Source organism: Pseudomonas guariconensis (assembly GCF_024127895.1).
Classification (GTDB): Bacteria; Pseudomonadota; Gammaproteobacteria; order Pseudomonadales; family Pseudomonadaceae; genus Aquipseudomonas; species Aquipseudomonas guariconensis_B.
Genome location: NZ_JAMYBK010000010.1, coordinates 1 through 114,602, shown reverse-complemented (window position 1 = coordinate 114,602; position 114,602 = coordinate 1). Strand labels below are relative to the sequence as shown.

Here is a 114,602-nt window from a genome sequence, read left to right as displayed (position 1 = left end):
AGCTGTTCATTGACACGCAGCGGCAGGCGCAGCGACTGGCCCGCCACGTTCAGGCTGAGCAGGGCGCCGTCGTTGACGCCCAGGCGGTCGGCCTCGGACTTGGCCAGGGCCACGTAGGCGGCCGGAATGCGCTCCTGCACCGGGGCGGCACGCGACGAGTTCTCCTCGCTGCCGAACAGGTGGTAGAAGGGCACGGCCTGCCAGGTGCCACGGGCCGGGTTGAAGGCGCCCGGGATGGCGGTGAACCAGTTCAGGCGATCGCCTTGAGACTCGATCAGGCGGATACCTGGGTCGCCCGCGCGCAGGTGACCACCGACCTCGTCCTGGAACTTGTTCCAGGCCTGCGGCGAGTTCCAGCCCGGCGACCAGGCGAACGGCACCTGCTGGCGCGGCTCGGCGCTGCCCGAGTAGCCTTCCATGGAGAAGGCGAAGGCGCTGTCCTTGTCTTGCGGGGTGCGTGGCTCATGCACGCTGATGTTGGCGCGCATCGCGGTACGGCCGGAGTAGCGCAACGGCTCGCGCGCCAGCTTCAGGCCCTTGATGCGGAACGCGGCGCTCGGCGCGGCATTGACGATGCCGGCCAGTTGCGGTGCGGCTTCGGCGCAGGCGCTGGTGACGTGGTCCAGCTGGGTCCAGTCGACCGGCTTGTTCAGCAGGGTGGCACGCAGGGCGTGCATCCAGCGCCAGCCTTCGTGGATCAGGATGCTGCTGTCCAGGTACTGCGGGTCGAATACCTGGAAGAAGCGCTGGGCACGGCCTTCCTGGCTGACCAGGGTGCCGTCGCCTTCGGCGAAGGAGGCAGCTGGCAGCACCAGGTGGGCGCGAGCGGTGGTGGCAGTCTTGGAGTGGTCGGCGACGATCACCACCTTGGCCGCGGCCAGGGCCGCATCGACCTTGGCGGCCGGCACCCGGGCGTACAGGTCGTTCTCCAGTACCACGATGGCGTCGGCCTTGCCGCTGATCACCGCGTCCAGCGCGGCGTCCACGGACTCGCCGCCCATCATGGCCATGCCCAGGCTGTTGGCTTCGGGCACCACCAGGCTCAGCGAACCGTTCTTCTCGCGCAGCTTCAGGGCCTTGGCGATGTTGGCGGCGGCCTCGATCAGCGCCGGGTCGGCCAGCGACGTACCGGCCACGACCAGCGGACGCTGGGCGGCGACCAGGGCATCGGCGATACGCTGGGCCAGGGCCTTGGCTTCGCTGTCCAGGCCCTCGACGGCCGGAGCGCTCGGGTCGATGGCGTGGGCCACGGCGAAGCCCAGGCGGGCGAGGTCGGCCGGGGCTGCGTGGACGCATTCCTCGGCGACGTCGTCGAGCTTGGTCTCGGCCAGGCTGGCGATGAACAGCGGGTACAGGGCGTGCTGGCCGATGTTCTTCACCGCGGCGTCGAGCCACGGCTGGACCTTCATGGCGTCGGCCATGGCCTCGGCCTTGCCCTTGGTGGCCTGGCGCACGGCCAGGGCGACACGGGCGGCGGTCTGGGTCAGGTCCTCGCCGAGGACGAACACGGCATCGTGGTCCTCGATCTCGCGCAGGGTCGGCACGGGCAGCGGGCTGTCGTTCAGCACGTTCAGGGCCAGGCGCACGCGGGCCAGCTCACCGGCCTCCATGCCCGAGTAGAAGTACTCGGCACCGACCAGCTCGCGCAGGCCGTAGTTGCTCTCCAGGCTCGCGCGCGGCGAGCCGATGCCGACGATGGTGCGGCCGCGCAGCAGGTCGGCAGCCTTGTCCAGGGCGGCGTCCAGGCCCAGCTTGGTACCGTCGGCGAGCATCGGCTGGCGCGGACGGTCCTTGCGGTTGACGTAGCCATAGCCGAAGCGGCCACGGTCGCACAGGAAGTACTGGTTGACCGAGCCGTTGAAGCGGTTCTCGATACGGCGCAGTTCGCCGTAGCGCTCGCCGGGGCTGATGTTGCAGCCGCTGGAGCAGCCGTGGCAGATGCTCGGGGCGAACTGCATGTCCCACTTGCGGTTGTAGCGCTCGGAGTGGGTCTTGTCGGTGAACACACCGGTCGGGCAGACCTCGGTCAGGTTGCCGGAGAACTCGCTCTCCAGCACGCCGTCCTCGACGCGACCGAAGTACACGTTGTCGTGGGCGCCGTAGACACCCAGGTCGGTGCCGCCGGCATAGTCCTTGTAGTAGCGCACGCAGCGGTAGCAGGCAATGCAGCGGTTCATCTCATGGGCGATGAACGGGCCGAGGTCCTGGTTCTGGTGAGTACGCTTGGTGAAACGGTAGCGGCGCTCGTTGTGGCCGGTCATTACCGTCATGTCCTGCAGGTGGCAGTGACCGCCTTCCTCGCACACCGGGCAGTCGTGCGGGTGGTTGGTCATCAGCCATTCGACGACGCTGGCGCGAAACGCCTTGGACTCTTCATCGTCGATGGAGATCCAGGTGCCGTCGGAGGCAGGGGTCATGCAGGACATGACGATACGACCACGGGTGTCGTTCTCGTCGGTGTACTGCTTGACCGCGCACTGCCGGCAGGCACCGACGCTACCGAGCGCCGGGTGCCAGCAGAAATAGGGGATGTCGAGGCCGAGTGACAGACAGGCCTGTAACAGGTTGTCCGCACCGTTGACTTCGAGCGCTTTGCCGTCTACGTGGATAGTGGCCATGGTTCAAAGTTCTTCGTTGGCCCGCGTGAGCAGGCGTGGCTAATGGAAATCGGTGTGCCTGCGGCTCGCGCGGTGAGGGCCGGGCGAGCCTGCGAGGCCGGCGGGTGGCACGGACCACCCGCGCTTCATCTTGTTATGCGCCGACCACGATCGGCTTGGCCAGGTTCGGGCGCAGGGCCTCGCTGCCCGTGTGGGCGGCGACGCCGGCCTCGAACTCCGACCGGAAATACTTGATGGCACTGCCCAGCGGCTCGACGGCGCCCGGGGCGTGGGCGCAGAAGGTGCGGCCGGGGCCGAGGAAGTTGACCAGGCCCAGCAGGGTCTCGATGTCTTCCGGTTTGCCTTGGCCCTTCTCCAGGGCGCGGAGCATCTTCACGCTCCAGGGCAGGCCGTCGCGGCACGGGGTGCACCAGCCGCAGGACTCGCGGGCGAAGAACTCCTCCATGTTGCGCAGCAGCGACACCATGTTGATGCTGTCGTCCACCGCCATGGCCAGGCCTGTGCCCATGCGCGTACCGACCTTGGCGATGCCGCCGGCGTACATTTGCGCATCCAGGTGTTCGGGCAGCAGGAAGCCGGTACCGGCGCCGCCTGGCTGCCAGCACTTGAGCTTGTAGCCGTCGCGCATGCCACCGGCATAGTCCTCGAACAGCTCGCGGGCGGTGACGCCGAACGGCAGCTCCCACAGGCCCGGGTTCTTCACCTTGCCGGAGAAGCCCATCAGCTTGGTGCCGTGGTCCTCGCTGCCTTCGCGGGCCAGCGACTTGTACCAGTCGACGCCGTTGCCAACGATGGCTGGCACGTTGCACAGGGTCTCGACGTTGTTGACGCAGGTCGGCTTGCCCCACACGCCGACGGCGGCAGGGAAGGGCGGCTTGGAGCGCGGGTTGGCGCGGCGGCCTTCCAGGGAGTTGATCAGTGCGGTCTCTTCACCGCAGATGTAGCGCCCGGCACCGGTGTGCACGAACAGCTCGAAGTCGAAGCCCGAACCGAGGATGTTCTTGCCCAAGAGGCCCGCGGCCTTGGCTTCGTCGATGGCGCGGTTGAGGTGCTTCGCCGCGGTGGTGTACTCGCCGCGCAGGAAGATGTAGCCGCGGTAGGCCTTCAGGGCGCGGGCGCTGATCAGCATGCCTTCGACCAGCAGATGGGGCTGTTGCTCCATCAGCATGCGGTCCTTCCAGGTGTTGGGCTCCATCTCGTCCGCGTTGCACAGCAGGTAGCGGATGTTCAAGGACTCGTCCTTGGGCATCAGGCCCCACTTCACGCCGGTGGGGAAGCCCGCGCCGCCACGGCCCTTGAGGCCGGAATCCTTGACGGTCTGGACGATGTCGTCCTGGGACATTTCGGCCAACGCCTTGCGGGCGGCGGCATAGCCGTTCTTGGCCTGGTACTCGTCGAGCCACACCGGCTCGCCGTCGTCGCGCAGGCGCCAGGTCAGCGGATGGGTTTCGGCCGAACGCGCGATGCGGTTGGCCGGGCCGAAGGAAGTGATGGTCATGCGTAGCCCTCCAGCAGCTTGGCAACGCCGGCAGGTTGCACGTCGCCAAAGGTGTCGTCGTCGATCATCAGGGCCGGGGCCTTGTCGCAGTTGCCCAGGCAGCAGACCGGCAGCAGGGTGAAGCGGCCGTCCGGGGTGGTCTGGCCGAGGCCGATGCCCAGTTCGCTCTGGATCTGGCTGACCACCGACTCATGGCCGCCGATGTAGCAGACCATGCTGTCGCAGACGCGGATGATGTGACGGCCGACCGGCTGGCGGAAGATCTGGCTGTAGAAGGTGGCCACGCCCTCGACGTCGCTGGCGGGGATGCCGAGGACTTCGCCGATGGCGTAGATGGCGCCGTCCGGCACCCAGCCGCGTTCCTTCTGGACGATCTTCAGGGCTTCGATGGACGCCGCGCGCGGGTCCTCGTAGTGGTGCATCTCGTGCTCGATGGCCGAGCGCTCGGTTTCGCTCAGGACGAAACGGTCGGTTTGGATAAGCGTGCTGTTCATGCTTAGCGGTCCACGTCAGCCATAACGAAGTCGATACTGCCCAGGTACGCGATGAGGTCGGCGACCATGCTGCCGCGGATCACCGAAGGGATCTGCTGCAGGTGCGCGTAGCTCGGGGTGCGGATCCGGGTGCGGTAGCTCATGGTGCCGCCATCGCTCGTCAGGTAGTAACTGTTGATGCCCTTGGTCGCCTCGATCATCTGGAACGACTCGTTGGCCGGCATGACCGGGCCCCACGAGACTTGCAGGAAGTGCGTGATCAGGGTCTCGATGTGCTGCAGGGTGCGCTCTTTCGGTGGCGGCGTGGTCAGCGGGTGATCCGCCTTGTACGGGCCTTCCGGCATGTTGCGCAGGCACTGGTCGATGATGCGGATGCTCTGGCGCATCTCCTCGACGCGGACCATGCAGCGATCGTAGGCATCGCCGTTGTGGGCCAGCGGGACTTCGAACTCGAAATTCTCGTAGCCGGAGTAGGGGCGCGCCTTGCGCAGGTCGAAGTCGCAACCGGTGGACCGCAGGCCGGCGCCGGTGGTGCCCCACTCCAGGGCTTCCTTGGTGTTGTAGGCGGCAACGCCGATGGTCCGGCCGCGCAGGATGCTGTTCTGCAGGGCGGCCTTTTCGTATTCGTCCAGGCGCTTGGGCAGCCAGTCGACGAAGTCCTTGACCAGCTTGTCCCAGCCGCGTGGCAGGTCGTGGGCGACACCGCCGATGCGGTACCAGGCCGGGTGCAGGCGGAAACCGGTGATCGCCTCGATCACGGTGTAGGCGCGCTGGCGGTCGGTGAAGGTGAAGAACACCGGGGTCATGGCGCCGACGTCCTGGATGTAGGTACCCAGGAACAGCAGGTGGCTGGTGATCCGGAAGAACTCGGCCAGCATCACGCGGATGGTGTCGACCTTCTCCGGCACCTTGATGCCGGCCAGCTTCTCGACGGCCAGTACGTACGGCAGGTTGTTCATCACCCCGCCGAGGTAGTCGATACGGTCGGTGTAGGGGATGAAGCTGTGCCAGGACTGGCGTTCGGCCATCTTCTCGGCGCCACGGTGGTGGTAGCCGATGTCCGGGACGCAGTCGACGATCTCTTCGCCGTCCAGCTGCAGGACGATACGGAAGGCACCGTGGGCGGATGGGTGGTTGGGGCCGAGGTTGAGGAACATGTAGTCCTCGTGGGTACCGTGGCGTTTCATGCCCCAGGCTTCGGGGTTGAAGCGTGCCGATTCCTCTTCGAGCTGCTGCTTGGCCAGGTTCAGGCTGTACGGGTCGAACTCGGTGGCGCGCGCCGGGAAGTCCTTGCGCAGCGGGTGGCCTTCCCAGGTCGGCGGCATGAGGATGCGCGACAGGTGCGGGTGGCCGGCGAAGTCGATGCCGAACATGTCCCAGACTTCGCGCTCGTACCAGTTGGCGTTGGGCCAGATGCTGGTGACCGACGGCAGGTTCAGGTCGCCCTCGCTGAGCGAAACCTTGATCATCACGTCGCTGTTACGCTCGACCGACAGCAGGTGGTAGAACACGCTGAAGTCGGCGGCCGGCAGGCCACGGCGCTGGGTGCGCAGGCGCTCGTCGACGCCATGCAGGTCGTACAGCATGCTGTACGGCTTGGCGACGTTGCGCAGGAAGCTGAGGACGTCTTTGAGCTGGGCGCGGTTCACCCACAGGACCGGCATGCCGGTGCGGGTTTCCTGGGCGACGAATGCCTCGGCGCCAAAACGATTGTGCAGTTCGACGACCACATCCTGGTCGTCAGCCTTGTAAGGCGGAATATAAATAGCGGTGTCCGCTGTCATGGTCTCGGTCGCTTTGAGTCAACGTAGAGAATGAAGCCAGGCCGCCGGCTCCTTCGGGAGCGGGCGGCATGTCGCTGGATCAGACTTCGTCGGGGCTGCGCAGGTTGGTGACCTGGATGCGCTGTTCACGACGCAGGTCTTTCTGGGCGGGCATCTCGGCACGATAAATGCCTTGATCGCCGACGACCCAGGAAAGCGGGCGTCGCTCCTGGCCGATCGACTCCTGCAGCAGCATCAGGCCTTGCAGGAAAGCTTCGGGGCGAGGCGGGCAGCCAGGCACGTAGACATCCACGGGGAGGAACTTGTCGACCCCCTGAACGACCGAGTAAATGTCGTACATGCCACCGGAGTTGGCACACGAGCCCATGGAAATCACCCACTTCGGCTCGAGCATCTGCTCGTACAGGCGCTGGATGATCGGCGCCATCTTGATGAAGCAGGTACCGGCGATGACCATGAAGTCGGCCTGGCGCGGCGAGGCCCGGATGACTTCGGCGCCGAAGCGGGCGATGTCGTGGGGCGCCGTGAAGGCCGTGGTCATTTCCACGTAGCAGCAGGACAGGCCGAAGTTGTACGGCCAGAGGGAGTTCTTGCGGCCCCAGTTGACCGCGCCACGCAGCACATCTTCGAGCTTGCCCATGAAGATGTTCTTGTGGACCTGGTCCTCTAGCAGCTGATCGGTGACGGTTTCCCGATCACCGACAGGATACTGCTCGTTGGGCGCATCCGGATCGATTCTGGTGAGATTGTATTGCATGCCAAAGCCTCATTGTTTCAGCTTCGCTTGCCGCTTGCGGCGACCCTCGGGCGCCCAATCGAGCGCCCCGACCCGCCAAAGGTAGACAAGACCTGCCAACAGAATTGCTATGAAAACGAGTGCTTCGACGAATCCGGTCCAGCCGCTTTCGCGCACCGACACGGACCATGCAAAGAGAAAGAGGGCTTCGATATCGAAGATCACGAACAGCATCGCGACCAGATAGAATTTGGCGGACAGGCGCAGGCGGGCGCTGCCGACGGGCAGCATGCCCGATTCGAAGGGTTCGTTCTTGGCGCGACCCCAAGCCTTGCTGCCGAGCAGGCTGGAGAGGCCGAGCATGAAGGCGCACAGGCCGACGACACCCAGGAGGAAGATGGCAAAGCCCCAGTTGTGGGCGATGAGTCCTGCCGAATCGGACATGTTGGAAATCCTTATACAGAGACCCAGCTCTGCAGTCTGAAATAAGTAGAGCGGCGACTCGGTGTCGCGGATGCAGTGACCAAATGTCGCAGCTGAATCAATCGCGCTGATTTTATGGGTAAACCCACAGCAAGTAAAATTTCTGTGGCAAATTTATTCGTAGGATTAAGAACAAAAATCTTTCGTAAATGGCTGAAAGCCTTGAGTTTCGGGCATTGCGCATGCTTTTGTTAATTATGTTTCTTGCGTGGCGTAATGACTGGGCATCATCGTAATGATAATTAATTTCATTTGACTTGGCGTTCGACATTCTAAGAGGGCCGAATCTTGCAAAGTTCACTGCGCGTCCTCGCTGCATTGCAAATGCGAAAGGCTCTCGTTCTAGCAGTTGCGCGCGTCACCTGCACCGCTCTGGATCAATGCTTTATCGATTGAGCTTCCGTTGGCCAGCAGAGAGCATATATAGAAGAGGTAGTGGCCAGGGCCAGAACGGCCTGTCGGTTTGGGAGGCAGCCCAAGTGACAGTGCTGCTTCAAGCATAGACATAGATGTCGATCCGTGCGTTGCACTTGTAGCAGGTGTTCTCCAATGCGGGTCAGGCAAGGCCGCTCAACTGCTGTTCGGGGCTGTGCAGCAGCCCCACGATGTCGCCTCGCTAGCGGGGTTGAATGCCAGTGTGACAGGTGGTTCTGTATACACCGCCAGCAAGCACGCGTTAGTTGGTATGACTAGAGCGGTTGCGAAGGAGTATGCCCCTTATGGCGTGCGGGCCAATGCTGTCTGTCCGGGCTTTGTGTCAACACCATTGGCAGAACAGGTGTTGGGGAACAAGTTTGATGCGGTACGCGCCTCGCAGCCTATGGCGAGAGTTTGTGAGGCCCATGAAGTCGCTGAGCTTGTGTACTGGCTTAGCTCCGAAGCAGCTTCTTTCGTGACTGGCGTGGCGGTGCCAATAGACGGTGGATTCCGGGCTTAGAGTTTCCTCGGCGTTTTCATGGAGCGTCTGCATTTAAGACCTACGTCATCGCTGTTGGGTGGCCTCAAGTAGGTCTGACCCTGGTTTTTGCACTGGCCTGTCCCGGCCCTTTCGCGGGTAAGCTACCCGCGAAAGGGCCGGTGCAGACAAAATGAAAGGCCCAAGGCTTTCACAAGCCCCGGGCCTTTGTTCAACAGCAACCCACTATCAGTGGAACTGCTCTTCCTCGGTCGAGCCGGTCAGTGCCGTCACCGACGAAGCACCACCCTGGATCACGGTGGTCATGTCGTCGAAGTAGCCGGTGCCGACTTCCTGTTGGTGCGCCACGAAGGTGTAACCCTTGCTGGCGTCGGCGAATTCCTGCTCCTGCAGCTTCACGTAGGCGGTCATGTCGTTGCGGGCGTAGTCGTGCGCCAGGTTGAACATGCCGTGCCACATGTTGTGGATGCCCGCCAGGGTGATGAACTGGTGCTTGTAGCCCATGGCCGACAGCTCGCGCTGGAACTTGGCGATGGTGGCGTCGTCCAGGTTCTTCTTCCAGTTGAAGGACGGCGAGCAGTTGTACGACAGGATCTGGTCCGGGTACTCCTTCTTGATCGCCTCGGCGAAGCGACGAGCTTCCTCCAGGTCCGGCTTGGCGGTTTCGCACCAGATCAGGTCGGCGTACGGGGCGTAGGCCAGGCCGCGGGAAATGGCCTGGTCGAGGCCGGCGCGTACCTTGTAGAAGCCTTCACGGGTGCGCTCGCCAACCACGAACGGCTGGTCGTACGGGTCGCAGTCGCTGGTCAGCAGGTCGGCGGCGTTGGCGTCGGTGCGGGCCAGGATGATGGTCGGCACGCCGGCGACGTCTGCAGCCAGGCGAGCGGCGACCAGTTTCTGCACGGCTTCCTGGGTCGGCACCAGGACCTTGCCGCCCATGTGACCGCATTTTTTCACCGAGGCCAGCTGGTCTTCGAAGTGCACGCCGGCGGCGCCTGCTTCGATCATGTTCTTCATCAGCTCGTAGGCGTTCAGCACGCCGCCGAAACCGGCCTCGGCGTCAGCCACGATCGGTGCGAAGTAGTCGACGTAGCCATCGTCGCCCGGGTTCTTGCCGGCTTTCCACTGGATCTGGTCGGCGCGTCGGAAGGCGTTGTTGATACGCTTGACCACGGTGGGGACCGAGTCGACCGGATACAGCGACTGGTCAGGGTACATGGACTCGGCCGAGTTGTTGTCGGCGGCCACCTGCCAACCGGACAGGTAGATGGCCTGGATGCCGGCCTTCACCTGCTGGACTGCCTGGCCGCCGGTCAGGGCGCCCATGCAGTTGACGAAATCTTTCTCGGGGCGGAAGGACGGGTGGGCACCTTCGGTGACCAGCTTCCACAGTTTTTCTGCACCCAGGCGGGCCAGGGTGTGCTCCGGCTGCAGGGAACCACGCAGACGCACGACATCGGCGGCGGTGTAGGTACGGGTCACGCCTTTCCAGCGCGGGTTCTCGGCCCAGTCTTTCTCAAGGGCTGCAATTTGCTGTTCGCGTGTCAGTGCCATGGAAATAAAACCTCGTCGCATCAGTCTTGGTGAAGTAAGTGCTTGTGCTCGGCGCGGATCGGAGGCTTGGCGGCCTTGCTCGGCGGAAGGGCGACTGCGAACGGGGAGGCTCGAAGGGGAAGGGGTGTGCAGGCCGGGCGAGGTGTGGCGACAGGTCGGCTCGTGGTTGCCTCGCTGTATGGCGACAGGACTGCCGGGTACTGCGGTGATGCGCTTCCGTCCCTCGGGACAACTTCTTCGTTGCAGTCGCAATCCCGTCGAACCGCCTTGTGGGCCGTATGGACACGAGACGCCCCCAGGGGTGGGAGGAGCGCATCTCGAAGGCCCTTGCCAGGGCCTCTGATTAGCGGGAGCGAGGCCATCATGCCCTTGGGAAAAAGTGCCTGTCAAATGTTTTGTAGTGGTTTTTTTCTATTACTACATCCTTGGTCTAATACGACTCTCTGGTCAGTTTCAAGGCCTTGGGTCGAGGCCTTGAATTGCCTGGGATCACTCCAGAAGGTCGACTTTGACGCGCAGTGTCATGTTTTCACCGCGCTGCGTGCTGTAGCTGAGGCTCGAGGCGTTACGTTCGGCCTGGCTCTGCTGGTTGTACCCCGCCAGGGGGATCCACTCGCCGAGCTTGCCGGTGACCGTCGTGTCGGTGCTCTGGACTTTTACTACATCCTGACGTTCGCTGCTGATCCTGTCGTTATTGCTGCTTATTTGCAGACGAACCGTATCTCCGCTCAGGTTCGGGGTGACGTAGAAACCCTGGGTGACATTACGGTATTCGGTATCGCTCTGGATGCGTCCGTAACCATCGGTATGGGTGCTGGTGATGGGGATGCTCTGGCCCACCTGGATCAACGCGGGCACACCCTCGCTGGCCTGGATCTGCTGTAGGCCGCCGTCGCGATTGGCGGTGCCGTAGCGGATGATCCGCGCGTTGCCGCGGTTGTCCTGGAAATTGCTGTCGTTGTTGTCGACGCTGATCAACAGGCGCTTGGGGGCGGTGTCGAGTTGTTGCAGCAGGGCGCGCAGGTCGTCGATGCGCTCGGGGCTGGCATTGACGATCAGCTTGTTCTCGAAGGCGCTGACGCTGCCGTCCTTGCCCAGGAAGGACTGGACGGTGGGCAACAGTTCGGCGCTGGTGCGGTGCTGCAGCGCCAGCACCTCGGTGGCGGCCTGGGCGGCGAGGCTGGCGGCCAGCAGCAGGGAAGCGATGAGGGGGCGTAGCGGCATGTCCATGATCTCCGCAGGTGGAATGATCATGATGGCAAATTTGTCGAGGGTGTGCCGGGTGTGGATCACAGGGCAGGGTGGTTTTGCTTGATTTTGGTTGCCTGCGAGGCGCTATGAACCTTTGCGCTCACCTGGCAGTCGCAGCAAAAGAAGACCACGGGACCGCCTGCATGAAGTGCGCTTTCACCTTGCTGCCCTGCCTGTTCATGGCCGCCGCCCTGGCGGCGCAGGACACGTTGCGCATCAAGCACCTGCAACGCTGTGACGATTTGCTGGGCACAGGCCCGCAACTGTGGTGCCTGCGCACCCAAGGCCTGGGGCCGGGCACGCCGGCGGTCTGGCTCGGCGATACGCAACTGCCTGGTGCGAGCATCGAGCGCCAGGGCGACATGCTGAAACTGAAACTCGACGCCTCCCGGCAGCGCAGTGCTCCGCTCTGGATCGAATCCGCCGGCCAGAAAAGCAACCCCGTCTGGCTCACTCGCCAGCGCAGCCATGTGGTCGCTGCCGGCCCGCACGAAGTGGCGAAGAACATGGACGGCCTGACCACCTACCTCGACCTGGTCAGCCTGCTGATCGAGGAAAAGCACGATGGCGAGCGGCAGGCCCGGCGTATCGCCGACAAGTACGGTGCCCAGGTGGTGGGTGCCATTCCCCCGCTGAACGTCTACCAGCTGCGTTTGCCGGTGCGCGACCTGGTGCAGCGCGATGCCATGATCCTGCGCATGGGCAGCGAAACCAGTGTCGATGCCGTGATCATCGAGGAGTCCGCCCCTGAGCGGGGCGAGGAGGGTGGCGGGCGCAGCGCCGGGGCGCTCAGCCAGGCGGACGAGTGGGCAGCCAACCGATTCATGGATGCACTCTATTACTACCAGCGGCGAGTTCCCGCGGCGTCGCTGCCGGTCAAGCCCGTACGCATTGGCGTGATCGAGCGCGAGGTGGATTTCGACGCGCCGGCCTTCGCCGGCTACCGCGGCCCCTGCGCGCCAGGGCGGACCTGCCTCTACGCGCGCGATGGCGAGCGCGCCGAAAGCCATGGCAGCCATGTCGCCGGCATCCTCGCCGCCCAGGGCGAAGGCGTGCAGGGTGGCTTCCTGCCCGGCCTCGGCAAGCCTAGCCCAGGGTTCGAGGTAATCGTCGAGCGCAACGCGGACGCAGGCGTCACGGCCAACATCGCCGCCTCGGTCAACCTGGTGGAGGATGGTGCCCGGGTGCTGAACTGGAGTTGGGGCATCCACCGGGTCGGCACGAAGGATGTCGCGGGCGACGAGGTGGATTCGCTGGTGCGCTCAGGGCTGGCCATGAGTGGCTACGAGGAGCTGCTGGAAGAGTTCTTTCTCTGGCTGCGCGCCCGCCACCCGGACGTGGTGGTGGTCAACTCGGCGGGCAACGGCGCCTCGTGGTCCGGTACCGACGAGTACCGCCTGCCGTCGTCGTTCATCACCGAGCAGTTGCTGGTGGTCGGCGGTCACCAGCGCAGCGACCAGGACGTCCCGGTCGAGGATCCTGCCCATGTGCGCAAGCGCCGCAGCTCCAATATCGACATGCGCGTGGATGTCAGCGCCGCTGCCTGCCTGCGTGCGGCGCAGGCGCGCAAGGCCCATTGCGGCACCTCCTACGCCACGCCGCTGGTGACGGCCACGGTGGCGGCGATGCTGTCGATCAACCCGGACCTGACGCCGGAGCAACTACGCATGTTGCTGCGACGCAGTGCCCTGACCCTGGGAACGGATCAGGATTTCGAAGCCATGGATGCCGAAGACCTGACCGCGCCGATCTTGCCTTCGGAGCGCAATGGCCGGCTCAACCACCCCGACCTGGGTCGTTCGGCGCGGCTGGACATGCAGCGCGCCCTGGATCTGGCGGTGCAGAGCCGCGAACGGGTGCGTTGAGTGGTGTTGCGGTGGCCGCTGTCGGACAAATTCCGTAACATCCCGACCCGCGATTTTCTCGCTTGGGCAGCGGGCCCGACTCCTGGACTGGAATGGGCCGCGTTTGCGTTCGCCATACCACAGGATACCCATGAAACCCGCCAGACTCCGTGCCGACGTGCTCGCCGGCCTCACCACCTCCTTCGCCCTGGTGCCCGAGTGCATCGCCTTTGCCTTGGTGGCGCACCTGAACCCGCTCATGGGCCTGTACGGTGCCTTCATCATCTGCACCCTGACCGCCCTGTTCGGCGGCCGCCCCGGCATGATCTCCGGCGCTGCTGGCTCCATGGCGGTGGTGATCGTCGCCCTGGTGGTGCAGCACGGCGCCCAGTACCTGCTGGCCACGGTGCTGTTGGGCGGGGGGCTGATGATCCTGTTCGGTGCGCTGCGCCTGGGCAAGTTGGTGCGTCTGGTGCCGTACCCGGTGATGCTCGGCTTCGTCAACGGCCTGGCCATCGTCATCGCCCTGGCCCAGTTGGAGCACTTCAAGCAGGGCGAGCAATGGCTCAGTGGCACGCCTTTGTACCTGATGATCGGCCTGGTGGCCTTGACCATGCTGGTGGTCTACGTCCTGCCGAAGCTGACTCGCGCCGTCCCGCCGGCGCTGATCGCCATCCTCGGCGTGGGCCTGCTGGTCTATCTGCTCGGCCTGCCGACCCGCACCCTCGGCGACATGGCGCATATCGCCGGTGGCCTGCCGCAGTTGGCATTGCCGGACGTGCCGTGGAACCTGGAGACCCTCAGGATCATCGCTCCCTACGCCCTGCTGATGGCCATGGTTGGTCTGCTGGAAACCCTGCTGACCCTCAACCTCACCGACGAGGTCACCGAGAGCCGTGGCTACCCCGACCGCGAGTGCGTGGCGCTGGGTGCGGCGAACATGGTCTCGGGCCTGTGCGGCGGCATGGGCGGCTGCGCGATGATCGGGCAGACCATGATCAACCTGAGTTCCAATGGCCGTGGCCGGCTGTCGGGCGTGGTGGCCGGGGTGATGATCCTGCTGTTCGTGTTGTTCCTGTCGCCGCTGATCGAGCGTATTCCGCTGGCGGCGCTGGTGGGCGTGATGTTCGTGGTGGCCCAGCAGACCTTCGCCTGGGCCTCGCTGCGGGTGCTGCACAAGGTGCCGGCGAGCGACGTGCTGGCGATCGTCGCGGTGACCGTGGTCACGGTGTTCACCGACCTGGCCACCGCCGTGCTGTTCGGTATCGTCATCGCCGCGGTCAACTTCGCCTGGCAACATGCCCGCGAGCTGTATGCCGAAAGCCACGAGGACGGTGAGGGCGGCAAGGTCTACCAGGTGCACGGCACGCTGTTCTTCGCCTCGACCACGCCGTTTCTCAACCAGTTCGATCCGGCGGGGGACCCGGCCAGCGTGACCCTGGATTGCAAGCACCTGAGTGTCGTCGACTACTCGGCGATCGCTGCACTGAAGACCCTGCGCGAGCGCTATGCCAAGGCGGGCAAGCACCTGCGGGTAGTGCACCTGTCGGAGCGCTGCCGGACGTTGCTCAGGCGGGCAGGGGAGCAGCACTGACGTTTCAGGGGCCGCTTCGCGCCCCATCGCCGGCAAGCCGGCTCCCACAGCTTGGCGCCGGCCTCAAGAGCAACTGCACAGAGGGCGAAAGGGCCAGCGACGGTCCTGAGCAAACCACATCATTTACGGTCGACTCGAACCCTGTGGGAGCCGGCTTGCCGGCGATGGGCTGCGAAGCAGCCCCAAAGGCGCCACAGCCCTACAGGCTCACTCTCCGCGACTCTTCTTGACGATCGCCTCGGCGATGCTCGCCGGCGCCTCGGCATATTTGGTGAACTCCATCGAGTAGCTGGCCCGCCCCTGGGTCATCGAGCGCATGTCGGTGGAGTAGCCGAACATCTCGCCCAACGGCACCTCGGCGCGGATCACCTTGCCGGCAGGGCTGTCCTCCGAGCCCTGGATCATGCCGCGCCGGCGGCTCAGGTCGCCCATGATGTCGCCCAGGTACTCTTCGGGGGTGACCACCTCGACCTTCATCACCGGCTCCAGCAGCACCGCACCGCCTTTCTGCGCCAGCTGCTTGGTGGCCATGGACGCCGCGATCTTGTAGGCCATCTCGTTGGAGTCGACGTCGTGGTAGGAGCCGTCGTACACCGCCGCCTTCAGGCCGATCAGCGGGTAGCCGGCCAGCACGCCGTTCTGCATCTGTTCCTCGATGCCCTTCTGGATCGCCGGGATGTACTCGCGCGGTACCACGCCGCCGACGATCTCGTTGACGAACTCCAGGCCCTCCTTGCCTTCCTCGCCAGGGGCGAAACGGATCCAGCAATGGCCATACTGGCCACGCCCGCCGGACTGGCGGACGAAGCGGCCCTCGATCTCGCAGGTGTTGCGGATCTTCTCGCGGTAGGCCACCTGGGGCTTGCCGATATTGGCCTCGACATTGAACTCGCGGCGCATGCGGTCGACGATGATGTCCAAGTGCAGCTCGCCCATGCCGGAAATGATCGTCTGGCCGGTCTCCTCGTCGGTCTTGACGCGGAACGACGGGTCTTCCTGGGCGAGCTTGCCCAGAGCGATGCCCATCTTCTCCTGGTCGGCCTTGGTCTTGGGCTCCACCGCCACGGAAATCACCGGGTCGGGGAAGTCCATGCGTTCGAGGATGATCGGCTTGTTCATGTCGCACAGGGTATCGCCGGTGGTGACATCCTTCATGCCGATCAGGGCCGCGATGTCGCCGGCGCAGACGTTCTTGATCTCGGCGCGCTGGTTGGCGTGCATCTGCACCATGCGCCCGACCCGTTCCTTCTTGCCCTTGACCGAGTTGAGCACCGCATCGCCGGAGCTGAGCACGCCGGAGTAGACCCGGGCGAAGGTCAGGGTGCCGACGAAGGGGTCGGTGGCGATCTTGAAGGCCAGCGCCGAGAACGGCTCGTTGTCGTCGGCATGACGTTCCAGGTGCTTGTTCTCGTCGTCCGGGTCGACCCCTTTGATCGCCGGGATCTCGGTGGGGGCGGGCAGGTAGTCGATCACCGCGTCGAGCATCAGCGGCACGCCCTTGTTCTTGAACGACGAACCGAGGATGGTCGGCACGATCTCGTTGGCCAGGGTGCGCTGGCGCAGGCCGGCCTTGATCTCCTCGATGCTCAGCTCCTCGCCTTCGAGGAACTTCACCGTCAGCTCGTCGTTGGCCTCGGCAGCGGCCTCGACCATGTGCGCGCGCCACTCCTCGGCCAGGGCGCGCAGCTCGTCAGGGATCTCTTCCTCGCGGTAGCTGGTGCCCTGGTCGGCGTCGTTCCAGTAGATGGCCTTCATCTTCACCAGGTCGATCTGCCCGGCGAAGTGCTCCTCGCTGCCGATGGCCAGCTGGATCGGCACCGGATGGTGGCCCAGGCGCTGGTCGATCTGGCGGACCACGCGCAGGAAGTCGGCGCCCTGGCGGTCCATCTTGTTGATGTAGGCCAGGCGCGGCACGTGGTACTTGTTGGCCTGGCGCCAGACCGTCTCGGATTGCGGCTCGACCCCGTCGGCGCCGCTGAACACCACCACCGCGCCGTCGAGCACGCGCAGCGAGCGCTCCACCTCGATGGTGAAATCGACGTGGCCGGGGGTGTCGATGATATTGAAGCGGTACCTGTCGGCGAACTGCTTGGCCGAGCCCTGCCAGAACGCCGTGGTGGCCGCCGAGGTGATGGTGATGCCGCGCTCCTGCTCCTGGGCCATCCAGTCCATGGTGGCGGCGCCATCATGCACCTCGCCCATCTTGTGGTTGACCCCGGTGTAGAACAGGATGCGTTCGGTGGTGGTGGTCTTGCCGGCATCGACGTGGGCGACGATGCCGATGTTGCGGTACAGCTCGATGGGGGTTGTGCGGGCCATGGTCAGTCACCTGCGGGTGAGCGGATTCTCCCAAGGTAGCAGACCGGGAGAATCCTGCCGTTCCGCCGGGCGGGCGCGCTTGACTCAGTCGGCCAGGGCCTGCAGTTGCCAGTGGCCGTCGGCCTCGCGGGCCAGGCCGCTGGCCGGCAGCAGGGCCAGCAGGCGTTCATGCAGGGCCGCCTCGGTGAAGGACTTGACGGTGGCCAGGTCCAGTTCGCCGGCCAGGGGCAACTCGCGCTTGGTGTACGACAGCCAGGCCTTCTTCAGGGCCAGCAGTACGTCGCTGGCGGCGGTGTTGGCGAAGCGGCGGTGCAGCGGGCGGCCGTCCAGTTCGAAGGTATGGCGGTGGCTGTAGCCGCTTTCGTCGCCCCCAGTCTCGCCACAGCGGTGACAGCGGCAGGGGCCGTCGCCGAAGGCGTTGCGCAGGTAGGCGTTGAAGTCCACGACGGGCTTGAGGGACAGGCGTTTGTCGACCTCGAACAGGTCGGCGATCAGGGGTTCTTCGGCGCTCACTCGGGATCCTCGTGTGGTGTGGCGTGCATCGGCAGGCACCCTAACAGATCGGGGCGCGGGAGACCATGTGACGGGCAGGCGCGATGATCGTCGGTAGTACCGGCCCATTCGCGGGCAAGCCCGCTCCCACAAGGTGCGGTGGCCACCACGAATGATGCGGCTTGCAGGGCCGTGTGGGAGCGGGCTTGCCCGCGAAGAAGCCGGTAGAGACAACGGCTGGCCGCTGCCGTACCCTACGCATCCCGGTGCCCAGGCGCCCCCTTTTCGATGAGGCAACCCGATTGAGCAAGTACCCCTATATCGCCACCGTGACCGTCAGCAGCGAAACCCGCGGAGGCGAGGCCGAGGCGGTCGAGAACCCGGCCGTGCGCGTGGGCCTGGAAGCGGTGAGCGAAACGCTCAAGAAGGTGCACTTCGTCGGCACCCTGGCGGCGCCCGACAATGCCACTCACATCTGCGTGACCCTGGAGAACGGCCTGACCTACTACGGCCCGATCGTCAACGGCCACGCCGAACTCGAAGGCGGCTGGATCGCCTTCGAGTCCGACATGCTCACCCCGCAGGAATTGGGTCTCTAACGGCTTCAGCCCAACTCCGCCAGGCACTGCCCGAGGATATCCAGGCCTTCCTCGAGCACCTCGGGCTCGATGGTCAGCGGCGCCAGCAGGCGGATGATGTGCCGCGCCTTGCCGCTGGGCATCAGCAGCAGGCCCTTGCCGCGTGCCGCTTCCAGTACCTTGGCCAGCAGTGCCGGCGCCGGGCTGCCATCGGCATTGACCAGCTCGATGCCGCGCATGGCCCCGGTGCCGGTCAGGCGACCCAGCGCGGCCATCGATCCGCACGCCTTCCAGCGTGCGTAGTGCGCGACGATCGCCTGTTCCTGGCGTTCGCCCCAGGTGGCGATGTTCGCGTCGCTCATCTGCGCCAGGCTGGCCAGCGCCGCCGCGCAGGCGATCGGGTTGCCCGAATAGGTGCCGCCCAGGCCGCCCTTGGGCAGTGCGTCCATCAGGTGCTTGCGACCGACCACCGCGCCCAGCGGCATGCCGCCGGCGATGCTCTTGGCCAGCAACAGCAGGTCTGGCTCGATCCCCAGGCGGGGGAAGGCGAAGCGCTGGCCGGTGCGGCCGAAGCCGGATTGGATCTCGTCGATGATGACCAGGATCCCATGCGCGTCGCAGAAGCGCCGCAGTGCCTGGGCGAAGGCCGGGTCCAGGGCGAGGAAGCCGCCTTCGCCCTGCACCGGTTCGAAGATGAAGGCGGCCACGTCCTCGACCGCCAGCTCGACGCTGAACAGCCGCTCCATGGCCTTGAGGGCCTGCTCGCAGGTCACCCCGGTGTCGGCGCTGGGGTAGGGCAGGTGGTAGACCGGGCCGGGCAAATCGCCGACCCGCTGCTTGTACGGCGCGACCTTGCCGTTGAGGTTCAGGGTGGCCAGGGTGCGGCCATGGAAGCCGCCGTCGAAGGCGACGATGGCGCGCTTGCCGGTGGCGCCACGGGCCACCTTCAGTGCGTTCTCTGCCGCCTCCGCGCCGCTGTTGGTGAGCATGCCCGCCAGTGGGTAGCCGACCGGCACGAACTGGCGCAGACGTTCCATCAGTTCCAGGTACGGGCCATGGGGGGCGGCGTTGAAGGCGTAGTGGGTCAGGCGCGCGGCCTGGGCCTGGATCGCCTCGACCACGGCGGGGTTGCAATGGCCCAGGTTGAGTACGCCGATGCCGCCGACGAAGTCGATGTAGCGCTTGCCGTCGGTATCCCAGACTTCGGCATTGCGGCCATGGGAAAGTGTAATGGGATGAACGATGGCGATAGACTGACTGATACTTTCCGGGTTCATGTGCACGCGGCTCTTTGTTCAAGTTTCTTATTATCGAAGCGTGCCGCGACAGTATTGCGCAAACGAATTATTCGATTACGGTCATTCCACTGATTCTTGATGTGGTGAGGTTCATCGCTGGCCCCAGCTCAATCCCCCTCGGCCACCCGCTCCAGGATCCACTGCACGAACGCCCGGACTTTCGGCACCTCGGCCGCATGCTCGGCATGGGCGACGAAGTGCTTGCCATTGCTCGGCACCGGATGGTCCCAGGCCACCACCAACTTGCCTTCGGCCAGCTCCTCGGCCACCAGGTAGCGGGGGATCAGGGCGATGCCGCAACCGGCGATGGCCGCGCGGATGCACAGGTAGAAGGTGTCGAAGCGGGGACCGTGGTAGCTGTTCTGGCTGTGCAGGCCCAGGCCCAGGAACCATTCGTGCCAGGCCTCCGGCCGCGAGGCGCACTGCAACAGGCGATGCTCGGTGAGGGCTTCGGCACTGTCGAAGCGGTATTGCTGGCGCAGCTGTGGCGCGCACACCGGTACCACCTCCTCGCTGAACAGCTCGATGCAGGTCGCCCCGGGCCAGGTGCCCTGGCCGAAGAAGAAGGCGATGTCGGCCTTGGCCTGCACCAGGTCGAAAGGCTCCAGCTCGTTGCGGATATCCAGGTGGATGCGCGGATGACGCTCGCCGAACCCCTTGAGCCTGGGCACCAGCCAGCGGGCGCCGAAGGTCGGCTGGGTGGCGATGCGCAGCACCTCGGTCTCGTCGCCGTAGCTGAGGATGTAGCGGCTGGAGATGTCGATCTGGGTGAGGATCTTGTTCACCTCGGTCAGGTACAGGGCCCCGGCCGGGGTCAGGTGCAGGCGCCGCCGGATGCGCTGGAACAACGGGTGCGAAAGCATGTCCTCGAGCTGCGCCACCTGCTTGCTGACCGCGCTCTGGGTCAGGTGCAGTTCCTGCGCCGCACGGGTGAAGCTCAGGTGGCGGGCAGCGGCTTCGAAGCACTGCAGGGCGGTGGTCGAGGGCATCAGGCGTTTGGACATGAAGGGCGCTACCGAGCAAAAAAGGAAGAAGTTCATTCCGATATGGAATCATGTGTTTCGAAAAGGTCGTTTGTTGACCCCGTCCTAAAAGATTAATACTGACCTGCATCAATGATGACAACCGTTGTTCGATGCAGGAGAAAACAACATGACCGTCGAACTTTCCAGATATACCGCTCCCTTGTAGGCACGCGGCACACCCGCATCTACAGGGCAGCGTGAAGCCCCAGAACAACAAGAAACAGCAGCAAAAACCTACAAGAATCTGCTCCGACCTTTCAGCCGCCCCTTGCGGCGGCCGACCCATTCGAGGGTTCCCCATGGCTTCGCTACAACACAAGAAACAGCGTTCGCTGCAACACGGCCTGACGTCGCGCCAGGTTTCCATGATTTCCATCGCCGGCATCATCGGCGCCGGCCTGTTCATCGGCTCCTCCAACGCCATTGCCACCGCCGGCCCGGCCATCCTCATTTCCTATGCCATGACCGGCCTGCTGGTGCTGCTGGTGATGCGCATGCTCGGCGAAATGGCCATCGCCAACCCCAACAGCGGCTCGTTCTCCACCTACGCCGCCGAGGCCATCGGCCCCTGGGCGGGCTTTACCATCGGCTGGTTGTACTGGTGGTTCTGGGTGCTGATCATCCCGGTCGAGGCCATCGCCGGTGCCGACATCCTCCACGCCTACTTCCCGGCTGTGCCCTCCTGGCTGTTCGCCTTTCTGATCATGGTCGTGCTGTCGGGTACCAACCTGATCAGCGTGAAGAACTTCGGGGCCTTCGAGTATTGGTTCGCCCTGGTCAAGGTGGTCGCCATCCTGGCCTTCATCGGCATCTGCAGCATGGCCGTGTTCGGTGTCTGGCCGTTGGCCGAGAGGTCCGGGGTCAGCCAGCTGTGGGCCAACGGCGGCTTCATGCCCAACGGTTTCGGCACGGTCCTGGGCGGCGTATTGATCACCATCTTCTCGTTCTTCGGCGCCGAGATCGTCACCATCGCCGCCGACGAGACTGCCAACCCCAAGGAGAAGATCCGCCGCGCCACCAACCTGGTGGTGTACCGCATCGCCATCTTCTACCTGGCGTCGATCTTCCTGGTGGTCTCGCTGGTGGCTTGGAACGACCCCGGCCTGAAGGCGGTCGGTTCCTTCCAGCGGGTGCTGGAGGTGCTCAACGTGCCGGGGGCCAAGCTGCTGGTCGACCTGGTGGTGCTGGTGGCGGTCACCAGCTGCATGAACTCCGGGCTCTATACCGCCTCACGCATGCTTTACTCCCTGGGCGCCCGCGGTGAAGCGCCGGCCATGATCCGGCGTATCTCCGGCAACGGCGTGCCGACCATCGCCGTGGCCCTGTCGACCCTGGCGGGCTTCGCTGGCTGCTTCGTCAACTATGTGTTCCCCGGCAAGGTCTTCGGCTTCTTGCTGTCCACCACCGGTGCCATCGCCTTGCTGGTGTACCTGGTGATCGCCGTGTCGCAACTGCGCATGCGTGCCCGCGCCGATCGCGATGGCACCCAACTGGCGCTGAAGATGTGGTTGTTTCCCTGGCTCACCTGGTTGGTGATCGGCACCATCGTCATGGTCCTGGGCTACATGCTGTTCAGCGATGCGTACCGCTACGAGACCTTGATGACCGCCGGGGTGACCTTGTTCATCCTGCTGATCTCGCTGACCCGGCGCCGCACGGGGGCGGCGGCCACCCAGGCGGTCTGAGCCTGACGCGGGGCTGCTGTGCAGCCCACAGGGCTTTTCCGTTGGCGCCAGCGGGGCAGGGCGCTACCATCGGCGACGGCATTTCTTCCCATTCCAACAAGCACAGGAAGCTTATGAACGCACACGCCCTTTCCATCCAGGAGCTGGCTGCCCCCGAAGGCACCTGCTATGGCTGCGGCTGCTCCCACCCCAGCGGCCTGCACGTCAAGAGCCATTGGGACGCCGACGGTATCCACCTGGTGTGCCGTCACGCTCCCGACGGCAGCTTCGTCGGCTGGCCTGGGCTGGTCTATGGCGGCCTGCTGGCCATGCTGGTCGACTGCCATTCCAACTGGACCGCCATGGCCTACCACTACCGTGCCGAAGGCCGCGAGCCGGGCAGCCTGCCGCGCATCGATTGCGTCACCGGCACGCTCAGCCTGACCTACCTCAAGCCCACCCCCATGGGCGTCGAGTTGCTGCTCAAGGCACGGGTGGAAGGCGAAGTAGGGCGCAAGAGCCGGGTGATCTGCGAGGTGTGGGCCGGCGATGTGCTGACCGTCAGCGCCGACTCGGTGTTCGTCCGCGTCGATACCGAGAAGCTCAAGCTCAAGGCCCACGGGCAGGCTTGAATGGCCCCGTTGGCCTCGGGCCAGGGCACGCAAGCCTGGCAGCAGGGGAGCCATTCGTTACCCGGGCGTGATTTCGGCCGGTGAACGCCCTAGGCTGGTAAGGACAGGATGCTGCAGGAGAAGACGATGATTCGTTGCAAGCGTGTCTATGAGCCAGCCGAAGCGAGCGATGGCCAGCGGGTATTGGTCGACCGCCTGTGGCCACGCAACAAGCGCAAGGACGACCTGCACGGGGAGTGGCTGCGCGAGGTGGCGCCGTCCAACGAACTGCGCAAGGCGTTCCACCACGGCGAGGTGGATTTCGCCGGGTTCACCCAGCGCTACCAGCAGGAGCTGGCCGCCCATCCCGAGCATTGGTATCCGTTGCTGGACCTGGCGGGCAAGGGCGACCTGACCCTGCTGTATGCCGGCAAGGACACCGAGCACAACAATGCCCGTGTGCTGGCCGACTGGCTGGAGGACGAGCTGGACCGGCGCGGGTCGGGCAGTTCGCCGGTGTGCTATGCCCCTTAGGGCCGTTGCCGGCCTTGGCGCCGCGTGGCATGCCGAGGGAGACATGCCATGCCCCTTCGCTTGAGCCCTGCCAGCGACACCCACCTGAGCTTCGCCCGCGACCTTACCCGCCGGGCCATGCTGCCTTATTACCGGGAATTCGACCTGCTGTGGATCGAGGAAGCCTTCGATGAGGCCTGGACCTGGCGCGAACAGTGGCTGGTCATGGACGGCGACGAGCTCTTGGGGTTCTGCAGCCTCAGCCAGGATCGCCAGGCGCTGTTCATCCGCGAATTGCACCTGCTGCCCGAGCACCGTGGGCGCGGGGGCGGCAGTTGGGTGTTGGAGACACTGGCCGGCTGGGCAGCGCAGCGGCAGTTGCCGTTATTGCGCCTGATGGTGTTCAAGACCAACCCGGCACGGCAGTTGTACCGGCGCCGGGGCTTCATCGAGATGGGCGAGGACGAGTGCTTCGTGCGCATGCAGCGTGCGATCGACTGAGGGAATGCCGACAGGCCTGTGGAAGCGGGCAAGCCCGCTCCCGAACCCCGTCAGCCAACCGTTCTCTGCGCAGTCACGTTCTACTCAATGAGTCACGTGGTGTTCTATCGCCCCTCACGGCCAGCGCACCCGCGCGGTGCCGCCCTGACGTACCGTGGCCTCCAGGAGCCTGGCCTGCAATGGCAGCAGGTCGCCGATCAACAGGTTCTGCAGCAGCGGCTTGCCATCGAAACTGTTGCCGCCCAGCGCCACCTCGCGCACCCCTTCGACCCGCACCACCGCCTTGCCGACCTGGCCCAGGCGATTGCCGCTGAGCAGCAGCGGGCCGGGCAGGGGAGTGGCGTTGCGCAGGCTGACGGCATACTCCGGGGTATTGCCGATACGGTTGCCCACCAACGCCAGGGCGCCGACGTCGCTGGCATCCACGGCGGTGCCTTGGCTGCTGGCCAGCAGGTTGTCGTCGATCAGCAAGGGGGCTGCCGAGGTCGGCGCGAGGTTGCGCAACTGGATGCCATTGCCGCGGCTGTCGCCGATACGGTTGCTCGCCAGCAGCACCGCGCCCTGTTGTTCGCTGATCTCGATGGCGGCCTTGCCGGCGCCGAGGATCAGGTTGTCTTCCAGCAGGGCGCGGGTCTGCCCGCGCAGGCGTACGCCACTGTTGTTGTCGATGCCGCGCAACTGGTTGCCGCGAAGGCTCAGCTGGCTGTCGCGAACGTCGATGGCGTATTGCTGGGACTGTTCGAACTGGCTGGTGCTGATGGTCGCCTGGCTGTGTTGCAGCTCCACGGCGGTGGACAGCTCGCTGAACCGGCTGTCGCGGATCAGCACGGTCGCCAGGCGGCTGCCAGCAGGCTGCTGGGGGCTCAGCGCGGTGGTCAGTCCACGGGACAGGTTGGCGTTGTAGCCCAGGCGCCTGAGCGTCGAGCCGATCACCTGGGTGTGGCTGCCGGCCCAGGCTACCACGAACGGTCGCCAGGCACGGTCGGTATTGCCTGGCTTGTCGCCCGCCACGCTTTCCAGGCTCGACTGGTTCAGCCCCAGCCAGCCCTGGTTGATCAGCGCCGTGCCAGAAAAACTGTAGAGGTACAGGCTGGTTCCTTCGAGCACCAGGCCTGCGTCGGGACCGATCAGCAGCGGGTAGCTGAGCAGGTAGCCGTCCTTGTAGCGGCGCAGGATGCGCGGGTTGGCGAGGGCGTCGTTCAACTGCGCCAGGGTGATGCTGCCACCGCGCAGCATCACCACCTGCGGGTGGTGCGCCTGGTAGCCCGCGATGGCACGGAACAAGCCATTGTTGACGAACGGCTCGAAGGGCCAACTGCCGGCCTGGGACGAGAACATCGGTTGCAGGCTGACGCTGGCACGGCCAGCCGGGCGCGGCCGCTCGGCCTGGGCGAAGGTCACCGCCTGGCGCGCTTGCTGGCGCAGGGTCAGCACCTGCCGTTGGTGTTCCTCCGGCGTCAGGGCATCCACCGTCTGGTTGACCGGCAACGCCTGGCTACCGGCCTGGGCGGTGCCGGCCAGCAGCAGGGCAGCCAGGCAGGTGAGGGAAAAGCGGGCGAGGAGGGCCATGGTTACGTCCTTGATCAGGGCTGTTGTAGGTAGAGCGGCTTGAGCGGGCCACCGAGTTGGCTGTAGTTGTCCACCTCGCCGTCCTCGCTGTCGTACAGTTCGCGGGCCAGGCGATGGCCCGGGTTGCGCTGCAGGAACGGGATCAGCCAGGCCAGCTTGTAGGGGGCGACGTCGACCTGGGCGCGGCCCTCGAGTTCGGGCAAGGCCTGCGGCTCGAGGATGCTGCGTGCGGCGAAGTTGGCCAGCAGGTCGAGGGTGCGCTGGTCCTCGTCGCGCCAAGGCAGACCGTTGGCCCGCGCCGATTCCGCCAACAGCACCAGGGGCACCAGGGCGTACTGGCTGTAGTTGGCGGCAAGCTTGCCGCGTGCCACTTCCAGCGGCAGGTAGGCGTAGCTGCCATCCTGGCTGCGCACGGCCTGGGCCAAGCCACGGCGCAGGTTGCCGTCGGCCCACTGGATGAAGTCGTCGCGGCCCACCAGCATGCCGCTGGCGGCCACTGCCCAGGCGGCCCAGTAGTCGTGGTTGTTGAAGTACACGGTGCGTGAGGTACGGCGCGGGTCGTATTCGCGTATCACCAACTCGGCCAACTGGGTGATCCAGGCGGTCTGCGTGGCCGTCAGTCGCACCTTGCCGTCGCTGGCCGACTGGGTCAGCAGCAGCGCGCCGGCCATGGCCGCCAGCGCCCACTTGCGCGCGGCCATGCCGGTGCCGCTGGCGTCGGGGCTGAGCAGCGCGCCTGCCGAGGCCCAACGTTCCAGCCACTGGTCCTGGCAGGCCAGGGCCATGTTGGCGTCCTGGGGTTTTTTCGCCCGTACGAAGCGCTTGCCGGCGTAGATCAAGCCACCGACGAACTGCTTCACTTGCTTGCCGACCCGTTCGCTGTCGGCATCCGGGCGGGCACGCAGGGTCGACTTGCTGGCGTCGCGCTGGTCGTACTTGCTTTCCAGGCGCAGGCTGCCGGTATAGGGGGCGGGCGGTGCCTTGCTGCAGGCCAGGGTACGGTAGTCGGCCACCATCGCCGCCTGCGCCGTGGCTCGCGGCGGCCATAGCGACTGGGCCGCGGGTGCCGCCAATGGCGACAGGGCCAGGGCGATGACCAGGGCCAGGCTTGTGCGCTTCACAGGCATAGGCGGGTTTCCACGTCGGTGGCGGCGGTGCCGGGCTTGGTCGGCTCGAGGAACACCGAGAGCAGGTTGGCGCCAGCGAAGGCCGGGTCCTTGCTCAACTCCAGGTAGTACTGGCCACCGCTGACCACCACTTCGCGGCGGAACCACACTTTGTCGCGGGCGCCGTTGTCGTAGTAGACGATGATGTAGAAGTCCTTGACGTTCCTGTCGCTCAGGCGGATGTCGAGAAACCCTCTTGCCCCTCCCAGCGCCTGGCGCGCACTGCCGGCATTGCTCAGCAGCTCGATGCGCTCGCCGACCTTCAGCGCCGGGCGCCGCAGCTTCGAGGCCAGCACCTCTTTCGAGGCCTTGCAGCCACCCTGGATGGCGGGCACCAGCTGGCGGTACATCAACGGCGAGTCGAGCCGGTAGTTGGCCGGCAGTTCCCAGACGATCAGCTTGGGCGGTGCCTCGGGCTTGTAGTCGGCCGACAGCAGGTATTCCAGCAGCGAGCCGTCCTCGCCGACGCCGGGCAGGGCATAGTTGAGCACGTCCACGTCCAGGTACTGCTTGAGGTAGCCGTCGAAGTTGAATTGCTTGCTTTCGTCCTCGCGGGCAGCGGCGTTACTGTCGCCGACCAGGATCACCTCCGGGTCTGGCGCTTCGTCGAACAGGGCGTCGGCGCTGTCGGCCACCGGGATGGTCTGGTAGCCGCGCACGTACTGGAAACCATAGTTGTTGCCGCAGATATAGCTCAGCGCCAGGTTCAGGGTGCCGTCCTTGGGCACCATGACCCCGGGTTCGGTGCGGTAGTGCTTTTTGGTCAGCCCCGCGTAGAAGGGCTGGCGGCGGATCTCCTCGGCCATCAGGCGCGCGGTGGCTTCGGCACCGGCCGGGGTCCAATGGTGGTCGCGGCGGAAGAAGAACTCGGCCTTGGGTGGTTGCTGCACCAGTTGCATCATCGGCGCCACCACCGCGCCGCCCTGGCGCAACTGGCCCAGGTAGGTGGCGAGGTTGTGGCTGGCGCGGGGGTAGTCGAAGCCGTGCAGCCGATCGCCGTACAACTTGTCACGGTGCATCAGGCCTCGGGTCGGCTGGATGGCCATGGCCACCTGGATGCCCTGGCGATGGAAGGTGTCCATCAAGCGGGCGAATTCCGGGCGCATGGGCGCCGGGATGCCGAAGTCGTTGGTCAGGTCCACCGCCGAGCGGAACAGCCAGCGGTCCTTGCCGGGGACGATCTCGCGCATCAGCTTCATGCGCCCCTCGGTGTAGTGGCGCGGGTCGCTCAGGGCCGGGCAGACCAGGCATTGCAGGTCGCTACAGGCGGCCTTGTCGGCATTGGTACCGCTGGCCTTGGCAGGCTCGGCCGCCTGGGCGGCCAACGCGCCCAGCGCCAGGCCCGTGGCCAGGCCCAGGGAAAGAAGGGTGTTCATGTGCCGGTCATCCTTGCAGCGGGGCATCACTCGGTCGGGTCGATGCTGTTGGCCTGGCCCATGCTGCGATAGCCGGTGCCCTGGGGCAGCAGCACGTAGCTGTAGGAGCGGCCTTTCTTGAGGAACAGTTCGTCGAAGCTGGCGACCCGCTGGTCGGCGACGTAGGCGGCGAAGCCGATCTTGATTTCGTTGACCATGCGGCTGCCGGTCTGGCCGTTGCCCAGCGGCTCGACCACCACGTGCTTGCCGTCCACGGTCTTGAGCGCGGCCTTGGCCGGGGTCAGGTTGTAGAAGGCGATCTGTGCCTTCTTCGGTTCGTTGATGTACTTGTCGGCGATCAGCGACAGCTGCTTGCCGTCGTAGACCACGGTGCTGGCGGCGTTGGCCTTGAGCTGTGGCTCGATGGCCTGGGCGCCGACGGCGATCTTGTGTGGGCCGGCCGGGACGAAGCGGTAGCCGCTGAGCTGGCCCGGGGCGACCTTCTGTGGGTTGATCTTGCCGCTCAGGCTCACGTCGATGCTGTTGTCGGACAGGTTGAGCACACGCACGAACGCCGAGTCGGCCGGTGCCACGGCATCGTACAAGTCGGCATTGCCTTCGGCAGCGAGGGCCGCATGGCCGTTGGCTGCCAGGGTGATGGCGGTGAACAGGTGGGTAAGTTTCATCGGGCTCTCCTTGAATCGTCAGAAATGCTGGGGTTGGGTGCTGCGGCTGAGCGAGCCAGGGCGGTGGGCCAGCAGGGTGCGCAGGGGGAATTCCCAGACCACGGTGTCGATCTGCGGGTTGGCCAACTGATCGCTGGCCAGGAACTGGTTCATCGCCTCGAACGGCCCGCGGGCTTCCACGGCGATGCTCAGCAAGTCGCGGTTGAGGGCTTCCTTGAGAAAACCGACGAAGTTCCAGTCGTCGATCTTGCTGTAGCTGGTACCGACCAGCAGCAGGCTCTGGTCTTGCTCGGCGAACAGGTCGTCGGCGTCCTGGTCGGCCTTGAGGGTTTCGTAGAGATCGATGCGGCTCGGACCGAATTGTGGCGCGAGGCGAGCATGGTCGAACTGCAGGTAGTTCATCAGGTCGCCCTTGACGTTCTTCTCGCCGGCCTTGTGCGAGCGATAGAGCTGGTCACCGAGCAGTTGCGGACGCTGGCGGGCCAGTTCGTAGGCCGACAGGCGTGCGCCTTGCGGGCTCCAATGGGTGTCGGACTTGAGGAACAAGCCTGGCCCTGCCAGATTGCCGAGGAAGGCGCCGCGCAGCGGTACCACGTCCAGCTGGCGTGCCTGCAGCTCACCGACGAAGCGGTCGTACAGGCTCGTCACCCGTGGGTCGAAGGCGTGCTCGGCGTGCTCGGCATAGATGTCGAGCTTCATCGGCAGTGGCAGCAGCACCAGGTGCTTGCCATGCTCGGCCAACTGTTTCTCGACCTTGGCGATCTGCTCGAGCTGGGTCGCCACGTTGGCCTCCAGGTCATTGGGCACGCGGTATTCCTGGTTGGTGTAGAGCCAGCCGTCCTTGCCCAGTACCACGCCCTTGGTGCCTTCGCCGAACAGGTGGAACTGGGCGTCGGCCCACAGTTGCACCGACGGGTCGCGCAGGAAGAAGCGCTTGTCGTAGACCTGCTCGAACTTGCGCAGCAGCTTGCCGTCGACGAACAGGTTCCAGGCGTCGCCCTGGGTTCGGGCGAAGCTGAACACCGGTGGCAGCGAGTACACGAACATCGCCGCCAGCACCAGGGCGAAGAGAATGCCGTTGGCCTTGCTGGCCGAATTCATCACCGGATACATGGCCGTCTCCTAGAACTGGAAATACAGGAAGGGCGAGAAGGAATTGGCCGCCAGGCTGCTCAGCGCCAGCAAAAAGCCCCCCCACAGCAGCACGCTGTGCAGCACGCCGACATGGCGCATGAAATAGCCTTCCTTGTTGCCGGCGTAGAAGCGCACGTTGTTGATCCCGGCCAGGACCAGCCAGGCCAGCGCCACCAGGGCGAAGGCCATGGCCATCTTCGAGGCGCCGAGCACGTACAGCTCCAGCGAGCCGAAGCCGTTGAAGCCGAGCAGCGCCTGGTAGATGTCCAGGCTGTGGCGCAGGTCCATGGTGAAGAACAGCGGCATGCTCAGCACGATCAGCACCCCGGTGCGCAGGTTGCGGCCCAGGTGGTAGGGCGTGGTGACCTTGGTGGCGAGGTTGAACTTGCGCTCGATGACCATGCCGATACCGAAGAACAGGCCCCAGCAGATGAAGGCGAAGCTTGCCCCGTGCCACAGGCCCGACAGCAGCATGGTCCAGACCAGTGCCGGCAGGGCCCCGGCGACGCGCTTGCGCACCAGCGGCATGTACACGTAGTCGCGCAGGAAATGCGCCAGGGTCATGTGCCAGCGTGCCCAGAACTCGGTGATGCTCTGCGACACATAGGGCTGGTTGAAGTTTTCCGGGAAGCGAAAGCCCATCATCAGCGCCAGGCCCAGGGCCATGTGGCTGTAGCCGGCGAAGTCGAAGTACAGCTGCAGGGTCGACACCGCCAGGCCGAACCAGGCGTCGCTGAACTGCAGGGTGCCCTCGCTGACGAACAAGACGTTGATCGGCGCCAGGCGGTCGGCGATCAGCACCTTCATGATGAAACCGAGCATGAAGCGGCACACGCCCAGGGAGAACAGCTCCAGCGAATGGGTGCGCTCGCGCAACTGCGGCGCCAGTTGGCTGTAGCGCAGGATCGGCCCGGCCACCAGGTGCGGGAACAGCGCAACGAAGGCGGCGAAGTCGATGAAGTTGCGCGTGGGTGTGGCGTCCTTGCGGTAGATGTCGACGATGTAGCTCAGGGCATGGAACACGTAGAAGGAGATGCCCAGGGGCAGGAAGATGTTCTCCAGGGTCCAGGTATTGATGCCCAGCGGCGCCAGCAGCATCGCCAGTACTTCGGCGCCGAAGTTGGCGTACTTGAAGTAGCCCAGGGTCGACAGGTTGCCGATTACCCCGAGCCACAGCAGGCGCAGGGCCCAGCGCTTGTCGCCGGCGTCCAGGCGCGCCTTGATGCGCAGGCCGAACCAGTAGTTCCAGTAGGTGATCGCCACGAACAGCAGCAGGAAGTCCGGGCGCCACCAGGCATAGAAGATGTAGCTGGCGGCAACGATCACCACCGAGCGCCACTGGGGCCTGGCCAGGAAATAGACGGCCAGGAACAGCGGCAGGTAGAGGAACAGGAAGACGTTGGAGGCGAAGATCATTGGCAGGGTCCGTCCTTAGTAGCTGATCACCACGCCGACGCTCAGCTGGTAGTCATCGCCGGTCTTCAGCGCGCTGCCGGCATTGAGGTAGCTGGCGCTGACCAGGGTGTTGACGTCCAGGTGCTTGCCATCGATGGCCACCGGAAACATCTTCCAGTAGTAGTTGAGGTCGACCATCTGCCCGACGTTGTCACCCTTGCCGTACAGGCCCCGGTCGAGCTGGTTCTGGCGCCTGGAGCGGGAGTCGGCGGCCATGCGGATCGGCAGTACGCCATCCTCGTCACGCAGGTTCAGTTGGGTGATACGCAGGTCCAGGGCGCTGCGCGGTGTCGGCCGGGTTTCCAGGGCGATGCCGTAGTAGCTCAGGTTGCGCAGGTCGAGGCTGACGAACGAGCTGGTCAGGCGCGTGCTGTAGGAGCCCTGGCGGGTGATGCGGTCGGACTGGATCGGGTTGAAGCGAAAGCCGTCGTTCTCGTCACCGGGCTTGTCGGTCAGGCCGCCGCGCAGGGCGATGCGTGGGGTCCAGGGCAAGGCGTCGAAGCGCTTGCCGACCTCGCCGAGCACGGCCCAGCCCTTGCTGTCGTGGCCGGTGGTGGTGACGCCACTCTGGGTGGTGTTGTCCATCTTGCCGTCCAGTGCGGCCAGCTCCAGGTGGTAGTCGCTGAACACCGGCAGGGCGAGGTTGTCACCCTTGAAGAACAGGCCGTAGCGCAGGCCCTTGAAGTCGTAGCGGTCGTCGATGTCGTGGTCGCTGCGGTCGTTCTCGTGCATCAGGCGCACACCGATCTTGTTGTTCTGGCTCCAACGGTAGGCGTACTCACCCATCACGTAGAGCGTGCGCTCTTCGCTGGCGGCCAGGCTGTTCACGTCGGTGTTGTAGTTGTGGAACTTCTGGCCGACGGCGAGGAAGGCCTCGGAGAAGGTGTCCTGATAGTTCAGGCGCAGCGATTCGAGGCTGTCGTCCCACCAGATGCCATAGTCGTCCCAGAAACGCTGGCGGCCGATGGACAGGGAGAAGCGTGGATCGTCGCCGATCAGGTTGCGCTTGACGTACAGCTCGCGCAGCTCGGCATACCAGCCTTCAGGCTGCTCGCGTTCGTTGTCGTTGGTCGACTCGCTGGTGAGGTTGCTCGACTGGCTGGTGTCATAGTTCAGCCACAGGCGACCGTAGACCATCCACTTGGCCCAGCGTTTCTCCGGCGCGTACCAGGCGAACGAGGGCTCGTAGCGCAGGCTGTAGAACATTTCGCGGTTGCGATCGACCTGGGAGTCCTCCGGCCCGTAGCCGGTCTGCACGGTGAGCTTGTTGAAGAACTCCGAGGTGATCACCGGTTCGCTGCCGTCGGTGGGGGCCACGCGCACCGGTTCGGTGCTGTCGGCCTCGGGGCCGGTGATCTCCTCGGCCGCCAGCGCCGCGGGCAGCGGGGCCAGGGCGAGCAGGGCGCCGAACAAGGGGTGATGGGCTTTCACAGGTTGGCCTCCTTCAACAGATCGTTGCGTGCGGCCAGGGCACGCTCGATGTCATCCTTGGGCAGGGTCTTTTCCAGGCGCTTGATCAGGCTGCGGGCGCCACGTTCGCCCAGGTTCAGGGCGATTTGGGCATAGGTGTAGGCCTTGACCGGGTCATGGCAGATGGCACGGCCGTAGGCGTGCAGGGTGGCCATGCGGTACCAGGCGGCGGTGGAGCCCTTGGCGGCTTCTTTGCGGAACAGGGCCAGGGCCTTGTCCTGGTCGGGCTGGTCCGCCACGCCCTTGCTGTAGTACTCGGCCAGCAGCAGGCCGGCGTCGGGATAGCCGCTCTCTTGCAGTTCGTCGATCAGCGCGCGGGCTTTGTCCGGGTCGAGGGTCAGCCAGTTGTTGACCATGTAGAACGACGCCTGCAGGGCCTTGGCCCGGGTCGGTTCGCGCTGGCGGACCTGGTCGATCAACGCCTGGGTTTGCTCGGCGTTGTGCTCGGTCGGGTTGGAGATCATGTAGTTGGCCTTGGACACCATGGCCGGCACGAAGCCACGGGCCACGGCGGCGTCGCGCCAGCGCTGGACCTGGGCGGTGGCTTGGGCCAGGGCATCGGCCTGGGCCTGCTCCAGGGCCAGTTGCCTGGGCGTTGGCGCAGGCTGCCCGGCCGCTGGCGGGTTGGCCTGGCGGGCGTAGCGGTCGGCTTCCTGCTCGGCACGTTGCACGCTGGCAATGCTGTCGAGCAGCGAGGCGATGCGGTGCACGATCTCCACCGGCAGTTGCGCGCGCTCCGCCTCCAGGGCCGTGGCGAAGGCCGGGAAGGCCCGGTCTTGGTCATCGCCCAGGAACCGGTAGTAGCGATCGACGGCACGCGCATCGACCCGCACGGCTTCGCGGTACCAGCGCTCGGCACCGGGGCGATCGTCCTGGCGCTCGGCCAGCACGGCGCGGTACAGCTGCGGGCGGCAGTTGAGCAGGCAGGACTGTTCGTACAGGCCCAGCAGCTGCGAGGCCTGCTCCACATCGACCAGCTCCGGATAGGTCAGGAACACTTCCAGGGTGGTGCTGGCGTTGCGTGGGTCGAGGCGGCTGGGGTACCGCGTCAACGCCTGTTCCATCCACGGGCGCTGCGCCTCGCGCAGGCTCGGCGTGCGGTCGATCAGGCGTGCCAGCGAAGCCAGCGCCGGGACCAGGCCGCGGCCGTCGGCGAAGGCCGCGTGGTACAGCGCGACCACCTCCTGGCGGCTGGCGCCGTCGCGCCCGGCCAGCACATCGCCCAGCAACAGCGTGCTGGCCAGGTCGCCCCGGGCCGCCAGCGCACGCAGGTCGGTGGTGACCTCGGCGCTGGGGTTCTTGTACAGCGCATAGCGGATCTGCTCCAGGCTCTGCCCGGCACAGGCCACGCCGGCACAGGCCAGGGCGAGGCTGGCCAGCAGCAGGCGGGAGGGCGTCATCACGGTCATGGCGTCATGGTCCTCGCCCGTTTCAGCGTGCGCCGCCGAACGGCAGGCCCAGGTACAGGTCGACCGCCACCGCCTTCTGGTAGGCCGCGGCCGGCAGCGGGCTGTCCGGCTGGATGGTCAGGGCCAGGTTGCGGTTGATCTCGTCGACCCGGGCATCGACCACCTTGCCGCCGTAGTGTTCGTCGAGGCCGAACACTTGCATGTCCACCGAGCGCACACGGTCGACGTCGGCCAGTTTGTCGAACGGCACGTTGGCGCGCACGAACAGACCCTGATCCTTGGGCAGCAGGTGCATCAGCGGTGCTTGCTTGTAGCCGTAGCCGTCCAGGCGTTGGGCCGGGTAGTAGACCTGGCAGTCGCAGGGGCTGTTGATCACCGTCTCGATGGTGGCACGGCCGAGCAGGGCCTGCAGGTCGCCAGGGGCCAGGTCGGCCAGGGCCTGCATGTCCGCCGGGCTGGTGAAGCTGGTGGCCAGTTGGGTGGAGATGCTGGCCAGCGGTTGGCCGGCGTGGACCTCGGTGGCCCCGGCGGGCAGCAGGTACTTGACGTAGCCGTTGTCCGGCATGCTGATGACCTGGGCGTTGGTCGCCACTTGGGCCTGCACCGCCGGAATGCGGAAGAACAGCAAGTAGCCCTTGTACGCCACGAAGCCCAGGGCGGCCACGCCCGCGGCGGTGTACAGCAGGGTGCCGGCCATGGCCTTGAGGCGGTCGCCTGGGGTGCGCGCGGTGGCGTACTTCTGCTTGCGCTCCTTGATGTAGTTCTCGCGCTGCATCACGTTGAACAGGCCATTGATGTCGGCGATCTCGCCAGACATGTAGGCGTTGATGAGGTAGCGCAGGATGTCGCGCTTCTGTGCGTCGAGGTCGACGAACTGGGCGCCAACCTCGCTGCCGCGCTGGGAGACGATGCGGATCTTGCCGTCGATCGACAGGTCGACCTGGTTCAGGCGTAGCAGGATCGAGGCATCGTACAGGCTGCCGATCTTCAACGGTGCCTCGTGGAGCAGGCCCATGCCGCCCAGGGAGATGTCCTGCAGGGCGGCCTCGAAGGGCGCCTGGCCGCTGCCGGACAGGCGTACGCGGGCGTTCATTCGGGTGCGTACGTACTGGCGTTCGTCGATCGCCTCGTGGACGATGTTGGCCGCGGTCTTGCCGGGGGCCACGGGAGTGTTCGAGCTACTCATGTGCAGGCGCCTTTCCTTAACGTTGCGTGAGTTCGAGAAGTACGGTGATGACCCCGAAGAAGATGGCGATGGAGGAGCACAGCATCGCCTTCGAGGACCAGCGGTTGAGGGTGGCGTCGAAGTCGACGCTGCCGGTGGCCAGGGTGGTTTTCTGCCGCGTCCAGCTCTGCTGGTCCATGTGGAACATCGCGTAGACCTTCATCAGCGAACCGACGATCTGGTTGTAATAGAGAACGAAGGGGTACATCGGGCTGACCGGGTGCCCGGCGAACACGAACAGCACGGTCACCAGGCTGCGCGACAGCAGCACCCAGAACAGGTACACCAGCAGGTACTGGATACCGAACACCAGGCCTGCCACCACCGAGGCGGTCAGGCCCATCAGGCAGGTCCACATCGATACCCGCTGGTCGAGCAGCACGTACAGGGTGAACAGGCCCAGGCGCGCACGGCCGAGCAGGGCGGTGGCGCGGAAGTTCTGCCGCAGCGAGTTGCCGTACCAGCGGAACATCAACTGGCGAGTGGCGACCCAGAAGCTGTCGCTGGGCGGATGCTCGACGGTCAGGGTATGGCTGTCGGGCACATAGAAGGTGTCCCAGCCGGCACGCATCAGCGACAGCCAGCTGGACTTGTCGTCGCCGGTGAGAAACTGGAAGCGGCCCAGGCGCCAGTGCTCGAGGAAGTCGGCCTCGACGTCGCGGATGAACTCAGGGTCGGTCATCACGCTGGCGCGGAAGAACGACAGCCGTCCGGTCAGGGTCAGTACCCGCTGCGACAGGGCCATGGAGCACATGTTGATGTGCCGCTGGACGAAGCGCATCGAGTGCCACTGGCGCATCCAGCGGCTGCCCTCGACCTCGCAGAATTCGTTGGTGGTCAGGCCACCGACGTTTGGCAGCAGGGCGAACAACTTGACCGCGCGCTCGACGCAGCCAGGCAGCATCATGGTGTCGCCGTCGACCACGCCGACCACCGCATCGTCCAGCGGCATCTGCCGGGACAGGGCGCGGAAAGCATGGGCCAGGCCGTCGCGCTTGCCGGTGCCTCGGGCCCGGACGATCACCAGCTTGATGTCGTCGCGGCCTTTGACCTCGTTGCGCATGATGTCCTTGATGAAGGTCTCGTCGCCTTTCTCGACGATCGAGGCGATCACCGTGCACGGTACCTTCAGCCGCTGCACTTCCTGGAACACCGACTGGTAGACCTTGAAGGTGGTCAGGGTCGGGATGCGGAAGCTGGTGACCACCATGAACATGTGCGAAGGCAGCGCCGCATCGCCCATGCGTTCGACCTGCCGGCGCAGGCGTGGGAACCGCCAGTGCAGGAAGTACATGCCGCGCAGGTAGTGGACGATGGCATTGCCGTAGCGCCACATCCCCAGGGTACCGATGATGAAAATGAACAGATGATGGTTCGGGTCCAGGTACTGCGGCGCGACCATCTCCGACGCCAGCGCGATCAGGCCGGCCAGGCAGGCCCAGGCGCAGAAGCTGACGCCCGCGCGCAGGTAGCCTGGTGCCTCGAAGGGCCGCTGTTGCTGTCGTTCCATGTAGCCTTTGCTCCTGTCTCGGGTGCCCGAGCCCCGCGCCGGACAGGCCGGGGCCTGTAGCGTGCGGGGCAGGGGGGCGATGCGCGCGTCGATTACCAGCAGATACCCTGGCGCTGTGTGTCGCTGACACCGGGCATGAAACCGACCAGGTCGATGACCTGCTTGCCGGTGCCGGCTTCCAGGGCACGGCTGAAGCGCTCGTCGTTGTTGCCCAGGACGATCACCTCGGCCTCGTCGATCACCCGCTCCAGGTCGCTGTGCAGCAGCGAGGAGACATGCGGGATCTTCGACTCGATGTAGTCGCGGTTGGCGCCGAAGACACGGGCGTACTCGACGTTGGCGTCATAGATACGCAGGTCGTAGCCCTTGCCGATGAGCTTCTCGGCCAGGGTGACCAGCGGGCTTTCGCGCAAGTCGTCGCTGCCGGCCTTGAAGGCCAGGCCCAGCAGGGCGACCTTGCGCTTGTCCTGGCGCTCGATCATGTCGAAGGCATGCTCCACCTGGCTGCGATTGCTGGCCATGATCGAGGCCAGCAACGGGTGCTCGACGTCCAGCTGGCTGGCACGGTAGGTGAGGGCGCGCACGTCCTTGGGCAGGCACGAGCCGCCGAAGGCGAAGCCCGGGCGCAGGTAGTAGCGCGACAGGTTGAGCTTGTGGTCCTGGCAGACCACGTCCATCACTTCGCGGCCATCGACGCCCGAGGCCTTGGCGATGTTGCCGATTTCGTTGGCGAAGCTGACCTTGGTGGCATGCCAGACGTTGCAGGTGTACTTGATCATCTCGGCGACTTCGACCGACTTGCGGATCACCGGTGCGTCGAGGCCCTGGTAGAGCGACTCGAGCAAGTCGCCCGAGTGGCTGTCCAGCTCGCCGATCACAGTCATCGCCGGGAAGTCGTAGTCCTGGATGGCCGTGCTCTCGCGCAGGAACTCCGGGTTGACCGCCACACCGAAATCGACGCCGGCCTGCTTGCCCGAGTGTTGTTCGAGGATCGGGATCACCACGTTCTTCACCGTGCCCGGCAGCACGGTGCTGCGGACCACGACGGTGTGGCGGCTGTCCTTGTCGCGCAGCGCGGTGCCGATCTCGCGACACACCGCTTCCATGTACACCAGGTCCAGGTCGCCGTTCTTCTTGCTCGGGGTGCCGACGCACAGCAACGACAGGTCGGTGGTCAGGATCGCGGCCTGGACGTCGGTGGTACCGCGCAGGCGGCCCTGGCGCACGCCATCGAGCAGCAACTGCTCCAGGCCGGGCTCGACGATGGGGGACTTGCCCTGGTTGATCAGGTCGATCTTCGCCTGGGAGATGTCCACACCCAGCACATGGTGCCCACGGGCCGACAGGCAACCGGCGCACACCGCGCCCACATAACCAAGTCCAAAGATACTGATGTTCATAGATCCCTCTTCCCAGGCACGGCGCAAGGCCGGCCGAGATACACAGTTCAAGAAGTTGTCGAATGGGCAGACGCGCAGAAGTAAGCCGCACTTGTACGTGGCGTTTGGGCTATTTCTTGGTGGTCTTTTTATATCCTAATGTTGTTTTTGTTAGTGCCGCAAGCGTTGCTATCTGCGTGCTCTGAAATACTCTAATTTAGTCTTGTTAAAGTTTAAAAACTGTTAAAAATCAATATGTTAAAGTTTGTTATTAGTTTGTCGTCAAAAAAATGATATCGGCGCGCATGTCGATAAAATGGCGTCAATCTGACGATTTTCAGGGCGTTTCCGGGGCTGTCCAACCCCGTGGTTTTTCATATTCATGTGTTCCCGTTAACTTTCGTGACTGCGTTTAGTTAGTTTCGAGAGACCTTGATGCACCTGTTGGGCGCGGGTTTTCACGTTTTCATGGGGCCATGCGGTATTGGGGGCGCCTTGCGCGATTGCACTGGCAATGATGGCTTGCAAACATTGGATCCAATGCTCATAGTGCCAACTGGATTTGTGGCTATTCACTCGGATGTCTCATGCATCCATAGGCATGTAAGGGAAAGGGGAAGTGATTCAGATGAAAGGATTCGGTCCGCGTTTGAGGGAAGAACGCGAGCGGTTGGGGCTGACCCAGCGGGGGTTCGGTGTGATCGGTGGTGTCGAACCCAATGCTCAGGGCAAGTACGAAAGCGGCGAGCGCACGCCACGGGTCGATTACCTCGCGGCGGTGGCCGCCAAGGGTGTGGATGCGCTCTATGTGCTCAGTGGCGTGCATACCCCCGCACCGCTGGAGAGCCTGAGCACGGAGGAAGACCGTCTGCTCGGTGCCTTTCGCCGACTGCCCCGGGACGATCAGGAAGCTGTCTGGCATCTGCTGAGCCGCCTAGCGGGAGAGGCCGACCCGGACCCGAGGGTACGCAAGCTCGACCGGCGCAGGCTGTTCAATGACGCGTTGCGCTAGTGGCCTGTACGAGCGCGTGCAGCTTGGCCTCTGCGTCCATACCGGGGACACGATTAACCGTACGGGCCACTAGGTCCGTGATGAAAAATTTTGTTAAGGTGGCGGGATCCAATCGCCCCACTGACGAGGTGTCTGCTTGATTAGGGTCCTGGTGGTCGACGATCACGATCTGGTGCGTACCGGCATTACGCGCATGCTGGCCGATATCGATGGCTTGCAGGTGGTGGGTGAGGCGGATTCCGGCGAGGCGGCGCTCAAGCTGGCTCGCGAGTTGAAGCCGGACGTGGTGCTGATGGACGTGAAGATGCCAGGGATCGGCGGCCTGGAGGCGACACGCAAGCTGTTGCGCAGCCATCCGGACACCAAGGTGGTGGCGGTTACCGTCTGCGAGGAAGACCCGTTTCCCACCCGCCTGCTGCAGGCCGGCGCTGCCGGCTACCTGACCAAGGGCGCGGGCCTCGACGAAATGGTCCAGGCCATCCGCCTGGCCTTCGCCGGGCAGCGCTATATCAGCCCGCAGATCGCCCAGCAACTGGCGCTCAAGTCGTTCCAGCCCCAGGGGTCGCCGTTCGATGCGCTGTCGGAGCGGGAGATCCAGATCGCCTTGATGATCGTCGGCTGCCAGAAGGTGCAGATCATCTCCGACAAGTTGTGTCTGTCGCCCAAGACCGTCAATACTTACCGTTATCGGATCTTCGAAAAACTCTCGGTCACCAGCGACGTCGAACTGACCTTGCTGGCCGTTCGCCACGGTATGGTCGACGCAAGTCTATAGCTCTTCATGTCGCAAAATTTTGATGCAAGCGCGTTCCTGGCGACCTGCAGTGGTCGCCCGGGCGTCTACCGGATGTTCGACGCCGAGGCGCGGCTGCTCTACGTGGGCAAGGCCAAGAACCTCAAGAAGCGCCTGGCCAGCTATTTCCGCAAGACAGGGCTGGCCCCCAAGACCGCTGCGTTGGTAGGGCGTATCGCCCAGGTCGAGACCACCATCACCGCCAACGAGACCGAGGCGCTGCTGCTGGAGCAGACCCTGATCAAGGAGTGGCGGCCGCCCTACAACATCCTGTTGCGCGACGACAAATCCTACCCCTATGTATTTCTGTCTGACGGCGCTTTCCCACGCCTGGGTATCCACCGTGGCGCCAAGAAGGCCAAGGGGCGTTACTTCGGTCCGTATCCCAGTGCCGGTGCCATCCGCGAGAGCCTGAGCCTGCTGCAGAAGGCCTTCTCGGTGCGCCAGTGCGAGGACAGCTACTACGCCAACCGTACCCGGCCATGCCTGCAATACCAGATCAAGCGCTGCAAGGGCCCTTGCGTGGGCCTGGTCGAGGCCGAGGAGTACGCCGAGGATGTGCGCCACTCGGTGATGTTCCTCGAGGGCCGCAGCCAGCAACTGGGCAACGAGCTCAATGCCGAGATGGAAAAGGCCGCTATGGCCTTGAACTTCGAGCGGGCGGCCGAGCTGCGCGACCAGATCGCCCTGCTGCGTCGGGTCCAGGACCAGCAGTACATGGAGGGCGGCTCGGGCGATGTCGATGTGGTGGCGGCCTTCGTCAACCCGGGCGGTGCCTGCGTGCACCTGATCAGCGTGCGCGGCGGCCGGGTGTTGGGCAGCAAGAACTTCTTTCCCCAGGTTGGTATCGAGGAGGAGGTGGCCGAGGTCATGGCCGCGTTCCTCTCCCAGTACTACCTGGGCAACGCCGAGCGCGAGCTGCCCGGTGAGCTGATCGTCAACGTAACGCACGAGGACTTCGCCGCCATCAGCGAGGCCGTGCAGACCCTGCGCGGTCGCGAGCTGGCCATCAGCCACCGGGTGCGCGGCACTCGCGCGCGTTGGCAGCAACTGGCCGTGACCAACGCCGAACAGGCCCTCAACGCCTGTCTGGCCAACCGCCAGCACATGGCTGCACGCTTCGAAGCCCTGGCCCAGGTGCTTGGCCTCGACGAAGTGCCGCAGCGCCTGGAGTGCTACGACATCAGCCACTCCAGCGGCGAAGCCACCGTGGCCAGTTGCGTGGTGTTCGGCCCGGAGGGCCCGCTCAAGTCCGACTACCGGCGCTTCAACATCGAGGGTGTCACCGCCGGCGACGACTACGCTGCCATGCATCAAGCCTTGATGCGCCGCTACGGGCGCATCAAGGAGGGCGAGGGCAAGCTGCCCGACGTATTGCTGGTGGACGGCGGCAAGGGGCAGTTGAACATGGCCCGCGACGTCATGCAGGCGCTCGGCCTGACCGAGCTGACCCTGCTCGGCGTGGCCAAGGGCGTGACCCGCAAGGCAGGCTTCGAGACCCTGTACCTCAATGACGTGGCCCACGAGTTCACCCTCAAGGGCGACTCCCCGGCGTTGCACCTGATCCAGCAGATCCGCGACGAAGCCCATCGTTTCGCCATCACCGGCCACCGCGCCCGCCGTGGCAAGGCCCGGCGCACCTCGAGCCTGGAAGACGTGGCCGGGGTAGGGCCCAAGCGTCGCCGCGACCTGCTGAAACATTTCGGTGGCCTGCAGGAACTCAATCGTGCCAGCATCGATGAGATCGCCAAGGCGCCGGGGATCAGTAAAAAGCTTGCCGAGTCGATTTATGCCAGCCTGCATAGCGAGTAGAATGCCTGGCTCAACCCGCAGCCAGTCGTACCGATGAATATTCCAAACCTGCTCACCGTTCTACGCGTTCTGCTCATCCCGATCTTCATCCTGCTGTTCTATGTGCCCTATCACTGGAGCTACATTGCCGCCAGCAGCGTGTTCGCCATCGCGGCCGCCACCGACTGGCTCGACGGCTACCTGGCACGCCGCCTGCAGCAGAGCACGCCGTTCGGTGCCTTCCTCGACCCGGTGGCCGACAAGCTGATGGTCGCGGTGGCCCTGGTGCTGCTGGTGCAGGTCCATGCCAACTTCTGGCTGACCTTGCCGGCCGCGGTGATCATCGGCCGCGAGATCGTCGTCTCGGCTTTGCGCGAGTGGATGGCCGAGCTGGGGGCGAGGGCACACGTGGCGGTGTCGAGCCTCGGCAAGTGGAAGACTGCCGCACAGATGCTGGCGCTGGTGATCCTGCTGGCCAACCCGCCGGTGCTGAGCTTCTGGGTGGTGCTCGGCTACGGCTTGTTGCTGGTCGCGGCCGGCTTGACCCTGGTGTCGATGGTCCACTACCTGCTGGCTGCCTGGCCGCACCTGCGGGAAGGCTCGGAGCAGAAATAAAAGTTTTTTGAATCAAGGGGTTGACGTTATTTGGCAGATCGCTAGAATGGCAACCCATCACGACGCGGGAATAGCTCAGTTGGTAGAGCACGACCTTGCCAAGGTCGGGGTCGCGAGTTCGAGTCTCGTTTCCCGCTCCAAGATTCGATCCCTAGGTGTTCTGCCGGGATCAAAAGAAAGAGGCCTTATGGCCTCTTTTTTTCGTTTCTGCGCCAGGCATTACAGCCTGTCGGCATTGGAGCCGCTTCGCGCCCCATCGCCGGCAAGCCGGCCCACAAGGGCCGGCGGTGTTCACGACACATGTGCCGTGCAGAGGGCCAGGGGCGCCGGCTTGCTGGCATGGGCTGCTAGCGATCCAGTTGGCGCTTGAGCTCAGCCTCGTTCCAAGCGCCACTGAGCGGCCCGCCCGGCAACCCTTGATCGGCTCGCGCCAGCGGCAACAGCACTGGTATGAAACCGGCATCGTGCACCAACCGGGCGCCCAGCGCCCGGGCTTGGGCGTCGTCCGCGAAGACAGGGATTGCCTTGCCCTGGCCGGATTGGTCCTTCATCGCTGCGTAACCTATGGCATTGAACGCCCGCACCAGGTGCACCCCGGGCAGGTAGTGCCGGTCCGCCAAGGCGACGCCCTGGGCCAGCGCCTTGCGCCCGGTTTCGCCGTCACGGCCGCTGAACGGGTTACTGGTGCTGAGGACCACCTTGCCGTCCAGCTTGCCCTTGAGCTGTTCGGCGAGTGCGGGCATGGCGCCGTACGGGACGCTCAACACGATCACCTCGCCCCATGCCGCGGCCTCGTCGACCGAGCCTGCCCGGGCATTGGGGCCGGCAGCCTTGGCCAGATCCCCCAACTGCTCGGGGTGGCGTGACGAAAACATCACCGAGTGCCCGGCCTTGGCCCATAGCGTGCCAAGCGTACCGCCGACGTTACCGGCGCCGATCACACCGATCCTGAGGGTGTCGGCCATCGCCTGGCCTGCACACAGGGCCAAGCCTGCGAATATCAGCAAGAAGATCCTCGACATGCGCTGCGCTCCTGGGTGGGAAACGGTCTTGTGAACACCGTAGTAGGGCCAGGGCATAAATGAAAGGCGCGCAGTCGTTCACCTCGATCCGGTTGTCCGGTAGACTGTGCCGCGGGTGCTAGCTGCATGAAGCAGTGAGGCAGGTTAAAGAGCAACGCAGGTCGGGCCGCCATGCGGGAGTTCTTGCGCCTATGCAAAAAACACAGGTACCTCGCGCCCAGCAACTGGCTGAGCGTGCTTTCGCCAACTTCGAGCGTTTTCTCCATATCGAAGCCGTCAGCGGCATCGTCCTCCTGATCGCCGCGATCGTTGCGCTGATCTGGGCGAATTCGCCCGCGGCCGACAGTTACGAGGCCCTCTGGCATACCCCGCTGACTATTGGCATCGGTTCGCTGGTGTACTCGCAGTCGCTGCATTTCTGGATCAACGATGGCCTGATGACCATATTCTTCCTGGTCGTGGGCATGGAGATCCGTCGCGAGATCCATGAAGGCGCGCTTTCCAGCTTGCGCCAGGCCACGCTGCCCATGGCGGCGGCAATCGGTGGGGTGGCCGTGCCCGCATTGATCTACCTGGCGTTCGGCCATGCGCCGGCGGAGCAGCAGGGCTGGGCCGTGCCCACCGCCACCGACATCGCCTTCGCGGTTGGCGTCCTTGCCTTGCTCGGCAAGTCGATCCCTTCGAATGTCCGCGTTTTCCTGCTGGCCCTGGCGATCATCGATGACATCATCGCCGTGCTGATCATCGCCTTCTTCTACTCGGGAGGCCTCGACTACAGTGGCTTCGGCGTTGCCGCGATTGGCCTGCTGATGGTGATCGGGCTGCAGAAGATCGGCATCGGTTCGGCGTACGCGTATGTCATTCCCGGCGCCATCACCTGGCTGGGCATCCTGATGACCGGCGCTCACCCGACGTTGGCAGGCGTAGTGCTCGGTCTCATGACACCGGTCGTCGCGATGCCCATGCGTGAGCGTCCGCTCGATGCCATCACGCGTTTCACGGATGAACTGCTCGGCCGCGCGAAGGCCCCTGAAAAGGGCGCCAGCGACCTGATGGACCCGCTGAAGCGCCTGCGGTTGGCCCAGCGCGAACTGCTGCCACCGGTCGTGCGCGTACAAGGTGCCCTGCACCCTTGGGTGGCCTACGTCATCATGCCGATCTTCGCCCTGGCCAATGCCGGTGTCGGCTTGTCAGGTGTCGACCTGTCTGCCGCAGCACCGCACTGGGTGATGATCGCCGTCGCCGCCGCGCTGGTGCTTGGCAAGCCCTTGGGGATCTTCAGCGTGAGCTGGCTGATGGTCCGGCTGGGCTGGTGCACCCTGCCTTCGGGCGTGACCTGGGGTGGCATCACCCTGATCGGCCTGTTGGGCGGCATAGGCTTTACCATGTCGATCTTCATCGCCAACCTCGCTTTCGTCGACCCAGGCTCCCTGGGCGCTGCGAAACTCGGCGTGTTGTCTGGCTCGGTAACGGCTGCCGTGCTCGGCCTGGCATGGGGTGTCTGGGGCATGCGGCGTGCTGCTGCACGCCGCAAGGTCGAAGCGAATTGATCTTCTCCAGGGAATACACCATGAAGCCGACATTCAGTCGCCGCCAACTGATCCAGGGCGCCATGGGGGGCTCGGTCATGCTGGCAACGCCCGCCTGGGCGTCCGACCCGGTTCACCAGCGCTTGCAGCACCTGGAGCAGGCGTTGGGCGGTACCCTGGGGCTTTGGGCGCTCGACACGGGAAGCGGCCGGCAGTTGTCTTATCGCAGCGAAGCGCGTGCCGCACTGTGCAGTACCTTCAAGGTCGTGCTGGCCGCTGCCATCCTCCAGCAGGACCAGGCCGAGCCCGGCCTGCTGGAGCGCCGCATCGCCTACACCGCCGAGCAGTTGGTGGTCTATTCGCCTGTCACCGAAAAGCATGTCGCAACGGGCATGAGTGTCGCTGAGCTCTGTGCAGCGGCACTGCAATACAGCGACAACACGGCGGCGAATCTCTTGCTGGGAGTGGTCGGTGGGCCGTCGAAGCTCACCGCCTATGCCCGCAGCATCGGCGACCCGGCCTTTCGCCTCGATCGATATGAACCGGCGTTGAACAGCGCGCTGCCCAATGACCCAAGGGATACCTCCACACCCTTGGCCATGGGCGTCACCCTGCAGCGCCTGCTGTTGACGGATGGCCTGCCGGCGGCGGCCCGACTGCGCCTGCAGGACTGGCTCAAGGGCAATACCACAGGCGATACCCGTATCCGCGCCGGCTTGCCTGAGGGCTGGGTGGTTGGCGACAAGACCGGTTCGGGTGACTACGGCGTTGCCAATGATGTCGGGATCATCTGGCCGCCAGGGCAGGCGCCCTGGATTCTGGCGATCTATACGCGAGGCCGGGACAAGACTTCACCTTGGCGTAGCGACGTCATTGCCGAGGCGACCCGTGTGGTCGTGGAGGCCTGGAAGGTGTGAGGGGTTGGCTGGGGTCCTGACATCACTGGTGTATGGCAAGGGTTCTTCACAAAGCTGGGCTGTGCTGTTGCTATGAGAGCATTTGGGGCTGGAAATCCTGGGGCCGCTTCGCGGCCCCTAATGATCACTGAATGCCTTCAGAAGAAATCATAGGGATACTGCACGATCAGCCGCAGCTGGTCGGACGAGCTGTCCGACGCCTGGTTGCCGATGCGATGGCTGGCATGGCGCAGGCGCAGCGACAGCCCTGCCAGCGAGCCACCCTGCACCACGTACTTGACGTCTACATCCCGCTCCCAGTGCTCCTCGCTGCTTTCACTGCCGTAATAGGCGTAGGGGCTGCCTGCCGGCATGTCGCTGGCGTCCACGCCCGTTCCCTTGATGTAGCGCATGCCGAAGCTCAGGCCCGGGACGCCGAGGCCGGCCATGTCCAGGTTGTAGAACGCTCCCCAGGAGCGTTCCTTCGGGCCATTGAAGTCCACCAGTTGCGACGAGTTGGCCAGGTAGATCGAGTCATGGTAGGTGCCCGGCCCCATGCCCAGGTAGTCGAAGGGCACGTCGCCATGGTTCTTCTGGTAGCTGAGCTTGAATGCATGGGCGCCCAGGGTGTAGGTGAGCGCCATCGACCACGCCGTGGTGTCGATTGGCCCGGCCAATGCCGAGCCGGTGTCGTCGGTCTTGTACAGGTTCAGGTCGACGCCCAGGCTCTGGCCTTCAGCCAATGGCTGGATGTAGGTCAGGCCACCATAGTACTGGCGCCAGATGTCCCGGTAGTCGGCTGCATAGAGGCTTAGGCTCAGTGCATCGCTGGCAGCGTAGCTGCCACCGGCGAAATCCACGGTATCGGTCGCCACGCCGGCATACGCGGCGTAGAAGTCATCGGAGGCGTTGGTACTGTTGAAATCCTTGGCGGCGGTCAGGTGGCCCGCCTCGAGCATCAATCCGGCCAGTTCCTGGCTGGTTAGCCACAAGCCCGTGGCCGTAGCCGGCAGCACGCGCGTATCGGCGGGGGCGAACACCGGGTTGTACGGGCGCAGGTTGTTGCCGAACTTCAGCTCGGTGGCCGACACCCTGGCCTTCAACGCTCCGCCCGCCGAGCCGGAAGCATCGGCCGTGCCGTCGCCGTCGGGCACCAGCACCCCCGCTGTGCCCGAATAACGGTCGTTGCCGTACAGCTTGAAGACCTGGTAGCCGCTCAGGTCGACGCCAAAGCCGAACAGGCCCTGGGTGTAGCCCGAGGTGTAGTCCAGTTGCAAGCCCTGGCCCCATTCCCGGCGATCGGCACTGCCGCCATGGCCGTCATGGTTCCAATAGAGGTTTCGCGCCAGCAGCTTCAGGTGTCCCCTTTCGACGAAGCCCTCTTCGGCGGCCTTGGCCCCGGCGGCGACCAGGCCCGACAGTGTCGCGCAGGCCAGCATACCCATACCACGTCCACTTCTTCTCATTATTGTCTCCCGCAGGATCATCTTGATGGCAGCAGCACCCGGGCACCTAGGTGCTGAGCAAGCGCTGGCGACCGCGAACATGCGCAGGCGATCGCACAGCGTGTCTGGAAACGGAGGAGGGGATCAGTCGGCAAGCCCGGCCCTGGATACCGGGCGGCCGCTCAATGGCATGGATACGTCGTCATCGCCGATGCCCACGAGCCCCTCGTTGGATAGCGCCTCGATGCGGTGGGCGGGCAGGTGCCCGTAGTCTTCGCGCATCCACTTGAGCAGCCCATGCATCTTCACCAGCAACACCAGGATGAAGGGAACGGCTGCCAGCGAGACCACGGTCTTGAGGGTGTGCAGTGGCGCGTCGATGTACAGCATGGCCAGGGGGATGGCCGCGAGCATCACGCACCAGAACAAGCGCAAGCCGGGCGAGGGATCCTCTCCCTCCTGGAGGTTGCGCATGCTGGTCGCGGCGATGGAAAACGCCACGGCGTCCAGGTGCGAGGCCAGGAACACTAGCATCAGAAAGAAGTACACCAGGGCTAGCACCTTGCCCATCGGCAGGCTGAGCAGCAGCATCGATACCACTGCCTCGCCGCCTGAGTCGTCGAGCAGTGCTGGCGAATCGATCACTCCGCCGAGGAACTGGGCGATGGCAAAGCTCTGCAGGCTGCCGAAGAACACCCAGCAACCGGCGCAGCCGCCCAGTACCATGGCGCAGATCACTTCCTTGATCGTGCGCCCTCGTGATACGCGGGTGACGAACAGTGCGACCCCCGGCGTGTAGGTGACCCAGAACAACCAGTAGAACACCGTCCAGCCCCGGGCGAATTCACCGGAGCCTACCGGGTCGGTGGCCAGGCTCATATGCACGAAGTTCTGCATCATCAGGCCGACGGCGTTGGCAACGTTGTTGAGAATGAAGCCGGTCGGGCCGAGCGCCAGGACGATGATCGCGAACACCAGGGTCAGGCCGCAGGCCGCATGGGCCAGTCGCTGCATGCCGCTGCCGATACCGATCCACGAACTGACCGAGAACACCAGCGTCACCGCGATGACCAGCGCGGCTTCCAGGCCGAAGCCCTCGTCCAGGCCGAACAACATCGATAGCCCTTTGGAAATGGTCGATGAAGACACCGTGATGGTGAGGATCAACCCACCGAAGGTCGCTAGCAGGAAGATCACATCGATCAGCCGGCCTGCCAAGCCCGCTGAGCGAATGCCGGTGATGGCCTCCACGGCGGCAGACAGGCTCAGCCCCGGGTTCTTGCGCACATGGAAGTGGTAGGCCATCGCCAGCGAGGCGATACCATAGATGGCCCAGGGCGTGATGCCCCAGTGGAAGAACGAATAGGCGATGCTGAACTCCAGCGCTTCCTTGCTGCGCGCGACGATGCCCAGCCCGGGGCTGACGTAGTAGAAGGTCCATTCCATGAACGCCCAGTACATGGTGGCCGACCCCAGCCCGGCGCAGATGAACATGAACACCCAGCTGACGTTGCCATATTGCGGCTTGCCCTCGCCGAGGCGGATGTTGCCGTACTTGCTGAAGGCGATCCAGCCAATCAGTACCACGCACAGGAAGCCGATCATCTGGATCACCGCGCCAAACACCCGCGTCGTCGCTTCGAATGCCTGGTGGGAAAGCGCCATGGATTGCTGGGGGAAGAGCATCAGGCCGGCGACCGTGAGGCCGATCACCAGGATGCTGGACAGGATGAGGGGGATGTCCACGCGGTGGACGGCGGGCACGCGGCGTTTTGAATCGGCTCCAAGCATCACGACCTCTCGGTTCTTGTTATGGCGGCCAAAGGTGACAGGGGCTTGCGGCGGTGCGCTCTCCACCAGCCAGCTGACCTATTCATGGTTTTTATGGGATAGTGACGCAGCCCAGTCTCGCCATTGCTGCCCGATTGGGTAAACCCCACGACCAGAGATGATTAGGATAAGTCCAGCTTATGGATCGTCTGCCCCTGGAGTTGTTGCGCGCCTTCGAGTCGGCGGCCCGTCATCAGAGTTTCACCGCGGCGGCGGTGGAGCTGGGCACCACCCAGCCGGCGGTCAGCCAGCAGATCAAGCGCCTCGAAGCCCTGCTGGAGGTGCGCCTGTTCGACCGTGTCTACCGGGGTATCAACCTCACCGAGGGCGGTGCCGTGCTGCTGCAGCACGTCCAGGCTGGCCTGGGCGAATTCAAGGCCGGTATCGACGCGGTCAAGGCCCGCCAGCCCCAGGAGGTGGTGCAGGTAGCGACCGACTATGCGTTCGCGGCCTTGTGGCTCATGCCGCGCCTGCCGCGTCTTCGCCAGCGCCACCCGCACCTGGAGGTCAGCATCCAGACCAGCGAACGCAGCCCCCTGGGCCTACGCGGCGACATCGACCTGGCCATCGTCTTCGGCGATGGCCGTTTCAAGCACGGCGAGGCCCTGCGCCTGTTCGGCGAAGAAGTCTTCCCTGTGTGCAGCCCGATGCTGCTCAACGCGCGTACCTTGCCCCTGGCACCCAGTGCGTTGGCCGAGCTGCCGCTGCTGCACCTGCGAGCCGACTCGCACAGCCGTTGGTACGACTGGCCTCGGCTGTTCCGCGCCCTGGGCATCGGCGCCGCGCCCCCTACCGGGCTGAGCCTGGACAACTACAGCCTGCTGATCCAGGCGGCCATCGCCGGGCAGGGCGTAGCCATCGGTTGGCGGCACCTGGTGGACGACTTGATCCGCCAGAACCTGCTGTGCCGCCCGCTGAGCCAGAGCGTCGAGTCGCCGTTCGGCTATTACGCCATCCTGCCCGAGCGCAAGCGCCGGGCGCGCATGCTCGAGTCGGTCACGTCGTGGCTGATGGAAGAGCTGGGCAGCGAGTGCGATGCCTGGGCAAGTTCTAGACAGCCGGATGCCACCAACGCCTAGAAAAAGCTGCGCTGGGCCTTGAGCGTCACCATGCTTTCGCAATAGCGGTTGATGCCGGCATAGGCATCGCAACCCACGCCGCGCAGGTCCGAGTCGCTGTAGATCAGGTTGAGGTCGATGCCCAGCCACGGGCGTGACAGCTCCAGCGACCAGTCACTGAAGGCATCCACCTGGCTGCCGTCGCCAATGGTGAAGGGCGTGCCCAGGCGATGGTGGGCGACCTTGACCGTGAGGTCGACATCGAACAAGGGCAGGTGGCCGAGGTCGGCGAACAGCGTACCGGTGCGATTGTTCGGGTTGTCGCGCAGAGCGCCGCCGAAATGGCTGCCCAGCACCGAGATGCCGCCATACAGGGCATAGCTGTCGCTGCCGGCGAGGTAGGGCTGGCTGTAGTGGATCAGCCCCGCCTCGAAGCCCAGGCTGTCGTCGAAACGCCGTTTGTAACCCAGGTAGCTGTCCAGGCGCAGGGTAGAGGTGGGCGTCAGGCCCATGCTCGGGGCGTATTGGCCGAAGTACCAGCCGCTGGGGTGGCTGAGGTCGAGGCCGCCGTGGAAGGCGCCGACGGCACTGGGCGACACCAGCCCATGGGCCATGGTGCGGGAGGCGTCGGTGCCCAGCTTGAAATCGAAGTCGCCCAACTGGCGCTGGATCTGCTGGGCCTGTAGCGCTGGGCTGAACACCAAGGCTGCAGCCAGCAACAGAAGGGGCCGGGTCATGCTCGCCGTCCTGGAAAGCCTGTTTTGGAGGGGCAGAGGATAACGGTGTTGGGCAGCGGGGGAAACCGCACGATCCGTCACGACCAAGCCAGAGGCGCGCTGACTGGTTGGTCGCTCAGAGGATGAGCCGCGACGGTATCGGATAGCAGTGCTTTGTTGGCGGGCAAGATAATCGGGCCGCGCATCGCGTTCGCCTGTGGGTGCACAGGGTGTATGGCAATTACAAATCCAAGAAACCCAGAAAGGGGCTTTAAGTGATGGCAGCGCAAGACAACGATGAAACGCTGGCTCTCGGTGTGACCGATCCTTCGAAAACCCAAGAGGCAGAGCAGGATCGCGACCGTGAGGGCAAGATCGACTGGGTCGTCTTCGGTATCACCAGTATCGTCGCTGTCGCCTTCGTCATCTGGGGCTTTCTCAATCAAGCGAGCCTTGCCGCCAGCGCCTCCACGGCGCAATCCTGGGTCATCGTCAACTTTGGCTGGTTCTTCGTACTGACCTCTACCGTATTCGTGGTCTTCGTGCTTTGGCTGGCCGCCAGCCGGTACGGCAAGGTCCCGTTAGGGCGTGACGGCGAGCCCCCGGAGTTTCGCACGGTTTCCTGGGTTGCCATGATGTTCAGCGCCGGCATGGGCATCGGCCTGATGTTCTTTGGCGTCGCCGAGCCGCTTTCCCACTACGTGACACCGCCCCCCGGCACGGCGAGCGGGCAAACCAGCGAGGCGATGCAAGTGGCCATGGCGACCACGCTGTTCCACTGGACCCTCCATCCGTGGGCCATGTACGCCATCGTCGGGTTGGTGATCGCCTACGGCACCTTCCGCCGTGGCCGTTCGCAGCTCATCTCCGCAGCGTTCCGGCCATTGATCGGCAAGCACGCCAATGGCCCGGTAGGCCGTGTCATCGACATGATGGCCATCTTCGCCACCCTGTTCGGCTCGGCGGCCTCGCTCGGCCTCGGTGCCCTGCAGATCGCTGGCGGTCTCGAACACAATGGCTGGATTGAAAACCCCGGCAAGCTTTTCTACCTGTCGATCATCGTCGTGTTGACCGTCGCCTTCGTCGCCTCGGCGGTTTCAGGGATCGGCAAGGGCATACAGTGGCTCTCCAACACCAACATGGTGCTGGCCCTGGTGCTGGCGGTGTTCGTGTTCATGGTGGGTCCTACGCTGCTGATGTTGAACCTGCTGCCGACGTCGATCGGTGTATACATCAAGCTGCTACCCGAAATGATGGCCCGCACCAGTGCCAGTGGCGGTGAGCAGATGGACACCTGGCTGGCCAGCTGGACGGTGTTCTACTGGGCCTGGTGGATCTCCTGGACCCCCTTCGTCGGCATGTTCATCGCGCGCATCAGCCGCGGGCGCACCATTCGCCAGTTCGTCACCGGTGTGCTGCTGGTGCCGAGCCTGGTCAGCCTCGTCTGGTTCACCGTGTTCGGCGGGGCCGGCATCGACGCCGTGCGCGAGGGGAGCCTGTTGCTGGTCGATGGCGTCGTGAACAGCAACTACGCCCTTTACGAGCTGCTGGAAAGCTATCCGCTGGCGTCTGCAACGTCGGTACTGGTCATGCTCCTGGTGGCCATCTTCTTCGTGTCCGGCGCCGATGCCGCCTCGCTGGTCATGGGGACGCTGTCGGAGCACGGCACCACGGAGCCTTCGCGCGCCACGGTGATCTTCTGGGGCGCGCTCACCGGGACGGTCGCTGCGATCATGCTGGCGATAGGCGACCCGCGAAACCCCGGCGCGGCGCTCACGGGCCTGCAGAACCTGACCATCATCGTCGCGTTACCCTTCGTCATCGTGATGGTGCTGCTGTGCCTGGCGCTGTACCGCGACCTGCGCAAGGATCCGATGATGTTGCGCCATGTGCGCGGCACCGAGCTGATCGAGAAGGCCGTGCTGTATGGTGCGGTCAAGCATGGGGAAGAGTTCTATATCGTGGTCCGGGAGAAGAAATCCGCCGTCGAGCGCTCCCGGGGCGAAGCGAAGGTGCTCGAGACCTGACACTGCCCGAGTGTTTGCAGGGCAGCGCAGGCGCTAATTGCGCAAGCCGATGTCATGGCCATGTTCTGCGCTGTCTGCAGGTGTAGTTTGGAGCCGGCCGTGGGGCGCTTGCATTCACATGTCGATCAGGAAGGTGTTTGCCTTGATTGAGTCACCATTTTCGGCCTCAAACGTCACGGATAGGGCGTAGGTGGCTACCATCCGGTCGGTTGCCTCGATTCGAAGCTCAACACGGGCGAGGCCATCCGGGCCGACTTCGATAGGCGGATTGAGTGGCATGCGCACTACACGAGCATCCACGACTCGACCCGTTGTCCAAGGGGTGTTCAACGCTGTGGGCCTATCCCGGCATGAGTGATCATCAGCGCCGATAATGGCGATGATCATGCTTGTAGCGATGATCATGCCCATGTCGGTGCTGCATCGCTCGGTAATGATGGCGTTCCCAGTCGCGACGGCGCTCGGCTTCGCGGCGGGCCTGCTCCCTGCGCCATCTGTCCCGGCGCCAATCGCTTCGATGATCGTGCCAGCGGCCGTCATGCCAGTGTCGGTCGTCATGGGCCAGCAATGGCCCGGGCTGCTGGCCGGTCAGGCTGGCCAAGGTTGGCCACGGGTTTTCGGAAGGCTGTACCGGCGCCTGGGCGGTCGTGACTTTGGTCGCCAAAGCTGGGGGCGGGGTCTTCATCTGCATTGCCGATGCCGAGCCCATTGCCGCGAACGCGAACAGGCCAAGGAGCACCATCCGGGGGACATGGAGTTTCATGAACGAAGACCACCTCTGATTGACAATGGGACACGCGGCCATCCGGCGGCGGGAAAGCATCGAAGTCGTGCTCGCCGACCTCTGGGCTTATCCCATAGACCGGTAAATAGGAAAAAGTTCTAAGGACAGTACGTTGGCGTAGGGAAGGCTTCCATCTCGCTCGGGATGATGATTGCGCTCGAAGCGCTACGGATGAGTGTGATCGTACAACTGCTTGCGCTATCATGACGGCTGTCTTTCAACGTGAACGCAAGGGCATGACAGAGCAGCAGGTACAGACCCGGACTCGGCGCAAACCGCGCAGTCTGGCCCAGGAACTGGTCACGGTGCTGACTGAGCGCATCCGCAGCGGTCAGCTTAAGCGCGGCGACAAGTTGCCGACCGAATCGCAGATCATGGCCGAGGAGGGCGTCAGCCGCACCGTGGTCCGTGAGGCGATCTCCAGGCTGCAGGCGTCGGGCCAGGTCGAGACGCGCCACGGCATCGGCACCTTCGTTCTGGACGCGCCGGCCAGCAGTGGCTTGCGCATCGATCCGGCGACCATCGTCACCTTGCGCGAGGTGTTGGCCGTGCTGGAGCTGCGCATTGCCCTGGAGGTCGAATCGGCAGGCCTGGCGGCCCAGCGGCGCAGCGACGAGGCGCTGGCGGCCATGCGTGAAGCGCTGGACGAGCTCAACGAAGGCGTGTCCCATGCCTCGGACGCCGTCTCGGCGGATTTCCAGTTCCACCTGCTCATCGCGCAGGCCAGCGGTAATCACTACTTCGCCGACATCATCGATCACCTGGGCACCAGCATCATTCCGCGCACGCGCCTCAACTCCGCACGCCTGGCCCATGACGACCAGGCCCACTACATGAGCAGGCTGCGCCACGAGCATGATGCGATCTACGAGGCGATCGCCCGGCGAGACAGCGAAGGGGCGAAGATGGCGATGCGGATGCACCTGTCCAATAGCCGGGAGCGGTTGCGCCAGGCGCATGAGGAAGCCGAGGCGCAGGGCGCCTGAGGCCGATGGCTTGCTGTTCACTCAAGATCCTGGGGGCGCGAAGCGGCCCCCTGGGATCTGACGAACTCAACCAATGGCGCCTGTGCTCCACTGCCCATTGACCAACCGGCGCAGCGCCAGCGGGTTGCTGTCGCGCAACGCTTCAGGCAGCAGCGCCTGCGGGTAGTTCTGGTAGCACACCGGGCGCAGGAAGCGATCGATGGCCAGGGTGCCGACCGACGTACCCCGTGCGTCGGAGGTCGCCGGATAAGGGCCGCCATGGACCATGGCATCACACACCTCGACGCCGGTCGGGTAGCCATTGACCAGGATGCGGCCGACCTTTTCCTCCAGCAGCGGCACCAGCCAGGCGAAGGCTTGCAGGTCTTCCGGCTCACCGATCAGAGTCGCTGTCAGCTGGCCGCGCAAGCCTTGCAGCGCAGCCCGCAACTGCTCGTTGTCCTGGGCATCCACAGCGACGGTCGTGGGGCCGAACACTTCCTCTTGCAACAGCGGGTCGGCGTCTATCAACAGCTGGGCGTCGGCCTTGAACAGTTGGGCCTGGGCCTGGTTGCCGCCCTGGGCGCGCCCGGCCAGGTGACGGATACCCGCGTGGGCATGCAGGTGTCCAAGGCCTGCGGTATAGCTGTTCAACCCGCCGGCGTTGAGCATGGTCTGGCCCGCCTGCTGCTCCAGATGCTGGCCGAGATCGGCGAGCAGTTGGCTGTACTGCGGCGATCGCAGGCCGATGACCAGGCCCGGGTTGGTGCAGAACTGGCCGGCGCCGAGGCAGACCGAGCCTGCCAGTTCACGGGCGATGGCTTCGCCGCGCTTGGCCAACGCGCCCGGCAGGATGATCACCGGGTTGATGCTGGACATCTCGGCGAACACCGGGATGGGCTGTGGGCGCTCGGCCGCCATGCGGCACAGGGCGTCACCCCCTCTGAGCGAGCCGGTGAAACCCACCGCCTGGATCGCGGGATGCTTGACCAGCCATTCGCCGACACCGCTGCCGAAGACCATGTTGAACACGCCCCTGGGCATGCCAGTACGCTCGGCGGCGCGCTGGATCGCGCAGCCGACCAGGTCGGCGGTGGCCATGTGGCCGCTGTGCGCCTTGAAGACCACCGGGCAGCCAGCGGCCAGGGCGGCCGCGGTATCGCCGCCGGCGGTAGAGAAGGCCAGCGGGAAGTTGCTGGCGCCGAACACCGCGACCGGGCCTACACCGATGCGCATCTGGCGGATGTCCACCCGTGGGAGCGGTTGGCGTTCGGGCAATGGGAGGTCGATACGTGCACCGAGGAAGTCGCCGCGGCGCAAGACCTCGGCGAACAGGCGCATCTGGCCGCTGGTACGCCCTCGCTCGCCCTGGATGCGTGCCGCAGGCAGCGCGGTTTCACGGCAGACGATGTCGACGAAGGCGTCGTCCAGTTCGTCGAGCTCGGCGGCGATGGCGTCGAGGAACTCGGCGCGGCGAGCCGGGGCCAGGTGGCGGAACTCGGCGAAGGCGTTGGCGGCGGCGCGGGCGGCCTGGTCCACCTCGGCCTCGGTGGCCTGGAAGAACACGTAGGGCAGGGGCTCGCCGGTGGTGGCGTCCAGGCTCTGGAGGCGTTGCGTGCCAGTGGCGCTGCGTTGCCCGGCGATGAAGTTGTGGCCGAGGATCTCAGGCATGGAGTACTCCTGTATGAATGTGATTGAGCGGGCGCCGCAGGCCGTTCAGGTAATCGGCGCCGGATTGAACAGGGTGATGTCGTTGTGCAGCTTGTGCCGCTCGGCCCAGGTCTGCTTGCGACCGCTGGCCACATCCAGGTAGTAATGGAACAGTTCCCAACCCAGCTCCTCGATGGTCGCGCGGCCGCTGGCGATGCGCCCGGCGTCGATGTCGATCAGGTCGGGCCAGCGCTGGGCGAGTTCGGTGCGTGTGCACACCTTGACCACCGGCGCCATGGCCAGGCCGTAGGGCGTGCCGCGCCCGGTGGTGAACACGTGCAGGTTCATCCCCGCCGCCAGTTGCAGCGTGCCGCAGACGAAATCGCTGGCTGGCGTTGCGCAGAAGATCAGGCCTTTGCGCGTGACGCGCTCGCCAGGGCCGAGCACGCCCTGGATGGCGCCGCTGCCGGACTTGACGATCGAGCCAAGGGATTTCTCGACGATGTTCGACAGCCCCCCCTTCTTGTTGCCCGGCGTGGTGTTGGCGCTGCGGTCTGCCGCGCCTTGCTGCAGATAGCGGTCGTACCAGTCCATTTCGCGCACCAAAGCGTCGGCCACCGCCTGGCTCTCGGCGCGCGAGGTCAGCATGTAGATGGCGTCGCGCACCTCGGTGACTTCCGAGAACAGGACCGTGGCGCCTGCGCGCACCAGCAGGTCGGCGGCAAAGCCTAGCGCCGGGTTGGCGGTGATACCGGAGAACGCATCGCTGCCGCCGCATTGCATGCCGAGGATCAGCTCACTGGCCGGGACGGTCTCGCGGCGGCGCTTGTCGAGCTTGGCCAAGCGTGTCTCGGCAAGGGCCATGATTTGCTCGACCATCTCGACGAAGCCCAGGTTGGCATCCTGCAGGCGGTACAGCCAAGGCTCGTCGAGGTCGACCGAAGGATCGTCGGCGTGCATCACCTGGTCGGCCTGCAGCTTTTCGCAGCCCAGGCTGATGACCAGCGCCTCGCCGCCGAGGTTGGGGTTGCGCGCGAGGTTGCGCACGGTGCGGATGGGGATGTAGGCATCCCGGGCGTTGATCGCGACGCCACAGCCATAGCTGTGGGTGAGGGCGACGACATCGTCGACGTGGGGGTATCTGGGCAGCAACTCTTCGCGAATGCGTTTGACCGCATGGTCCAGCACGCCGGTCACGCATTGCACCGTGGTGGTGATGCCGAGGATGTTGCGCGTGCCCACAGTCCCATCGGCGTTGCGAAACCCCTCGAAGGTGTAGCCTTGCAGTGGCGGCAAGGCCTCGGGGACGGCATCGCAGCGCGGCAGGCTGGCCAGTTCCGGAGCGGCAGGCATGGCCAGTTGGCTTTCCTTGACCCAACTCCCCCGGCGCAGGTCTTCCAGGGCATGGCCGATGATCTGTCCGTAGCGCCGTACGGGTTCTCCCTTGGCGATATCCACGGTGGCGACCTTGTGGCTTTGCGGTACGTCTTCGACCAGGGTCAGGCCGTCGGCGAAGCTGGCGCCTTCCCCCAGGCCGCCGTCGTTGACCACCACCACGACGTTGTCATCGTCGTGCAGGCGGACGTAGCGGGGCGAGTCGGAGTGTTCGATCAACTGCATGATGGAGCCCTTCTTGTGGTGTTCACAGGCGTGTTTCACTCAATGGCGCGAGCCGGCCAGTTCGCTGCTGGCGGCCATGCCTGGCGTGGCGTCATCCTTTGGGACGTCACGCAGCTCGATGCGCTTGATCGGGCCCACGATCACCAGGTAGCTGAACACGGCGACCAGGGCATTGGCGCCCACGTACACCAGCGCCCATTTGAACGAACCCGTGGCGCTGATGATGTAGCCGATGACGATCGGCGTGGTGATCGAGGCGATGTTGCCGAAGGTGTTGAACATGCCGCCGGACAACCCGGCGATCTGCTTGGGCGAGGTGTCCGAGACCACCGCCCAGCCCAGGGCGCCGATGCCTTTGCCGAAGAACGCCAGCGTCATGAAACCCACCACCATCCATTCGGCCTCGACGTAGTTGCAGAAGATCATCGTGGTCGACAGCAGCAGGCCGCAGACGATTGGCAGTTTGCGCGAGAAGGTCAGCGAGTGGCCACGGCGCAGCAGCCAGTCCGAGATCACGCCGCCAAGCACACCGCCGACGAAACCGCAGATGGCCGGCAGCGAAGCGATGATGCCGGCCTTGAGGATGGTCATGCCGCGCTCTTGCACCAAGTACACCGGGAACCAGGTCAGGAAGAAATAGGTGATGGCGTTGATGCAGTACTGGCCAAGGTAGACGCCCAGTAGCATGCGGCTGGTCAGCAGCTGCTTGATGTAGCCCCACTTGGGGCCGTCGTTGGCACGTTTCTGGTCCATGTCCACCAGGCCGCCGTTCTGCTCGATGTGTTCGAGTTCGCTGCGGCTGATGCGCGGATGCTCCTTGGGGTTGTAGATGGTCTTGAGCCAGACACCGGAAAACACGATGCCCAATGCGCCCATCACCACGAACACGTGCTCCCAGCCGAAGCGGAAGACGATCCAGCCCATGATCGGGGCGAACAGCGCCGTGGCGAAGTACTGCGCCGAGTTGAACACCGCCGATGCGGTACCGCGCTCGGCGGTGGGAAACCAGGCGGCAACGATGCGGGCATTGCCAGGGAACGACGGCGCTTCGGCAAAGCCGACCAGAAAGCGCAGGGTGAACAGGGTCACCACCGCCCAGGCCACCGGCAAGCCGCCGACGAAGCCTTGCAGCAGAGTGAACAGCGACCAGGTGAAGATGCTGAAGGCGTAGACCTTCTTCGAGCCGAAGCGGTCGAGCAGCCAGCCGCCGGGGATCTGGCCGGCCACGTAGGCCCAGCCGAACGCCGAGAAGATGTAGCCGAGCGTCACCGCATCGATGCCCAGGTCCTTTTGCAGGCTGGAGCCAGCGATGGCGATGGTGGCACGGTCGGCATAGTTGATCGTGGTCACCAGGAACAGCATGAGCAGGATCAGGTAGCGTACATGCGTCTTTTTAGTCGCTTGCATTGATGGAGCTCCCACTAGTTATTGTTGTGCGGGGATCGGGTATGGGCCGAAGCGGGATGGCTCCGCTTCGGCCATGACAAGGGCAGGTCGCCAGGGCGCCGCTTATTGCGGGCCCATCTTGTCCATCAGGGCTGCGAGCATCCCGTACTCTTCGGCGGTCAGGTCGGTCAGTGGCGTGCGCACCGGGCCCGCATCGTAACCGGCGATTTTCGCTCCGGCCTTGACGATGCTGACGGCGTAACCGGCCTTGCGATTGCGGATATCCAGGTACGGCAGGAAGAAGTCGTCGATCAGCTTGGCGACGGTGGCGTGATCATCGCGGGCGATGGCGTGGTAGAAGTCCATCGCGGTCCTGGGCACGAAGTTGAACACCGCCGACGAATACACCGGGACACCCAAGGCTTTGTAGGCTGCAGCATACACCTCGGCGGTCGGCAGGCCACCCAGGTAGCTCAAGCGCTCGCCCAGGCGGCGACGAATCGACACCATCAGCTCGATGTCGCCCAGACCGTCCTTGTAGCCGATCAGGTTCGGGCAGCGCTCGGCCAGTTGTTCGAGCTGCGTGGCATTGAGGCGGCAGACGTTGCGGTTGTACACCACCACGCCGATTTTCACCGACTTGCATACGGCCTCGACGTGGGCTGCAACGCCGTCCTGGCTGGCCTCGGTGAGGTAGTGGGGCAACAGCAGCAGGCCCTTGGCGCCCAGGCGTTCAGCTTGCTGGGCATATTCGATGGCCTGGCGGGTGGAGCCGCCCACGCCGGCGAGTATCGGCACCGAGCCTGCGCAGGTATCCACGGCGGTCTTGATGACTTGGCTGTATTCGCTGGCCGCCAGGGAGAAGAACTCACCGGTGCCGCCAGCGGCGAACAGTGCGCTGGCGCCGTAGGGGGCCAGCCATTCCAGGCGTTTGACGTACCCGGCCGGATTGAAGTCGCCCTGGGCGTCGAAGTCGGTGACGGGGAACGACAGCAGGCCATGGGAGAGGATGGATTGCAGCTCTTGTGGGGTCATTGTTGTAGGCATCCTGTGGCGCTTGGGGTGGGGTTTCAAAGTTGAGGTAGGTTATCGTACAACTTGGCGGGTGCCTAGCCCTCACGTGAAGATTGTTTGACGTGGAGATCTAACAGATGGCGACTACAGCGGGGTTTGATCGCAAGAGGTAGGCCGGCGAAAACAACTGTTGTCGTATCAGTTTGAGGGGTGTGCAGTGACCATCGACACCAAGCGCCTTGGCGTCGCGCTGGTTCGGCCAGCGCGGTGCTTAACGTCTGGCATCGCCTGGCGCTTGCTCTCCACGGTGGCTGTTCTCAATACTCGCGCAGTGTCGAGCTGGGCGTCAGGGTCAGCAGGGTGGCGGCAAGGGGGACGGCAAGAAGGCTGCCAGCGACGGACATGGCGGGGCCTGGGCTGGTGGGTTACGCGCACGTTAACGTGCAGGGCATTGGTTTGCCACTCGACGCATTGCTTCCCGTGGAGCTTGCCGCTAGAGTCTGGGCCAGGGCGTACGCTGCGCCTGCGGTCCGCGCGAAGGGGTTTCCCAGGCACGCTTGCTATTTTCCTTCACTCCAGCTCCCGGCTTGTCGGCGGACCGAGCCCCAAAAGGAGTTGGCATGCCTGCCATCCATGCATCCCGCCATCATGGCCTGCTCGACGTACCCGCCTTGCGCAAGCGCGCCAAGCGCCTGCTGGCGGCGTTGAACGACGGCGAGGCCGACGATGCCCGCGCACAACTGCGCACGCTCGGCCTGCCAGGCCCCGATTACCGTCTCGCCGACACCCAGTGGCTGGTGGCCCGCGAGGCCGGCTTCGCCAGCTGGCCCAGGCTCAAGGCCCATGCCGACGCCGTCGCCTTCGCCGCACGCCACCCAGGCTTTGCCAGCGACGGCGAGGCGAGCGTACAGCACTGGCGTTGCGGAAACGATATCGAGCACAGCTTGCGCATCGCGGGATTCGCCGGTGCGTTCCATATGTTCGCCGACCCCATGGTGATGGGGCCGGTGCCGGCGCTGCCCGAGGAGGAGTACTGGGCGGTACGCGCCGCTTACATACAGCAGGCGTTCGGCCTTGCCGCCGTGGATATCGAACAGCGCCAAACCCAGCAGCGTTCGGCACTGGCGCAGTTGGGCGCCGACAGCGAAGTGGTGCTCTGGTGCGAAGCGGACGCCTACGACCAACTGTTCCTGGTGCGCCTGCTGGCAAGCCTGCCCAGCCTGCCGCGCCGGCTCGAACTGATCGAAATCAACCAGGTTCCAGGTGTCGAACGCTTCATCGGGATTGGCCAACTGGCCCCGGACCTGCTCGCCTGGCTCTGGCCGCAACGCCGCGCGCTGGGCGAGGATGCCTTGGCCTTGGCGCGCCAGGCATGGGCGGCCTATACCGCAGCAGATCCGCGTACTTGGGCAGGCCTGGCCACCCGGCAGCATCCCGCCTTGCCGCTGCTGGGGCCGGCGCTGGCGCGCCAGTTGCAGGAGCTTCCGGGGGCGGCTGACGGTTTGAGCCTCACCGAGCGGCTGGTGTTGCGCATCCTGGCGGTACATGGCGAACGTCCCGCTGGCTGGGTATTCGCCCAGCTGATGCAGCACGACGAGCCGCTGCCATACCTGGGCGACCTGATGTTCCACACCTTGCTGCGGCCACTGGTCGATGCACCCCGCCCGCTGTTGCATGAAGGAGAGGGCGATAGCTGGTCGCAACGCCCCCTGCGGTTGACGGCGCTTGGCGAGCAGGTGTTGGCCGGGCAGGCCCATTGGCTCGACCAGGCACCTGCGCCGCGTTGGGTTGGCGGGGTGCGTATCGCTGGCGACCAGGCGCCTTGGGTGGTGAGTGGGGAAGGGCAGGTCTGGCGGCGCTGATGGGCCTGACTCCAACATCGATGCCGGTCAGTCAAGACTTTCAGTTGCCATTTGGGGCGCGAAGCGGCCCCAAGTGGCAGTTATATACAGATGGCCACGGCCACCTCAGATGGAGCGCTGATTGACACGTGCGCTGAGCTGTTCGGCATTTTCCTTACGCTCCGAGTAGCGATCCATCAGGAACGCTTGGCGGTCACGCAGCAGCAGGGTGAACTTCACCAGTTCTTCCATTACATCGACCACACGATCGTAAGCAGGATACGCGGCTTGTGGTCGCTGGTACGGGTGCCGGTACGTCGAACAGCGAAAGGTCGAGGTTGGGCAGTTGCTCTGACATGGGGCCTGCTGCTCAGAGAGCGCCGATGCGGTCCAGCTCGCGTTTGAGCTCGTCGCGATCGAGCGTGCCGAAAGGCAGTTCGAAGAAGGTTTCGCATCGCTTGCGGATATGCGCCAGGGTGACGCGGAAGGCGGTATCGACCGACGCTTCGTCGCCAATGCTATCGGACGGGTCCTCCAACCCCCAGTGAGACTTCAAGGCAGGGCCGAAATACGCCGGGCAGGCTTCCCCGGCGGCCTTGTCGCAGACGGTGATGACGATGTCCGGCGGATTGCCCTCGAACGCGTCATTGCCCTTGCTGCGCAGGCCTTCGGTGGAAATGCCGGCTTGTCGCAAGGTGGCGAGACTGCGCGGCAGTACCTGCCCCTTGGGGAAGCTGCCGGAACTGATCGCCTCGAATCCCGACGGGGCCAGGTGGTTGAACAGCGCTTCGCAAAGGATGCTGCGGCAGCTGTTGGCTGTGCACATGAAAAGGACTCGCATGGAGGGCTCCTGCGCTGGGTGGCGAGCGTCAGAGGCCCAGGCGTAACGCCAGGGCCGAAAGGGTAATCAGCAGAACCGGCAGGGTCAGGAGGATGCCGACCTTGAAGTAGTAGCCCCACGTGATGCGCATGCCCTTGCGTTCCAGCACATGCAGCCAGAGCAGCGTGGCGAGGCTGCCGATGGGGGTGATCTTCGGGCCGAGATCGCAGCCGATGACGTTGGCGTAGATCATTGCCTCGCGTACCAGCCCATCTGCCCCGCTGGCCTGGATCGACAAGGCGCCGAGCAGCACGCTGGGCATGTTGTTCATCACCGACGACAGCAGGGCCGAGAGCAGGCCGGTGCCGATGGCGGCACCCCACACGCCATGCGCGGCCAGCCGGTCGAGCAACTGGGCGAGGAAATCCGTGAGGCCGGCATTCTTCAGGCCGTACACCACCAGGTACATGCCGAGGGAAAAGACCACCACCTGCCAGGGGGCCTCGCGCAGCACGCGACGGGTAGAGATCCTGTGGCCGCGAGCCGCAACCGCAAAGAGGGTCGCTGCACACACGGCAGCGACCGCACTGATCGGGATACCCAAGGGCTCCAGGGCGAACAGGCCGATCAGCAACACCAGCAGCGTCCACCCGCCAACGACAAAGGTGGCGCGGTCATGGATTGCCGCTTTCGGCTCCCGCAGCGCGTCGAGGGCGTACTGCTTGGGAAGGTCGCGCCGGAAGAACAAGAAAAGCACCATCAAGGTGGCGGCGACGCTGGCCAGGTTCACTGGCATCATCACCGAGGCGTACTCTGCGAAGCCCAGCGCGAAGTAGTCGGCCGAGACGATGTTCACCAGGTTGGAAACCACCAGCGGCAGGCTCGCCGTGTCGGCGATGAAGCCTGCGGCCATGACGAATGCCAGCGTGGCAGCGGGCGGGAAGCGCAACGCGACCAGCATCGACATGACGATAGGCGTAAGAATCAGCGCCGCGCCATCGTTGGCGAACAGCGCTGACACAGCGGCGCCGAGCAGCATGCAGAAGGCGAATAGGCGATAGCCGCTGCCATTCGCCCAGCGCGCCACGTACAGGGCGGCCCATTCGAAAAAACCGGCCTCGTCCAGCAGCAGGCTGATGATGATGACGGCGATGAACGTGGCAGTGGCATTCCAGACGATGCTCCACACGGTCGGAATGTCGTGCAGGGAAACCGCGCCCACCCCCAGCGCGATGATTGCGCCCAGTGCAGCGCTCCAGCCCACGCCGAGGCCTTTGGGTTGCCAGATGACCAGCACCAGGGTGAACACGAAGACAGCGAGTGCAACTAGCATGGGAGGTTTGCTCGTCGAGAGGTCAGCAGCAGGCGGTAGCGCGGACGGGGCGGTCGTCCATGTTCTGCAAGCGAGAGGCGTTGTCCTGCAGCCACTGGGCATTGGCACGCAAGGTCACCTGCAGCATCTCGTGCACCCAGGCGGGTAGCTGCGGATTGAGGCGGTAATACACCCATTGGCCCTGGCGGCGATCGAGCAACAGGCCGCTGCTTCGCAGTTGTGCCAGGTGACGGCTGATCTTCGGTTGGCTGTGGTCCAGGGCACACATCAGCTCGCAGACACACAACTCGCCCAAACGGGCGATGAGCAAGGTGGCACGAGCCCGGGTCTCGTCGGACAGGCTCTTGAAGACCTCGGGAGGCGTAATCATGGGCAGGGCTCTTGCATATGGAGATTCGAATATACGGATTTCCATATGTTTCGCGCAACCCCAGCCACTGCTGTCTATAGGGAATGATTCATGTGGATGTGGGCGAGCTGCCACGATCCGTTACTCGGTCGTTTCAAACGCCTCGTGGGACGCCACGACCCTGCGGGTAGTTCAGTGCTCGGAAGTACCCAGGCGAAAAAAGCCCCGCAACCGAAACGAGCTACGGGGCAACGATGCGCCTGTCGTGGGAGCGGCCTTGCCGGGGCGCCAGACCGGTCGTCAAGGGCTTCAGGCACCTTGAACGGGTCGGCTCTTCAGCAAAACGGCGATCGCCTCAATGGTCGCTCATCATCGCGTTGACGTACTGGATACCGACCCCGAAGGCTCCACCGAATCTTCTGGAGATACCGGTGGTGAGGTCGTAGGTTTCCACCCGGGCCCAGTCGCGTTGCAGTTCGAGCAGGTAGGTGAGGGCGGTGATCGGGCGCGCGCCGGCCTGGATCATGCGTTGTACCGCGCGCTCATGGGCCTCGGCGGTGCAGTCGCCGCAGGCATCGGTCACCACATAGACTTCGTAGCCTTGCTCCAGTGCCGACAACACGGGGCCGTTGCAGCACACCGACGTCCACAGGCCGCAGATGACCAGGCGCCCCTTGTCCGTGGCGTTGATTCCGGCGATGAAGTGTTCGTCTTCCCAGGCATTGGACGTGGTGCGGTCGATGACATCGGCGTTGGGGAAAGCCTCGGTGATCTCTTCGAACAGCGGGCCGGCGAAGGTGTCCTTGGAGATCGTGGAGATCACCGTCGGGACGCCGAAGCCCTTGGCCGCATGGGCCAGGATGGCGGTGTTGGCACGCAGGTTGGTGACGTCGATGGACTTGGTATTGAAAGCCATCTGCGATTGGTGGTCGATCAGCACCAGGGCGTGGTCGTGTGGGCTCAGCAGGCTGCGGGCGGGTTTGGCGCAGGCTTTGATGCTCATGGCGGTGAGTCCTCTTGTAGGTTTCGGTGTGCCCACGTGCGGCGGGCTGCATGCAGTCACGGATGACGGGCCGGCCCACGATCATCGTGCCTGGAAAGTCTACGTTCAGCCCCGGCGCCATGAGCGTGCGTTTAGGCGAAACCGATTGCGCAAAAATGCCGATGGCGTGTGCGGCCTACTGCTCGCTCGTGCCCGGGGCGCCATGGCCTTCGATGAAGGCACGCTGGCGGACGATGGCGTCGGCGCAATGCGTCATGAAGGCATAGATGCGTTCTGATTTGCGGATGTCGGGGTGGGTCAGCAGCCACAACTCGTCATACACCTCGGGCTCGACAGGGCCGATGCGCACAAGGTCTGGCACCAGGTCGCCATGCATGCAGGGCAGCAAGCCGATGCCGATGCCCGCGCGGATGGCTGCCGCTACGCCGTAGACCGAGTCGCTGCGGTAGATGATGTTTTCGCGGGGTACGTGCTCATCGATGAATTGGTATGCCTTCAGGCTGGACAGGCCTTTGCCGTAGGAAACCCAGGTGCTCTGGTGTAGCGTGTCGAGGGTGCACGTACCGCCTGCGTATTTATCCAGGCGCCCGTAGGTGGCCCAGGCGACGAGGGCCACCTTGCGTCCGAACAGGTTTTCCGGGACGGCCAAGGTTGCACGCAAGGCAATGTCGGAGTCGCCGCGGGCGAGGTTCAATGGCTGGTTGCTGACGATGACCTCGATGCGTATGCCTGGGTGGCAAGCCTGGAACTCGGCGATGATGGGGGTGAGGAAATCCACCAACAGCGCATCGCTGGTGGTGATGAGCAGGTCGCCCTTGTAGCGTTGGGCCTGCTCCGACACCCGCCGCGCCACGCCGAGAACGTCTTTCTCGACGCGGTTGGCCAGGGCGATCATGTCGGCGCCCGCGGCGGTCGCCACATAGCCATTGCGCCGACGGTCGAACAGCACCACGCCGAGGGTGCTTTCCATCGCCGAGAGCCTGCGCGAAACGGTCGAGTGATTGATGCCGAGCGCGTCGGCGGCCCCCATCTGGCTGTTGCATTCGCCGATGGCCTTGATGATGCGCAGATCATCCCATGAGAGTTTGTCCAGGGCCTCGCTCATGGTGGTGCTCCTCCGGTTCTGCCGGTACTGGTCGCTGTGATGGACAGGGTGTGCCGTCAGGGTACCCGGCTGGAGGCCGGCCCTGCCTGGGGACGATGGGCGTTTGGCGTGAAACGATGTCTGTCTGTCCTGATCCGAGGTCGCTCGTTTCTTGTTCCGTTGCAGGCCCGGTGCTGGAATTTCTCCAGGCGCCGCGAGGGCTCCATCGTCCACCCGGGCAGTGGTGATCGCGGCAGTACAACCTTGGCATTCGCGCACCTTGCTTCACCGCGCCGCCTGACCTGGAGTGTATGTCGATGACCGAAATCGTTGCTGGTATCAGAATCCCCGATAGCGCGATCGCCCGCGCTGCCACTGAGCTCGTTCGCGATACCGAGGACGACCTGCTGTTCAACCATAGCCGCCGGGTGTTCTGCTGGGGGGCATTGACGGGCGAACGCCGCGGCCTGGACTACGACCCCGAGCTGCTGTACCTGGGCGCCATGTTCCACGACATGGGGCTGACAGCGCGCTACTCGAGCCCTGAGCTGCGCTTCGAGGTCGATGGCGCCAACGCGGCCCGGGATTTCATGAAGAGCTACGGGGTCGCGGAGCGTGACATCGAGGATGTCTGGACGGCAATCGCCTTGCACACCACGCCCGGGATCCCCGAGCACATGCGGCCCACCATCGCCCTGGTGACGGCCGGGGTGGAGATGGATGTGCTGGGCATTGCCTACCATGACTTCAGCCACGAGCAGCGTTGCCAGGTCTGCGAGCATCATCCCCGTGAGGCGAATTTCAAGGAAGGCATCATCGAACACTTCGCCGACGGTATAAAACACAAGCCGTTGACCACCTTCGGCAACGTCAAGGCCGATGTGCTGGCGCTGAAGGTCCCTGGCTACACGCGCATGAACTTCTGCTCACTCATCCTCGGTTCGGCGTGGCCGAACTGAGGCAAGTGCCCGTGACCACCACCTGACGCCAGGAGCCATCGACATGACCGACACACGTTCCCGCGACAACGGCGCGCTGCCGACCCTGACCCATGCCACAGGGGCCCCGGTAGCGGACAACCTCAATACCATGACCGCCGGCCCTCGCGGCCCGGCGTTACTGCAGGATATCTGGCTGATCGAGAAGCTGGCGCACTTCGACCGTGAAGTGATCCCGGAGCGGCGCATGCATGCCAAGGGCTGGGGCGCCCATGGCACCTTTACGGTCACCCAGGACATTACCCGCTACACCAAGGCGAAGCTGTTCGCCGCGGTCGGCAAGCAGACCCCGCTGTTCGCGCGTTTTTCCACCGTGGCCGGCGAGCGTGGCGCCGCCGACGCCGAGCGCGATATTCGGGGCTTCGCGGTGAAGTTCTACACCGAGGAGGGCAATTGGGACGTGGTGGGCAACAACACGCCGGTGTTCTTCTTCCGCGACCCGATGCGTTTTCCCGACCTGAATCACGCCATCAAGCGCGACCCGCGCACCGGGCTGCGTTCGGCCGACAGCAACTGGGATTTCTGGACGCTGCTGCCCGAGGCCCTGCACCAAGTGACCATCGTCATGTCGGACCGTGGCATCCCCCGCAGCCTGCGGCACATGCACGGTTTTGGCAGCCATACCTTTTCGCTGATCAACGAGGCGAACGAGCGGGTGTGGGTCAAGTTCCATTTCCGTAGCCAGCAGGGTATCGAGAACCTGACCGACGAGCAGGCCGCGGCCTTGATCGCCACGGATCGCGAAAGCCATGGCCGTGATCTGCTCGAAGCCATCGAGCGGGGGGATTTCCCGCGCTGGACACTGTTCATCCAGGTCATGACGCAAACGCAGGCCCGGGCGCACCAGCACAATCCGTTCGACCTGACCAAGGTGTGGCCGAAGGCCGAGTACCCGTTGATCGAGGTGGGGGTGATGGAGCTCAACCGCTACCCGGACAATTATTTCGCCGAGGTGGAGCAGGTAGCATTCTCGCCAGCCAACGTGGTGCCCGGTATCGGTTTTTCACCGGATCGCATGCTGCAGGGACGGCTGTTCTCCTATGGCGATGCGCAGCGCTACCGGCTGGGGGTGAATTTCAACCACATCCCGGTCAATGCGCCACGTTGCCCCTTCCATAGCTATCACCGCGACGGCGCCATGCGCACCGACGGCAACCTGGGGCCCACGGCGAGCTACTGGCCCAACAGCAAAGGCACCTGGATTGGCGACGACCCATCGCTGAAGGAGCCACCGCTGGAGCTCGATGGTGCGGCCGACCATTGGGACCATCGCCGCGATGACGACCACTACGAGCAGCCCGGCAACCTGTTCCGCCTGATGACGCCTGCGCAGCGGCAGGCGCTGTTCGACAACACCGCGCGAGCCTTGGGGGATGCGCGCCTGGAAGTGAAACAGCGGCATGTCGCCAACTGCGCCAAGGCCGACCCCGCCTACGGCGCAGGTGTTGCCCAGGCCTTGGGCCTGTCGCCTGCCTGACAGACCGGCCGCCTGCCCATGCCGGCGTGCCGTCATGGGCAGGTGCGCTATGCCTGCGCTGTGCTGGAGGCCGGTGCCTGGCGGCGGAAGCTGGCCCGGTACTGGGCCGGGGTGATGCCAAGCCGTTCGCCGAAGGTGATGCGCATGCGGTCGACCGTGCCGAAGCCACAGTCGTAGGCGATGGTTTTCAGGGGGCGGTCGCTGGCTTCCAGCATCATGCGCGCGGCATCGATGCGCGCGCGCTGCACGAACTCGTGTGGGGTGATCCCGGTTTCCTGCACGAAATAGCGCGCCAGGTTGCGTGCGCTCATGCCAACTTCGGCGGCGAGCGATTCCAGGCTGTGCCGCTCGCCGATGTGGGTCATGACGTGCGCCTGGATGCGTGCTACCGGTGAGGCGGGGTTGGCCGGGGCGGTGAGGTACGGGCTGAACTGCGACTGGCCACCCTGACGCTGGGCTACCACCACCAGCCGCTTCGCTACGGTCAGGGCGATGTCCTGTCCATGGCATTGGCCGACCAGGGCCAGGGCCAGGTCGATGCCGGCGGTGACGCCTGCGGAGGTCACCAACCTGTCGTCGCGCACATAGATCGCGTCGGGCTCGACGCAGGCGTTCGGAAACCGCGCGGCCAGCTTGGGGACATTTTGCCAATGCGTTGTCACGCGGCGCTGGTCGATGAGGCCGGCGTACCCCAGCGCAAATACACCTGTACAAATGGAGCCGTATGTATGCGCGTGATTCGGGGCTTTGCTGGCCCATTCGATGAGTCTCGGATCCGGTGGTGCGTCGGGCAAGGCAGGGCCGCCGGCGATCAGCAGGATATCGAACGTCCCGGTTGCTTCAGCGAAGGTGAGGTCCGCCCGCAACTGCATGCTGTTCGATGCCCGCAGCGGGCTGTCGTCGGCGGCGACCAGCACTGTTTCGTACCGGTCTCCAGTTGCCAGGTAGGCGTTGGCTTCATGGAACACATCCATTGGGCCGACGACATCCAATGCCTGAACGCCATCGTGGATGGCAATCGCCACTGTTCGTACCGTCATCAGGTATTCCCTTGTACTGGCTCGGCGCCAACGCCGTGCGAGTGTTCGGTGACAGGATCGGTGAAGCGGCGGCCAGGAACCGTGCCTGGCCGCCGTCTGGATCATGATGCGCGGGCCGCGTCCCGGAAGTCAGCCAATTTTGGCAGGTGGGCGACATGCCGCAGCGATTAATCTAAGGGGTATTCCGCACGTCATAGGCGATACGTCCTGCGGGTAGAAAGAAAAAGGCGATGAGCGCGCCGCCTTTGACCTCGGGAAAGTGCTGGCTGCCCGGTGCCGGAGCGGTCCAGCCAGCGCCTTGCCAGCCCTGCGGGCCTGCCAGCATGGCATCCTTGTCCAGCGGGATGACCATGTTCAGTTCGCCATAGGGATGGCGGTGATAGTCGCCACGGAAACTATGATCGACGTTGTTCATCTCATGGCTGCGGCTGTTCATGTAGACGGCGGTCATGCTGAAGTAGAAAGTGTCTGCGCTCGGCTCGCATAAACGGCTGCGGCGATAATGTTCACCGCTGATTTCGACATTGGCGAGCCAGCCCTCGGCCACGCCTTCGATCACGCGCTCGGCGATGTATCGATACGTTTCGCTGTCCGGGCCGTAATGTGCGTTCAACCAGTTTTCGGTTTCCGTGCCGGCTGTTTTATCTTTGACCAAGGCAAGGAAGTTGATACAGGCATTGATTAACTCATCTCTCTTTTTCAAGGGGGTGCCTCCTCGTGTTGTTGCCAGAAATTCTCCCATTGTTGTTTTTCGATAAGAAACGAATTATCTGCAGTGTGAGAATGCAGCCTGTTCACGGCGCAGTAGCGTACCTGTACTTTCGCTTCGATGAAGTTATGCATCATGGATAATCGACAGGTTGGGCGGGGAATGACCCAATGATTGCTTTCGACAAACTGGACCTGAACCTGATCCGGGTTTTCGATGCGGTCATGGAGGAGCGCAGTGTCCTGCGCGCCAGCCAGCGCCTGCATTTGAGCCCGTCTGCGGTGAGCCACGCGCTGGGGCGTTTGCGCGAAGGGTTGGGCGAGGAAATCTTCGTCCGTACCGGCCAAGGCATGACGCCTACCCACTACGCCTACCAGATCAGCGAACCACTGCGTTCGGCCTTGCGGAGCATCGGCGAGACGCTGGCCGGCGCAGCCGCCCCGTTCAACCCCGGGAGCATCGACCGATCGTTCGTGATTGCCGCCAACGACTATTTGTCGGCTACCTTGCTGCCGCAGTTGAACCGCCAGTTGCGCAGCGCTGCACCGGGTATCGACCTTGTGATTACGCCAGTGACACGCCTGGACTTGGCCGAGCAGATCGACCTGGGCCGCATCGATGTTGCGCTTGGTATGTTTCGCAGCGTGCCGGAGCGTCTGCGCAGTCGACCGATCCTCCTGCAGGAAGAAGTGCTGGTCTGTCGCGGCGACCATCCGCTGGGCAGTGCCCAGGCGACTCTTGCCGACCTCGCACGCTACCCGTTGGCCGTGGTTTCGCTAGGTGGCACGGATGCGAACAGTGACTACATTCTCGAACGGGGGTTGGCGCGCCAGACGGACATGTACGACCGTGGCGCGCTGGAGAACGCATTGGCCCAGGCAGGCCTGACGCTGCGCCGGCAAGTCGTGCTGCCGCATTTCCTGGCACTTCCCCTGTTGCTCGAAGACAGCGAGTTGCTGGCCATCATGCCGCGCCCTTTGGCCCGGACATTTGCCCGCACAATGGGCTTGATGATCAAGGAACTGCCTTATCCCGTAGCCCACCAGCAACTGGAGATGGTCTGGCATGGCAATAACGAAAACGACCCATCACAACGTTGGTTGCAAGAACAAGTTGCCTGTGCCGCGAAAGCATTGGACGTTCACGATGTGTGAAGAGGGGGCGTGCCGCGGTGATGGGGTAAGGGGGGGGCGTTCTCATGTAATGTTCGGGGCATTTTTAAAGTTCACATAGGGACGTATGACTCGACGTTATGCCAAGGTCATTGATGAAGTCTCAGCGCCCTGTCGATTCACTGTATTTACCAGGTCGCCTCAGAAACCTAGATCTGGCGCGGCATCCTTGAGCCACAGGCGGGCGCCCCGGGCGCCGGCCACGGCCTCGAATGGCATGCCGGGCGGCAGGCGCATCCAACTCAGTGGCTGTAGCGTGAAGTCTTCCCCGGCTATTTCGCCGTCGAGCAGCAGCAACTCCAGCCCCCGCGGATTGGCCAGTTGCACGGGCGATCCGGGCCTGGGCTGCTGGACCCAGACCCGTTCACAGGCGTTCTCGAACAGCACCTGGTCGCCATGGACGGCCAGCGACGTGACGACCTGCTCGCGATCGTCAGCATCGAACTGGCGAAGCCGCACGAAGATCATGCAGCCTTCGCTCGCCCCTGGAGAATGTAAGCTGCCGGGCGGATTGCGCACGTAGGTGCCCGCTGGGTAGCGACCATGCTCGTCCTCGAACACGCCATCGAGCACGAGAAACTCCTCACCACCCGAATGGACATGTGCGCTGAACTGGCTGCCGGGGGCGTAGCGCACCAGGCTGGTGGCCCGTGCCTGCTCGCCACCCAGGCGATACAGTGGGCGCCGCTCCACACCAGGCAGCGGGCTGGCGACCCAGGGCAGGCTCGCGCCATGCATGATCGCGCGCAGCGAGAGGTCGGCGTTCAGGCGATCGGGGATCATGGTTCGATCCTGCCGCTGTTCACCACCATGTTCTTGTCGTCGAGCATGAGCGTCTCCCGAAACTGTAGCGCTGCGTACTTGGATGCTGCGTCGGATATGCAATTACAACCGGACACTAAGGTGCATATTCAAAGTGAGCGCCGCAAAGGTAGCCCTCACTGCCCATGAAAAGCCTTCCGCATGATCCGATCAAGTCGATGCCAATTGAGCTGGTCGGAATGCATATCCATCCGCCTGAACGAGCTGTCGCGTCTCGTTGCCGGTTCCGCAACCCAATTTCAATGGCCTGGCCAACATCTATCTGGTTCGACAAGACTCATCGTGTGGGAGATGGCCCGCGTTTCTCGCTCTGTTGGTAAAAAGCAGTCCAACGGGTCATGGGCAGGTACTTTCGTTCAGCGCGGGCAGGCCATCGAGAAATGCAGACACCTGCCGAGTGTTGCGCAAGTGAACCGTAGGCACCTGGGGCCCCATGGCCGGGCGCATGGCCTCGATACCCGGGCGGTAGTCACGATCGAATTGCCATACGAATTTGAGAAAGGTCAGGAACGCCCTGTCCAGGTGCTCTCTACACCCTGCTGCAATGTCAGGCCGAGGGCGGTTCATGACGCTACGCATGATCACCCGCAGGAAACAGGTCAGCCGCGGCGTATCGAGCCAGATGACCAGGTCGGCGCGGGGCAGGCGAAGGTCGAAGGTCCGGCGGGCATAGTTGCCTTCGCAGATCCAGGCATCCGTGGCGACCGCCTCGCGGACTCGCGCGCGGAACTGCTCGGCATCGGGTTCGACCCAGCCAGGTTCCCAGAACAGTGTGTCGAGGTGCACCACCGGCAGGCCAAGGCGCTTGCCTAGGGCGCGGGCGAGAGTGGACTTGCCACTACCGGCATTGCCCAGAATCACAATCCGTTGCATGAGGACTTCCTGTCGCAAAAAAGGCCGGCGATTTTGCAGGTTTTCGCTGGCCTGTCAACGTTGGGTGGGCCATTGATCGTTTCTCGGAGAGGGGCGTGCGGTGAGAGGCGCGGGGTAGGTCTTTAAACTGCTCCCAATCAGTATGCCGATGTCATGACCTCGGACGAGGTGGTCGCGCAGTTGGGCCTGGGGTAAAGCGGGTTCATGGAGGGCTGCAAAGCGAGCCCGGCGGCTCAGTACGCTGCCAAGGTATCGAGCACGAAATCCGCCCGCGCCGCCACGCCGATCTTGGGCAACAGCGATACCTCGTACCCCAACGATGGATAGGCCTGCTGGAGCCGCTCGAACTCAGCCCGTGCAGCCTCCATGTCGTGCCGGCGCTCCGCGTCCTGCACATAGATTTCCGGCCAGGGCGGGGTGAGAAACACGTGCGGGTGATAACGACAGGATTGACCTAGCGTGGCGAGCAGGGGCTCTCCCGTCAGCGCCTGGATTGCCGCTGCCGCATCGACCAGCCCACGATCGAAGAAGACCCATTGGCGGTCATTGCGCGGAGCCTGGGCATGGTCATCCAATGCCAAGTCGATGACCCGGCGTAAAAAACCGACGGTGTCGACCCAGGGCAGTGCCTGGCCTCCCGTGCGTATTTCTTCTTGTACGATGCGCCGGCCGGGCTCTTCGACCACGGCATGGCCACGCCGCCCAAGCTCCTCGAGCAGGGTAGACTTGCCGCCGCCCGAGCAGCCGGAAATGATGACGAAGCGGTTCATGGGGGATTTCCTCGTTCATGATGATCATCGATCGACAGCCCACGCGTCATGCGTGTGCCTATTGAGCGTCCACCGACACAAGGCAGCCATCGCGCCCCATGCGGTAGCGCTGCAGGTCCTGCGCCAGCACCAGGTGACCGCTGTAGTGCGCCCGAGCCTCTTGGCGAACGTCTTCGATCGAGGGGCTGCGCTGGGCATTGGGCTGGTAGCGGGCGCTGAAGTGGGTCAGCACCAGGTTCGCAACGCCCGCCGACTCGGCGAAACGGGCCACGGCCGCGGCGGTGCTGTGGCCGAAGGTCGCCTGGGTGCGTTCGACGACCGGTTCGGTGAAGGTCGCCTCGTGCACCAGCACATCCACGCCTTGCGCCACGTCGGCCAGCAGCCCGGGGGTGTCGTTGTCGCCGCAGACGATCACCCGCCGAGGTGGGCGGGACGGGCGCAGGTAATCCTGGGCGTGCAGCCACCGCCCGGCATGTTCCACCGAGTGGCCGTGGGCAAGCTCGCCCCATAGGGGGCCGCGGGGGACACCGTCGGCCTCCAGGCGTTGTATATCCAGGCGAGGGTCGGGGTTGACCTCGGTGAATACATAACCATAGCTGGGCACCCGGTGCGATAGCTGCACGGGGGTGACCTGGATGTTGCCACTGCACCAGCCCTCCAGGCTTTCGACCGCCTGCAGGCGCAATTCGAAGGGCAGGTAGGTCTCGCTGACGGCCAACCCCAGGCGCAGCCATTCGTGTAGCGCGGCCGGCAGTATCAGGTCGAGCGGTTCGCTACGCCCGGACATGCCGGCACTGGCCAACAGGCCCGGCAGGCCGAAGCAGTGGTCGCCATGGACATGGGTGATGAAGATCGCGCGCAGGTCGCAGACCGACAGCGGGGTTCGCAGGAGCTGGTGCTGGGTTGCCTCGCCGCAATCGACCAGGTACCAGGCGCTGCCGCTGGCCTCGATGAGAGCGGTACCGCTGACGTTCCGGGCCTTGGTGGGGATCCCGGCGCTGGTGCCTAGAAACTGCAGGTCCATGGGTGCCGGCTCCTTTGTTCGTGGCGTTCAAGGTTGCGTGTAGTGTACGACCATTGTCGGGCGGATGGATTCAGGGGGCTGCATAGCCGCTTTTTCAACCCTCGGCTTGGCCGATGTACAAAGCACTTGGAACCAAAGCGATATGTAAAATAGAATTACTATCATTTGCGACCATCGCCCAGAGCCTCCCGACATGATTGATGCAGCGCCGCCCGCGGAGCACAGCCTGCCCGCCCTGTACCGTGACCATCGAGGCTGGCTGGAAAACTGGCTGCGGCGGCGCATGGGCAATGCCTGGGATGCGGCGGACCTGAGCCAGGACACCTTCCTGCGGGTGCTCGCCAACTCCCACCAGCTCGCCGAGATCCGCGAACCCCGGGCCTACCTGCTGACCGTGGGCAAGCGCCTGCTGAGCACCTTCTACTCCAGGCGCAGCCTCGAGCAGGCCTACCTGCAGGCCCTGGCGCAGTTGCCGGAGCAAAGCGTGCCGTCGCCGGAGCAGCGCTGGGTGCTGCTGGAAACCCTGCAGGCCCTGGACGAGCTGCTCGCCGGCCTGCACGCCCCGGTGCGCAGGGCATTTCTCTGGAGCCAGCTGGAAGGGCTGGGCTACCGTGAAATCGCCGAGCGCCTCGGTGTTTCCGAGCGCACCGTCAAACGCTACATGGCGCAGGCCTACGAGCACTGCCTGTTGGCGGAACTGTGATGCCCGCCACGCCCACCAACGAGGCGCGCGAGGTCGCTCGTGCCGCAGCCCGCTGGCTGGCGCTGCTGGAGTCGGGCAAGGCTCGCGAGAGCGATCTGCTGCAGTTGGAAGCGTGGCGCAATGCAAGCGGCAGCCACGAGCGTGCCTGGCAAAAGGCACAATGGCTGCGCCAGCGCTTTTCCGAGCTGCCTGGCGCCCTGGCGATGGCCACCCTGGATCGCCCGGATGCGGGCCGGCGTCGGGTGCTCAAGCAGGCCCTCGGGGTTGCCGCGCTGGTACCGGCGGCCTGGATGCTGGGGCGGCAAATGCCTTTGGAGGCCTGGGTCGCCGACGTGCACACGGGCATCGGCGAGCAGAAGCGCCTGACCCTGGCCGACGGCAGTTCGTTGCAGTTGAACACCGACAGCGCGGTCAACATCGACCTGGCCGCCCATCAGGTGACGCTGCTGCGTGGCGAAATCGCCCTGGACGTCCCCCGGTATGCGCACTTGACCGTACAGGTGCCATTCGGCCGCGTCATGGTTGGCGATGGCGAAGTCTGCATGCGCCTGCTCGAGCGCGATTGCCGGGTGGCCGTGGTCAAGGGCACCGTGCAGTTGCAGCCACTGCACGGCGGCACCTTGGCTCTCCACGAGGGGCAGCAGGCGAGCCTGCACACGACCGGCACGGGCCCTGTTGGCACGACGGATAACCTGCTGCTGGGCTGGCGTGACGGGGTACTCATGGTCGAGGACCAGCCCTTGGGGGATTTCTTGCGTGAGTTGCGCCGCTACCGCCCCGGACTGCTGCGTTGGGAGCCCGAGCTGGAAACCTTGCGGGTGACCGGCACCTTCCGGCTCGACGACACCGACCGGGTGCTTGCGCTGCTGGCTGCCAGCCTGCCGCTGGAGGTGCATGCCCGCACGCGGTACTGGATTACCTTGTCTTCTCGGAAAAATCTTGCCTGAGCCTGTCCCTTTTTTTCGCGTCGCTGGTCATTGCCGGTAGGAGAAAAGAAAAAGGGGAGCATTCTTCAATGCCAGCAGTATTGCCTTGCCGTTCACGTCCGGCTGCGCCTGGTGCGCGTCCATTGCTGCACCTGGGGTTCGCGATGGGCCTGAGTGCCAACCTGTTGTTGATTTCGCCCAGCTGGGCCGAGGACCTCGGTCGCCGCAGCTACGAGGTGCCAGCGGGTACCCTGGGCATCGCCTTGACCCGTTTCGCCGGCCTCGCCGGAGTCAGCCTGTCGGTCGACCCGGCTCTGGTGAGCGGGCGGCGCAGTGCCGGGTTGTCTGGTACCTACAGTGTCGATGAAGGCTTCGCACGGCTGCTCCAGGGCAGTGGCCTGCAGTTGCAGCCAGTGGGGGATGGCGCCTATACCCTGTTGCCGGTACCGCAGGGGGCCGATGCCCTGGAGATCGCCCCCACCACCGTCACCGGTACCCGTGCCTTGGGCAGCGATGCCGAGCGTTATGCCGGTGGCCAAGTCGCGCGCCGTGGTTCGCAAGGCCTGCTCGGCTCACGCGACTTCATGGAAACACCGTTCAGCATGACCACCTACACCCATGAGGCGATGCAGAACCAGCAGGCGCGGACCCTGGGCGACCTGATCGCCAGCGATCCCTCGGTGCGTTCGACCAACCCGGCCGGCGGGCGCTTCGAGCAATTCACCATCCGTGGGTTCAGCCTGTTCAACAGCGACGTGTCCTACAACGGCCTTTACGGCATCCTGCCGACCTATTCGATCGACATGGAAATGGCCGATCGTGTGGACATCATCAAGGGCCCGAGCCAGTTGATCAACGGTATCTCGCCGCGCGGCAGCGTGGGGGGTGGGATCAACGTGGTGCCCAAGCGCGCGGGCGATACCCCGGTCACAGCATTCACCGGCAGCTACGCCTCCGACAGTCAGGTGGGTGGCGCAGTGGATATCGGCCGGCGTTTCGGTGAGCACGGGCAGTTCGGCCTGCGCTTCAACGGCGTGAAGCAGTCCGGTGACACCGAGTGGGAGCAGCAGAGCGTCGACCGCGAGATGGCCGTGCTGGGGCTGGATTTTCGCGGTGAGCGTGTGCGCCTGTCGGCGGACCTGGGCCATACCGAGCGCGATACCGACGCGCCCCAGGAGCGGGTCCTGGTCGGCGCTAATGCCCAGGTTCCGCATGCTGGCGACGTGCGCCACAACTATGCCCAGGCCTGGAGCAAGGCGCGCACCAACGATACCTTCGGCGCCGTGCATGGGGAGTTCGATATCAGCGACGCGCTGATGGCCTATGGCGCGGTCGGTGCGCGCAAGAGCAACCATGACTTTCTCCGGCACAACGTGTCGATCGTCAACGATGCCGGTGACTTCAGCGTCCAGCCCCGCGACTTCACTCGCGACGAAACGGTCAGGACGGCCATGGCCGGATTGCGCAACTGGTTCGACACCGGGCCGGTGAGCCATGAGCTCAACCTGGCCGCGACCTACTTCTACATGGACTTCGAGAACGGCGGCGCCCGTTATGCCGCAGCGCCCAGCAACCTCTACGACCCGGTACCGACACCGACGCCCGGCACGCCGACCCGCTACGATGCCAAGGTCTACACCGAGAACCGCTTCACGGGCCTGGCCTTGTCCGACACCCTCGGTTTCCTCGACGACCGCCTGCTGCTGACCCTTGGCGCCCGCTGGCAGCGGATCAAGGTCGATGACTGGACCGGTGACGTCAAGGGCGACACTGCCTACGACGAGGAGAAGGTCTCGCCGTCGGCCGGCATCCTGTTCAAGGTCAGCGATCGGCTGTCGCTCTACGCCAACTACATGGAAGGCCTGAGCCAAGGCAAGATCGCGCCGTCGACCTCGCTCAACGAAGACCAGATCTTCCCACCGTTCACCAGCCGCCAGGTGGAGGTGGGCGCCAAGTACGACCTGGGCCGGGTCGCCTTTACCGCCAGTGCCTTTCGCATCCGCCAGCCCGCCTATGAAACCAACGCCACCTCGCGGGTCTTCGGACCCAACGGCAAGCGCGACAACAGGGGCATCGAGCTCAGTGTGTTCGGCGAGCCGCTCGAGGGCTTCCGCCTGCTGGGTGGGGTGATGTACATCGACAGCGAATTGACCGATACCGTGGGTGGCGCGTTCGATGGCAACCGTGCACCGGCAACGCCTGAGTACAACGTCAACCTCGGTGCCGAGTGGGACGTTCCGGCGTTGCCCGGGGTGACGTTGACCGCACGCGGCATCCACTCGAGTTCGCAGTACCTGGACCAGGCCAACAGCAAGCAGATCGACGGTTGGGAGCGGCTGGATATCGGTGCCCGGTATGCGTTCAAGGTCGACGACAAGCACGTCACCCTGCGTGCCAGTGTCGAGAACGTATTGGATGACCGCTACTGGGCGTCGGCCGGGGCTTCGGATGACAGCGAACCGGGCCTGACCTTGTCCACACCCAGGACCTACCTGCTTTCGGCAACGCTGGGGTTCTGAAGGCGTCATTTGGGGCCGCTTCGCGCCCCTTTCGCGACACAAGGCCGCTCCCACAGAATGCTCCGCATGGCACATGATTCGTGTGCACCGTTGGCTTTTTGTGGAAGCCGGCTTGCCCGCCAATGGGCCACCCCGTCAGCAGCAATGCTTCCCTGTACCGCCCCGCTCACGGATAATCCCTACCCATTCCAACAACAGCCTGTGAGTGGGTATGAGTGATTCCTTAGTCGGCCTCGGCCAGCCTGAAATCGAAGGGGGGCGCAAGACGCGCAAGAACAACCCCGAGAAAACGCGCGAGGACATCCTCCAGGCCGCCATCAACGAGTTCGTCCAGCAAGGCCTGGCCGGCGCCCGGGTCGACGCCATCGCCGAGCGCACCGCCACCTCCAAGCGCATGATCTACTACTACTTCGGCAGCAAGGAGCAGCTCTACGTCGAGTGCCTGGTCAAGCTCTACGGCGATATCCGCAAGACCGAGCACAGCCTTGACCTCGAGTCGCTACCGGCCGTGCAGGCGATCCAGCGCCTGGTGGAGTTCACCTTCGACCACCACGACCTTAACGTCGACTTCGTGCGCATCGTCTGTACCGAGAACATCCACTACGGCGAATACGTCAAGCAGTCGCCGGTGATCCGCGAGATGAGCAGCCTGGTCCTCGAGGCCTTGGGCCGGATCCTGAACCGGGGTGTGGAGGAGGGCGTGTTCCGCCCGGGCATCGAGGTCATCGACCTGCACATGCTGATGAGTTCGTTCTGCTTCTACCGGGTGTCCAACCGCCACACCTTCAGCGAGATCTTCCAGATCGACCTGGCCGACGACCAGGTCAAGCAGCGCCACAAGCAGATGATCTGCGAAGCGGTGCTGCGCTACATCCGCGCCTGACGCCGCGCCTCACTCGCCCAGCCGTTGCTCGCGCGACGGCGGGTAGCCGAAGTACGCCGCGTAGCACTTGCTGAAGTGCGATACCGAGACGAAGCCGCAGGCCACCGCCACTTCCATCACCGAGAGGTCGGAATACTGCAGCAGGCGGCGGCTCTTGGTGATGCGCAGCTCCATGTAGTAGCGTCGCGGCGAGGTGCCGAGCTGGGCCTGGAACAGGCGGTCGATCTGGCGCCGCGAACGGCCGCTGTAGGCCGCCAGTTGGTCGAGGCTCAGGGTTTCCTCGAGGTTGTTTTCCATCAACTCGACGATGGTGCGCAGGTGCAGGCTCATGGACTTCTTCGCCCCCGGCCCGACCTGGCGGTAGCGGGCGCCGGAGAACGAGAGGATCTCCTCCACGCCCTCGGCCAGGGCATCGCCGTACAGGCGGCGGACCAGGCCGAGCATCAGCTCCATGGCGCCGTTCGGGCTGGCGGCGGTGAGGCGGTCACGGTCGAGGGTGAAGCTGGCCGGGGTGATGCGCGTCTGCGGGCTGCGCTCGGCGAGGCTGGCGCGCTGCTCGGGGTGGATGCTGCAGCCATAATCGGCCAGTACCCCGGCCCGGCCGAGGAACCAGGCGCCGCTCCACAGCCCGCCCAGGGCCATGCCATGGGCGGCGCAATCGGCCAGCAGGCGATCCAGCTCGGGGTACTTGAGCGGCGTGCGCAGGCCACCGCAGATCACCAGCAGGTCGAGCGCCTTCAGGGTACCCGTCGCCAGTTCGCTGGCGATCAGCTCCAGGCCCAGGTCGCTCAGCACCCGATCGCCAGCCAGCGACAGCGGGGTGAAGCCGAAACTGTCGGCGCGCAGCAGGTTGGCGGTCACCAGCACGTCCATGGCCACGGTGAAGCTGGCCATGGAAAAGTGCTCGAGCAAAACGAAGCCCACCCGGTAGGGCGCCTGGGCGCTGCCGTGGGTGGCCTTGAGCCGCAGCATGTTGCTGGTGCTGGTCTTCTGGCTGAACTGACGTGGTGTGGGCACTCTGGACTCCGCTTCCTGGCTGGCGTCGATGAGTGTGCTTGCAGGACGAGGGAAAGACAATGCATGCAGGGGCGCTGGTCGTATTCGAGGTCGTGTGCAGACAACGAACCCCGCATGGCCGGGGCAGGCGCGCCTGTCATCCCGTCGTCGTCCCGGCTATGCTTGCAGGGGCAGATGCTGAACGGGGAGGGCCTCATGTCTACGCTGGAACGGGCTATCGCCGTGGCCGCCAGGGCCCATGAAGGGCAATGCGACAAGGGTGGGGCGGCCTATATCCTCCACCCGTTGCGGGTGATGATGCGGGTGGCCACGCCTGAGCAACGGATCGTGGCGGTACTGCACGATGTGCTGGAAGACACGCCGCTGACCCTGTCGGACCTGGCCCGCGAAGGCTTCACCCTGAAGATTCTCGCCGCACTGCTGGCGCTGAGCAGGCGCGAGGACGAAAGCTACGAGGCATTCGTCGTGCGCCTGGGCCATGACCCGTTGGCGCGCCAGGTCAAGCTGGCGGACTTGGCCGACAACAGCGACCTGTCACGCATTCCTTGCCCGGGCCCTGCGGACCTGGCCCGGCTCAGCCGCTACCAGCAGGCCAGCGCCTACCTGCAGGCATTGGCCTGAGCCTCAGCCGCAGGCCTTGAGGTTCACCGGCCCCACGAAGTCGTTGCCGTGGCCCATCACGCACGCCACTTGCTGGTTGCGTTGCAGCTCCCAGACCTGCGGCGGGTAGGTCTTGTTCCAGGCGTCGAACAGCTGGCGGTCCTGGCGGGACAGGCGCAGGTCGTACCGCTTGCTCATGTAGAAGTAGGTGCGGGCGATCATCCCTCGAATGGAAGGGCGCGGCATGACCTTCCGTGCCTTGAAGTCGACTTGGGTCAGGCAGCGGCCGTACTGGCCTTGCTGCGTGGGCAGCCAGCCGAAGCTGTAGTTGCTGCGGTCGCCGTTGACCTCGCCGATGCTCGGCACCAGGTTGTGCAGGTCGGCCTCGGCGCGCTTGAACACATCGTCGTGGCGTGCGCAGTTCTTGCGCCCGCCCTGTTGCCAGCATTGGCGCTGATGGCCGATCTGCCAGGCCGGGACGATGTGTTCCCACTCGATGCGCGAGGCGCGTTGGGCGTTCTTGCGTGGGGTATAGCCACAGGAAGCCAGGTCGACCTTGTTGCCCTTGTACTTGCAGCCGCAATAGAACTCCGTGGATTGCGGTGCATACAACCGCCACGCCACCTTCTTGGCTTCCTGGAAGGTGCGCGGGGCATCGGCATGGGCGAGGGGAATGCTCAACAGCAGGCAGGCGGTGGCAAAAAGCGTAACTCTCATGCGCGGTCAGTCTTCCTTCGGCACGGTCCAGAAGATCTGCACGCCGCCGTCGTCGCGGTGGGCGAGGGTGACGTTGTCGTTCTCGGCGATCTCCTCGAGCAGGGTCTCCCAGTCATCGGGCGACTCGTGTTCCAGGCGGAAGATCAGGGCGGCGCGGCTGCGCTGGGCGATGGGGCTGTTGATGATCTTCTGGATGCGCAGACCCAGTTGCTCATAACTGCCAGGCGTTGCGGAGGAGGTGCTGGCCACGGGGCTTTTCCTTGTTTTGCTGTATGTGCATACAGTATTTGACTGTAGGCAATTTCGCAACAGCGTGTAAGGTGAAAAGCGTATATGACCGTGCTAGAGGGATTAGTTCGGGATTGGCTATGTGACGTGAGGGGCGACCTGTCCGGCGCCCCCTGGATCCTGAGCATCACAAAACGGGTGCAGGCAGCACACCCGTCCAGCGATCAATACTCCCAGAAGATCCGCTGCAGCTCCTTGCTGTCCTGGGTCTTGGTCATCGCCACCATGGCCAGGATCCGTGCCTTCTGCGGATTCAGGTCATGGGCCACGACCCAGTCGTTCTTGTCGTCAGGCTGCTCGGCATTGCGCAGCACGAAGCCGCCGGCATTCACATGCGAGGAGCGAATGATCTGCACGCCGTCCTTGCGCAGCTCCTGCAGCGCCGGCACCACCCGCGACGATACCGAGCCATTGCCGGTGCCAGCGTGGATGAGCGCCTTGGCGCCATTCTGCGCCAGCGCCTTGTAGGCGGTGTCGGTCACGTTGCCATAGCCGTAGGCGATGTCCACCGCCGGCAGGCTGCTGATCTGCTTGATGTCGAATTCCGAGTTGACGGTGTGGCGCTTGGCCGGCAGGCGGAACCAGTACGACTTGCCTTCCACCACCATGCCCAACGGGCCCCATGCGCTCTTGAAGGCCTCGGTCTTGATGTTGATCGCCTTGCTCACGTCGCGGCCCGACTGGATCTCATCGTTCATGGTCACCAGCACGCCCTTGCCGCGGGACTCCTTGCTGCTGGCCACGGCGACGGCGTTGTACAGGTTGAGCATGCCGTCGGCGGACATGGCGGTGCCCGGGCGCATGGAACCGACCACCACGATCGGCTTGTCGGTCTTCTCCACCAGGTTGAGGAAGTAGGCGGTCTCTTCCAGGGTGTCGGTGCCGTGGGTGATGACGATGCCGTCGACGTCCTTGCTGTCGGCCAGTTCGGCGACGCGTTTGCCCAGCTTCAGCAAGTCTTCGTTGCTGATGCTTTCGGAGGCGATCTGCATCACCTGCTCGCCGCGCACGTTGGCCAGGTCGGCCAGCTCCGGCACACCGGCGATGAGCTTGTCGACGCCGAGCTTGGCGGCTTGGTAGGTGGCGCTGTTGGCGGCGCTGGCGCCTGCGCCGGCGATGGTGCCGCCGGTGGCGAGGATCACCACGTTGGCCAGTTTCTGCTGTTGCTCGGCTTCCTTGGCGGACGCGGCTGTCGGCAGGATCAGCAGCAGGGCGAGGGCGCCGGGAGCGAAGGTCTTCAGTGCAGCTTGCATGTTTTTGTTCTCTCTCTTCCTGATGAGGTGTTGGCTGTGTCGCACAGCTGCCCAGGCAGGTTTCGTACCAGGCGCCGGCGGTAAGGTGAACAGCGAGGGGCCGTCGCTACGTTCAGGGCGCGACGAGCCCGTGCCAACGGGAAATGCGCCATGCTTTGCAGATGCAGGCACGTGGTTCGGTGGCCTGCTGTGGCGGCTCCTTGTGTTCGGTGTTCCGAACAAGCGTAGGAAAAGATGTTCGGTTTTTCGGATAAATTCCGGATAATCCGGACACGTGTCACAGGGGAGGGTGGCGCGCGGGATTTGACAAAGCCAGGTCCTGTTTTCATAGTAAGGCAACGCAAACGTTTGCATCCGATAAAAACCACAAGATTCGGAGTCAATTCAATGAACTTGCCGTTCCCGGGGCGCCTGCTGGCCCTCGCCGTCTTCTCCACGTTGTCCCTGGCCTTGCCACTCTCCGCCGCCCACGCCGAAGACAAACCCAAGGTCGCCTTGGTGATGAAGTCCCTGGCCAACGAGTTCTTCCTGACGATGGAGGATGGCGCCAAGACCTACCAGAAAGACCACGCCAACGACTTCGACCTGGTGGCCAACGGCATCAAGGACGAATCCGACACCAGCAACCAGATCCGCATCATCGAGCAGATGATCGTCTCCGGCGTCAATGCCCTGGTCATCGCCCCGGCTGACTCCAAGGCCCTGGTGCCGGTGGTGAAGAAGGCCATGGACGCCGGCATCACCGTGGTCAACATCGACAACCGCCTCGACCCCGAGGTGCTGCGGAGCAAGGGCATCAGCGTCCCCTTCGTCGGCCCCGACAACCGCAAGGGCGCCCGCCTGGTCGGCGACTACCTGGCCAGCAAGCTCAAGGCTGGCGACCAGGTCGGCATCATCGAAGGCGTGCCGACCACCACCAATGCCCAGCAGCGTACCGCGGGCTTCAAGGACGCCATGGAGGCCGCGCAGATGCAGGTGGTCGCGGTGCAGTCGGGCAACTGGGAGATCGACAAGGGCAACGCCGTGGCCGCCGCCATGCTCAACGAATACCCCGAACTCAAGGCGCTGCTGGCCGGCAACGACAGCATGGCCCTGGGCGCCGTGTCGGCAGTGCGCGCCGCTGGCAGGACCGGCCAGGTGCAGGTGGTCGGCTATGACAATATCCGCGCCATCAAGCCCATGCTCAAGGACGGCCGCGTGCTCGCCACTCTTGAGCAGCACGGCGCCGACCAGGCGGTGTTCGGCATCCAGGCGGCGCTGAAGATGCTCAAGGGCGAGAAGCCCGATGTGGATGCCGACAACGTCATCCAGACCCCGGTCGAGCTGGTCACCCAGCCTTGAGGCATGGCAGGAGGGATGCGCATGTCTGCCTCGGCCAATGAAGTCGTGCTCGGCGTGGACGGCCTGGGCAAGACCTATGCCCAGCCGGTGCTGGGCGATGTCACGCTGCAACTGCGCGCGGGCGAGGTGCTGGCCCTGACCGGCGAGAATGGCGCCGGCAAGAGCACGTTGTCGAAGCTCATCGGCGGCCTCGAGCCGCCCAGCGCCGGGCAGATGACCTACCTGGGCCAGCCCTACGCACCCGGCAGCCGCAGCGCGGCCGAGCGCCTCGGCGTGCGCATGGTCATGCAGGAGCTCAACCTGCTGGCGACCCTGACCGTTGCCGAGAACCTGTTTCTCCACAAGCTGCCCAGCCGTGCTGGCTGGATCAGCCGCAAGCGCTTGCGCCAGCAGGCCAGTGCGGCCATGGCCCAGGTCGGCCTGGACGCCATCGACCCGGACACTCCGGTCGGCGCGTTGGGCATCGGCCACCAACAGATGGTGGAGATCGCCCGCAACCTGATCGGCGACTGCCGCGTGCTGATCCTCGATGAACCCACGGCCATGCTCACCGCCCGCGAGGTGGAGCTGCTGTTCACCCAGATCGAGCGCCTGCGCCAGCGCGGCGTGGCCATCGTCTACATCTCCCATCGCCTGGAGGAACTGCAGCGGGTGGCCCAGCGCGTCGCGGTGCTGCGCGACGGCAAGCTGGTGTGCCTCGAGCCGATCCAGCGCTACAGCAGCGCCGAGCTGGTCGACCTGATGGTCGGGCGCGAACTGGGCGAGCACATCGACCTCGGTCGCCGCCAGATCGGCCCACCTTTGCTCAGGGTCGACAGGCTCAGCCGCGGCGACAAGGTGCGCGAGGTGTCGTTCGAGGTGCGGGCAGGGGAGATCTTCGGGGTCTCAGGGCTGATCGGCGCTGGCCGGACCGAGCTGCTGCGCCTGATCTACGGCGCCGACCGCGCCGACAGCGGCAGCATCGCCCTCGGCCAGCCGCCCCGGCCGGTGGCCATCGATTCGCCCAAGGCCGCCGTGGCGGCCGGCATCGCCCTGGTCACCGAGGATCGCAAGGGCGAAGGCCTGCTGCTGTCCCAGTCGGTCAGCGCCAACCTCGCCCTGGGCAACCTGGGTGCGGTGTCCCGTGGCGGTATCCTCGATGCTGGCGCCGAGCGCGCCCTGGCCGATCGGCAGATCGCCGCCATGCGCATCCGCAGCGCAGGCCCGGCCCAGGCCGTGGGCGAGCTGTCCGGGGGCAACCAGCAGAAGGTGGTGATCGGCCGCTGGCTGGAGCGCGACTGCCAGGTGCTGCTGTTCGACGAGCCGACCCGAGGCATCGATGTCGGCGCCAAGTTCGACATCTATGGCCTGTTGGCCGGGCTGGCGCGCCAGGGCAAGGCGCTGGTGGTGGTGTCCAGCGACTTGCGCGAGCTGATGCTGATCTGCGACCGCATCGCCGTGCTCAGCGCCGGCCGCCTCATCGATACCTTCGCGCGTGACGACTGGAGCCAGGACCAGCTCCTCGCCGCCGCCTTCGCCGGCTACCAGAAACGTGATGCGCTGCTGCACGATGCAGCGCCCAGGATGGACGCATGAAGACCACACCTCTCGAGACCTCGGTCAGCGCATCGGTGCGCCGCGCCGGCAGCTACTTCGGCCTGGGCACCTACCTGGGCCTGGCCGGGGCTTTGCTGGCGATGATCGTGCTGTTCGCGTTCCTGAGCAGCCATTTCCTGTCGTACGCCACCTTCAGCACCCTGGCCAATCAGATTCCCGACCTGATGGTGCTGGCGGTGGGCATGACCTTTGTGCTGATCATCGGCGGCATCGACCTGTCGGTGGGCTCGGTGTTGGCGCTGGCCGCCTCGACGGTCAGCCTGGCGATCCTCGGCTGGGGGTGGAACGTGTTGCCCGCGGCGCTGCTGGGCATGGCCGTGGCGGCCCTGGCCGGCAGCATCACCGGTGGCATCACCGTAGCCTGGCGCATCCCCTCGTTCATCGTCTCCCTCGGCGTGCTGGAGATGGCCCGGGGCCTGGCCTACCAGTTCACCGACTCGCGCACCGCCTACATCGGCGATGCCTTCGCCTGGTTCTCCAACCCCATCGCCTTCGGCATTTCGCCGGCCTTCATCATCGCCTTGCTGGTGATCGTCCTGGCCCAGCTGGTGCTGACCCGTACCGTGTTCGGTCGCTACCTGATCGGCATCGGCACCAACGAGGAGGCCGTGCGCCTGGCTGGCATCGATCCGCGCCCCTACAAGGTCCTGGTGTTCGCCCTGATGGGGCTGCTCGCCGGGCTGGCCGCGCTGTTCCAGATCTCCCGCCTGGAAGCGGCCGACCCCAATGCCGGCGCGGGCCTGGAGCTGCAGGTGATCGCCGCCGTGGTGATCGGTGGCACCAGCCTGATGGGTGGGCGCGGCTCGGTCATCAGTACCTTCTTCGGCGTGCTGATCATCTCGGTGCTGGCCGCCGGGCTTGCGCAGATCGGCGCCTCGGAACCGACCAAACGCATCATCACCGGGGCGGTCATCGTCATCGCTGTGGTGCTCGACACCTACCGTACCCGGCGCGCAGGCCGGCGGAACTGAAACCATGGCAACCATCAAAGACGTCGCGGCACTGGCCGGTATTTCCTACACCACCGTGTCCCATGTACTGAACAAGACCCGCCCGGTCAGCGAGCAGGTGCGCCTGAAGGTCGAGGCGGCCATCGCCGAACTCGACTACGTGCCCAGCGCCGTGGCCCGTTCGCTCAAGGCGCGCAGCACCGCGACCATCGGCTTGCTGGTGCCCAACAGCGTCAACCCGTATTTCGCCGAGCTGGCCCGTGGCATCGAGGACGGCTGCGAGCGCAATGGCTATTGCGTGATCCTCTGCAACTCCGATGACAACCCGCAGAAGCAGCGCAGCTACCTGCGCGTGCTCCTGGAAAAGCGCATCGACGGCCTGATCGTCGCCTCGGCGGGCCAGGCCCCCGACCTGCTGGAGAGCCTGGCCAGCGTGCGTACGCCGATGGTCATCGTCGACCGCGCCCTGGAAGGCGTCGATGCCGACCTGGTGCGCATCGACCATGAGCAGGGCGGCTACCTGGCCACGCGCCACCTGCTGGAGCTGGGCCACCGCGACATCGCCTGCATCGGCGGCCCGGTCGATACCGGCGCCAGCCAACTGCGCCTGGCCGGCTTTCGTCGTGCCATGGCCGAGGCGGGGCTGGCGGTGGCCGAGGGCCGCGAGCTGCATTGCGACTTCACCAGCCCGGGCGGCCATGCCGCCGCGGCCCGCTTGCTGGATGGCGCGCGGCCCACGGCGATCTTCGCGGGCAACGACATGATCGGTTTCGGCGTGCTGCGCGCCGCCGCCGAGCGCAATATCAGCGTGCCAGGCGAGCTGTCGGTGATCGGCTTCGACGACATCGAGCTCAGCCGCTATGTCTACCCGCCGCTGACCACCGTCGGTCAGTCGATCCGCGAACTGGGCGAGAGCGCTGCGCAATTGCTGCTGGCACGCATCGCCACACCCCGGCACGGTGCGGCGCAGCAGCGGATCGTCGCGCCTCGCATCGTGCTGCGTGAATCCACCGGGCGGCGCCCGGACCTGTTCAATGACTATCGCTGAGGAGCGCCCATGCATGCCAAGGTAGTGGTGGTCGGCAGCCTCAACATGGACCTGGTGGCGCGTACCCAGCGTCTGCCCCGGGCCGGCGAGACCCTGGCCGGCGACAGCTTTTTCACCGTACCCGGCGGCAAAGGCGCCAACCAGGCGGTGGCGGCGGCGCGCCTGGGCGCCAGCGTGGCGATGGTCGGCAACGTCGGCGACGACGCCTATGGCCAGCAGTTGCGCCAGGCCCTGGAGCGCGAGGGCATCGATTGCCAGGCGGTCGGCGTGTGCGCCGGCGTTTCCAGCGGTGTGGCGCTGATCATGGTGGATGCCGCGAGCCAGAACTCCATCGTCATCATCCCCGGCGGCAACGGTTTGCTGACGCCTGCGACGGTGCAGCGCTTCGACCGGTTGCTACAGCAGGCCGAGGTGATCATCTGCCAGTTGGAGGTGCCAGCCGCCACGGTGGCCTGGACGCTTGCCCGCGGGCGCGAACTGGGCAAGACGGTGATCCTCAACCCCGCGCCGGCCAGCGGCCCCTTGCCGGCGGACTGGTTCGCCCACATCGACTACCTCACCCCCAACGAAAGCGAAGCCGAGGCCCTGGCCGGCGTGCCCGTCACCGACATCGACAGCGCCCGGCGTGCCGGCGAGCGGCTGCTGCAGCTGGGAGCGCGCAAGGTGATCGTGACGCTGGGGCCCCTGGGGGCGATGTTCGTCGATGGGGCAGGCAGCCGGCACTACCCGGCGACGGTGGTCAAGGCGCTGGATACCACGGCGGCCGGCGACACCTTCATCGGTGGCTTTGCCGCGGGCTTGGTGCGGGGGATGGAGGAGGGCGAAGCGATCGCCTTCGGTCAGCGCGCCGCCGCGCTGTCGGTGACCCGCGCCGGTGCCCAGCCTTCGATCCCCTACCTGGCGGAAGTGGCGCCATGCGGAAGACAATAGCGTCCTGTCCCGGACCCTTGCCGCGCTCGGGCATGGCGAGGGGGTCTGCTAACTAACTGGAGTCATGCTCATGTCCACCTCGACCCTCTCGGCTCCCCAGTCTGCCCCGTGCGACCTGATCATCGATACCGACCCCGGCGCCGACGACCTGGTGGCGTTGCTGCTGGCCATGGCCTGCCCGGCAGAGCTGAACATCCGCGCGATCACCACCGTGGCCGGCAACGTGAGCCTCGGCAAGACCTCGCGCAACGCCTGCCTGGCTCGGGAGTGGGCTGGCCGCGAAGACATCCCGGTCTACGCCGGGGCAGGGCGCCCGCTGGTGCGCAAGCCGGTGCATGCCGCCGAGGTGCATGGCGAAGAGGGGCTGGAGGGTGTGGCTGTCCATGCGCCCAGGCAAGGCCTGGCTTCGGGCAGCGCCGTGCAGTACCTGGTCGACACCCTGGCTGACGCCGAGCCGCACAGCATCACCCTCGCCATGCTCGGCCCGCAGACCAACCTGGCCCTGGCGCTGGTCCAGCAGCCGGGCATTGCCAGGGGCATCAAGGAAGTGGTGGTCATGGGCGGCGCCCACTTCAATGGCGGCAATATCACCCCGGTGGCCGAGTTCAACCTGTATGCCGACCCTCACGCCGCCGAAGTGGTGCTGGCCAGCGGCGTTAGGCTCGCCTACGTGCCTCTGGACCTGACCCACAAGATCATCACCAGCGACGAGCGCTTCAGGCAGTTGGCCGCGATCGGCAACCAGGCCAGCAAGCGTGTGGTGGGTATCCTCGATGCCTACGTCAAGCACGACATGGACTTGTACGGCATGCCCGGCGGCCCGGTGCACGACGCCTGCGTCATCGCCTACCTGCTCGCGCCCGGTTTGTTCAGCGGTCGGCGGGCCCACATGACGGTCGACAGCCGTGAAGGCCCGACCTTCGGTCAGACCATCGTCGACTGGTATGGCGTGCTCAAGCGTCCGGCCAATGTGCTGTGGCTGAACGACGGCGATGCCCAGGGCTTCTTCGACCTGCTCAGTGCGCGTCTGGCCCGATTGCAATAGCCGCCTGCGACGTGTAGCGCTCGAGCACCTGCTCGATGAAGCTGCGTGCCGCCTCGCTGCCGCGTTCGCGTACCAGCAGGTCGACGGCGATCAGCAGCAGTTCCTCCGGCGTGCCAGGGCTGTAGGCGCTCTGGCCCTCGGCCCATTTGACCTTGATGTCGGCATCGATGCTGTGGCTACTCATGGGAGGCTCTCGTACTGGCCCGGGCTGAGGGTCGAACACCTGACCCTGGCGTTCGAAAGGAGGCGTGATGCGCTCCGCTTCTTGCAGTAAATCATGCCTTTGCGCGGATGGCACGGCGACGTGAGCATAAGCGGTGTGGCGTGCGGTGCAAAATCCGGTCACGATTACCCTTCGTCATGAGCGGCAGGTTCAGGCAGACTTGTCCGGTTTTGCAACAAACTGTGAGTGACGCTGTCGCATCAGGCAGTGTCCCGTGATCGATTAGGAGGATTCATGTTCCGTACCCGTGCTTACCTGGCGACCTTGCTGGCGGCTGCAGTCCTGGCAGGTTGCAGCACTGGCGGTTCTTCGGGTGCTGGCGGCAGCGCCCCGGCCCCTTCGGCCGGCAACGATGGTCGCTGCGAGGCCAGCGGCGCCGATTTCGCCATCGGCAAGCAGGGCACCGCGGAGTTGCTTGAGCAGGCGCGCAAGGCCAGTGGCTCGCAGTTGGCGCGGATCCTCAAGCCCCATGACGTGATCACCCTGGAGTATCGCTCCGAGCGCTTGAACCTGAATGTCGACGACCGCGGTGTGGTCACGCGCGTCAACTGCGGCTGAGTGTCGGTTGGGGTAGGGCGGCAAGCAGCCCCAATGCCACCCACAAAAAACCCGCCATGAAGGCGGGTTCTTTGTATCGGTCGCCGAATTACTCCGGACGAACCTGCGCAGCCTGCATGCCCTTCTGACCGCGCTCGGCAACGAAGGAAACGGACTGGCCTTCTTTCAGGCTCTTGAAGCCGTCGGTTTCGATGGCCTTGAAGTGTACGAACAGGTCGTCGCCGCCGCCTTGTGGGGTGATGAAGCCGTAGCCTTTTTCATCATTGAACCATTTGACGGTGCCGGTTTGGCGATTGGACATGGGGTGAATCTCCAGAAACATGGTTTTTTTTCGAGGTGCAATGTTGCCGAGGCTACGGAGCACCGGCACATCATAGTCTAATTCTGCGTATCTAGCGCCTGTTACCTTCGCCGGATACTGATCCAGGGCAAACAAAATGTGAATCGCCCGGTAAAAACCGTCAGCTTTTCGGCGCGCAGGCCTGTCGCACGACCGTCTGTGCCCGCTGCATCAGCTTGGCGTCAACGCCGTCCTTGCTGTCCAGTTCCTCGATCTCGGCTTTGGTGAAGTTCTTTTCGATGGCGTCGGCGCCACATTTGCAATGCTTGTCCGCCGTCTTGGCGTCGACGCCCTGTCCGGTGGCCACCTGGACGCATTGGTCCATGTAGGCGCCTTTCTTGCCGGCAGGCCACTGCGCATGCGCCGCCAGGGGCAGCAGCAGGGCACCAGCGGCGGTCAGGGCCAGAAGAGACTGAAGTCGCATAACCAGACACTCCTTGGGTTGGGTCTCATCAAGAGTAGGATGCTTCAGAGACTCTGATGGGAAATTTTCCGTACAAGTTCACCCGAACGGCTCAATTTCCAAATATTTCTGCCTGGCGTACAGCCCGCGTGCTAGGATGCCCGGCTTGCAGCTCATCACTAACAGCTCGCAGCTTATTTTCCAGTCACTCTGGTTCGTCCCTGGCAGGCCGAAAAGGTCTCTGCCACTGTGAGGCAGGCTTTCCCGCGGGAAAGGCAGGGCGGATCTTGTACTGGCTCATCCCAACCCATGTGACCTTTGGTAGGGGTCACCACTAGGAGAGGAGGCGCCATGCCCGTAATTACTCTTCCCGATGGCAGTCAACGTACGTTCGACAAGGCCGTCACCGTTGCCGAAGTCGCCGCATCCATCGGCGCGGGCCTCGCCAAGGCCACTCTGGCCGGCAAGGTCAACGGCAAACTGGTCGACGCCTGCGACCTGATCGAGAATGACGCCACCCTGCAGATCATCACGCCCAAGGATGAAGAGGGACTGGAGATCATCCGCCACTCGTGCGCCCACCTGATCGGTCACGCGGTGAAGCAACTGTACCCGACCGCCAGGATGGTGATCGGCCCGGTGATCGACGAAGGCTTCTACTACGACATCGCCTACGAGCGTCCTTTCACCCCCGACGACCTGGCCGCCATCGAGCAGCGCATGCAGCAGCTGATCGACAAGGACTACGACGTCATCAAGAAGATGACCCCGCGCGCCGAAGTCATCGACGTGTTCAAGAGCCGTGGCGAGGACTACAAGCTGCGCCTGGTCGAGGACATGCCCGACGAGCAGGCCATGGGCCTGTACTACCACGAAGAATACGTCGACATGTGCCGTGGCCCGCATGTGCCGAATACCCGCTTCTTGAAGGCCTTCAAGCTGACCAAGCTGTCCGGCGCCTACTGGCGTGGCGACGCCAAGAACGAGCAGCTGCAGCGCGTGTACGGCACCGCCTGGGCCGACAAGAAGCAACTGGCGGCGTACATCCAGCGCATCGAAGAGGCCGAGAAGCGCGACCATCGCAAGATCGGCAAGCGCCTGGGCCTGTTCCACCTGCAGGAAGAAGCGCCGGGCATGGTGTTCTGGCACCCGGCCGGCTGGACGGTCTACCAGGTCCTCGAGCAGTACATGCGCAAGGTCCAGCGTGACAACGGCTACCTGGAGATCAAGACGCCGCAGGTGGTCGATCGCTCCCTGTGGGAAAAGTCCGGGCACTGGGCGAACTATGCCGAAAACATGTTCACCACCGAGTCGGAAAACCGCGACTACGCCATCAAGCCGATGAACTGCCCCTGCCACGTGCAGGTGTTCAACCAGGGCCTGAAGAGCTACCGCGAACTGCCGCTGCGCCTGGCTGAGTTCGGTGCCTGCCACCGCAACGAGCCGTCCGGCGCGCTGCACGGCATCATGCGTGTGCGCGGCTTCACCCAGGACGATGCGCACATCTTCTGCACCGAAGAGCAGATGCAGTCCGAGTCGGCCGCGTTCATCAAGCTGACCCTGGACGTCTACCGTGACTTCGGCTTCCAGGACATCCAGCTCAAGCTGTCCACCCGTCCGGAAAAGCGCGTCGGCTCCGACGAGCTGTGGGACCGCGCCGAAGGCGCGCTGGCCGCGGCCCTGGACGCCGCCGGCCTGCCGTACGACCTGCAGCCGGGCGAGGGCGCCTTCTATGGCCCGAAGATCGAGTTCTCGCTCAAGGACTGCCTGGGCCGCGTGTGGCAATGCGGAACCCTGCAGCTGGACTTCAACCTGCCGATCCGCCTTGGCGCCGAGTACGTCTCCGAAGACAACGGCCGCAAGCACCCGGTGATGCTGCACCGTGCCATCCTCGGTTCGTTCGAGCGTTTCGTCGGGATCCTGATCGAGCACTACGAAGGGGCGTTCCCGGCCTGGCTGGCGCCGACCCAGGCGGTGATCATGAACATCACCGACAAGCAGGCCGATTTCGCCCTCGAGGTGGAAAAATCCCTGAACGGTAGCGGTTTCCGTGCCAAGTCCGACTTGAGAAATGAGAAGATCGGCTTTAAAATCCGCGAGCATACTTTGCTCAAGGTCCCGTACCTTTTGGTTATAGGGGATCGCGAAGTCGAAACGCAGACCGTCGCCGTACGCACCCGTGAAGGCCAGGACCTCGGCTCCATGCCGGTATCCCAATTCACCCAACTGCTCGCTGACGCAGTTGCCCAGCGCGGTCGCCTAGAATCGGAGTAATGACTATTAAGCGTGAAATGAGAAACGATAAACGAACTGCACCGAAGGCCCCGATCAACGAGAATATCTCGGCACGCGAGGTTCGGTTAATTGGAGCCAACGGCGATCAGGTTGGCATCGTCTCGATTGATGAAGCGCTGCGTATCGCTGAAGAAGCGAGACTGGATCTGGTGGAGATCTCTGCCGACGCGCAACCGCCTGTCTGCAAGGTCATGGACTACGGCAAGCACCTCTTCGAGAAGAAGAAGCAGGCCAACGAAGCCAAGAAGAACCAGAAGCAGATCCAGATCAAGGAAATCAAGTTTCGTCCAGGGACGGAAGAAGGGGATTACCAGGTAAAACTACGCAACCTGGTACGTTTCCTTAGCGATGGGGACAAGGCCAAGATCTCTCTGAGATTCCGCGGCCGTGAGATGGCCCACCAGGAGCTGGGGATGGAACTGCTGAAGCGGGTCGAAGCCGACCTCGCCGAATACGGTACCGTCGAACAGCATCCGAAGATGGAAGGACGCCAGCTTATGATGGTCATCGCCCCCAAAAAGAAGAAATAACCTCCTGGGCACGGCAGGCCTAATGGTTATGTGTAATTTATCGAATGCGGAGTTCCAAACATGCCAAAGATGAAAACCAAGAGCGGTGCTGCGAAGCGTTTCCTGAAAACCGCTTCCGGCTTCAAGCACAAGCACGCTTTCAAGAGCCACATCCTGACCAAAATGTCGACCAAGCGTAAGCGTCAACTGCGCGGTGCCAGCCTGCTGCACCCGTCCGACGTGGCAAAAGTCGAGCGCATGCTGCGCGTACGTTAATTCTGGTCAACGATAGAGGAAGTTACTCATGGCTCGTGTAAAGCGCGGCGTCATCGCTCGTAAGCGTCACAAGAAAATTCTGAAACTGGCTAAAGGCTACTACGGTGCGCGTTCGCGCGTATTCCGCGTCGCCAAGCAGGCGGTCATCAAGGCTGGTCAATATGCCTACCGTGACCGTCGCCAGAAGAAGCGTCAGTTCCGCGCCCTGTGGATCGCTCGTATCAACGCCGGTGCCCGCACCAACGGCCTGTCCTACAGCCGTCTGATCGCTGGCCTGAAAAAAGCGTCGATCGAAATCGACCGCAAGGTTCTGGCCGACCTGGCAGTGAACGAAAAAGCGGCGTTTGCTGCGATTGTCGAGAAAGCTAAAGCCGTCCTGGCTTAAGTACCCACGACAATCACCTGGCGGCGCTTGCGGCGCCAGGTGTTGAACGTCATCGATAGGGGAAGAGCCTGCAAGGTTCTTCCCCTATTTTCGTATCTGGAGTCTGTACATGGAAAACCTGGATGCGCTGGTCTCCCAAGCCCTGGAGGCCGTGGAGCGCGCTGAAGACATCAATGCCCTGGAACAGATCCGGGTTCAATTCCTCGGCAAGAAAGGCGAGCTGACCCAGGTGATGAAGACCCTGGGCAACCTGCCAGCCGAAGAGCGCCCCAAGGTCGGTGCGCTGATCAACGACGCCAAGGAGCGCGTCACCGAAGTGCTCAACGCACGCAAGGCCGCTTTCGAAGAGGCCGAGCTCAGCGCTCGCCTGGCGGCAGAATGCATTGATGTGACCCTGCCAGGCCGTGGCCAGACCTCCGGTGGCCTGCACCCGATCACCCGTACCCTCGAGCGCATCGAACAGTTCTTCACCCATATCGGCTACGGCATTGCCGAAGGCCCCGAGGTCGAAGACGACTACCACAACTTCGAAGCCCTCAACATCCCCGGCCACCACCCGGCCCGGGCGATGCACGACACCTTCTACTTCAATGCCAACATGCTGCTGCGTACCCACACCTCGCCGGTGCAGGTGCGGACCATGGAGTCGACCCAGCCGCCGATCCGCATTGTCTGCCCGGGCCGCGTGTATCGCTGCGACTCGGATATCACCCACTCGCCGATGTTCCACCAGGTCGAAGGCCTGCTGGTCGACCGTGGCATCAACTTCGCCGACCTCAAGGGCACCATCGAGGAGTTCCTCCGGGTGTTCTTCGAGAAGGAGCTGGCGGTGCGCTTCCGTCCGTCGTTCTTCCCCTTCACCGAGCCGTCCGCCGAGGTCGACATCCAGTGCGTGATGTGCTCTGGCAACGGCTGCCGGGTGTGCAAGCAGACCGGCTGGCTCGAGGTGATGGGCTGCGGCATGGTCCACCCGAACGTGCTGCGCATGTCTGGCATCGACCCGGAAGAGTACCAGGGCTTCGCCTTCGGCATGGGCGCCGAGCGCCTGGCCATGCTGCGCTATGGCGTCAACGATTTGCGTCTGTTCTTCGACAACGACCTGCGGTTCCTCGCGCAATTCCGCTAGGTCCGTACTTGACGCAATTTTCAGGAGAACAGCATGAAATTCAGTGAACAGTGGCTGCGCGGTTGGGTAAACCCGCAAGTCTCCCGTGACGAACTGGTCGCTCGCCTGTCCATGGCCGGCCTCGAAGTCGACAGCGTCACCCCCGCTGCCGGCCAGTTCAGCGGCATCGTGGTGGGCGAAGTACTCGCCACCGAACAGCACCCGGACGCCGACAAGCTGCGCGTGTGCCAGGTCAGCAACGGCCAGGAGACCTTCCAGGTCGTCTGCGGCGCCCCCAACGTGCGCCCGGGCCTGAAGATCCCCTTCGCCATGATCGGCGCCGAGCTGCCGGGCGACTTCAAGATCAAGAAGGCCAAGCTGCGTGGCGTCGAGTCCTTCGGCATGCTCTGCTCGGCTGCCGAGCTGCAGATCAGCGAAGAGAACGACGGCCTGCTGGAGCTGGCCGCCGACGCCCCGGTAGGTGAAGACATCCGTACCTACCTGAGCCTGGACGACGCCAGCATCGAGGTCGACCTGACCCCGAACCGCGGCGACTGCCTGTCGCTGGCGGGCCTGGCCCGTGAAGTCGGCGCCCTGTACGCCGCCCCGGTCACCCGCCCGCAGGTGCCGGCCGTTGCCCCGGCCCACGACGAAGTGCGCCCGGTCGACGTCCTGGCCCCGGCGGCCTGCCCACGCTACCTGGGCCGCGTGATCCGCAACGTCGATCTGTCCAGGCCGACCCCGCTGTGGATGGTCGAGCGCCTGCGCCGCGCCGATGTACGCAGCATCGATGCCGCCGTCGACATCACCAACTACGTGATGCTCGAACTCGGCCAGCCGATGCACGCCTTCGATCTCGCCGAAATCAACGGCGGCATCCGCGTGCGCATGGCCGAGGAGGGCGAGAAGCTCGTCCTGCTGGACGGCCAGGAAGTCGCCCTGCGTAGCGACACCCTGGTCATCGCCGACCACACCCGCGCCCTGGCCATCGCCGGCGTCATGGGCGGCGAGCACAGCGGTGTGTCCACCGAGAAGACCCGCGACCTGTTCCTCGAGAGCGCCTTCTTCGAGCCGATCTCCGTCGCCGGCAAGGCCCGCTCCTACGGCCTGCACACCGATGCCTCGCACCGCTACGAGCGTGGCGTCGATTCGCAACTGGCCCGCGAAGCCATGGAACGCGCTACTGCGCTGGTCCTGGAGATCGTCGGCGGCGAAGCCGGCCCGATCGTCGAGGCCGTCAGCGAGCAGCACCTGCCCAAGGTCGCGCCGATCACCCTGCGCGCCGAACGTATCACCCAGATGCTCGGCATGGAGATGGACGCCGCGCAAGTCGAGCAACTGCTCAACGCCCTGGGCCTGAAGACCAGCGCCAGCGGGGCAGGGCAGTGGACCGTCGAGGTTCCGAGCCATCGCTTCGATATCAGCCTGGAAGTCGACCTGATCGAGGAGCTGGCCCGCCTGTACGGCTACAACCACTTGCCAGTGCGCTACCCGCAGGCACGCCTCGCGCCCCAGTCCCGCCCGGAAGCCCGCGGCGAACTGCCGACCCTGCGCCGCCTGCTGGTCGCCCGTGGCTACCAGGAAGCCATCACCTACAGCTTCATCGACCCGAAGCTGTTCGAACTGTTCAGCCCCGGCATCGAGCCGCTGCTGCTGGCCAACCCCATTTCCAGCGACATGGCCGCCATGCGTGCGTCCCTGTGGCCGGGCCTGGTCAAGGCGCTGCAGCACAACCTCAACCGCCAGCAGGACCGTGTCCGCCTGTTCGAAAGCGGCCAGCGCTTCGTCGGCCAACTGGGCGACCTCAAGCAGCAGCCGATGATCGCCGGCGTCGCCACCGGCAGCCGCCTGCCCGAAGGCTGGGCCAACGGCCGTGACGGCATCGACTTCTTCGACGTCAAGGCCGATGTGGAAGCCCTGCTGGGCTATTCCGGCGCCCTGGACGCGTTCACCTTCGTCGCCGGCAAGCACCCGGCCCTGCATCCAGGCCAGACCGCCCGCATCGAGCGCGACGGCAAGGAAGTCGGTTACCTCGGCGCGATCCACCCGGAACTGGCCAAGACCCTCGGCCTGGACCGCCCGGTGTTCGTCTTCGAGCTGGTGCTGGGCGATGTGGTCGAAGGCCGCCTGCCGACGTTCAGCGAACTGTCCAAGTTCCCGGAAGTGAGGCGTGACCTGGCGTTGATCGCAGGTCGTGATGTAGCTTCTAGCTCGGTGCTTGACGTAATTCGTGACAATGCAGGCGAATGGCTGACAGACCTCAGGCTGTTTGATGTCTACCAGGGTAAAGGTATTGATCCTGATAGAAAAAGCCTCGCCGTTGGCTTGACCTGGCAGCATCCATCGCGCACTCTTAACGACGATGAGGTGAACGCGACCCTGCAAGATATCCTCACCTCGCTCGAACAAAGGTTGAACACCACGTTAAGGAAATAGCGTATGGGTGCTCTGACGAAAGCTGAGATGGCCGAAAGGCTGTACGAGGAGCTGGGGCTCAACAAGCGAGAGGCCAAGGAGCTGGTCGAGCTGTTTTTCGAAGAAATTCGGCACGCACTTGAAGAGAACGAGCAGGTCAAGTTGTCCGGTTTCGGCAACTTCGACCTTCGCGACAAACGCCAGCGGCCGGGCCGCAACCCCAAGACAGGGGAAGAGATCCCGATCACCGCACGCCGCGTCGTCACCTTTCGTCCAGGGCAGAAACTGAAAGCCCGGGTTGAGGCCTATGCTGGAACCAAGCCATAACGACGAGCTGCCCCCCATTCCGGGCAAGCGCTACTTCACCATCGGTGAGGTCAGTGAGCTCTGTGCGGTAAAACCGCACGTACTGCGTTATTGGGAGCAGGAGTTCCCGCAGCTCAACCCGGTCAAGCGCCGCGGCAACCGGCGGTATTACCAGCGCCAGGATGTGCTGATGATCCGCCAGATCCGCGCGTTGCTGTATGACCAGGGCTTCACCATCGGCGGGGCGCGCTTGCGGCTCTCCAGTGATGAGGCCAAGGATGACACTACCCAGTACAAACAGCTGATTCGGCAGATGATTGCCGAGTTGGAAGATGTACTGGTGGTGCTCAAGAAGTGACCTGACGCTGGCGAGTGGAAAGTTTTTTTGAAAAAAAGCTTCCATTTATCAGAAGGTTAGGGTACATTTCTCAACGTTCTCAGCGGTATCGAGAACAGTTCGGGGCGTAGCGCAGCCCGGTAGCGCACTTGCATGGGGTGCAAGGGGTCGAGTGTTCGAATCACTCCGTCCCGACCAAAAAACCCTAAAAAATCCAGTCACTTAGCGGTGACTGGATTTTTTATGCCTGATGTTTTTAGTGGCTGATCTAAAAATGACCGTTCTGGTTGCCAATTGGTTGCCAATTGAGATTGGCTTCTCAGTTCTGGGGGATTAGGATCAATCCAAACAACGGAGTGGTATTCGCGTGCCTGGACGAGGGCGGATGTCGGCTCCGATTAGCAAGCAGAAGGCGACGGCATCATGGAACTGATCGACAACATCAATTCGCTGCTAGGTGAGAGTCTCAAAGGTACGCTCAAGCCGGGCGCAAAGTTGAAGATCGCTGCGTCCTGCTTCTCTATATACGCTTACGTGGCGCTCAAGCGAGAACTGGAGAGCATCGACTCCCTGGAGTTCATCTTCACCTCGCCTACCTTCGTGCCCAACGAGGCGACGGACAAGCTGAAGAAGGAGCAGCGCGAGTTCCACATACCCAAGACCGAGCGTGAGCGCAGTCTGACCGGAAGCGAGTTCGAGATCCAACTGAAGAACAAGCTTACCCAGAAAGCCATTGCCAGGGAGTGTGCCGACTGGATCCGTCGCAAGGCTACTTTCCGCTCCAACCGTGGCCAGGCACCCATGCAGCCGTTCATCGGGGTGCGTGCGCCAAGCTCAGAGTCCGTCTACATGCCGGTGCAAGGGTTCACGGCGGTCGACTTGGGCTACCAGAAGGGTAACGCGCTTTCCAACATCGTCACCCGCTTCGATGAGCCAGCTCATACGGGCATGTTCCTCAACTTGTTCGAGCAGATCTGGAACGACCAGGAAAAGCTTGAAGACGTCACCGCCCGGCTCTGTGATCACATTGCCTCGGTGTATCAGGAGAACGCCCCCGAGCGCATCTACTTCCTGATGCTCTCCAACATCTTCCGCGAGTTCTTGGAGGATGTGAGCGAGGACGTGCTGCCCAACGACCGTACCGGCTATCAGGACACGGTGATCTGGAACAAGCTGTTCAACTTCCAGCGCGACGCGGCCACCGGCCTGATCAACAAGCTGGAAACCTACAGCGGTTGCATCCTTGCCGACAGCGTGGGCTTGGGCAAGACCTTCACCGCGTTGGCGGTGATTAAGTACTACGAGCTGCGCAACAAATCCGTTCTGGTGCTCTGTCCGAAGAAGCTGGCCGACAACTGGCTGACCTACAACCAGAACCTCAAGACCAACATCCTCGCCAAGGATCGCTTTGCCTACGACGTGCTGTGTCACACCGACCTGAGCCGCAGCCGTGGCACCTCGCTGGGTATGCCGCTGGATCGGGTTAACTGGGGCAACTATGACCTGGTGGTGATCGATGAGTCGCACAACTTCCGCAATAACGACCTCTATAAGGACAAGGAAACCCGTTACCAGCGCCTGATGAACCAAGTCATCCGTCAGGGGGTGAAGACCAAGGTGCTGATGCTCTCGGCGACTCCGGTTAATAACCGTTTCAGCGATTTGCGAAACCAGCTGGCTTTGGCTTACGAGGGTGACAGCGACAACCTCAATGACAAGCTGCGTACCGAGAAAGACATCGACAGCATATTTCGCCGCGCTCAGGCGGCGTTCAATGCGTGGGCCAATCTACCACCAGAAAAACGCACTGCGGCGGCCATTCTCAACACCTTGGACTTCGACTTCTTCGAGCTGCTGGACAGCGTGACCATTGCTCGTTCGCGCCGGCACATCGAAACCTTTTACAACACCGCTGACATTGGCCGCTTCCCGGAGCGTCGCAAGCCGATGTCCTTCCATTGCCCGCTGACCCAGCGCGACGATGTCATTGGCTTCAACGAGATTTTCAATCACCTGTCTTTGCTCAAGCTCGCCGTGTATGCGCCGGTGAGCTACATCCTGCCCAGCCGGCTGAAGAAGTACGAGGAGCAGTACGACACCCAGGTGGAAGGTGGGCGAGGCAAGCTCAAGCAGGTTGACCGGGAGAAGAGCCTGCAGGCGTTGATGACCACCAATTTGCTCAAGCGTCTGGAAAGCTCGGTGGAAGCTTTCCGCCTGACCCTGCAAAGTCTGCAGGCCAGCCATCGCAGCGCCCTGGAAAAGATTGCCCAGTTCAACAAAACCGGCCAGTCAACAGGGTTTGCCGACATCACTGCGGCTTTTGAAGAGGCTGACTTCGATGAGGACAGCTGGCCGATGCCAAGTGACATCAGCATTGGCAAAAAAATTCAGATCAGTCTGGAGGATATGGACCTGCCCTCATGGGAGCAGGATCTACAGGCCGATCTGCTGTTCATCGACGAGCTGTTGGGCGAAATGTCCAAGGTTACCCCAGCTGACGATGCCAAGTTGCAGCACCTGAAAACCCAGATCGCCAGCAAGATTGCCTCTCCAATCAACCCCGGCAACAAGAAGGTGCTGATCTTCACCGCCTTCGCCGATACCGCGAACTACCTGTACGACAACCTGGCTGACTACCTGCAACGCAGCTACCAGGTGCACACCGGCAAAGTCACCGGCAGCGATGCGCCAAAGTCTACCCTTGGCAACATCCCGGGTAGCCGGCAGAGCTATGACTTCCAGGGCTTGCTGACCCTGTTCTCGCCACGCTCCAAGGAGAAGGCTGCGATCTACCCGGATGAGCCGCGCGAGATCGACATTCTGATCGGCACGGATTGCATCTCCGAGGGCCAGAACCTGCAGGATTGCGATTACCTGATCAACTACGACATCCACTGGAACCCGGTACGGATCATTCAGCGCTTTGGCCGGGTGGATCGGATCGGCTCGCAGAACAGCAGCATTCAGTTGGTCAACTACTGGCCGGATATCAGCCTGGACGAATACATCAATCTTAAGGAACGGGTAGAAAACCGCATGATGATCGCCGACGTCACTGCGACCGGCGACGACAACGTGCTCAATGCTCAGGCCAACGACGTGGCTTACCGCAAGGAACAGCTGCGCCGCCTGCAGGATGAAGTGATCGAGATGGAGGACTTGAAGACTGGTGTCTCCATCACCGACCTTGGCCTCAACGACTTTCGCATGGATCTGCTCAACTACATCAAGCAGCACGGTGAACTGAGCCATCTGCCCAACGGCATGCACGCGGTGGTGCCGGCACAGCCGGAACTGGGTTTGCTGCCGGGCGTGATCTTCACCCTGCGGAACCGCAACCATGGCGTCGACATTAACCAGCAGAACCGCCTCTATCCCCACTATCTGATCTACATCGACAACCAGGGTCAGGTGATCAGTGACTACAGCGAGGCCAAGCGATTGCTCGATCTGGCCCGCATCGCCTGCAAGGGAGAGAGCCAACCGATCAGAGAGGCCTACCAGCGCTTCAATCAGGTCACCGACGATGGCCGCAATATGCAGGCTCATTCCAACCTGCTGGATCAGGCCATTCACTCGATGATCGAAGTGAAGGAAGAGAAGGACATCGACAGCTTGTTTAGTGGCGGTAAGACCACAGCCTTAGTGGATACCATTGCCGGACTGGATGACTTCGAGCTGATCACCTTCATCGTCATTCAGGATGTGGCATGACCCAGCCCAAGCCGGTCTTATTCGCGTTTCCCGGTCAGGCCAGAGTTGGCCGTCCGGTGCCGAAATCCAAGATTTATGAGCACGGCCAGATCGGCAGCGCGATGCGTGACAAGTTTGTCGCTCAGATCGAGCAAATAACCTGGGCCTACAAACTGGCGCCGGAGACCCTTAACCTGTCGGCGCGGCCGGAGGTGCCGGAGATTCAGGTTTTCGACATCGAGCTCAAAGGAACGGAGCTGGACGACGACGTCTTGCGTGCGATTGATCGAGCCATTCCGCTGCCGATCATTTTTCAGCTGCATCGAGACCAGCAGACGTGCATGGTTGCTGCTTTCAAGCGACCCAGCCAGGCCGAGGCGGGCAAGTGGGTACTCGATAATTATCTCGCTGGTCCCTGGCTGGCGGATACAGTTGAACGACAGTCTTTGCCCGTGGCGCTGGATCTACAAGGGCTTTACGAACAGCTGCTGCGCAGCCTGCTACCTCAAGCCGCCCGAGTCGGCGAGAGCTTGCTCGAGCAGTTGGAGCGTCTAACTCGGCTGCGTGGCCGGCAGAGCGAGTACAACAAGCTGGAAGCTCGCTTGAAGAAGGAAAAGCAGTTCAACCGCAAGGTGGCACTTAATGCCCAGTTGCGGGAGCTGAAAAATGAAATTGATCAACTGAGTGTATAAGCCCCAGTTGGTGAACAACTACTTGAGATCTACAGGACGTCCCGTGGACAAACTGAAAATGCATTCGCCAAATCTGACTGAGATGAATATTGAAAAGCTAGCCCAACTTTTTCCTGGTTGCGTGACCGAGGCGGCTGATGGCAAGGGAGGGCTGAAGAAAAGTATTGATTTCGACCTGCTGCGCCAAGAGCTCTCTGAGCAGATTGTTGAAGGGCCTCAAGAGCGTTACCAGCTGAGCTGGCCGGGTAAGAGAGAGGCGTTGCTGGCCGCCAATGCGCCTATTGCCAAAGCGCTCCATCCCTGCAGAAAGGAAAGCGTGGACTTTGATGCCACGCAGAATCTGTTTATTGAAGGGGACAACTTAGAGGCGCTGAAACTGCTACAAGAGGCGTACCTCGGAAAAATAAAGTTGATATACATAGATCCGCCGTATAACACGGGAAGCGATTTTATTTATGACGACAATTTTTCCGAGGATGCAAATGATTACCTTGTTCGTTCGAATCAAAAGAATAACGAAGGAATTAGGTTGGTTTTGAATGGTGAGAGCAACGGGCGCTTCCACTCTGACTGGCTTAGTATGATCTATCCACGGCTAAAGTTGGCTAGGAATTTGCTGTCGGAGGACGGAGTTATATTTGTCTCAATTGACGATAGTGAGTCGGCAAACTTAAAGCGAATCCTTGATGAGGTTTTTGGCGAGCAGAACTTCATTGATACCATTGCTGTTGAGCTCTCGACTACGTCTGGTCCGAAGACAGTAAATGCTCAGCAAGGGACTATTGTGAAAAATGTTGAGTTTATTCACATTTACAGGAAGTCCGAAGAGTTTGATAAAGTGTCGCACAAGCCTCTGCTAGACGGTGTGGATTCTTATGACACTCATTATTCTGTCTGGCTGAGTGATGATGGTTCTTTGGGTACTCTCGCGGAGATGCTACTGTCTGACAATGTAGTTGGGGCGGAGATCCGTCGCTACGGTTTATTAGAGCGTGGAAAATTTAGCATCAATAACTTGGACAAGCTGCTTTCAGTCTCAGAAGCAGCTAAGACATTCATCGATTCAAATCTCCAGAGAATCGCGCGTGTTGATAGGGCGCCGGTGTCAGCCGCTGGAAGGTCTACGCCAGTCGGGCGCTGGGAACCTTTTGAGGTGGATCACCGAACCTATCTTCTCACGACTCTGGGAAATGGTAATTTGCAATCCCTGATGCCGTTGTCTCTAAACTACCGAATGTCAGATGACTACAAGCCAAGGTTTGGACGGACCGTTATCCGGGGAGATCTATGGAAGGGCTTCCACCAAGACATGGGAAACGTCGCTAAAGAAGGTGGAATGGTTTTTTCTAACGGCAAGAAGCCGGTTCGGCTTATTAAGCAGCTGATTCGTTGGGCAAACAATAATCGGAACGGAATCATTTTGGACTTCTTCGCGGGCTCAGGAACTACTGCGCATGCAGTCCTGCAGGCCAATGCAGAGGATGGCGGAAACCGGCGGTTCATCATGGTTCAGCTTGACGAGGTACCTGATCCCAAGTCTGAAGCTGCGAAGGCAGGATATAAGTCCATTGCGGAAATTTCGCGTCAGCGAATTCGTCAAGCTGGTGCGACGATTGCTGAGGATGCTGGGTGCGTTGGTAAGGGCGTTGATGTTGGCTTCAGAGCACTCAAAATTGGTTCCTCCAACATGAAGGATGTTTACTACACCCCCGATGCTGTCAACCAGGACCTCCTGTCCGGCCAGATCGACTGTGTTCGCGAAGATTGCACTCCTGAAGACTTGCTGTTTCAGGTGCTGTTGGACTGGGGTGTGGATCTGGCGCTGCCAATCAGCCAGGAGGCCATCGCCGATAAGAAGGTGTTCTTCGTCGATGGCAACGCCCTTGTGGCCTGTTTCGATAAGGGCATCGATGAGACTTTTGTCAAACAGATTGCCGAGCATAAGCCGCTGCGCGTGGTATTCCGCGACAACGGCTTTGCCAGTGACAGCGTGAAGATCAACGTCGAGCAGCTGTTCAAGCTGCTGTCGCCGATGACCGAAATCAAGACGCTGTAAGGGGCCTGCCATGAAGCTGAAATTCAAGGAGCAGGCCTACCAGCTCCACGCCGTGGAGTCCCTCGCCGACTGTTTTGCCGGTCAACCCAAGTCGTCGGGCGTGAGCTATCGCATCGACCCCGGCGTCGGCGTTGCGCCGTTGGCGCCGCAGCAGGGCTCTCTGGTAGGTATGGGGCTGCAGCCGTCCATCACACCTGTAGATGCCGGTTTCCGCAATGCAGAGCTGGCCCTGACGCAGGATCAACTGCTGACCAATCTGCAGGCGGTGCAGCGTCGGCAGAACCTGCCGCTGTCGGCTGCGTTGGTAAACGACAAGAAAACCGGTTGCTCGATCAACCTCGATATCGAGATGGAGACCGGTACCGGGAAGACCTACTGCTACATCCGCAGCATGTTCGAGCTGAACAAGCGCTACGGCTGGAGCAAGTTCATTGTCGTGGTGCCCAGCATCGCCATCCGCGAGGGGGTCTACAAGTCGTTGCAGATCACCGCAGAACACTTCCTGGAGCGTTACGGTAAGAAGGCGCGCTTCTTCATATACAACTCCAAGCAGCTGCACAATTTGGAAAGCTTTTCCTCGGACGCTGGCATTAACGTCATGGTGATCAATGTTCAGGCGTTTGCCGCCCGCGGTGCCGATCAGCGGCGGATCTACGAGGAGCTGGATGACTTCCAGTCGCGCCGCCCCATCGACGTGATCAAGGCCAACCGCCCGATCCTGTTCCTCGATGAGCCGCAGAAGATGGAAGGGGCCAAAACCCTCGAGTCCTTTAGCGAGTTCAACCCGCTGTTTATCGTGCGTTACTCGGCCACCCACAAGACCGAGTACAACAAGATCCACCGTCTGGATGCGCTCGACGCTTACAACCAGAAGCTGGTAAAGAAGATCGACGTGCGCGGCATCACGGTGAAAAACCTGCCTGGCACCAATGCCTATTTGTTCCTGCAGGGCATCGATGTCTCCACCAGCAAGGCCCCGGCGGCCCGGGTGGAGATGGAGATCAAGCAGAACAGCGGTATCAAGCGTGTCATGCGCAAGCTTGGTCGCAACGACAACCTCTACGACCTGTCCGGTGGTCTGGATCAGTACAAGGGCTATGTGGTCGCCGAGATCGATGCGCGGATCGATACGCTGAGTTTTACCAATGGCGTGGAGCTGGTCGCCGGTGAAGCAGTGGGCAACCTGGACGAGCCAGCCATGCGCCGCATCCAGATCCGCGAGGCGGTAAAGGCGCACTTCGAGAAGGAGATGATGCTATTCAGTAAGGGCATCAAGGTGCTGACGCTGTTCTTCATCGACGAGGTGGCCAAATACCGTCAATACGACGAAAACGGAGAGCAGCCGGGCGAGTATGCGAAGGTCTTTGAGGAGGAATACAACGCTTACCTCAATGAGGTGCTGAGCCTGGAGGACACGCCGTACAACCGTTACCTGAAAGGAATTCTGGTTAGCCAGACCCACAACGGCTATTTCTCCATCGACAAGAAGAGCAAGCGCCTGGTCGACCCGGCCACCAGCAAGAAGTCGACCGAAACCGATGACGTGGATGCCTACGACCTGATTCTCAAGGACAAGGAGCGTCTGCTGTCCTTCGACGAGCCGGTGCGCTTCATCTTCTCCCACTCGGCCCTGCGCGAAGGATGGGATAACCCCAACGTCTTCGTCATCTGCACGCTCAAGCACAGCGACAACACTATTTCCCGCCGCCAGGAAGTCGGCCGGGGGCTGCGCCTTTCGGTCAACCAAAACGGCGACCGAATGGATTACCCTGCGACCGTTCATGACATCAACGAACTGACTGTGGTGGCCAGCGAGAGCTACAGGGAGTTCGTCGGCGCTTTGCAAAGGGACATCAGCGAGTCGCTATCGGCCAGGCCGCGTGAGGCCAACGAGAAGTACTTCACTGGCAAGGTTCTGCAGACCCTAAGCGGCGACGTGGAAGTCACGCCGCAAATGGCCAAGCAGATCTACAAGTATCTGCTGAAGAACGATTACACCGACGACAACGATCAGATCACGCTTGCCTACCACGCCGCGAAGAAGGATGAGCAGCTGGCCGAGCTGCCTGATGAGCTGAAGCCCTATGCCCAGCAGGTGTTTCAGCTGATCGACAGCGTGTTCAGCGAGGCGCAGCTGCCGCACATTGGCGACGGCCGCAAGACCAAGGTCAATCCCCTCAACGCCAACTTCGAGCGCCAGGAGTTCCAGGCCCTGTGGAACAAGATCAATCGCAAGGCCGCGTACACCGTCAACTTCGAGGCTGACGAGCTGGTCGACAAATGCATTACCGCTCTGAACGACAGGGATGAGGGGCTGCGGGTAAAACCCATGCAGTACATCATCGAGCGCGGCACGCAGAAGGAGCATGCCAGCTTCGAAGAGCTGAAGCGGGGTGAGGCTTTCAAGCTGGCGCAGACGGCCACCGAGACTTACACCAACTCTGTGCATTCGGCGGTGAAGTACGACCTACTTGGCAACCTGGCCGAGGCCACCCAGCTGACGCGCCGTACCATCGCACGCATCCTGCAGGGCCTGAATGCTGCCGTGTTCAGCCAGTATAGAACCAACCCTGAAGACTTCATCGCCAGGGCCGCCACGCTGATCAATGAGCAGAAGGCCACGGCCATCGTCGAGCACATTGCCTACGACCCGGTGGCTGAGACTCACAGCTCGGACATCTTCACGGCCGATAAGCCGAAAGACGACTTCAGCAACGCCTTCGAGGCCAAGCGCCACATCTACGACTACGTGTTCACCGACTCGACGAACGAGCGCAAGTTCGTCGAGCAGTTGGATGCCAGCACTGAAGTGGTGGTGTACGCCAAGCTGCCGAAGAGCTTCTTCATCCCGACCCCGGTTGGTAACTACAACCCGGACTGGGCCATTGCCTTCCAGGAGGGCAAGGTGAAGCACATCTACTTCATTGCGGAAACCAAAGGCTCCATGTCTACCCTGGATCTGCGTGCCATTGAGGCCTCTAAGATCGCCTGTGCGCGGAAATTTTTCGCCAAGATTACATCGGAGCAGGTTAGGTACGACGTGGTGGATGGGTATGGGAAGCTGATGGAGCTGGTCAAGTAGCCAGCTCCGCAGTCGGGATCAATTCTTCGAGTCGTTTTTGATATGGATATTCAGCCGGACAAGCAGAACCTGGATCGTACCTTTGCATCGACGGTTTACTACATCGATTTCTATCAGCGGGACTACAAGTGGACGGAGGAGCCCGTACGGCGTCTGATTGACGATGTCTTCTACCAGTTCGATGAAGCCTATTCCAAGCACTCGGCTCTGGAGCCGAACTCGGAGAGTATCAACGCCCGGTATCCCTGGTACTACCTCAACACCTATGTCACCAACACCGTACAGGGCAAGGTGTTTGTAGTTGACGGCCAGCAGCGCCTGACAACCCTGACGCTTTTTCTGGTTCAGCTGTTTCGGATGGCCAAGGTCCTCGAGTCGAAGACCTCTGGTTGGTTGGAGCGCAAAATCGCCGGCTATTCGGGGGTGGAATACGAGTTTTGGATGAACCACGTCCGTCATATCCATGTTCTCAAGGCCCTGATGGATGGTGTCGCTCCCGAGGCTGTAGATAGATCTACAGGCTTGACGGCTGCCAATATGCTGAGGAACTTCTCGGTAATCGCGGCGGAGCTATCTACCCGTTTGAACAGCAAACACAAGTTCGAGACCTTCGTTCACTACTTCCTTTACCGCCTGGTGCTCATCAATCTGTCCGTCGATTCTACCCATGTACCGATGGTGTTCGAGGTCATCAATGACCGTGGTGTACGACTCAAGCCTTACGAGATATTGAAAGGAAAGCTCCTGGGGCAGATCGACAAGCTTGAGCTTGACTCTGGTAATTATAACGAGGTCTGGGATACGCACGTCAGGGCGGTGAACGCCTATCGGGAAGATGAAATCGACAGTTTTTTCCGTTACTGGTTGAAGAGCAAGTTCTCCGATAGCCGAAAGACTGGACAGCGCTTTGATGGCGACTACCACAGAGAAATGTTCAAGAGTGATATCAATCAGCTTCTCCAGCTTGAGCATGATTCCGCCAAGGTCAAAGAATTTCTCAAGGAGGATTTTTCGTACTACACGAAGCTGTATGTACGACTGCTGCATGCCAGTCAGCACGAGAATGAACAGTATCCAGCGGTCTTCTTCAACAGCCTGAACGAGCTGGATAGTCAGTATCTGCTTATTTTGTCGGCCTGCACCGTGAATGATCCGGAAGAAGTCGCCAAGATTCGTGTGGTAGCAGAACAACTTGATCGAATGTTCTCGCTTCAGCAGCTGCAGGGCGCTTACGACAGTAATGAGTTTGCTGTTAAGTTGTTTGAGATTAGCGCCGAGATCCGCGAAAAGCCAGTGGCTCAGATCCCACTGGTGTTCGAGAGACATCTTTTGCAGGAAATTACCAGGAAGCGTGCGATTGCCGTCTCATCCGTCTTTAGTTATAGCTTATTCCGCAATATGACTATTGATCGCTTGAATACTCGCTTCACTCGATTTTTCTTTGGCAGGGTAGAGCAATTTCTCGCCGAAGGTATGAAGCTAAAAATGAAGCATCCCTTGCAGAATCTTGTCACCCTCAGAGGCGCCAAGACTGGGTTTCATATCGAACACATATTGTCACGCAATGCAGAAAGTCTTGATGCTTTCGATGGTGATGAAGAGCGCTTTGAGGCCGAACGCAATCGGCTTGGCGGTGTGTTGCTGATGAAGGGGAAGGATAATATTTCGAGCGGTAATGAGTTATATGTGGACAAGCTGAAGTCGTATGCCAATACGCTTTATTGGAATGAGACGCTGCGCAGTGACTCTTACCACAGTAAATTGGACTTTCGCGATTTTACTAAGCAGTCTGGACTTGGATTTAGGGCGCTTGATGAGTTTGGTCCCAATGAGCTTGAAGAGCGGCAAAAGCTACTCTTTGAGGTCGCGGCTTTAATTTGGAATGCAAGTTGACGTGTTTTTTATAATTTTGAGTTAATTCTTGAAAGTAAATGCGTTGGCTTTTCTATTTTTTTGGTGCAGGCCTTTTGAGGAGAACTGCTGCTGAGTTTGCTATTGAATGGTAGCGTCAGGGGGCAGGTTTTTTCTCAGTAGTCATGGTTGATGGATTTCTTGGTGCTTAGGAGTGGCAATGGCAAATAATAAAAGTCCAAAAAGAATTACGCTGAATGTTTATTTGCTTAAAGAGCCCCCTGCTGGTGTTCAGTGTTGGACTCCAAAAGACTTCATCGCCAGTCCCATTGGATCGGGTGGAAAGCCAAGGCAAATAGGAACGGATAAGTTTCCTCTCGGTCCAGATGGTATAAACGGTACTCTATTTGTGCGTAAGCCATTGGTGGAAACCTCGCCTGAGTGGTTGAGCTTTGTTCAGTCAGGGCTTGCTGATGATGTAAATACTTCCAGGTGGAAGAACAAAAGTATCTCTGCTATTTTGGTAGTGCAGCAGTCTGGTCGGCAATTTGCTATTGCATTTGGATATGGTAGGCACTTGATTGAGCCTAGGCTTATCGAAGACCGTTTTGGCATTCGGGTAGTTCTCAATAGTGTTTTGCCTGAAAAAATAGCGTCAATTGATCGCCAGACATTTGATGCATCTCCCAGAATAAGTCGTACCCAGACAGTTAAAGCTGCAGCTGTATCCGACTATATGATCAATGCTGAGCAAGACCTGCTCAGAGGGTTAGTTGGGCACACTAAAAGTGAATATCTAGAGGTTTTTGGGAGCGTCATAGCGGGAATTGACTCTTTTAAAGCCTCCATTCCAACGGATCTTCCTGGTCTAAGTGGTTTTCTTAAACTTGCCTTGGAACGATCTGCTTCAAAAGACTATTTGGATCGAGGTGAAGATGGGCATCCGAGTGAGTTCTCTTGGGTTGAGAATCTGCTGCCTGTCAAGGATAAAGATCTTATTTCTACACTCGAAGGCCAGCTTTGGGGGGCGCTAAATTCTACGGAAAGGAAAAATATGTGGCTTGCAATTCCAGACATAATTGACTGGTCTGGGATTACCGGCTTTGCCTATAGCAATAATGCTCAAGATGATGAGATTGATCCAGTTCTTGATCTAGATAGATTTCTATCAACCCTTCGTAGCGATGCCACGCTTGAAACACTTAAGCGACGAGATATTTTTTTAGTTCTATCTGATGGATCTCCCTCATTGTCTTTTAGTGCCTTCCGGTGCTTGTATGCTGAGGTGAGGAATAAGTTAGGCTTATTTATTTTGAATGTTGGTAGCTGGTTTAAGGTAGAGGGCTCTTTCCAAGCTGCTGTTGAGGGGTATTTTACGAGTCTTCCAAGAAAGAAATTTGAAGCTCCCTTTGTCGAATATCAACATGATGGTGAAGGCTCCTATAACGAAGATGTATGCGCTCGGGCAGGTGGTGCTTTAGCGATGCTGGACAGAAAACTTATAAGGTTCGGTGGTAGCTACGACAAGATTGAGGTTTGCGACATATATAAGCCTAAAATTGGCGATGGGAGAGGTGAGTTCATTCATGTGAAGCGCGGGCGAGGATCATCCACGTTAAGTCATCTTTTTGCTCAAGGCTTTGTTGCGTCGACACTTATGGTCAGAGAGCCTGGTTTTATTCGGGATGTAAATTCGCAATTAAAAAGACAAAACATTAATTCTGTCCCGAATCCATTTGAGGCGCGTGGTAATGATGTTATATACGCCATCGTTGATGGTCCTGCATCAGAGGATTTAGATATTCCTTTCTTTAGTAAGGTCACTTTGCAGAATTATGGGAAGTCAATCTCCTCTTATGGCTTTCAGGTAAAATTAATGCATATTCCTGAGTCTGCAGCTTATCTTGCAGATGTCGCCAGGAAAGCTGCAGAAAAATTGGTCAAGAAGAAAGCTGCGGCAGCTAAGTCTAAAAAGGCTCCAGGCAGGGGGAGAGCCTCGAAAAAGAAAAGTTGATTAAACCTTTCCTTTAGCATTCTTAGGATGTTCGTTGCTTTATATTTGGCGGTGTGTTCCTGATGCTGTGCGTGTGCAGCTTCCATGTCTATAAGAATTAGTGTTCTTCAGTTTCATCGAAATATGGTCGGACAATGAGGCTGGGAGCGTTTCTCAGTGACGTATTTGGCTTTGCAGAACACCGCATTCGCAAATTAATTGTGGAGGGTATGTCCGGTGATAACGTTACAGGGTTTACCTTGCTGGTAGATGCATCGCAGTAAAGGCAGAACCTTGAATCAGGTGGGCTGAGCAAGTAGCAGGCAGTGCACTCAACGGCTCGTCCTCCCCATGCCTGTAAGGCCTTCAGCATGGTTCCTGCTATCAACTCGGCTCTGTCCTCTGTCGTGTTGTCTTGCTCTGAGGCTGATTGTTTGGCCGCCATCTGAAGCTGTTTGGCTCTATGGGCTTCTAGGCTCTGTATGAAAACCTTTGAAACGCCACCAGAGCCGCTGAAAGCCTGATTTTCCGTAGAGTTCTCGCCTTTTAGGCGAAGGATTCTGCCATGCCCAAGCGATACGAACTTTCCGACGCAGACTGGGAAATAGTCGCCGATCTTTTTACTGCCCCTCGGCGTACCGGACGCCCAAGAGCTGATGATCGCCTGA

At 63.1% G+C, this 114,602-nt stretch carries 99 protein-coding genes, 2 tRNA genes and 1 pseudogene (1 of these 102 running past the window's edge); 50 read left to right on the top strand and 52 right to left on the bottom strand.

Annotated elements, in window-relative coordinates; translation table 11 throughout:
- The 6 genes from nuoG to NJF35_RS13225 form a co-directional block, all read right to left on the bottom strand.
- A protein-coding gene (gene nuoG, locus NJF35_RS13250; protein ID WP_225788452.1) for an NADH-quinone oxidoreductase subunit NuoG crosses the window boundary here: on the bottom strand, positions 1–2,618 show its 5' portion. It extends 97 nt beyond the left edge of the window; 2,618 of the gene's 2,715 nt are visible here — the first part of the coding sequence; the start codon lies at positions 2,616–2,618; the stop codon falls past the left edge of the window.
- Between the two features lie 133 nt (positions 2,619–2,751).
- Positions 2,752–4,116 carry an NADH-quinone oxidoreductase subunit NuoF gene (nuoF, locus tag NJF35_RS13245; protein ID WP_253081362.1) on the bottom strand — a complete coding sequence of 455 codons (1,365 nt, stop codon included), beginning with the start codon at positions 4,114–4,116 and terminating at the stop codon, positions 2,752–2,754.
- Complete coding sequence (gene nuoE, locus NJF35_RS13240) at positions 4,113–4,610, bottom strand: NADH-quinone oxidoreductase subunit NuoE (protein WP_225788450.1); 498 nt, start codon at positions 4,608–4,610, stop codon at positions 4,113–4,115. The genes nuoF and nuoE overlap by 4 nt, the downstream gene beginning before the upstream one ends.
- A 2-nt stretch (positions 4,611–4,612) precedes the next feature.
- Entirely contained in the window at positions 4,613–6,394 is a 1,782-nt protein-coding gene (gene nuoC, locus NJF35_RS13235; RefSeq protein WP_225788449.1) for an NADH-quinone oxidoreductase subunit C/D, read from the bottom strand.
- Between the two features lie 79 nt (positions 6,395–6,473).
- Positions 6,474–7,151: a NuoB/complex I 20 kDa subunit family protein gene (locus NJF35_RS13230; protein WP_225788448.1), complete on the bottom strand. Its 678-nt coding sequence runs from the start codon at positions 7,149–7,151 to the stop codon at positions 6,474–6,476.
- A gap of 9 nt (positions 7,152–7,160) precedes the next feature.
- Positions 7,161–7,574, bottom strand: a complete 414-nt coding sequence (locus tag NJF35_RS13225) for an NADH-quinone oxidoreductase subunit A (RefSeq protein ID WP_003251427.1) — start codon at positions 7,572–7,574, stop codon at positions 7,161–7,163.
- A 628-nt stretch (positions 7,575–8,202) separates the two neighbouring features.
- On the opposite strand from NJF35_RS13225, the gene NJF35_RS24885 reads away from it, so the two are divergent.
- Positions 8,203–8,550 (top strand): SDR family NAD(P)-dependent oxidoreductase, encoded by a 348-nt coding sequence (locus NJF35_RS24885; RefSeq protein ID WP_225788447.1) that lies wholly within the window; start codon positions 8,203–8,205, stop codon positions 8,548–8,550.
- A 207-nt stretch (positions 8,551–8,757) separates the two neighbouring features.
- Here the strand turns inward: NJF35_RS24885 and aceA are convergent, their stop codons facing one another.
- Both aceA and NJF35_RS13215 read right to left on the bottom strand, forming a co-directional pair.
- Entirely contained in the window at positions 8,758–10,083 is a 1,326-nt protein-coding gene (gene aceA, locus NJF35_RS13220; protein WP_225788446.1) for an isocitrate lyase, read from the bottom strand.
- Between the two features lie 489 nt (positions 10,084–10,572).
- Positions 10,573–11,337, bottom strand: coding sequence for a secretin N-terminal domain-containing protein (locus NJF35_RS13215; protein WP_253081363.1), 765 nt, complete (start codon positions 11,335–11,337; stop codon positions 10,573–10,575).
- Between the two features lie 140 nt (positions 11,338–11,477).
- Here NJF35_RS13215 and NJF35_RS13210 point away from each other — a divergent pair, with 140 nt between their 5' ends.
- Together NJF35_RS13210 and NJF35_RS13205 are read left to right on the top strand one after the other, a co-directional pair.
- Positions 11,478–13,199: a S8/S53 family peptidase gene (locus NJF35_RS13210; protein ID WP_253091165.1), complete on the top strand. Its 1,722-nt coding sequence runs from the start codon at positions 11,478–11,480 to the stop codon at positions 13,197–13,199.
- A 130-nt stretch (positions 13,200–13,329) separates the two neighbouring features.
- Positions 13,330–14,772: a SulP family inorganic anion transporter gene (locus tag NJF35_RS13205; protein ID WP_225788443.1), complete on the top strand. Its 1,443-nt coding sequence runs from the start codon at positions 13,330–13,332 to the stop codon at positions 14,770–14,772.
- A gap of 207 nt (positions 14,773–14,979) precedes the next feature.
- On the opposite strand, the gene fusA is transcribed toward NJF35_RS13205, so the two are convergent.
- Positions 14,980–17,091 (bottom strand): elongation factor G, encoded by a 2,112-nt coding sequence (gene fusA / locus NJF35_RS13200; RefSeq protein WP_225788442.1) that lies wholly within the window; start codon positions 17,089–17,091, stop codon positions 14,980–14,982.
- A gap of 84 nt (positions 17,092–17,175) precedes the next feature.
- On the bottom strand, positions 17,176–17,604 hold the full coding sequence (locus NJF35_RS13195; RefSeq protein WP_225788441.1) for a hypothetical protein: 429 nt from the start codon (positions 17,602–17,604) through the stop codon (positions 17,176–17,178).
- Between the two features lie 281 nt (positions 17,605–17,885).
- Between NJF35_RS13195 and NJF35_RS13190 the strand changes: the two genes are divergently transcribed.
- Positions 17,886–18,182, top strand: a complete 297-nt coding sequence (locus NJF35_RS13190) for a hypothetical protein (protein ID WP_225788440.1) — start codon at positions 17,886–17,888, stop codon at positions 18,180–18,182.
- Between the two features lie 5 nt (positions 18,183–18,187).
- Here the strand turns inward: NJF35_RS13190 and NJF35_RS13185 are convergent, their stop codons facing one another.
- Positions 18,188–19,438, bottom strand: a complete 1,251-nt coding sequence (locus tag NJF35_RS13185; protein ID WP_253091164.1) for an aspartate aminotransferase family protein — start codon at positions 19,436–19,438, stop codon at positions 18,188–18,190.
- Positions 19,439–19,566: 128 nt separating this feature from the next.
- Positions 19,567–20,463 carry a transcriptional regulator GcvA gene (gene gcvA / locus NJF35_RS13180; protein ID WP_225788438.1) on the bottom strand — a complete coding sequence of 299 codons (897 nt, stop codon included), beginning with the start codon at positions 20,461–20,463 and terminating at the stop codon, positions 19,567–19,569.
- A 320-nt stretch (positions 20,464–20,783) separates the two neighbouring features.
- Between gcvA and NJF35_RS13175 the strand changes: the two genes are divergently transcribed.
- The 4 genes from NJF35_RS13175 (at position 20,784) to NJF35_RS13160 (ending at position 23,773) form a co-directional block, all read left to right on the top strand.
- The gene (locus NJF35_RS13175) at positions 20,784–22,169 is read left to right on the top strand and encodes an amino acid permease (protein ID WP_225788437.1); all 1,386 of its coding nucleotides are present in this window, start codon (positions 20,784–20,786) and stop codon (positions 22,167–22,169) included.
- Positions 22,170–22,282: 113 nt separating this feature from the next.
- A complete protein-coding gene (locus NJF35_RS13170; protein WP_225788436.1) occupies positions 22,283–22,780 on the top strand; it encodes a PaaI family thioesterase in 498 nt (165 codons plus the stop codon).
- Positions 22,781–22,906: 126 nt separating this feature from the next.
- On the top strand, positions 22,907–23,293 hold the full coding sequence (locus tag NJF35_RS13165; protein ID WP_253091163.1) for a DUF488 domain-containing protein: 387 nt from the start codon (positions 22,907–22,909) through the stop codon (positions 23,291–23,293).
- Positions 23,294–23,341: 48 nt separating this feature from the next.
- Positions 23,342–23,773 carry a GNAT family N-acetyltransferase gene (locus NJF35_RS13160; RefSeq protein ID WP_253091162.1) on the top strand — a complete coding sequence of 144 codons (432 nt, stop codon included), beginning with the start codon at positions 23,342–23,344 and terminating at the stop codon, positions 23,771–23,773.
- A 114-nt stretch (positions 23,774–23,887) separates the two neighbouring features.
- On the opposite strand, the gene NJF35_RS13155 is transcribed toward NJF35_RS13160, so the two are convergent.
- The 11 genes from NJF35_RS13155 to NJF35_RS13105 form a co-directional block, all read right to left on the bottom strand.
- Positions 23,888–25,342: a right-handed parallel beta-helix repeat-containing protein gene (locus tag NJF35_RS13155; RefSeq protein ID WP_253080458.1), complete on the bottom strand. Its 1,455-nt coding sequence runs from the start codon at positions 25,340–25,342 to the stop codon at positions 23,888–23,890.
- Between the two features lie 14 nt (positions 25,343–25,356).
- Positions 25,357–26,469 carry a polysaccharide lyase gene (locus NJF35_RS13150; RefSeq protein WP_253091161.1) on the bottom strand — a complete coding sequence of 371 codons (1,113 nt, stop codon included), beginning with the start codon at positions 26,467–26,469 and terminating at the stop codon, positions 25,357–25,359.
- Complete coding sequence (locus tag NJF35_RS13145) at positions 26,460–27,884, bottom strand: alginate O-acetyltransferase AlgX-related protein (RefSeq protein WP_253091160.1); 1,425 nt, start codon at positions 27,882–27,884, stop codon at positions 26,460–26,462. Before NJF35_RS13145 ends, NJF35_RS13150 begins: the two co-directional genes overlap by 10 nt.
- Positions 27,885–27,910: 26 nt before the next feature.
- Positions 27,911–28,549 (bottom strand): alginate O-acetyltransferase AlgF, encoded by a 639-nt coding sequence (locus NJF35_RS13140; protein ID WP_225788430.1) that lies wholly within the window; start codon positions 28,547–28,549, stop codon positions 27,911–27,913.
- 18 nt (positions 28,550–28,567) lie between these two features.
- Entirely contained in the window at positions 28,568–29,662 is a 1,095-nt protein-coding gene (locus tag NJF35_RS13135; RefSeq protein WP_253091159.1) for an alginate O-acetyltransferase, read from the bottom strand.
- A gap of 9 nt (positions 29,663–29,671) precedes the next feature.
- A complete protein-coding gene (locus NJF35_RS13130; RefSeq protein WP_253080461.1) occupies positions 29,672–31,099 on the bottom strand; it encodes an MBOAT family O-acyltransferase in 1,428 nt (475 codons plus the stop codon).
- Positions 31,100–31,114: 15 nt separating this feature from the next.
- Positions 31,115–32,569: an alginate export family protein gene (locus tag NJF35_RS13125; RefSeq protein WP_253091158.1), complete on the bottom strand. Its 1,455-nt coding sequence runs from the start codon at positions 32,567–32,569 to the stop codon at positions 31,115–31,117.
- Entirely contained in the window at positions 32,566–34,017 is a 1,452-nt protein-coding gene (locus tag NJF35_RS13120) for a tetratricopeptide repeat protein (RefSeq protein ID WP_225788426.1), read from the bottom strand. The genes NJF35_RS13125 and NJF35_RS13120 overlap by 4 nt, the downstream gene beginning before the upstream one ends.
- 22 nt (positions 34,018–34,039) lie before the next feature.
- Positions 34,040–35,203 carry a PilZ domain-containing protein gene (locus tag NJF35_RS13115; protein WP_225788425.1) on the bottom strand — a complete coding sequence of 388 codons (1,164 nt, stop codon included), beginning with the start codon at positions 35,201–35,203 and terminating at the stop codon, positions 34,040–34,042.
- Between the two features lie 16 nt (positions 35,204–35,219).
- Positions 35,220–36,752 (bottom strand): glycosyltransferase, encoded by a 1,533-nt coding sequence (locus NJF35_RS13110; RefSeq protein WP_225788424.1) that lies wholly within the window; start codon positions 36,750–36,752, stop codon positions 35,220–35,222.
- Between the two features lie 92 nt (positions 36,753–36,844).
- Positions 36,845–38,152 carry a nucleotide sugar dehydrogenase gene (locus NJF35_RS13105; RefSeq protein ID WP_225788423.1) on the bottom strand — a complete coding sequence of 436 codons (1,308 nt, stop codon included), beginning with the start codon at positions 38,150–38,152 and terminating at the stop codon, positions 36,845–36,847.
- A 607-nt stretch (positions 38,153–38,759) separates the two neighbouring features.
- Here NJF35_RS13105 and NJF35_RS13100 point away from each other — a divergent pair.
- The 5 genes from NJF35_RS13100 (at position 38,760) to NJF35_RS13080 (ending at position 42,482) form a co-directional block, all read left to right on the top strand.
- Complete coding sequence (locus tag NJF35_RS13100; protein ID WP_225788422.1) at positions 38,760–39,143, top strand: helix-turn-helix domain-containing protein; 384 nt, start codon at positions 38,760–38,762, stop codon at positions 39,141–39,143.
- Between the two features lie 136 nt (positions 39,144–39,279).
- Positions 39,280–39,918: a UvrY/SirA/GacA family response regulator transcription factor gene (gene uvrY / locus NJF35_RS13095; RefSeq protein WP_054892718.1), complete on the top strand. Its 639-nt coding sequence runs from the start codon at positions 39,280–39,282 to the stop codon at positions 39,916–39,918.
- Between the two features lie 6 nt (positions 39,919–39,924).
- Positions 39,925–41,748: an excinuclease ABC subunit UvrC gene (gene uvrC, locus NJF35_RS13090; protein ID WP_253091157.1), complete on the top strand. Its 1,824-nt coding sequence runs from the start codon at positions 39,925–39,927 to the stop codon at positions 41,746–41,748.
- A 33-nt stretch (positions 41,749–41,781) separates the two neighbouring features.
- The gene (pgsA, locus tag NJF35_RS13085) at positions 41,782–42,342 is read left to right on the top strand and encodes a CDP-diacylglycerol--glycerol-3-phosphate 3-phosphatidyltransferase (protein ID WP_225788420.1); all 561 of its coding nucleotides are present in this window, start codon (positions 41,782–41,784) and stop codon (positions 42,340–42,342) included.
- 64 nt (positions 42,343–42,406) lie between these two features.
- Positions 42,407–42,482: transfer RNA gene (locus NJF35_RS13080), tRNA-Gly, on the top strand.
- A gap of 207 nt (positions 42,483–42,689) precedes the next feature.
- On the opposite strand, the gene NJF35_RS13075 is transcribed toward NJF35_RS13080, so the two are convergent.
- Positions 42,690–43,364 (bottom strand): NADPH-dependent F420 reductase, encoded by a 675-nt coding sequence (locus NJF35_RS13075; RefSeq protein WP_253080464.1) that lies wholly within the window; start codon positions 43,362–43,364, stop codon positions 42,690–42,692.
- Positions 43,365–43,555: 191 nt separating this feature from the next.
- Here NJF35_RS13075 and nhaA point away from each other — a divergent pair, with 191 nt between their 5' ends.
- A complete protein-coding gene (gene nhaA, locus NJF35_RS13070; RefSeq protein WP_225788414.1) occupies positions 43,556–44,914 on the top strand; it encodes a Na+/H+ antiporter NhaA in 1,359 nt (452 codons plus the stop codon).
- Positions 44,915–44,934: 20 nt separating this feature from the next.
- The gene (bla, locus tag NJF35_RS13065; RefSeq protein ID WP_410900262.1) at positions 44,935–45,810 is read left to right on the top strand and encodes a class A beta-lactamase; all 876 of its coding nucleotides are present in this window, start codon (positions 44,935–44,937) and stop codon (positions 45,808–45,810) included.
- A 137-nt stretch (positions 45,811–45,947) separates the two neighbouring features.
- Here the strand turns inward: bla and NJF35_RS13060 are convergent, their stop codons facing one another.
- Together NJF35_RS13060 and NJF35_RS13055 are read right to left on the bottom strand one after the other, a co-directional pair.
- The gene (locus NJF35_RS13060; protein WP_253091156.1) at positions 45,948–47,234 is read right to left on the bottom strand and encodes an OprD family porin; all 1,287 of its coding nucleotides are present in this window, start codon (positions 47,232–47,234) and stop codon (positions 45,948–45,950) included.
- Positions 47,235–47,378: 144 nt separating this feature from the next.
- The gene (locus NJF35_RS13055) at positions 47,379–48,980 is read right to left on the bottom strand and encodes a BCCT family transporter (protein WP_253091155.1); all 1,602 of its coding nucleotides are present in this window, start codon (positions 48,978–48,980) and stop codon (positions 47,379–47,381) included.
- Positions 48,981–49,204: 224 nt separating this feature from the next.
- On the opposite strand from NJF35_RS13055, the gene NJF35_RS13050 reads away from it, so the two are divergent.
- A complete protein-coding gene (locus NJF35_RS13050) occupies positions 49,205–50,143 on the top strand; it encodes a choline sulfate utilization transcriptional regulator (RefSeq protein WP_225788411.1) in 939 nt (312 codons plus the stop codon).
- Here NJF35_RS13050 and NJF35_RS13045 read toward each other — a convergent pair.
- Positions 50,140–50,859, bottom strand: a complete 720-nt coding sequence (locus NJF35_RS13045; protein ID WP_225788410.1) for a TorF family putative porin — start codon at positions 50,857–50,859, stop codon at positions 50,140–50,142. The genes NJF35_RS13050 and NJF35_RS13045 overlap by 4 nt on opposite strands.
- Positions 50,860–51,116: 257 nt before the next feature.
- Between NJF35_RS13045 and NJF35_RS13040 the strand changes: the two genes are divergently transcribed.
- Positions 51,117–52,865 (top strand): BCCT family transporter, encoded by a 1,749-nt coding sequence (locus NJF35_RS13040; protein ID WP_225788409.1) that lies wholly within the window; start codon positions 51,117–51,119, stop codon positions 52,863–52,865.
- A 114-nt stretch (positions 52,866–52,979) separates the two neighbouring features.
- On the opposite strand, the gene NJF35_RS13035 is transcribed toward NJF35_RS13040, so the two are convergent.
- A complete protein-coding gene (locus NJF35_RS13035) occupies positions 52,980–53,144 on the bottom strand; it encodes a hypothetical protein (protein WP_225788408.1) in 165 nt (54 codons plus the stop codon).
- 82 nt (positions 53,145–53,226) lie between these two features.
- A complete protein-coding gene (locus tag NJF35_RS13030; RefSeq protein ID WP_225788407.1) occupies positions 53,227–53,628 on the bottom strand; it encodes a hypothetical protein in 402 nt (133 codons plus the stop codon).
- A 257-nt stretch (positions 53,629–53,885) separates the two neighbouring features.
- Here NJF35_RS13030 and NJF35_RS13025 point away from each other — a divergent pair, with 257 nt between their 5' ends.
- A complete protein-coding gene (locus tag NJF35_RS13025) occupies positions 53,886–54,635 on the top strand; it encodes a FadR/GntR family transcriptional regulator (protein WP_225788484.1) in 750 nt (249 codons plus the stop codon).
- 66 nt (positions 54,636–54,701) lie between these two features.
- Here the strand turns inward: NJF35_RS13025 and NJF35_RS13020 are convergent, their stop codons facing one another.
- The 4 genes from NJF35_RS13020 to kdgD all read right to left on the bottom strand — a co-directional run bounded on the left by NJF35_RS13020 (position 54,702) and on the right by kdgD (position 60,305).
- Positions 54,702–56,285, bottom strand: coding sequence for an aldehyde dehydrogenase (NADP(+)) (locus NJF35_RS13020; RefSeq protein WP_253091154.1), 1,584 nt, complete (start codon positions 56,283–56,285; stop codon positions 54,702–54,704).
- A gap of 45 nt (positions 56,286–56,330) precedes the next feature.
- Positions 56,331–57,884 (bottom strand): galactarate dehydratase, encoded by a 1,554-nt coding sequence (garD, locus tag NJF35_RS13015; protein WP_253091153.1) that lies wholly within the window; start codon positions 57,882–57,884, stop codon positions 56,331–56,333.
- A 39-nt stretch (positions 57,885–57,923) separates the two neighbouring features.
- Complete coding sequence (locus tag NJF35_RS13010) at positions 57,924–59,291, bottom strand: MFS transporter (protein ID WP_253080468.1); 1,368 nt, start codon at positions 59,289–59,291, stop codon at positions 57,924–57,926.
- Between the two features lie 102 nt (positions 59,292–59,393).
- Complete coding sequence (gene kdgD / locus NJF35_RS13005; RefSeq protein ID WP_225788403.1) at positions 59,394–60,305, bottom strand: 5-dehydro-4-deoxyglucarate dehydratase; 912 nt, start codon at positions 60,303–60,305, stop codon at positions 59,394–59,396.
- Between the two features lie 599 nt (positions 60,306–60,904).
- Between kdgD and NJF35_RS13000 the strand changes: the two genes are divergently transcribed.
- Entirely contained in the window at positions 60,905–62,146 is a 1,242-nt protein-coding gene (locus tag NJF35_RS13000; protein ID WP_225788402.1) for a DUF1835 domain-containing protein, read from the top strand.
- A 105-nt stretch (positions 62,147–62,251) separates the two neighbouring features.
- Here NJF35_RS13000 and NJF35_RS12995 read toward each other — a convergent pair.
- The 6 genes and pseudogenes from NJF35_RS12995 to NJF35_RS12970 form a co-directional block, all read right to left on the bottom strand.
- Positions 62,252–62,404 (bottom strand): annotated as a pseudogene (locus NJF35_RS12995) (arsenical resistance protein ArsH); the annotation flags it as partial.
- A gap of 91 nt (positions 62,405–62,495) precedes the next feature.
- The gene (locus tag NJF35_RS12990; protein WP_225788401.1) at positions 62,496–62,966 is read right to left on the bottom strand and encodes an arsenate reductase ArsC; all 471 of its coding nucleotides are present in this window, start codon (positions 62,964–62,966) and stop codon (positions 62,496–62,498) included.
- A 28-nt stretch (positions 62,967–62,994) separates the two neighbouring features.
- The gene (locus NJF35_RS12985; protein WP_253080470.1) at positions 62,995–64,278 is read right to left on the bottom strand and encodes an arsenic transporter; all 1,284 of its coding nucleotides are present in this window, start codon (positions 64,276–64,278) and stop codon (positions 62,995–62,997) included.
- Between the two features lie 22 nt (positions 64,279–64,300).
- A complete protein-coding gene (locus tag NJF35_RS12980) occupies positions 64,301–64,648 on the bottom strand; it encodes a metalloregulator ArsR/SmtB family transcription factor (RefSeq protein WP_225788399.1) in 348 nt (115 codons plus the stop codon).
- 334 nt (positions 64,649–64,982) lie between these two features.
- Complete coding sequence (locus NJF35_RS12975) at positions 64,983–65,630, bottom strand: hydrolase (protein ID WP_225788398.1); 648 nt, start codon at positions 65,628–65,630, stop codon at positions 64,983–64,985.
- Between the two features lie 175 nt (positions 65,631–65,805).
- Positions 65,806–66,735 carry a LysR family transcriptional regulator gene (locus tag NJF35_RS12970; RefSeq protein ID WP_225788397.1) on the bottom strand — a complete coding sequence of 310 codons (930 nt, stop codon included), beginning with the start codon at positions 66,733–66,735 and terminating at the stop codon, positions 65,806–65,808.
- A gap of 296 nt (positions 66,736–67,031) precedes the next feature.
- Here NJF35_RS12970 and NJF35_RS12965 point away from each other — a divergent pair, with 296 nt between their 5' ends.
- Positions 67,032–67,673 (top strand): HD domain-containing protein, encoded by a 642-nt coding sequence (locus NJF35_RS12965; RefSeq protein WP_225788396.1) that lies wholly within the window; start codon positions 67,032–67,034, stop codon positions 67,671–67,673.
- A gap of 43 nt (positions 67,674–67,716) precedes the next feature.
- Positions 67,717–69,189 carry a catalase gene (locus tag NJF35_RS12960; RefSeq protein ID WP_225788395.1) on the top strand — a complete coding sequence of 491 codons (1,473 nt, stop codon included), beginning with the start codon at positions 67,717–67,719 and terminating at the stop codon, positions 69,187–69,189.
- A 47-nt stretch (positions 69,190–69,236) separates the two neighbouring features.
- Here the strand turns inward: NJF35_RS12960 and NJF35_RS12955 are convergent, their stop codons facing one another.
- Both NJF35_RS12955 and NJF35_RS12950 read right to left on the bottom strand, forming a co-directional pair.
- Positions 69,237–70,229 carry a GlxA family transcriptional regulator gene (locus tag NJF35_RS12955; protein WP_225788394.1) on the bottom strand — a complete coding sequence of 331 codons (993 nt, stop codon included), beginning with the start codon at positions 70,227–70,229 and terminating at the stop codon, positions 69,237–69,239.
- Positions 70,230–70,401: 172 nt separating this feature from the next.
- A complete protein-coding gene (locus NJF35_RS12950; protein WP_225788393.1) occupies positions 70,402–70,932 on the bottom strand; it encodes a DUF4863 family protein in 531 nt (176 codons plus the stop codon).
- 176 nt (positions 70,933–71,108) lie between these two features.
- Here NJF35_RS12950 and NJF35_RS12945 point away from each other — a divergent pair, with 176 nt between their 5' ends.
- Positions 71,109–72,092, top strand: coding sequence for a LysR substrate-binding domain-containing protein (locus NJF35_RS12945; protein WP_225788392.1), 984 nt, complete (start codon positions 71,109–71,111; stop codon positions 72,090–72,092).
- Between the two features lie 159 nt (positions 72,093–72,251).
- Here the strand turns inward: NJF35_RS12945 and NJF35_RS12940 are convergent, their stop codons facing one another.
- The 4 genes from NJF35_RS12940 to NJF35_RS12925 form a co-directional block, all read right to left on the bottom strand.
- Positions 72,252–72,893, bottom strand: coding sequence for a cupin domain-containing protein (locus NJF35_RS12940; protein WP_225788391.1), 642 nt, complete (start codon positions 72,891–72,893; stop codon positions 72,252–72,254).
- A gap of 375 nt (positions 72,894–73,268) precedes the next feature.
- Positions 73,269–73,805, bottom strand: a complete 537-nt coding sequence (locus tag NJF35_RS12935; RefSeq protein WP_253091152.1) for an AAA family ATPase — start codon at positions 73,803–73,805, stop codon at positions 73,269–73,271.
- Positions 73,806–74,038: 233 nt separating this feature from the next.
- Positions 74,039–74,575 (bottom strand): AAA family ATPase, encoded by a 537-nt coding sequence (locus tag NJF35_RS12930; RefSeq protein WP_225788389.1) that lies wholly within the window; start codon positions 74,573–74,575, stop codon positions 74,039–74,041.
- Between the two features lie 58 nt (positions 74,576–74,633).
- On the bottom strand, positions 74,634–75,599 hold the full coding sequence (locus NJF35_RS12925) for a ribonuclease Z (protein WP_253091151.1): 966 nt from the start codon (positions 75,597–75,599) through the stop codon (positions 74,634–74,636).
- Positions 75,600–75,792: 193 nt separating this feature from the next.
- Here NJF35_RS12925 and NJF35_RS12920 point away from each other — a divergent pair, with 193 nt between their 5' ends.
- From NJF35_RS12920 to NJF35_RS12905, 4 genes are all read left to right on the top strand, one after another.
- Positions 75,793–76,302 carry a sigma-70 family RNA polymerase sigma factor gene (locus NJF35_RS12920; RefSeq protein ID WP_225788387.1) on the top strand — a complete coding sequence of 170 codons (510 nt, stop codon included), beginning with the start codon at positions 75,793–75,795 and terminating at the stop codon, positions 76,300–76,302.
- Positions 76,302–77,249, top strand: coding sequence for a FecR domain-containing protein (locus tag NJF35_RS12915; protein ID WP_253091150.1), 948 nt, complete (start codon positions 76,302–76,304; stop codon positions 77,247–77,249). Before NJF35_RS12920 ends, NJF35_RS12915 begins: the two co-directional genes overlap by 1 nt.
- 80 nt (positions 77,250–77,329) lie before the next feature.
- Entirely contained in the window at positions 77,330–79,747 is a 2,418-nt protein-coding gene (locus NJF35_RS12910; RefSeq protein WP_410900267.1) for a TonB-dependent siderophore receptor, read from the top strand.
- Positions 79,748–79,958: 211 nt separating this feature from the next.
- A complete protein-coding gene (locus NJF35_RS12905; protein ID WP_225788384.1) occupies positions 79,959–80,630 on the top strand; it encodes a TetR/AcrR family transcriptional regulator in 672 nt (223 codons plus the stop codon).
- Positions 80,631–80,639: 9 nt separating this feature from the next.
- Here the strand turns inward: NJF35_RS12905 and NJF35_RS12900 are convergent, their stop codons facing one another.
- Positions 80,640–81,647 carry a GlxA family transcriptional regulator gene (locus NJF35_RS12900; protein WP_225788383.1) on the bottom strand — a complete coding sequence of 336 codons (1,008 nt, stop codon included), beginning with the start codon at positions 81,645–81,647 and terminating at the stop codon, positions 80,640–80,642.
- 195 nt (positions 81,648–81,842) lie between these two features.
- Between NJF35_RS12900 and NJF35_RS12895 the strand changes: the two genes are divergently transcribed.
- Complete coding sequence (locus NJF35_RS12895; protein WP_225788382.1) at positions 81,843–82,268, top strand: GTP pyrophosphokinase; 426 nt, start codon at positions 81,843–81,845, stop codon at positions 82,266–82,268.
- A 3-nt stretch (positions 82,269–82,271) separates the two neighbouring features.
- Here NJF35_RS12895 and NJF35_RS12890 read toward each other — a convergent pair whose 3' ends face one another.
- The 3 genes from NJF35_RS12890 to NJF35_RS12880 all read right to left on the bottom strand — a co-directional run bounded on the left by NJF35_RS12890 (position 82,272) and on the right by NJF35_RS12880 (position 84,505).
- Positions 82,272–82,964 carry an endonuclease gene (locus NJF35_RS12890; protein WP_225788381.1) on the bottom strand — a complete coding sequence of 231 codons (693 nt, stop codon included), beginning with the start codon at positions 82,962–82,964 and terminating at the stop codon, positions 82,272–82,274.
- Between the two features lie 6 nt (positions 82,965–82,970).
- Positions 82,971–83,213, bottom strand: coding sequence for a DUF1654 domain-containing protein (locus NJF35_RS12885; protein WP_225788380.1), 243 nt, complete (start codon positions 83,211–83,213; stop codon positions 82,971–82,973).
- Between the two features lie 203 nt (positions 83,214–83,416).
- Entirely contained in the window at positions 83,417–84,505 is a 1,089-nt protein-coding gene (locus NJF35_RS12880) for an asparaginase (protein WP_253091148.1), read from the bottom strand.
- A gap of 387 nt (positions 84,506–84,892) precedes the next feature.
- Between NJF35_RS12880 and NJF35_RS12875 the strand changes: the two genes are divergently transcribed.
- The 6 genes from NJF35_RS12875 (at position 84,893) to NJF35_RS12850 (ending at position 91,415) form a co-directional block, all read left to right on the top strand.
- Entirely contained in the window at positions 84,893–85,846 is a 954-nt protein-coding gene (locus tag NJF35_RS12875; RefSeq protein ID WP_253091147.1) for a sugar ABC transporter substrate-binding protein, read from the top strand.
- A 21-nt stretch (positions 85,847–85,867) separates the two neighbouring features.
- Positions 85,868–87,421, top strand: a complete 1,554-nt coding sequence (locus NJF35_RS12870) for a sugar ABC transporter ATP-binding protein (RefSeq protein WP_253091146.1) — start codon at positions 85,868–85,870, stop codon at positions 87,419–87,421.
- A complete protein-coding gene (locus NJF35_RS12865; protein WP_225788376.1) occupies positions 87,418–88,413 on the top strand; it encodes an ABC transporter permease in 996 nt (331 codons plus the stop codon). Before NJF35_RS12870 ends, NJF35_RS12865 begins: the two co-directional genes overlap by 4 nt.
- 4 nt (positions 88,414–88,417) lie before the next feature.
- Positions 88,418–89,440, top strand: coding sequence for a LacI family DNA-binding transcriptional regulator (locus tag NJF35_RS12860; protein WP_225788375.1), 1,023 nt, complete (start codon positions 88,418–88,420; stop codon positions 89,438–89,440).
- A 9-nt stretch (positions 89,441–89,449) separates the two neighbouring features.
- On the top strand, positions 89,450–90,370 hold the full coding sequence (gene rbsK / locus NJF35_RS12855; RefSeq protein ID WP_225788374.1) for a ribokinase: 921 nt from the start codon (positions 89,450–89,452) through the stop codon (positions 90,368–90,370).
- Positions 90,371–90,440: 70 nt separating this feature from the next.
- Positions 90,441–91,415, top strand: a complete 975-nt coding sequence (locus tag NJF35_RS12850; protein ID WP_410896926.1) for a nucleoside hydrolase — start codon at positions 90,441–90,443, stop codon at positions 91,413–91,415.
- Here NJF35_RS12850 and NJF35_RS12845 read toward each other — a convergent pair.
- Positions 91,387–91,599: a hypothetical protein gene (locus NJF35_RS12845; protein WP_225788372.1), complete on the bottom strand. Its 213-nt coding sequence runs from the start codon at positions 91,597–91,599 to the stop codon at positions 91,387–91,389. The genes NJF35_RS12850 and NJF35_RS12845 overlap by 29 nt on opposite strands.
- A 273-nt stretch (positions 91,600–91,872) precedes the next feature.
- On the opposite strand from NJF35_RS12845, the gene NJF35_RS12840 reads away from it, so the two are divergent.
- A complete protein-coding gene (locus tag NJF35_RS12840) occupies positions 91,873–92,196 on the top strand; it encodes an I78 family peptidase inhibitor (protein WP_225788371.1) in 324 nt (107 codons plus the stop codon).
- 88 nt (positions 92,197–92,284) lie between these two features.
- Here the strand turns inward: NJF35_RS12840 and NJF35_RS12835 are convergent, their stop codons facing one another.
- Together NJF35_RS12835 and NJF35_RS12830 are read right to left on the bottom strand one after the other, a co-directional pair.
- Positions 92,285–92,497 carry a cold-shock protein gene (locus NJF35_RS12835; RefSeq protein WP_225788483.1) on the bottom strand — a complete coding sequence of 71 codons (213 nt, stop codon included), beginning with the start codon at positions 92,495–92,497 and terminating at the stop codon, positions 92,285–92,287.
- 160 nt (positions 92,498–92,657) lie between these two features.
- A complete protein-coding gene (locus tag NJF35_RS12830) occupies positions 92,658–92,960 on the bottom strand; it encodes a hypothetical protein (protein WP_225788370.1) in 303 nt (100 codons plus the stop codon).
- 330 nt (positions 92,961–93,290) lie between these two features.
- Here NJF35_RS12830 and thrS point away from each other — a divergent pair, with 330 nt between their 5' ends.
- From thrS to NJF35_RS12750, 16 genes are all read left to right on the top strand, one after another.
- Complete coding sequence (thrS, locus tag NJF35_RS12825; RefSeq protein WP_225788369.1) at positions 93,291–95,213, top strand: threonine--tRNA ligase; 1,923 nt, start codon at positions 93,291–93,293, stop codon at positions 95,211–95,213.
- A complete protein-coding gene (gene infC / locus NJF35_RS12820) occupies positions 95,213–95,764 on the top strand; it encodes a translation initiation factor IF-3 (RefSeq protein ID WP_225788368.1) in 552 nt (183 codons plus the stop codon). Before thrS ends, infC begins: the two co-directional genes overlap by 1 nt.
- A 60-nt stretch (positions 95,765–95,824) precedes the next feature.
- Positions 95,825–96,019 carry a 50S ribosomal protein L35 gene (gene rpmI / locus NJF35_RS12815; RefSeq protein ID WP_003250667.1) on the top strand — a complete coding sequence of 65 codons (195 nt, stop codon included), beginning with the start codon at positions 95,825–95,827 and terminating at the stop codon, positions 96,017–96,019.
- Between the two features lie 28 nt (positions 96,020–96,047).
- Positions 96,048–96,404, top strand: coding sequence for a 50S ribosomal protein L20 (gene rplT / locus NJF35_RS12810; RefSeq protein ID WP_003250671.1), 357 nt, complete (start codon positions 96,048–96,050; stop codon positions 96,402–96,404).
- A gap of 109 nt (positions 96,405–96,513) precedes the next feature.
- Entirely contained in the window at positions 96,514–97,530 is a 1,017-nt protein-coding gene (gene pheS, locus NJF35_RS12805) for a phenylalanine--tRNA ligase subunit alpha (RefSeq protein ID WP_225788367.1), read from the top strand.
- Between the two features lie 33 nt (positions 97,531–97,563).
- Positions 97,564–99,945, top strand: coding sequence for a phenylalanine--tRNA ligase subunit beta (gene pheT / locus NJF35_RS12800; RefSeq protein ID WP_225788366.1), 2,382 nt, complete (start codon positions 97,564–97,566; stop codon positions 99,943–99,945).
- Between the two features lie 3 nt (positions 99,946–99,948).
- A complete protein-coding gene (gene ihfA, locus NJF35_RS12795) occupies positions 99,949–100,251 on the top strand; it encodes an integration host factor subunit alpha (protein WP_003250679.1) in 303 nt (100 codons plus the stop codon).
- Positions 100,232–100,588, top strand: a complete 357-nt coding sequence (locus NJF35_RS12790; RefSeq protein ID WP_043213594.1) for a MerR family transcriptional regulator — start codon at positions 100,232–100,234, stop codon at positions 100,586–100,588. Before ihfA ends, NJF35_RS12790 begins: the two co-directional genes overlap by 20 nt.
- A 100-nt stretch (positions 100,589–100,688) precedes the next feature.
- Positions 100,689–100,765: transfer RNA gene (locus tag NJF35_RS12785), tRNA-Pro, on the top strand.
- A gap of 225 nt (positions 100,766–100,990) precedes the next feature.
- Positions 100,991–104,281, top strand: a complete 3,291-nt coding sequence (locus NJF35_RS12780; protein ID WP_253091145.1) for a helicase-related protein — start codon at positions 100,991–100,993, stop codon at positions 104,279–104,281.
- A complete protein-coding gene (locus NJF35_RS12775; RefSeq protein ID WP_253091144.1) occupies positions 104,278–104,952 on the top strand; it encodes a DUF4391 domain-containing protein in 675 nt (224 codons plus the stop codon). The genes NJF35_RS12780 and NJF35_RS12775 overlap by 4 nt, the downstream gene beginning before the upstream one ends.
- 43 nt (positions 104,953–104,995) lie before the next feature.
- Positions 104,996–107,008: a site-specific DNA-methyltransferase gene (locus NJF35_RS12770; protein ID WP_253091143.1), complete on the top strand. Its 2,013-nt coding sequence runs from the start codon at positions 104,996–104,998 to the stop codon at positions 107,006–107,008.
- A 10-nt stretch (positions 107,009–107,018) separates the two neighbouring features.
- Positions 107,019–110,090: a type III restriction-modification system endonuclease gene (locus tag NJF35_RS12765; RefSeq protein WP_253091142.1), complete on the top strand. Its 3,072-nt coding sequence runs from the start codon at positions 107,019–107,021 to the stop codon at positions 110,088–110,090.
- Positions 110,091–110,132: 42 nt separating this feature from the next.
- Complete coding sequence (locus NJF35_RS12760) at positions 110,133–111,983, top strand: DUF262 domain-containing protein (RefSeq protein WP_253091141.1); 1,851 nt, start codon at positions 110,133–110,135, stop codon at positions 111,981–111,983.
- 178 nt (positions 111,984–112,161) lie between these two features.
- Complete coding sequence (locus tag NJF35_RS12755) at positions 112,162–113,955, top strand: TIGR04141 family sporadically distributed protein (protein ID WP_253091140.1); 1,794 nt, start codon at positions 112,162–112,164, stop codon at positions 113,953–113,955.
- Positions 113,956–114,499: 544 nt separating this feature from the next.
- On the top strand, positions 114,500–114,602 hold a 103-nt coding region (locus tag NJF35_RS12750; RefSeq protein WP_410896958.1), incomplete at its 3' end, for a transposase.

Excerpts from the sequence above, each read along its gene's own strand:
- fusA (WP_225788442.1), bottom strand. The coding sequence starts at position 17,091 with ATGGCCCGCACAACCCCCATCGAGCTGTACCGCAACATCGGCATCGTC.
- thrS (WP_225788369.1), top strand. The coding sequence starts at position 93,291 with ATGCCCGTAATTACTCTTCCCGATGGCAGTCAACGTACGTTCGACAAG.
- NJF35_RS13140 (WP_225788430.1), bottom strand. The coding sequence starts at position 28,549 with ATGAAACTTACCCACCTGTTCACCGCCATCACCCTGGCAGCCAACGGC.
- nuoC (WP_225788449.1), bottom strand. The coding sequence starts at position 6,394 with ATGACAGCGGACACCGCTATTTATATTCCGCCTTACAAGGCTGACGAC.
- NJF35_RS12835 (WP_225788483.1), bottom strand. The coding sequence starts at position 92,497 with ATGTCCAATCGCCAAACCGGCACCGTCAAATGGTTCAATGATGAAAAA.
- NJF35_RS12865 (WP_225788376.1), top strand. The coding sequence starts at position 87,418 with ATGAAGACCACACCTCTCGAGACCTCGGTCAGCGCATCGGTGCGCCGC.
- NJF35_RS13045 (WP_225788410.1), bottom strand. The coding sequence starts at position 50,859 with ATGACCCGGCCCCTTCTGTTGCTGGCTGCAGCCTTGGTGTTCAGCCCA.
- NJF35_RS12780 (WP_253091145.1), top strand. The coding sequence starts at position 100,991 with ATGGAACTGATCGACAACATCAATTCGCTGCTAGGTGAGAGTCTCAAA.
- kdgD (WP_225788403.1), bottom strand. The coding sequence starts at position 60,305 with ATGACCCCACAAGAGCTGCAATCCATCCTCTCCCATGGCCTGCTGTCG.
- infC (WP_225788368.1), top strand. The coding sequence starts at position 95,213 with ATGACTATTAAGCGTGAAATGAGAAACGATAAACGAACTGCACCGAAG.
- NJF35_RS12860 (WP_225788375.1), top strand. The coding sequence starts at position 88,418 with ATGGCAACCATCAAAGACGTCGCGGCACTGGCCGGTATTTCCTACACC.
- NJF35_RS13215 (WP_253081363.1), bottom strand. The coding sequence starts at position 11,337 with ATGATCATTCCACCTGCGGAGATCATGGACATGCCGCTACGCCCCCTC.
- NJF35_RS12960 (WP_225788395.1), top strand. The coding sequence starts at position 67,717 with ATGACCGACACACGTTCCCGCGACAACGGCGCGCTGCCGACCCTGACC.
- ihfA (WP_003250679.1), top strand. The coding sequence starts at position 99,949 with ATGGGTGCTCTGACGAAAGCTGAGATGGCCGAAAGGCTGTACGAGGAG.
- NJF35_RS13205 (WP_225788443.1), top strand. The coding sequence starts at position 13,330 with ATGAAACCCGCCAGACTCCGTGCCGACGTGCTCGCCGGCCTCACCACC.
- NJF35_RS13010 (WP_253080468.1), bottom strand. The coding sequence starts at position 59,291 with ATGCAAGCGACTAAAAAGACGCATGTACGCTACCTGATCCTGCTCATG.
- NJF35_RS12870 (WP_253091146.1), top strand. The coding sequence starts at position 85,868 with ATGTCTGCCTCGGCCAATGAAGTCGTGCTCGGCGTGGACGGCCTGGGC.
- NJF35_RS13075 (WP_253080464.1), bottom strand. The coding sequence starts at position 43,364 with ATGTCGAGGATCTTCTTGCTGATATTCGCAGGCTTGGCCCTGTGTGCA.
- NJF35_RS12875 (WP_253091147.1), top strand. The coding sequence starts at position 84,893 with ATGAACTTGCCGTTCCCGGGGCGCCTGCTGGCCCTCGCCGTCTTCTCC.
- nuoF (WP_253081362.1), bottom strand. The coding sequence starts at position 4,116 with ATGACCATCACTTCCTTCGGCCCGGCCAACCGCATCGCGCGTTCGGCC.
- NJF35_RS12970 (WP_225788397.1), bottom strand. The coding sequence starts at position 66,735 with ATGAGCGAGGCCCTGGACAAACTCTCATGGGATGATCTGCGCATCATC.
- NJF35_RS12955 (WP_225788394.1), bottom strand. The coding sequence starts at position 70,229 with ATGACGGTACGAACAGTGGCGATTGCCATCCACGATGGCGTTCAGGCA.
- NJF35_RS12850 (WP_410896926.1), top strand. The coding sequence starts at position 90,441 with ATGTCCACCTCGACCCTCTCGGCTCCCCAGTCTGCCCCGTGCGACCTG.
- NJF35_RS12915 (WP_253091150.1), top strand. The coding sequence starts at position 76,302 with ATGCCCGCCACGCCCACCAACGAGGCGCGCGAGGTCGCTCGTGCCGCA.
- NJF35_RS12925 (WP_253091151.1), bottom strand. The coding sequence starts at position 75,599 with ATGGACCTGCAGTTTCTAGGCACCAGCGCCGGGATCCCCACCAAGGCC.
- nuoE (WP_225788450.1), bottom strand. The coding sequence starts at position 4,610 with ATGAACAGCACGCTTATCCAAACCGACCGTTTCGTCCTGAGCGAAACC.
- NJF35_RS12755 (WP_253091140.1), top strand. The coding sequence starts at position 112,162 with ATGGCAAATAATAAAAGTCCAAAAAGAATTACGCTGAATGTTTATTTG.
- pgsA (WP_225788420.1), top strand. The coding sequence starts at position 41,782 with ATGAATATTCCAAACCTGCTCACCGTTCTACGCGTTCTGCTCATCCCG.
- rplT (WP_003250671.1), top strand. The coding sequence starts at position 96,048 with ATGGCTCGTGTAAAGCGCGGCGTCATCGCTCGTAAGCGTCACAAGAAA.
- NJF35_RS13025 (WP_225788484.1), top strand. The coding sequence starts at position 53,886 with ATGACAGAGCAGCAGGTACAGACCCGGACTCGGCGCAAACCGCGCAGT.
- bla (WP_410900262.1), top strand. The coding sequence starts at position 44,935 with ATGAAGCCGACATTCAGTCGCCGCCAACTGATCCAGGGCGCCATGGGG.
- NJF35_RS12845 (WP_225788372.1), bottom strand. The coding sequence starts at position 91,599 with ATGAGTAGCCACAGCATCGATGCCGACATCAAGGTCAAATGGGCCGAG.
- nhaA (WP_225788414.1), top strand. The coding sequence starts at position 43,556 with ATGCAAAAAACACAGGTACCTCGCGCCCAGCAACTGGCTGAGCGTGCT.
- uvrC (WP_253091157.1), top strand. The coding sequence starts at position 39,925 with ATGTCGCAAAATTTTGATGCAAGCGCGTTCCTGGCGACCTGCAGTGGT.
- NJF35_RS12920 (WP_225788387.1), top strand. The coding sequence starts at position 75,793 with ATGATTGATGCAGCGCCGCCCGCGGAGCACAGCCTGCCCGCCCTGTAC.
- NJF35_RS12940 (WP_225788391.1), bottom strand. The coding sequence starts at position 72,893 with ATGATCCCCGATCGCCTGAACGCCGACCTCTCGCTGCGCGCGATCATG.
- NJF35_RS13020 (WP_253091154.1), bottom strand. The coding sequence starts at position 56,285 with ATGCCTGAGATCCTCGGCCACAACTTCATCGCCGGGCAACGCAGCGCC.
- NJF35_RS12945 (WP_225788392.1), top strand. The coding sequence starts at position 71,109 with ATGATTGCTTTCGACAAACTGGACCTGAACCTGATCCGGGTTTTCGAT.
- NJF35_RS12765 (WP_253091142.1), top strand. The coding sequence starts at position 107,019 with ATGAAGCTGAAATTCAAGGAGCAGGCCTACCAGCTCCACGCCGTGGAG.
- NJF35_RS13030 (WP_225788407.1), bottom strand. The coding sequence starts at position 53,628 with ATGAAACTCCATGTCCCCCGGATGGTGCTCCTTGGCCTGTTCGCGTTC.
- NJF35_RS13150 (WP_253091161.1), bottom strand. The coding sequence starts at position 26,469 with ATGCCTGTGAAGCGCACAAGCCTGGCCCTGGTCATCGCCCTGGCCCTG.
- pheS (WP_225788367.1), top strand. The coding sequence starts at position 96,514 with ATGGAAAACCTGGATGCGCTGGTCTCCCAAGCCCTGGAGGCCGTGGAG.
- NJF35_RS13225 (WP_003251427.1), bottom strand. The coding sequence starts at position 7,574 with ATGTCCGATTCGGCAGGACTCATCGCCCACAACTGGGGCTTTGCCATC.
- NJF35_RS12790 (WP_043213594.1), top strand. The coding sequence starts at position 100,232 with ATGCTGGAACCAAGCCATAACGACGAGCTGCCCCCCATTCCGGGCAAG.
- rbsK (WP_225788374.1), top strand. The coding sequence starts at position 89,450 with ATGCATGCCAAGGTAGTGGTGGTCGGCAGCCTCAACATGGACCTGGTG.
- NJF35_RS12935 (WP_253091152.1), bottom strand. The coding sequence starts at position 73,805 with ATGCAACGGATTGTGATTCTGGGCAATGCCGGTAGTGGCAAGTCCACT.
- NJF35_RS12890 (WP_225788381.1), bottom strand. The coding sequence starts at position 82,964 with ATGAGAGTTACGCTTTTTGCCACCGCCTGCCTGCTGTTGAGCATTCCC.
- garD (WP_253091153.1), bottom strand. The coding sequence starts at position 57,884 with ATGCAGTTGATCGAACACTCCGACTCGCCCCGCTACGTCCGCCTGCAC.
- gcvA (WP_225788438.1), bottom strand. The coding sequence starts at position 20,463 with ATGTCCAAACGCCTGATGCCCTCGACCACCGCCCTGCAGTGCTTCGAA.
- NJF35_RS12980 (WP_225788399.1), bottom strand. The coding sequence starts at position 64,648 with ATGATTACGCCTCCCGAGGTCTTCAAGAGCCTGTCCGACGAGACCCGG.
- NJF35_RS13145 (WP_253091160.1), bottom strand. The coding sequence starts at position 27,884 with ATGAACACCCTTCTTTCCCTGGGCCTGGCCACGGGCCTGGCGCTGGGC.
- NJF35_RS12880 (WP_253091148.1), bottom strand. The coding sequence starts at position 84,505 with ATGCAAGCTGCACTGAAGACCTTCGCTCCCGGCGCCCTCGCCCTGCTG.
- NJF35_RS13230 (WP_225788448.1), bottom strand. The coding sequence starts at position 7,151 with ATGCAATACAATCTCACCAGAATCGATCCGGATGCGCCCAACGAGCAG.
- NJF35_RS13130 (WP_253080461.1), bottom strand. The coding sequence starts at position 31,099 with ATGATCTTCGCCTCCAACGTCTTCCTGTTCCTCTACCTGCCGCTGTTC.
- pheT (WP_225788366.1), top strand. The coding sequence starts at position 97,564 with ATGAAATTCAGTGAACAGTGGCTGCGCGGTTGGGTAAACCCGCAAGTC.
- aceA (WP_225788446.1), bottom strand. The coding sequence starts at position 10,083 with ATGGCACTGACACGCGAACAGCAAATTGCAGCCCTTGAGAAAGACTGG.
- NJF35_RS12840 (WP_225788371.1), top strand. The coding sequence starts at position 91,873 with ATGTTCCGTACCCGTGCTTACCTGGCGACCTTGCTGGCGGCTGCAGTC.
- NJF35_RS13105 (WP_225788423.1), bottom strand. The coding sequence starts at position 38,152 with ATGAACATCAGTATCTTTGGACTTGGTTATGTGGGCGCGGTGTGCGCC.
- NJF35_RS13165 (WP_253091163.1), top strand. The coding sequence starts at position 22,907 with ATGATTCGTTGCAAGCGTGTCTATGAGCCAGCCGAAGCGAGCGATGGC.
- NJF35_RS12830 (WP_225788370.1), bottom strand. The coding sequence starts at position 92,960 with ATGCGACTTCAGTCTCTTCTGGCCCTGACCGCCGCTGGTGCCCTGCTG.
- NJF35_RS13040 (WP_225788409.1), top strand. The coding sequence starts at position 51,117 with ATGGCAGCGCAAGACAACGATGAAACGCTGGCTCTCGGTGTGACCGAT.
- NJF35_RS13210 (WP_253091165.1), top strand. The coding sequence starts at position 11,478 with ATGAAGTGCGCTTTCACCTTGCTGCCCTGCCTGTTCATGGCCGCCGCC.
- NJF35_RS13155 (WP_253080458.1), bottom strand. The coding sequence starts at position 25,342 with ATGGCCCTCCTCGCCCGCTTTTCCCTCACCTGCCTGGCTGCCCTGCTG.
- NJF35_RS13135 (WP_253091159.1), bottom strand. The coding sequence starts at position 29,662 with ATGTATCCGGTGATGAATTCGGCCAGCAAGGCCAACGGCATTCTCTTC.
- NJF35_RS12760 (WP_253091141.1), top strand. The coding sequence starts at position 110,133 with ATGGATATTCAGCCGGACAAGCAGAACCTGGATCGTACCTTTGCATCG.
- NJF35_RS12930 (WP_225788389.1), bottom strand. The coding sequence starts at position 74,575 with ATGAACCGCTTCGTCATCATTTCCGGCTGCTCGGGCGGCGGCAAGTCT.
- NJF35_RS12975 (WP_225788398.1), bottom strand. The coding sequence starts at position 65,630 with ATGAGCATCAAAGCCTGCGCCAAACCCGCCCGCAGCCTGCTGAGCCCA.
- NJF35_RS13175 (WP_225788437.1), top strand. The coding sequence starts at position 20,784 with ATGGCTTCGCTACAACACAAGAAACAGCGTTCGCTGCAACACGGCCTG.
- NJF35_RS12905 (WP_225788384.1), top strand. The coding sequence starts at position 79,959 with ATGAGTGATTCCTTAGTCGGCCTCGGCCAGCCTGAAATCGAAGGGGGG.
- NJF35_RS13060 (WP_253091156.1), bottom strand. The coding sequence starts at position 47,234 with ATGGGTATGCTGGCCTGCGCGACACTGTCGGGCCTGGTCGCCGCCGGG.
- rpmI (WP_003250667.1), top strand. The coding sequence starts at position 95,825 with ATGCCAAAGATGAAAACCAAGAGCGGTGCTGCGAAGCGTTTCCTGAAA.
- NJF35_RS13160 (WP_253091162.1), top strand. The coding sequence starts at position 23,342 with ATGCCCCTTCGCTTGAGCCCTGCCAGCGACACCCACCTGAGCTTCGCC.
- NJF35_RS13120 (WP_225788426.1), bottom strand. The coding sequence starts at position 34,017 with ATGACCGTGATGACGCCCTCCCGCCTGCTGCTGGCCAGCCTCGCCCTG.
- NJF35_RS12965 (WP_225788396.1), top strand. The coding sequence starts at position 67,032 with ATGACCGAAATCGTTGCTGGTATCAGAATCCCCGATAGCGCGATCGCC.
- NJF35_RS12895 (WP_225788382.1), top strand. The coding sequence starts at position 81,843 with ATGTCTACGCTGGAACGGGCTATCGCCGTGGCCGCCAGGGCCCATGAA.
- NJF35_RS12990 (WP_225788401.1), bottom strand. The coding sequence starts at position 62,966 with ATGCGAGTCCTTTTCATGTGCACAGCCAACAGCTGCCGCAGCATCCTT.
- NJF35_RS13185 (WP_253091164.1), bottom strand. The coding sequence starts at position 19,438 with ATGAACCCGGAAAGTATCAGTCAGTCTATCGCCATCGTTCATCCCATT.
- NJF35_RS13170 (WP_225788436.1), top strand. The coding sequence starts at position 22,283 with ATGAACGCACACGCCCTTTCCATCCAGGAGCTGGCTGCCCCCGAAGGC.
- NJF35_RS13100 (WP_225788422.1), top strand. The coding sequence starts at position 38,760 with ATGAAAGGATTCGGTCCGCGTTTGAGGGAAGAACGCGAGCGGTTGGGG.
- NJF35_RS13000 (WP_225788402.1), top strand. The coding sequence starts at position 60,905 with ATGCCTGCCATCCATGCATCCCGCCATCATGGCCTGCTCGACGTACCC.
- NJF35_RS13050 (WP_225788411.1), top strand. The coding sequence starts at position 49,205 with ATGGATCGTCTGCCCCTGGAGTTGTTGCGCGCCTTCGAGTCGGCGGCC.
- NJF35_RS13035 (WP_225788408.1), bottom strand. The coding sequence starts at position 53,144 with ATGCCACTCAATCCGCCTATCGAAGTCGGCCCGGATGGCCTCGCCCGT.
- NJF35_RS12985 (WP_253080470.1), bottom strand. The coding sequence starts at position 64,278 with ATGCTAGTTGCACTCGCTGTCTTCGTGTTCACCCTGGTGCTGGTCATC.
- NJF35_RS13115 (WP_225788425.1), bottom strand. The coding sequence starts at position 35,203 with ATGAGTAGCTCGAACACTCCCGTGGCCCCCGGCAAGACCGCGGCCAAC.
- NJF35_RS13110 (WP_225788424.1), bottom strand. The coding sequence starts at position 36,752 with ATGGAACGACAGCAACAGCGGCCCTTCGAGGCACCAGGCTACCTGCGC.
- NJF35_RS12775 (WP_253091144.1), top strand. The coding sequence starts at position 104,278 with ATGACCCAGCCCAAGCCGGTCTTATTCGCGTTTCCCGGTCAGGCCAGA.